This window comes from Actinophytocola xanthii, from assembly GCF_001921205.1.
Lineage (GTDB): Bacteria > Actinomycetota > Actinomycetes > Mycobacteriales > Pseudonocardiaceae > Actinophytocola > Actinophytocola xanthii.
Map to the genome: position 1 here is coordinate 57,672 of NZ_MSIE01000015.1, position 115,343 is coordinate 173,014.

Below are 115,343 nucleotides of genomic sequence, written 5' to 3' on the forward strand. Positions count from 1 at the left end.
AAGGTCTGTCGCCACAAAGAAAAGATCGCATATCGCGTCGCCCGTGCTACGGACGGTGAGCGAACTGCCAGAGGATTTCCCACCATGTGAGCGCCTGGTGATCCTCTCACCCGGGGTGGCCCGGACCCCTGAGCCGAGGTGACCTCTGGGCACCAGGGAACTCGCCGAGGTGCGTAAGAAGAATCGGCAGCGTGAGATGGAGAACGAGATCCTGAAACGCGCTGCCGTCTACTTCGCTCGGGAGAACGGGGTCGCGTCACGGTCACACGGCGCCGAGGTCGATGGCGGCTTTGGCGAGGCTGAAGCCCTCCGGCGGGACGCCCTTGGGGTTGTTGAGCCAGTCGCCCCGGTCGCGGACGTGGAAGCGGGCCTCGTCCATGAGCAGCGAGACGTAGCAGCCGTAGTCGATGGCGAAGCCGTCGTACAGGGTGCCGGGATGGTGCGGGTCGGCGATGCCACGGCGGAGCAGGTGCAGCAGCCGCGCGTCGTGCAGGTCCTCGATGGTCCCGTCGCGCTGGCTGGCCAGCTGGTCGACGACGAAGGTGCGGGACCGGCGGTGGCCGACGACCTCGTCCACGAGCGCGCGCAGGGTCGTTTGCGCCGGTTCGTTGGACACGATCGTGGTCTGCTTGTCGCGTATGTACCAGTCCCGGGCGGCCCGGCGCACGTCCGCGACCCCGATCGGCTCGTCGTGGGCGTGCTGGGCGGCCAGGGCGGCGATGTTGATCGCGTCGCGGGGGACGCCCTCGGCGGCGCGGACCAGCTCGGTGAAGGCGTTGCGGCGGAAGGTCTCCTCGACGAAGGCGGCCGGGTCCGCCGGCGGGTCCTTGATCATCGAGGTGAGGCGGACCCATGCGTGGTTGTAGAACAGCTGCCCGAAGAACTCGCGTGCCCGTGTCCGGCCGTGGTCGAACGCCAGGATCTCGTCGAGGTTCACCGCCGATGCCGCGTCGGAGCCGACCTCGATCCCCAGGTAGTCGCCGGACCCGGCGGGTTGGGCGAACCGCGCCCGGCGCTCGATGGCGGCGATCTTGACGGTGACTCCGCCGATCGGCAGCACGCTGCGACGCAACAGGTCCGCGAGGAACGGCTGCAGGTCGCGGGGAATGCTGCTCCACTCGTCGAGCAGCAGCCACAGCCGCGCCGAGCCGAGCGAGCGGGTGATCCCGCGTAGCGCCCTGGTCAGGGGGCCGAACAGCACGTGGTGGTGCTCGACCCCCGTTCGGACCAGCCGGCTCGCCGCGGTCACCGAGCGTCGCTGGCTCGCCGTCAGCCGGGGTGAGCCGCCCACGTCCAGCCCGATCGCGGACTCGGCGGAGCCGCCGATCGTGGTCTCCCGCTCCACCTCGCCGACGACCCGCACCTCGGTCGCCGCCGCGGCCAGCGCGTCCAGGCTCTCCAGCAGGCCGGCGGCGTCGGCGACCTGCTGCTCGACGGCGACCGCGAGCAGTTCGTCGTGCACGGCTTCCAGCGTGTCGACCAGCAGCTGGGTGCCCCGCTCGCCCGGCGCCCGGGTGCTGTCGTCGTAGAGGCCACCGGCCGAGCCGATCGTCCGCAGGTCCAGGTAGATCGGCACGTCACCGGTGTCCACGAGCAAGTCGCTCAGGTACATCAGCGCGTGGGTCTTCCCGGTGCCACGCCGGCCGTAGAGGATCTGGTGGTCGCTTGAGTGCAACAGCGCCGCGAACGACCCGGCGGCGACGTAGGTCGCGGACAGTGTGGTGCGGTCAGAGCTCTCGGCCCGCCGCGGAATTCGGAGCAGGGCCTGGTTGAGGTGCTGGTGCCGCCTGGTCATCCCCTTCACACTGCCCCGCCGAGGAGTGCGCGGGCAGCCGCCAGCCGGGTGAGCCTGCGGGAGGTGCGAGGGCGCGGACCGGGCTGATCGTGAGGACGTCCTGGAGTTGACTCAGGCGATAGTGCAGCTCGACGCTCGCAGCGGTGACCGTGTTCGCTGGGAGGGTCACATCCTCCGCTAGGAAGCGAAACCCGCCGACGTAGGAGTTGGTCTGGAAACAATTGATCAGAGCGCGCTGTCCACCGACGTACAGGGTGGACGTGGCGTCGGGGATCCGCCGGAACGTGTGCGGGCTGGCGTGGAGCCCGGGGGCTCATTGCGGTAAGGCCGAAACCCGGTGTGGCGGCGAACCGGGTTCCGGCTGGCTGGTTGGGTCAGGCTGGCGACTGGATCCACTCGACATATCCCGGGATCTGGATCCGGGCCCGGGCGCGGTATGGACCTCCGTCGAGGAGGGTCGGGGAGGAACAGCTGTGGTACTCGCCGGATGCGACCGTCTTGACGCACGCGTTTCCGTAGTGGGTGGTGTTGCCGTCCAGCACGTCGACCCGGAGTGTCGCCTCGTACGGCAATCCGCTGATGTTCTTGATCCTAACGCGGCCGTGGTGGTACTTGTGGTCGTATCCGACGGCCGTCGACATGCACACGTTGGCGACGATCTCCCCGGTCAACTGGACCTCGCCGGTGCACTTCGGCGCCGGCTGCGGATCGGCGCTCGCCGCAGTCGTGGCGGTCATCAGGCAGCTGATGGCGGCCAGCAGTGCAAGACCGGCGCGCCGAAACATTGTGTTTCTCATGACGCTTATTGCACCTAGCCGCGGCCGGTCCGCCGAGAGTCATGGCGGCGGGCAAAGGGGCAATTCAATATGCCCAACGCCCGTGCTTGTTGCCCGGATCAGAGCGCGGTCGGGGCCGGCCGGCGACCACGCAGTGCCGGACCATCCGTGGGACACGACAGCGTGCGTGACCGCCGGCCCGGGCTTGACCCGAGACGCGATCACGCGAGAAGTTGGAGCGGGCTGGCGCTGCCGGTGCGACGACGTAGTGGACCGATGTGGGGGCGAGTGTCGACTTTCGGTGAGGTTCTCGTCCGGTTTCGGCGGCAGGCTGGGCTGACGCAGGAAGGGCTGGCCGAGGCATCCGGGTTGAGCGTGCGGGCGTTGCGGGACGTCGAGCGCGGTCGGACGCGGGCCGTGCAGCGGCGTTCGGCGGAGGCGTTGGCGGATGCGTTGGGGCTGGCCGGCACGGACCGGAACCTGTTCGTGTCCGCCGCTCGGGAGGGGCGCCGACGAACCGCGGAGTCCGGGACCCCGCCTGGGGAGTCCGAAACCGCGCCCGCGGAGTACACGGGCCTGCCGCTGGCGGTGCCTGATCTGGTCGGGCGCGACGACGAGTTGGCGTGGTTGTCCGAACTGGCGGCGACCGGCGGAACCGTTGCTGTGGTGGGACATCCCGGCGTGGGCAAGACGGCGCTGGCGCTGGCTGCCGCACGACGGCTGCGGTCGGCGTTCCCGGACGGATGCCTCTGGGTCGATCTGCGGGGCATGGACGAGCAGCCGGTGACCGTTCGTGCGGCACTCGACCGGCTGTTGCGGGCGTTGGGGGTGCCGTCGTCGGAGGACTCGTCCTCGGAGTCGGATCAGGTCGTGCTGTACCGGTCGGTCCTGGCCGGGCGCCGAACGCTGGTCGTGTTGGACAACGCGGCCGACGAGCTGCAGGTCCGTCCGTTGCTCGCGGCGACGCCCGGTTGTCTGACCCTGGTGACCTGCCGTCAGGTGCTGGCCGGGTTGGAGGGCGTGCGCTGGTTGTGGTTGGAGCCGCTCGCCGAGGGCGCGGCACTCGACCTGCTGGCCACGATCGTGGGCGAGGACCGGGTGACCGCGGAGCCCCGGGCGGCGGCGGAGTTGGCGGAGCTGTGCGGGAACCTGCCCCTGGCGGTGCGGATCGCGGGCAACCGGTTGGCGACCAGGCCGCGCTGGTCGCTTTCCTATCTGGTCGACCTGCTGGGCGACGAGCGCACCCGGCTCGGCTCGCTGTCCGCCGGGGACCTGCGGATGCGCCCGGTGTTCGAGATGTCGTACCGGCGGTTGCCGCCGACGGTGCGGCTGGTGTTCCGCCGGTTGGCGGCGGTGCCCGGCGTGGACTTCGGCGACGAGCTCGCCGCGGTCGCCACCGGCATGAGCGGCCCGGAGGTGCGGCTGTGCCTCGGCGAGCTCGCGGACGCCAGCCTGCTGCAAGCACGTCCGGCGGGCCGGTTCCAGTTTCACGACCTGCTTCGCCTGTTCGCGATCGAGCGTTGGGAGGCGGAGGAGGCGTCCGCCACTCGGGAGCAGGTGTCCGACGCCGTGCGCGGCCACCTGCTGAGCACGGCCACCGCCGCGGCCGACGCCTTCGCCCCGGCCGCGTCGCGCGGCGGCGTGTTCGGCTCGGACGCCGAGGCGGGCGAATGGCTGGCTCGGGAGGAGTCGAACTGGATCGCCGTGCACCGTGCGGCGGCCGGGGCCGGTGAGCACCGCCCGGTGGTGGAGCTGGCGACGGCGCTCGTCTGGTACGCCAACCACCGGTGGCTCGGACTGCCCTGGGTCGAGATCTTCGAACTCGGCGCGACCGCCGCGTCCGCGATCGGTGACCGGGCGGCCGAGGCGACGCTGCTGAACGACCTCGGGTGGGCCCTGGGCGTGTGCCTCGGTGATCGCGCGGCCTCACTGCGGACCCACCAGCAGGCGCTGGCCGCCGCGATCGAGTCGGGTGAGCGACGCGAGGAGACCGAGGCGTACGCGTTCATCGGAACGGCGTTGGAGTTCCTCGGCCGGCCGGAGGAGGCCCTCGAGTTCGCGCGGCAAGCCGCCGCGCGGGCCGAGGAGTTCGACTTCTGGCTGGTGCGGCTGTCCGTGTTGAACCGGCTCGCTTCCGTGCTGCACAGCCTGGGCCGGTACGAGGAGGCGCTCTCGGTGTACCACGACGTGCTCGCGGAGGCCGACCGGCAGCAGAGCGGAGCCTCACTCGAAACCCGGCGAATGATGGTGGCCTATGTCAAGGAGGGCGTCGGCGACTGCCTGGTCGCCCTTGGCAAGCTGCGCGAAGCCGCCGAGACGTTTCGGGAGACTCGGCGGACGCGCGTCGAGCTCGGCTCGGTCGGCAACGTGGCGGTCGCCGCGTTGAACGAGGGCAGGGCATGGCTGTTGGCGAAGGAGTACGAGCGGGCCCGAGAATGTCTGCACTACGCGTTGGACGCCTACGGCGATCTGGCGCCGAACGGGCGCGCGCAGGTGCTGGCCGAGCTGGCTCGGCTACCGGCGCAGTGATCCCCGCCGACATGCCGACGCTCTCAGATCAGGCCGAGGCGGATGGCATAGGCGACCGCGTGGGTTCTGTTGTGCAGGCCGAGCCGGGTGAGCAGGCTGTGCAACGTGTTCTTCACCGTCCGCTCGGAGTAGGACAGCTGCTGGGCGATCCGTCCGGTGTCCAGCCCGTCGGCGAGCAGCCGCAGCACGTCCGCCTCGCGGCAGGTCAAGCCGTTCAGTGACAGGTCGCGGGGGGCGAGGGTCTCCGCGTGCAGCCGGGAAAGCCCGCGCAGGAGGCTGCCGAGCTGCTCGGGCGGAACGTCGCCGCGACCGCGGCGGGCATCGGCGACCGCTCTCAGCAACCGCATTCCGGTCGCCTCCTCGCGCGGCACGAGCACCGCGAGGCCGCGTTCCACAGCCGCCCACAGCTCCACCATCCGAGGCTGGTCGGCGATCAGGACAAGCCGGCTGGTGTGGGTGGTCGGCATGTCGTGGAGGGCGGGCTCGGCGATGGCGACGACCACCTCGGCCGCCGTCAGGTCGTCGAGCAGCTCGATTCCCGGCTTCCCGGTCAGCTCGCTGCGCAGACCGGCGCGGACCAGCGGATCGGTCGCCTGCACGCACACGCGGGTGGCGCTGCGCGGCCGCGTGTCGGTCGAGCGGGGAGTCGGCCACGCTGTGACGGCTGTCATGGCTCAAGGAAACCGCTCGTCGTCGCGGAAGAGGAGGCGGAACGGGGGAAGGTTTTATGACACCTGTTTTCTGCCGGTCAGTTCTGCCGGTTAAATACGAACTGTGGATCAGTCTGCCGGGCCGGCGTCGTCCTTCGGTGAACTCCTCATCGCTCATCGGCGTGCGGCGGGGTTGACACAGGAGGGGTTGGCGGAGGCCTCGGGGCTGAGTGTGCGGGCGTTGCGCGATGTCGAGCGTGGTCGAACGCGTGCCGTCCAGCGGCGTTCGGCTGACGCGCTCGCGGCCGCGCTGGGCCTGGGATCGCCGGAACGAGATCTGTTCCTGGCCAGCGCACAGGAGGGCCGGCGCCGGTCGACCGGGCCGGAGAACGGGTCGGCGTCGGCGGAGCTGTCGATGCTGCCGCCCGTGGTTCCCGATCTGGTCGGGCGTGCTGACGTGCTGGCTGGCCTCCGACGGGCCGTGGGCAGCGGGGGAGTCGTCGCGGTGGTGGGACAGCCCGGGGTGGGGAAGACGACGGCAGCGGTGTGGATGGCGCATGAGCTGCGGTCGGCTTACCCGGACGGCTGCCTGTGGGTGGATCTGCGGGGGATGGACGGGCAGCCGCTCTCCGTCCGCGGCGCGTTGAAGCGCTTGTTGCAGGGCTTGGGCATACGACCATCGGACATCCCCGCGGCGGAGGCCGACCAGGTGGATCTCTACCGGTCGATGCTGGCGGGGCGGCGGGTACTGGTCGTGCTGGACAACGCCGCCGACGAGGTGCAGGTCCGGTCGTTGCTGGCGACCAGCTCCGGCAGTCTGACCCTGGTGACCTGCCGACAGGCGCTGGCGGGTCTGGAGGGGGTGCACTGGATCTGGTTGGAGCCGCTCGCCGAGGCGGCGGCGGTGGAGTTGCTGGCCAGGATCGCCGGCTCGGACCGGATCGGCGCGGAGCCGGCGGCGGCGCGGGAGCTGGTGGCGTTGTGCGGCTATCTGCCGCTCGCGGTGCGCATCGCGGGCAACCGGCTCGCGACCCGGCCACGCTGGTCGGTCGGGTACCTGGCGGGGTTGCTGCGCGACACGCGGACCCGGCTGGACTCGTTGTCGGTCGGGGATCTGCAGGTGCGATCCGCGTTCGAGATGTCCCACCGCCGGCTCTCGCCCGGGGCGCGCACGGTGTTCCGGCGTCTGGCAGCGGTGCCCGGCGCGAGCTTCGGGGTGGACCTGGCCGAGGTCGCCACCGGGATGGTCGGGCCACAGGTACGTGGGTATCTCGACGAGCTGGCGGACGCGAGCCTGCTGCAACCCGCGCCGACGGATCGCCGGTTCCAGTTCCACGACCTGCTCCGGCTGTTCGCGGCCGAGCGCTGGGAGATCGAGGAGCCGCCCGCCGAGCGGGAGCGGATGACCCGTGCCGTGCTGGAGTACCTGCTGAGCACGGCATCGGCGGCCGCGTTGATGTTCTTCCCGGAGGAGGTGCGGTCCGACCGGTTCGCGACGCCGGACGAGGCGGGCGAGTGGTTGCTGCGCGAGGAGTCGAGCTGGATCGCCGCGTACCGGGCGGCGGCGCGCCTGGGCTGGCACCGTGAGGTGCTGGAGCTGGCCAAGGCCATGCACTGGTTCTCCGACGTCCACTGGATGGGACTGCCGTGGGTCGAGATCTTCCAACGGGGCGTTGCCGCCGCCCACGCCCTCGGCGACCGACGTGCCGAGGCGAAGCTGCTGAACTTCGTCGGCTGGGCACAGAGCTTCTGCCACGTCGATCATGACGCCACGCTGGAGACGCACCGGCAGGCCCTGGCCGTCGCGGTCGAGACGGATGACCGCCTCGAGGAGGTATGGGCGTTCGCGTACATCGCCACGACGCTGACGAACCTGGGCAGGGCCGACGAGGCGCTGGAACACGCGCGACGGGCGTATGTGCTCGCCGAGAGCTTCGACTTCTGGTCCGTACGGCTTTCCGTGCACAACCGACTCGGGCGGGTTCTGTACGCGTCGGGCCGGTACGAGGAGGCATTGTCGGTGCATCGCGCGGCGCTCGCCGACGCCGAGCGGCACGCCGGCGAGGAGCTGTCGAAGACGCAGCGGAACATCGTGGCGTTCGTGCGGCTGTGTCTCGGCGACACCCTCGTCGGGCTGGGCGAATGGCGGCTGGCCGCGGAGACGTTCCAGGAGTCGCGGCGGATGTTCGACGACGCGGAGATCCCGATGACCGCGGCGATCGCCGCCTTGAGCGAAGCCGACGCGCGGCTTTCGGTCGGTGAGCGGGAACAGGCGCGGGAGTGCCTGCACCACGCTCTGGACTGCTACGGCGACGCGGTGCCGCTCGCCCAACGAGACCGGGTGTCCGCGCTGCGCTCGCGGCTCGCGGAGTGAGGTGTCGCGAGGTCTCGACCACGGCGGTTCCGGGCAGCCACACGAGCACCGCGGCCCCACGACCGGGAGAAGGCGCCTGGGTGTGTGCCACGCCGGTCAGCATGGGGCATCGGACGGGCCGGCGGCCGTGGAGGGGAACGGACGCGCACCGGACGTGCCCGTTGGCCCCGAAATGGCGTCCACCGACCGCCGGAACGGGGTAGGGAGGTAAGGGAGGCCGACCGAGAGGGCGACAAATGTCCACTGCGCACTGGCGGCGCCGCGGAACGGCGGTGATCGCGGACTTCCCACCCGAGCGTCGCCGCCACCTGTACTGGCATGTCGAGAGGTTCCGCATGATGCTCGCGGACGCCGAGACGTGGCAGCGGGCGCGGCACACCGGCTGCGGGGACCTGTTTCAGGAGCGGCGCGCGGCGCAGGCCCACGAGCGTGCCGTCGCCATCGTCGCTCGCCGGGGTCGTGCGTGCTCCGCCGGCTTCGGCGCCGTCCCGGTGGAGCGGGATGTGCTGCGGGAGATGGTGGACGCCGCGGACCGGCTCCTCGCCTCACTGCGGCACCACACGGGGACGGTCGTGCTCACCGGGCCGGAGCAGTTCAGCGCATGGATCTGGACGCTCTACGAGTGCGCCATGGACACCGCGCTCCACAACGGAATCCCCTGGTGCGGAGACGTCGCGGGCGATCGTCCGGAGCGATCGTGGGAGACCCAGCCCGAGCACCAACTCGTCGACTGGCTGCTGGAGTTGGTGGACGGCCTGATCGGCGTCGTCGGATTCCCGATGTAGTCGCCGCGCAGTGAGCCGCACGGAGAAAGCGGCGCGTCGAACCACATCGGTCAGCCGGACAAGTTCGTGAACATCGTGGAGCAGGGGGTGGACACCGAGCAGTGGACCGAGTCGACGGTGGCGCGGGTGTCGACACCGGATGGTGGGACGCTGATCGGGTCGCCGCACGCATGCACCGTCACGCCGTCAACCCTTCCGTGCCCGAAGCGCGCCGCGGCCCGGGCACGGCGTCACACGGTCTCGACCCAACCGCGCTTCTTCGCCCACCCGACCAGAGCCAGCCTGGTTCGCACGACGTCCCCCGCCGTGATGGTCGGCACTGCCGCGAGCAGCAGCTCGGTGACGTCGGTGAGGAACTCCCGCTCGGTCAGGACCTCGCAGAAGTCCGCGTCGCCGCCCTCCGGATGGGCATTGGCCGGGGCATGCGTCTGGGCCGGCGTCGACATCCGCGCGTACGTCGCCTTCGGGCCGCGGTCCCCCTCTTCGATCTCGAAGTCGACCCGGGCGCCAGGCACCAGGAGCCGCTTGTCGAAGGTGATGTCGTTGACGTGAAGGAACACGTCCTCGCCGCCGATGTCCGGCGCGACGAACCCATATCCCCGCGCTTCGTCGAAGCGGACAACTTTTCCACTGACCACGATTACCTCAATCCACCCACAACAACCACATCAATCGCGTTCCCACGACGCCCAGCGTCGGAAGTTCCCATCATAGCCACCGCATCCGACCTCCGCTCTCGGGCGGGCGGCTGACGCGCCTCCCGGCTCTGGTGAAAGCACCACACACTACGAAGGACGGACCCCGTGCACGCGGTGGTTCACCGCTCATCCACTGAGGACCCGCGCTACACCAGCCCGGCGCGTACGGCGTAGGCCACGGCGTGTGCGCGGGTGTTGAGGTTGTTTCGGGACATCAGCGCGTAGAGCACGTTCTTCACCGTTCGCTCCGAGTAGGAGAGGTTGGCGGCGATCTCGTCGGTGCCGAGCCCTTCCGCGAGCAACCGCAGGACATCCCGCTCGCGGGCCGCGATCCCGGACATGGTCAGACCGTTGGGCTCGAGCACCTCGCGCCGCAGGCGGTGGAGCTGGTCGATCAGGTCGCCCTGCACGCTGGGCGGGAGATGGGCGACACCCCGGTTCGCCGACAGCACGGCGGCCGCGAGCTGGTCGTGGTCGAGTTCGTGGCGGGGAAGGACCGTGGTGATGCCGCACTCGACCACCACGAGCGCGTTCACGGCGCGGAACCCGTCGGTGACCAGGACACACCGTGGCTCCGCCGTGGACTCGCGGCGAAGCGCACGCAGCCGGCTGAAGGTCGCGTCCGTCACGGCGTCCTCCACCACCACGAGGACGTCGGCGTTGGCGAGGTCGGGCTCGTCGAGCACGGTCAGCTGAGGGTGACGTTCCAGCACGCCGACCGTTCCGAGCCTGTTCAGCGGGTCCGACGAGTGGACGACGACCTTCACCGGCGTGGTGGTCGCCGCGCGCGGATCGCGGCGACGTTGCTCACGGCTCATACGGCAAGCATGGCCGGGGCCACTTCACGCTCGATTCATTCCGGCCTCATCCCGAGGAAATCGGTCCTGCGGCGGGCCAGGGTCAGGCCATCACCGACCGGCAGCAGCACCGAGCTCACCCGCTCGTCGGAAAGCACGTGGGCGTTGAACTCCCTGACGGCCGGCGCCGCGCCCGTCGGCTGGTCTTGCCCCACCTCGCCCGCGCAGAGCGACCTGCTGGTCAGCAGCATGCCGCCGGGCCGCATCCTCGGCACCAACGCCTCCCAGCAGTCGATGTGGTCCCCGGTGGCGATGGCGGCCAGATCGATGAGCGCCAGGTCGATGAGCGGCTGGTCGGACAACGCGCCCAGCCAGCCGGCGATCGGACCGACATGTTGCCGGATCCGGTGCAGCACACCGGCTTCGGCCCACGCTTGCCGAGCGACGCAGGTCCACTCCGAGGAGACGTCGTTGGTGTACACCACGCTGCCCGCGGCGAGGCCACGGGCAAGCGCCAGCGTCGAGTAGCCGGTGAAGGTGCCGAACTCCACGACCAGCGTGGCGTCGATCGCCTGCGCCAGCAACGTCAGGAACACGCCCTGCTCGTGCGCGATCCGTGGCCGGCCGACGTCACCGAGAGCGGCTGTCGCCTCGATCAGCCCGCGTTGCGCCGGTGTCGGCGGCTCGGCGTGCGCGAGCAGGTAGTCGCGGAGTCGCGAGCTCATGCCGGGGTGCTCGGTCATCGGCGTCTGATGCCCCCTTCCTTTGGCTGTCGGCCGCGGAAGGGCTGACACACCACGCGCGGTCAGTGAGCCACACGGGAGCGCTCCACCGTCGGGTGGCTGCCCGACATACGCGACATCCGGGCACGGCGTCACGGGATTGTTCTTCCGACCGCGGTTCCGGTGTATCCTGCCGGCCACTTCGCCCCATTCTCGCGCGCGAGGGAGTGGGCGTGAAGACGCGGTGGTGCCCGGCGTTGAGCTGACGTGAAGACGTACGGAAGAGACTTCTCTCACCGATCGAGCGGGTGGGAGGATCCGATGCACACAGCTCCTGTGTCCGAGGCGGAGCCACGGTCCGTACGAGTGTCCGTCCACACGCCGGACGTGATCAGCCGCGTCGGGCTCGTGCGCTACCTCGAAGCGCACCCCGAGGTGGAGGTCGTCCCGGCCGGCTCGTCGGCGAGCGTCGACGTGGTCGTGCTCGCGCCGCCGCGGTTGACCCCCCAGGTCCTCACCGCCATGCGCAAGCGGGCGGCGCTCAGCCCGGCGCCGGTGGTGTTGCTCGCCAACCAGCTCAGCGACGGGCACCTGCTGGCCGTCGTCGAGTGCCGGGTGGTTGCCGTGCTGCCGAGGTCGGCAGCGTCGGACGACCGGTTGCTGCGTGGTGTGCTGGGGGCGGCGGCGCGAGCGGAGACGATGCCGTCGGACCTGCTCGGTGAGCTGATCACGCACCTCGAACGGCTGCGCGGTGAGGGCCTGATGGCGAAGGGGAGCGAGGCGGCCGGGCTGAACCCGCGTGAGGTCGATGTTCTGCGCCTGATGTCCAAGGGCATGGACACCGCGGAGATCGCGCGCGAGCTGTGCTATTCGGAGCGCACGGTCAAGAACGTCATCTACGGGTGCACGAGCCGGCTCAACCTCCGCAACCGTCCCCATGCGGTGGCCTACGCAATGCGTGCCGGCGCCATCTGAGAACTCGCCCGCGTTCGGAACAGTTGCCCTGGCCGGTATTGTCGATGGTGGTGAGGGTCGCGGGGAAGGGGCAGCGCACGTCGGCGTGACGTGCGGGCGCTCGGCGGTTTCGAAAGAGTCTCGATGGCGGGGAGTGCGGCGCTGCGGGTCCAGCTGCTGGGGCCGGTGCGGGCGTGGCGCGGCGACGACGAGATCGAGCTCGGCAGCGCGCGCCGCCGGGCGGTGTTCGCCATGCTCGCGTTGCGTGCGAACGAGGCGGTCTCGCTCGCGGAGCTGGTCGACGGAATCTGGGGCGAGCAACCACCCGCGCGGGCCATCGGCATTCTGCACACCTACATCTACGACCTGCGACGTGCACTCGACCCCACGCGCGACCGTCAGGCCGTGCTGGCGACGGTGGAGTCCAGCTACCTGTTGCGGCTGGCTCCCGAACACCGCGACGAACACCGGTTCCACGAGCTGCACGAGCTGGCCCGTCGGCACTGGGGACGCGGTGACCTCGCCGCAGCGCTGCGTGCCGTGGACGCGGCACGTGCGCTGTGGCAGGGCACCGCACTGCAGGGCCTGGCCGGGCCGTTCGCCGAACTGCACCGGGCGCGCCTGGGGGAGCTGCGGATCACCGTGGCCGAACACCACGGCGCCCTGCTGCTGGCCCGAGGCGACCATTCCGCCGCGGTGCGGGAGCTGTCGGACGTGGTCGCCGCGTTCCCGTTCCGGGAGACCGCCCGAGGGCTGCTCATGGTCGCCCTGAACCAGGACGGGCGGCGGGACGAGGCGCTCGACCTCTACCGGGAGATCGAACAGATGCTGCGTGACGCGCAGGGCATCGAGCCGGGGCGGCAGCTGCGCCACCTCCGGCAGCGCGTCGCCGGTGGCGAACCGATCTCGGTGGACGACATCGGCCTGGGTATGGGAGAGCCGGTGCCGCCCACGGCCATCGCGGGGCCGCTGGCGCGGTTGGGCCGCGCCCGGCCGGAGCCACCGGACGTTCTGGTCGGCCGCGATGACGAGCTCTCCTGGCTGAGGTCGCAGCTGGTGCGTCTGGGGGAGGGGCACGGCGGCTGCGTCTGGCTCGAGGGTGAGCCGGGAATTGGCAAGACCGCGTTGCTCGCCGCCGCGCTGGCGGACTCCGCCAACGGCTCCCGGGTGGTGTGGACCTCGGCGGACGGGCTGATCGACGAACGGCGTGACGAGGCCGCGGCCGGATCCGGAAGCGTCGCCGTCGACCGGGCGGTGGCCCTTGTCGAGCGGTTGTGCGTCGAGCGCCCGTTGGTGTTCGTCATCGACGATCTGGAGCGTCTCGACGATGCGGGAACGGCGGTCTGGCACCGGCTTTCCCGGCTGACCCGGCGCCTTCCGTTGTTGCTGCTCGGCGCGTGCCAGGCCGGGTCGACGATCGAGCGCAAGCGCGTCCGCGACACCGTCGGCGCGGTTGGCGGACGCGTCCTGGACATCGGTCCGCTCGCGAGGGCCGACCTGGTGCGCCTGGCCGAACACACCTTGGGCGTCGCCTGCGGACCCGTTCTGCGGGACGTGCTGAGGGTGGTCGCCGGCAACCCCGCGCACGTACTCCAGCTACTCGACGCCGTCCGCGGGTTCGACACCCTGCCCACCGCGACGAGCGAGGCCGAGCTCAGCCAGGCGTGGCGCCACGAGCTGGCCGCTGCCCAGCGACGGCGGGGCTGGGCACGGTTCGACGCGCTCACGCCGCGAGCCCAGGACGTGTTGCGGTCGGCCGCACTGCTCGGCGCGAAGCTCGACATCGCCGACCTCGCCGCCGTGCTGCACAGCTCGGCGGACGACCTGCTGGATGCCGTCCAGGAGGTCATATCCGCTCGCCTCATGCTCGACAGCGGCAGCGGTCTGGCGTTCTCCGACCAGCGACTGCGGCAGGCCCTGCTCGCCGAATGGCCGCCCGATCGTCTGGCAGCGGCGCATCGGGCCGCGGCGGCCGCGCTGGCCGGCGCCGGCGCCGCGGTGGAGCGGGTCGCCGGCCAGCTCCGGGCCACGCCGTTGGACGCCTGGAGCGTGCGGTGGTTGCTGGACAACGTTGAGGCGCTGGCCACACGTGACCCCGGCACCGCCGTCGAGCTCGTCGAGCGGGCCGTGGCCGGTTCCCTGCTTGCCGAGCGGGAGCGGGAGGCCCTCGCCGTGCGCGGTGTCCGGCTGGCCCATCGGCTGGGCAGACGACCCGAACGGGCGGCCAGGTCCGTTCTCGAGACGACCGGCGACCCCGAGCACGCCGGCGAGATGCGCTGGATCCTCGCCCAGCTCGACGACGACGCCGGTGCGACGGAGAAGGCGATCGCCGATCTGCTCGCCGCGGAGGCGGACCCGACGGTTCCGGACGCGTGGCGGGCCAGGTACCACGCGCTGCGGGCGCGGCTCGAACGCGTGGACGGTGGTGATCTCGACGCCCTGAGCCGGACGGCGAGTGCGGCACTGGAGCAGGCGACGAAGGCGGCGGACGCCGCGGCCATCGGGAGCGCGCTGTCGTCGATGTGGTTCGTGGCGACGGCGCGTCGCGACAACGCGTCCGCCCTGCGGTACGTGGACAAGGCGCTCGGCGTCGTCGGCACCGCACCGGAGTTCCTCCAGCTGCGGCTGGAGCTGCTGAGCGGCCGGGCCGCCACACTGCAGAACCTCGACCGTCTCGACGAGGCGTCCGAGGCCCTGGCCGGGATGCGCGCGGTCGCCGAGCGGATGCGGACCTCGGCCAGTGTCGCGTACGTGTCGCTCGCGGTGCACCACTACTGGTTGGGCGCGTGGGACGAAGCCCTTGCCGCACTCACCCACCTCGACGCGGGTGGTGCGGCCGACCGCACCGTCGACCTGCTGGTGCAGGCACCGCTGGTGCGTCACGGTGTCGCCGCTGTCATCGCGGCCCGCCGGGGCGACGCCGCGAGCCTGTGGACACACCTTCGGGCGGCCGACGCCTGCCCGTTGATCACCGTGGGCGATCAGGACTACAGCGGCTTCGTCTTGGTGGCGCGGGCCATCGAGGCGGGTGGCCGGGCCGGGCCGCGGGCGGAGCTGAGCGCGCTGGACCCCCTGCTGGACCTCGGATACGGCCGGTTCATCTTTCGGCACCAGTGGTTGCCGCGGATCATGCGGCTGGCGCTCGAGACCGGTGATCACACCCGCGTCCGGGCAGCCGCGCGGGTCAGTGAGATCGAGTCGGAGCGGGAGACGCCGCCCACGCGCGCACATGCGACCGAACGGTGGTGCCGGGCCCTGCGGGACCGCGACGCCGACGCGCTGCTCGCCGTCGGCGGGTACTTCGCCGATGTCGGACGGCTCGTGCAACGCGGCGAGGTCCTCGTGGACGCCGCGATCGTGCTCGCGGAGCTGGGAAAGATCGATCCTGCCCGGCGTACCTTCCGCGAGGCGATGTCGGTGCTCGGCGGCTTCGGCGCCACGACCGACATCGGCCGCGCCCAGGAGCGCATGCGTGAGTTGGGCGTGGACGAGGCGGACCAGCCCCAGTTCGGGCCGATGGTGACGGGATGGCACGAGCTGTCCGACGTCGAGCGCCGGATCGCGGAGCTGGTCGCGGCCGGCATGTCCAACCCGGAGATCGCCGCCGAGCTGACCCTGTCCCGGCTCGCGGTGCAGGCGCAGCTGTCCCACGTCATGCGCAAGCTCGCGGTGCCCTCCCGGGACGAGCTCGCGAAGAAGATCGCCGACGCCCTGAGCACGTCCTAGCTCACCTAGGGCACGTCCGACCGGTGCGCGTTCTGCCGTTTCATCGGGTCTCATCGGGCACGTCTTCCGGCGCGGACAGCCGACCCGTGGCGTACTGGCAGCAGGCATCCACTGGTGAAGCCTCCGGCACGGCAGGGGTTGAGAACAGCGATGACCTTCCACGGCGGACCAAACGAGCCACCGACCGGCAGTACCGCGCGGGACTGCGGCTGGCTGGTGTGTGACCACTGCGGCGCAGGCATTCCCCACGGGGAGTTGGCCGCACGCATCGACCAGTGGGTCGACCTGATGACACCGTGGCTGCACCGGCAGTCCGACCAGTCCGCCCGCGAGGGCTACGCCGACATGCTCGTCGGTCTGGCCCACGCTGCCCAGGCGCTCCGCACGCAGTGCGGCCACGAGGCCCGCGAGGCCGGCTCCGAACGCGAGCGGCTCGAGACGGCCCTGCACAGCCTGCGGCGGGCGGCCGCGAGTGCGATGCGCTTTCCGAGCGGCCGCACCTGGCGCGACCTGAACCCGTGAGGCCTCCCCGGTAGCCTTCGGCGATCGCCCCATTCCCAGAACATTCCCTGGACCATTCAGGTGTTGATGTTCGACCATGGACCGACGGCGTTCGGCACGGGGCACCAGGGAGTGGAGGCGCGATGGGGGCGGAGTCGAGACTCCGGGTGGAGGTACTCGGCCCGATTCGAGTCCGGCTCGGTGACGCGGAGGTCCGGCTCGGGCCCACCCGCCAGCGCGCGCTCTTCGCGGTGCTGGCCATCCGGCACCAGCACGTGGTGGCGCGCGAGGACCTGATCCACGCGGTGTGGGGTGAGCAGGCGCCGGCGACCGCCCAGGGCAGCGTCTTCACCTACGTCTCCGGCCTGCGCAGGGCGCTCGAGCCAGACCGGTCGAGCCGGGCGTCGAGCTCGGTCCTGCGTTCGGAAGGGCACGGCTACCGCCTCGCGCTCGACGCGGACGCTCTGGACGCCACCGTGTTCGCCGCGCACGCTGGCACGGCATCGGCCGCAGTCGAGCGTGGCGCCGCCGACGAGGCGCTCACCGTGGCCGACGAGGCGCTCGCGCTGTGGCGCGGCGAGCCGCTGACGGGGCTGCCCGGCCCCTTTCTCGCCGCCCAACGGGATCGCCTGATGGCCACCCGGCTCGACCTGCTCGAGACCCGCGCCAAGGCCAAGCTGATGGCGGGCCGTCATGCCGAGCTGGTGGGCGAGCTGACCGCACTGGTCGGCGAGTACCCGTTGCACGAGGAGCTGCGCGGCCTGCTCATGATCGCCCTGTACCGGTGTGGCCGGCAGGCGGACGCGCTCGACCAGTTCCGGCAGGCGACGCGGACGCTCGGGACCGAGCTCGGCACCGCCCCGGGCGCTCGGCTCGCCGAGATCCACCAGCAGGTGCTCACCAACGATCCGGCGCTCGCCCCGCCGAAGGCCGGCATCCCGGCGGCGTCGGCCCGCTCGACCGGCCGGCCGCGGCAGCGGGCCGTCGCGTTCGTCGGGCGCGACGACGAGCTGGCCCAGCTGCGCACCGCCGCGGCGGAGCTCGTCGCAGGCACCGGCCGCGCGGTCTGGCTGGACGGCGAACCCGGCATCGGCAAGTCCGAGTTGCTGACCGAGGGTTTGGCCGGTCTCGACGTCGAGGACGTCGAGATGTGTTGGGGGTCCGGTGACGTGCTCGCGCAACGCTTTCCGCTCGAGGTCATCCAGGAGTGCCTGGGTGTGGCTCCCGACTCGCCGGACCCCCGGCGGGCCAGGATCGCCCACTCCGTCGCGCGGGCGTCGGCCCGCGAGGACGTGTTCGGCGGCGGCACCACACCACTGGGTCTCGTGGACGAGGTCGTCCGCCTGGTCGGTGAGCTGTGCCGCGACCGGCCGCTCGCACTGGTGGTCGACGCCATGCAGTGGGCCGACGAGCTGAGCATGCTGACCTGGAGCCGGCTGGTCCGGGAGACCGAAAGGCTGCCGCTGCTGCTCGTCGGCGCGTGCCGGCCGGTGCCCCGGACCGAGGGCCTGGACAGCATGCGGAGCACCGTCGCCAGGCAGGGCGGCATCACGCTACGGCTGGATCGGCTGTCCGGTGACGCCGTCGCCGGTCTCGTCCGGGAGATCGTCAAGGCCGAGCCGGGGCCGGAGCTGCGCCGGGTCGCGCTGCGGGCCGCCGGCAACCCGCTCTACCTCCAGGAGCTCGTGGACGCCCTGGTGCGCGACCAGATGGTGCGGGTCTCCGCCGGCACCGCCGACATCGAGGCGGCGGCGAGTGCCGGTGCGCCGAGGTCCCTGGCCTCGGCGCTCGAACACCGCCTCGACTTCCTGACGCCGGCGACGGTGGACGTGTTGCGGCGGGCGGCGTTGCTCGGCATGGAGTTCCGACTCGACGACCTCGCCGTGGTCCTGGACCGGCCGTCGAACGCGCTGCTCGCGGCGATCGACGAGTCGACCACCGCTCGCGTGCTGGTCGTCGACGGTGACCGGACGGCCTTCCGGCATCCCCTCGTCAGAGAGGCGCTGTACGAAGGAACCGGACCCGCCCTCCGGTCCGCGTTGCACCGGCAGGCGGCCGAGCGGCTGCATCAGGCCGGCGCGTCGGTCCACAACGTGGCCCGCCAGCTCGCCGCCGCGCCGGGCATCGTGGATCCGTGGATCGTCCGGTGGGTGGGCGAGCACGGCGAGCAGGTGGCCGGTCGCGCGCCGGACATCGGTCTGGAACTGCTGCACCGGGTGGTCGCCGCGTGCGATCCGGGCGAGCCGCGGCTCGTCGAGCTCACCGCGAGCCTGGCCCGGGTCATGTACTGGTCGGGCGAGTCACCGGAACACGAGGTGCGGTCCGTGCTCGCCGCCACCCGGGACCCGGACCTCGCCGGCGAGATGTACTGGATCCTCGGCTGTGTGTTCTACCGGCGGGGTCTGGACCAGCAGGGCGTGGACGTGCTGCGCGTCGCGGTCGAGTCGGGCATCTCCGATGTCTGGCGGGCCCGGTGCCGGGCGTTGCTGTCCGGGCGGGAGCGGATGGGACTGGGCGAGGTCGAGTCGGCCGAGCGGAACTCCGTCGCCGCGATCCGCGACGCCGATCGCTACGCCGACGTCTTCGCCAAGGCCTACGCCCAGTCGAACCTGTGGTTGTTCCGCTCCATCGACCGTGACCACGCCGCTGCCCTGGACCACGTCGACGACGCCCTGCGGTCGCTGGACGCGGCACCAGAAGGCCCCGAGAACGCCTGGCTCGTCCACATGCGGTTGAGCCTGCTGGACAACCGGGTGTTCTCCCTGCAGAACCTCGACCGGCTCGACGAGGCCGGGCAGACGCTGCGCCGCGCCGACGCCGTGGTGCGCGAACACCAGCTCCCGGGCGGGCTGACCGTGTCCTCGGCAGTCCACGACTACTGGACCGGTGACTGGGACCAGGCCATGGCGGAGCTGTCCGTCGCCGTCGACGCGCACGGGTTCGACATGGCTTTCCGCGGCCTGCGGGAGAGCGGGCCGATGCTGTTGCTGCTACACGGGGTCGCCGCGCTGATCGCCGTGCTGCGCGACGACCGGACCGCGGTCGTGCGGCACCTGACGGCGGCGGACGAGTTGCCGTTGCTCACCTCGGCGGACCGGGAGAACTGCGATTTCCTCGTGATCGCCGACGCGCTCGCCGCCGAACGCGACGGCAGGCACGAGGCCGCGCTCCTCGCGCTCACGCCGGTGTTGGACGAGCGGTACTCGCCGTTGATGCTGCGGCACCAGTGGCTCGCCGACGCCGCCCGGATCGCTGTCGAGGGCGGCGACCGGGCGGTGGCCGAGCGCGCGCTGGAGGTGTGTGAGCTCGAAGCGCGACGTGAGCGGACCGCCGCCCGGGCGACCGCGGCCGCCGCGCACTGCCGTGGCCTCGTCCTCGACGACCCGGCCGCCGCGCTGGCCGCCGCCGAGCACTACGCGTCGGTGCACCGGCCCGTGGAGCAGGCTAGGGCGCTGGAGGACGCGGCCGTGCTGCTCGCGCGGGCACAGCGGCGGGACGAGGCCCGCGAGGCGCACGAGCTGGCGGTGCACCGCTACGACGCGCTGGGCGCGAGGTGGGCGAGCCGGCGCGCGAGCACCCGTCTCCGGGCCGCGGACCCGCGCTGGCCGACACGCTGACCTCCGGCACCCCGGCCGGCGGTCGCTGACCCTGGTCAGGGTGCGCGCCGGCGGCGTGCGGCGACGGCGACGGCCGGGCCGGTCACCAGCAGCGCCGCCGCGGCGATCCCACCGGCGAACCACAGCGCGCGGCTGATCGGAACCGGGTCGGGTGTGGCGTGCCGAGGGACCTCGACCCGAAGCTCAGCCGGCGGCGTCGCGGGTGAGTCGGTGTTGGGAACGACGGTGACGGCCGCGAACGGGTTGACGATGCCGTAGCCCACCAGCTTGTTGGGCAGCGACGTCGAGGGTTGGTCGGCGGTGTCCCGCAGTCGGGCGGCGACCTCCGGGGCGGACAGCGTGGGGTGGTAGTCCCGAACCAGGGCGGCCGCGCCGGCGACGAACGCCACGGCCAGCTCGCTGCTGGACGCGAGCCGGTGGCCGTTGCCCCTCGGCGCCACGCCGATCAGTTCGTCGGCCGGAGCGGCGAGCTGCGGGGCCGCCCCGTAGACCGGGTTGCGCACCGGACCGTCCGGCCCCACCGGCGCGACAGCCAGGACACCGGGAACCCTGGCGGGGAACGCGAGCTGACCGTTTCTCGGCACGGCCGCGGATGCGACGACCAGCACGTCGCGATCGGCCGCGTACGCGACCGCGTCGTCCAGCTCCCGCACGCCGATGGTGGCCACCAGCCCCACCGCGACAACGCGCGCGCCGGCGTCGACCGCAGCGCGGATGCCGTTGCCGATGGCCACGGCGAGGGCGGCGTGGTCCCGGATCTTCGGTGGGTCGTCGCTGACCCGGACCGGGAAGATCCGTGCGGCGGGGGCGAGGCCGACGAACGGCACGTCCGGGTTCGCGCTCGGCCGGGCCGCGATGAGCGAGGCGAGGAAGGTGCCGCGCCCGAAGCAGTCACCGTCGCCGGGTCCACCGGTCAGGTCGGTGCCGGGCAGCACCGCGCCGGCCAGCGCGGGTGCTTGCGCGCTGACGCCGGTGTCCACGACACCGACCAGCACGTCACCCCCGGTGAGCGGCCACACTCGTTCCGGGCTCATGCGCCGCTGAGCCCAGGACAGCTGCCTGACCGGGGTGTTCGACGGTGGCGTGCACTGTCCGACCGGCTCCTGGTCGACTTCGGGCGGTTGCGCCGCGACCGGGGTCGGTGTCGCCGCGACCAGGATGCCGGCGAGGGCACCGAACACCAGCAGGGCCCTCATACCGGCTCCTCCGTCCAGCCGATCTGCAGGCCGACGGCCTCGCGACGGGTCACCAGCATCGCCCGCCCCGGCGGCAGCGGCCGGCCCCTCATGCCGTTGAGCAACGGCATCTCGTTGGGCGGCATGGACAGCACCAGCTCGGGAGTGTTGGACTCGTGCAGGCGGCGGACCACCGGGTCCATTCCCGACCGGTTCGAGCCGGCCGCCGCCCGTGCGACGATCAGGTGCAGACCGATGTCGCCGGCCTGCGGCACCAGGTCAACCATCTCCTGGAGCGGACCGCCGGTCGGGGAGATCAGCAGGTCGTAGTCGTCGACGAGGACGAAGATCTGCGGCCCGCTCCACCAGTCCCGCCTGCGCAGCTGAGCCGGGGTGATGTCGGGGCCGGGGATCCGGGCCCGCAGGTCCGTCGCCACCTGGTGAACCGGCCCCGCCGCCGCGGCGGCGGACACCACCGTGGCCAGCGCGTACTCCTCCGGCACCGACTCCATCAGCCCGCGCCGCGGGTCGAGCACCAGGATCCGCGCCTCCTCGGGTGCGTAGACGGTCGTGATGGCCTGCGTGATGAGGCGCAGCGCGGCGGTCTTGCCGCTGGCGCTGTCGCCCATGACGGCCAGATGCGGCCGGGCGTCGAAGTCGTGCCACACCGGCAGCAGATCCAGCTCGCTCGCGCCGAGCGCCACCTTCGGTCCGGCCTCCGGCGCGGGCAGCTCAGCGGCCGGCAGGACCGACGGCAGCATCCGTACGTGTGGCGCGTGCCGGCCGGTCCACGACTCCGCGACCGCGATACACAGCTCGCGGGTCGCCCCGGCGAGACCGTCGGCGTTGTCGACGCCGTCGATCCGCGGTACCCCGGCCAGGAAGTGCGTGTGGTCGGCTGTCATACCCCGTCCGGGAATCTGCGGTACCTCGGCCGCCTTCCGCATGTTGATGACAGAGTCGATCGAGTCGCCGAGCCGCAGTTCGAGCCGGGTGCCGAGCTGGTCGCGTAGTGCACTGTGCACATCGGACCAGCGGTTGGTGGTCAGCACCAGGTGCACGCCGTAGGCGAGGCAGCGGCCGGCGAGCGCCCGCAGGGTCATGTCGTGCTGCTCGAACTCCGCGCGCAACGAGCCCCAGCCGTCGACGACGAGGAACACGTCACCGTGGGGGTCGTCGGCGAACTCGCCGTTCGCCCGCCGTTCCCGGTAGGCGGCCATGCTTTCCACGTTGTGCTCGGTGAAGACCTCCTCCCGGTGCGCCAGCATGGTCTTCACCTCGGCGATGGTGCGCGACACCCGCTCGGCCTGGAGCCGGCCGGCCACACCGCCGACGTGCGGCAAGCCCTCCAGAGTGGACAGTGTGCCACCGCCGAAGTCCAGGCAGTAGAACTGGACCTCGTTCGGTGTGTGGGTCAGCGCGAGGGAGGTGATCAGCGTGCGAAGCAGGTTGCTCTTGCCCGACTGCGGGCCGCCCGCTATGCCGACGTGCCCGCCCGCGCCGGACACGTCGACGACGTGCAGCTCGCGCTTCTGCTCGAAGGGCTTGTCCACCACACCGATCGGCGCCGCCAACCGGCCGTTGCCCGGCCAGCCGACGGCGGTCAGGCCGCGGTCGGGGTCGGGCACCAGCGGCGGCAGCAACTGGTCCAGCGAGGGCGGGTCGGCGAGCGGTGGCAACCACACCTGGTGGGCCGGCGGGCCATGACCGATCAGCTTCTCCACCGCGACCGACAACACCGACTCGCCGGTCTCCGGCGCGTCGTCGCCGTCGCGCGGCTGTGGGGGCGGCGCGTTGACCCCGGCCGGGACGGGCAGCTTGCGGACGCCGAACGGCACGACCTGCTGGCGTACCTCCTCCTGGCGTTGTTCGCGGGTGCGCCGCCGGTACTGACCGGACACGTAAGCCGCCTTGAACCGGATCAGGGTGGCGACGTCACTGCGGAGATAGCCGTTGCCCGGCGCGCTGGGCAGCTGGTAGGCGTCCGGGACGCCGATCACCGAGCGGCTCTCCATGGCCGAGAACGTGCGCAGACCGATCCGGTAGGAGAGGTGGCTCTCCAACTTGTGCATCCGGCCCTCGTCGATTCGTTGCGAGGCGAGCAGCAGGTGCACGCCGAGGGAACGACCGAGCCGGCCGATCATGACGAACAGTTCGCCGAAGTCCGGATTGGACGCGAGTAGCTCGCTGAACTCGTCGACGATCACGAAGAGCGTGGGCAGCGGGTCCAGCGGCGTGCCGGACAGCCGCGCCTTCTCGTAGTCCAGCAGCGAGCTGTAGTTTCCGGCCGAGCGCAGGAACTCCTGCCGTCGCACCATCTCCCCGTGCACCGCGTCCTGCATCCGGGTGACCAGCGTCGCCTCGTCCGCGAGGTTGGTGATCACGGCGGACACGTGCGGCAGCTTGTCCAGACCCAGGAACGTGGCACCGCCCTTGAAGTCGACGAGCACGAAGTTCAGGGTCTCCGACGAGTGGGTCATGGCCAGGCCGAGCACCAGCGTGCGCAGCAGCTCGCTCTTGCCCGACCCGGTGGCGCCGATCAGCAGTCCGTGCGGGCCCATCCCGCCCTGGGCGGACTCCTTGATGTCCAACTCGATCGGTGCGCCGCTTTCGGTGATGCCGAGGGGGATGCGCAGCCGGTCCCGGGTGAGTCCGGTCCGTGCCATGGTCGCCGGGTCCCACGTGTCGAGATCGTTGATGCCGAGGAGCTGTGGCAGCTCGAAGTTGGCCAGCATCGGTTCGGCCACATCGGTCGTTCCGCCGAGCCGGTACGGCGAGATGGTCCGCGCGAGCGTCGCCGCCCTCGTGGTGCTCAGGGTGTCCGGTCGGCACAGGGTGGTGCGGACGTCCTGTCCGGTGCGGTCGGTACGCACCATCTCGACCTTCTCCTCGTCCACGTCGAGGCGAAGGGTCGTTCGGCCGCTCGCGTCGATGAGCGCCTCGGAGATGTCGAACACGACGGAGTTGCGGTAACCGGTCCCGGCCAGCCGCGACTCCGCCGGCACCTCGACACCGTCGAGCACGACCACGACGTAGGGCTCCTCGGCGCTCGGTGACGCGGCCGCCTCGAACCGGCCCCGCTCGCCCAACTCGGCGTCCAGCAGGTCGATCAGCTCGTCCACGCCGTCCGCGAGCAGCCGGGCGTTGCCCGCGCCGTCCTGTTCGAGTGGGTGCTGGGCGTGCGGCAGCCACTTCACCCAGTCCCACAGATGCACCCGGCCCGGCTCTGCGCAGACCGCGACCCGCAGGTCCTCCGGCGAGTGGAAGGTCACCAGCTGACACAGCACCGCACGCGCCAGCCCGCGGATGGCGTCCTCGTCACCGCCGAACCTGACCTTCGCGAACCCACGCAGGAACAACGAGGTCGGCAGGTTCGCGACGGTGCCGTGTGCGTTGATGAACCGGCGCAGCGCGCGGGCGGACAACGGCTCCAGGTCCGCGACCGGCTTGGTGCTCAGCGGAGTGATCGGAATTGCCAGCCGGTGCTCGCCGGTGCCGATCCGAACCTCGGCGAAGTCGCCGTGCGCGGCGCGCCGCTCCCACAGCCGGCCGGTCATCGCGATCGACCACAGTCCGTTCGGGTCAGGATGGCGCCAGGCGAGCGCCTCTCGCTGTCTGGTCGCCGCGTCCCGGACCTGGGCTCGCACCTGGCCGAGGTAGCGCAGGTAGTCGCGCCGCTCGCCCTGCATCCGGCCGCGTCGCTCCGTCCCGCCGCGGGCCATCTGGACGAGGAACATCAACAGGCCCATCAGCAGCATCGCGCCGAACATCGTCAGTCCGAGAACGGGGTTGTTCGGCGCGATGTACAGCAGCATGAACACGCCGCCGAACAGCGTCATCGGCAGCATCATCAGGGCGGACATGATGTCCCTGCCCACCGTCTCGGGCAGCGCGGGCGGTTCCTGCAGGGACAGCTCCCCGCTCGGCATCTCCGGCGGTTGCTCCCGGCTCGGCCGGCGGAACAGCGTTGTCGTCATCGCGACTCCTCGGTGCGGACTCTCCACCTCGGTGGACGGCGCCGACCCCTGGCGGTGTTCACCGCGCGCCGGTGAACTCCGGGCGCGGCGAACGCCGTGTGGTGGGTATGACGGTGAACTCGAACGAGGCGGAGGCGCCCGCGCCGGCACTCCCGGCCGGTGGGGCGGGGGAGATGTGCCGGCTGACCATCTGCGGGCCGACCTCCCGGGTCGAGCTGGCGGTCCCGGCGCACGTGCCGATCGCCGACCTGATGCCCACGGTCCTCGGTCACCTCGACCCGTCGTTGGCGACGACCGGCCTCGGGCACGGCGGCTGGGTGCTCCAACGGCTGGGTGAGGCGCCGTTGGACGAGGAACACGGCACCGCGGCGGCCGGCCTGTACGACGGCGACATCCTGCACCTTCGCCCCCGCGACGACCAGCTGCCGGTCGCCGACTTCGACGACCTGGTCGACGGGGTACACACGGGCCTGACCGCACGCGGCGACACGTGGACTCCGGCGCTGACCCGCCGGGTGTGCCTCGGGCTCGCCGGCGTGTGCGGGCTGCTCGCGGTGCTCGTCACCGCCGGGAGCGCGGCCGGGCTGGTGTCCGTGGTGAGCGCGGCGGTGGTCGGCGTGGTGCTCCTCGGGGGCGCGGCCGCACTGGACCGACTCCTCGACGATGCCGGCGCGGCCGTGACGCTCGGCGCGTCCGGCGTGCTGGCCTGCGGGGTCGCTGGCCTCGCCCTGCCGTCGGGCGGGGCGTCACCCGCGCTGTGGTTCACCGGCCCCGGCGTGCTCGCCGCGTCGGTCGCGGTGGCGGTCGCGGCAGGCGTCGTCTACGCCACGCTCTCCATGGCTCGACCGGGATTCATGGCCGTCGCCGTGGGCGGCGTGCTCACCGCGGCCGCCTGCGTCCTCGACGTGGTGCTCGGCCTGGGCGGCCCGGCGACAGCGGCCGTCCTGGTCACCGTCGTGCTGGGCATGACCAGGTTCGCACCGCAGGTCGCCGCCTGGCTGGCCGGCCTGGTCGCCGAGCCGGTGCCCACCACCCCGGAAGGCTTCCAGCAGGGGCTGGATCCATTGCCGGGCAGAGAGGTGCTGGACAAGGCCACGGTCGCCAACCAGTACCTGACGGCGTTCACCCTCGTGCTCGGCGCCGTGGGTACCGGCGCGCTGCTCGTGGTCTCGTCGCATCCGCGGTGGGACACCCTCACGCTGGCCTGTGCGGTGTCGGTGCTGCTGCTGTTGCAGTCCAGGGAGCTGAACGGGGCGTGGCACCGGGCCGCCACCCTGGTGCCGGGTGTCGCGACGCTGGTCTCCGTGCTGCTGCGCTGGACGGTCGGGCTGCCGCTGTTCGGCCAGCTGGGTGTCGCGATCGGCCTGTTGGCGCTGGCGGGCAACGCCGTGGCCGGCGGGCAGGTGCTTCCCGGCCGTCAGCTCGTGCCGAAGTGGGGCCGCTGGGGCGACATCCTGCACTGGCTCTGCGGGCTGTCCGTGCTGCCCGTCGTGCTGTCCATCACCGGCTTCTACCAACTGGTCGCCAGCTGGCTGTGAACCCCGGACGCGTCGAGAGCCGTCGGTCCCAACAGGAAGGAGGTGCGCCATGTACGGCAGGCGTGAACAGGTGGAGGCTCATTCCTTCCTGGTGAGTCGGATCATCGCCGCGGTGCTGCGCACGGACCCGGACGCGCCGGCACGCCCGCTCCGGCGCACCACGTCCGGCCTGCTCGGCGGGATCGGCATCGCCCTCCTGGTCGTGGCGATCACCCTGATCGTCACGCTCTTCTTCGGCGGTGGCAGCGACAAGTGGCGGGAGCCCGGCACGCTGATCGTCGACGAGGACTCAGGCAACCGGTACCTGCTGGTCGACGGCCGGCTGCGGCCCGTGCTCAACTACGCCTCCGCCCGGCTGCTCGTCGAGGGCGAGCCGCCGGTGGCGACGGTCAGCGGTGACGACCTCGCGGACACCCCACAGGGTGCGCCGATCGGCATTCCCGGCGCACCCGACTCGGTGCCGTCGGCGAACGCCTCGGCACAGCCGTGGACGGTGTGTTCCGGTGTTCCCGAGGACGGCGAGAACGCCGCGGCGGTCGGCGTGACCGTCGGCGCGGCGGCGGGGGTCACCGCGTTCGGCGCGGACGAGGCGGTCCTCGTCCGGGTCGGCGGGCAGCAGTACCTGGCCTGGCAGGGTACCCGGCTGCGGCTCACCGCCGAGTGGGTGCCCCGAGCCCTCGGCCTCGACCCGGACGCGGCCATTCCGGTCGACTCGGCCTGGCTCAACACGTTGCCCGCCGGTCCCGACCTCGGGTCGCCGCCGGTGGTCCACGGCGGACCCGGCCCGGCCGTCGCCGGCCAGGACACGACGCTCGGCCAGCTGGTCAGCGTTCCGGACGCGGTCGGCGACAAGGCTTTCGTGGTCGCCGAGAGCGGGCTGATGCCGGTGAGCACCACCGTGGCGACCCTGCTCGGCGCCGACCCCGACCTCGACCTGGCACCGACGATCACGCTCACCCCGGCGGAGCTGGCGGCCGAGCGGGTGCTCGCCGCCCCGGTGTGGCAGGCCGAACTGCCGCCGCGACCACCGTCGGCAATGGACACTTCGGTCAGGGTGCCCTGTGTGCGCTGGGAGTCCGACCGTGTCGCGTTGGTGTCCGCCGAGGGCCTGGCCGGGGTCGCGGTGAACGGTGAGGGCCTGACCCGCGACGGGCGGGTCGCCGACCGGGTCGAGGTGGTACCGGGGGCCGGCGTCATCGCGCGCACCCGCCCGGCACCCGGCGTACCGGGCGCCGGCGTGTACCTGATCACCGAGACCGGAGCCAAGTTTCCCGTGGCCGACGGCGCTGCCGCCGAGGCGCTCGGGTTGTCGCTCGAGTCCGCCGAACTGGTCCCGGCCGAGCTGCTCGCTCTGCTGCCGACCGGTCCGGTGCTCGAAGTCCCCGCATAGGAGAGGAAATTCACATGACAACGCCAGGAAAACGCAGTGGTTTCGACGAATCGACTCTCAGGGTCGTCATCGCCGCCACACAGGAGGCGGTCGGTGGCCTGACCCAGGTTGGGAGCCGGGTCTCCTATCTGGCCTCGGCTCTGCCGACCGTGAACATCTCCAAATCTGGTGGCCGGCTGGGCGAGATCTTCTTGAAATTGTCGGGAGACCTCAAAGCCATCAAGGACAATCTGGACTTCGTCAACCAGAAGGCAACCGGCCTGCTCAAACACAACATCAACGTCGACGCCGACGCCGACGCCAAGGGCAGGTAAGGCGCCTCCGTTCACCTACGACTCGCACAGGAGAAGGCAATGAGCACCACTTTCGACATCAACCACGACGGATACCTGGACATCAACGAGCAGCTCCTGCGTGAGGTGAGGGAGCTCGGCCGGATCATCTCCGACCTCAACACGGCCCTGCTGAACATTCCCGAGGCGATCTGGGGCGACGCCGAGCTTATCTACAGAGAGGAAATGGCAGACTGGAACCAGATTTACGGCCGCATCCACGAAGAGATCAACGAAAAGACCATGTCGTCGATCGACGTTCACGAGATCTACAAGAACGGGGATTACCAGGGCACCCGGATCATGCTCGGATGAACCACACGTGTGCGATGGGTCCGCCGTTCGCGCGGTGGGGCCCATCGCACACGGGCTTGAGCGGCCGGCAATGGCACGATGACATCGGAGGAACGCCGTGGTGAACCAGGACCCGGTCCCGCGTGGAAAACCGGGACTTGTCGAGTCCGAGGAGGACAACAGGCCGTACGGCGGGATGCCTCCGGCCTTTCCTGTCGTGCCGCACGGACAGCACGCCGGCCAGTCGCCTCCGGACGATCCGCCCGGCGGTCCCCGGCCGGTGCCGGGCGAGCCGGCCCAAGATGTTTTACTGCCCCAGGGTTTTGACGTGTCGAGCCGGCTCGTCCGTCCCGACGAGGTCGCGGGCGGTGCGCCGCCCGCGCCGCCCGAGGTGTCCACACTGGCCCAAGTGTCCCCCGGCTCGGGTTCCTACGGAACGGGTTACCACATCGCGGCGGCCGAGGAGCTGGCGAGCCGGCCCGGTGAGATCGCCTACCGTCTCCGGCGCCCGGAGGACACCGCACACCCGTCGAGTGAGCCGGATCAGTGCACCTGTTGCGGCGGTACGCACGAGGCGCTTGACCGCGGCCGCCGCGGAGTCGGCGAGGACGTGCCCCAGTACGGCGGCGAACACGGCCACGCGGCGCAGTTCCAGCACCGCCAGCCCGCCCACGATGACGACGACGGTGACCGCTGGGGTGGGCCTGGTGAGGATCGTTGGGGTGGGCACGGTGACGGCCGGGGTGGGCACGGAGACGACCGCTGGGGCAAGCCCGGGCACGACGGCCGGGGTGGGCCCGGTGAGGATCGTTGGGGTGGGCACGGTGACGGCCGGGGTGGGCCCGGTGAGGACCGCTGGGGCAAGCCGGGTGGCCGGGGCGGCGAGGGCGATCGCTGCGCGTGCTGTGGTGACGCCCATCCAGACCCGGTGCCGCCGGGCAAGTCCGGACTTGCCGACGCCGCGCCCTCCGGCGGCACGCCGGCGTCCGGACTCTCGCACTCCGGGAGCGCGCCGACGCCCGGGCTCCCGGCCTCCGGCAGCGCGCCGGCGTCCGGGAGCCCGCCCCTGCTACAGCCGACCGAGAGCGGTGCCGCCCCGACCGAGCCGGTGCCGGCGGTGGACAGCGGGCCGCCCTTCGTCAAGTCGATGAATCCGAACGCCGACCCGCACGTCGCCGAAAGGTTGGCCGACAACGCGACCCCACCGTCGGTCCCCATGGCGACTCGGCTGGCCGAACCAGTGGTCAAGAGCGGGGCGCCGGCCGGCAGCGGTGTGCCGGCGGTAGGTGCCGTTCCGGGCGGTGGCGGCGCACCCGGTGGGAGTGGCGCACCCGGTGGGAGTGGCGCACCCGGCGGAAGTGGCGTTCCGGGCGGCGGCGGCATACCGGGCGTCGTTCCCCCCACCGGCAAGGTCTCGCCCGACCCGAACCTCAAGTTCGACCAGACGGCATACAACCAGCTCACCACGTTCATCGACACCATGCTGATGTCCCTGGAACGGAACGCGGTGGTCACCCCGGCCATGGTGCTCGACTCCGAGTGGGCGGTCGCGCCGCCCGGTCAGCAGTGGACACCGGCAAGGCTGCTGTACGACCGCGGTATCGCGTTCGGCGGTTCTGTCGAGGCCGAGAACGAGAAGCTGCGCACGAGGCTGGCCAGGTTCAGAACAGCCCTCATCTCGGCCAAGGACGTGTTCACCGAGACCGACGACCTGGCGGCCTACAGCGCCACCGTGTTCGTGAACGAGTACCCCGACTTCGGTGGCGCACCAGCCGTCTAGCGGACCGATTCGACACATGGCGGAACTCCCGAGGAGCGATCATGGCTGACCTGCCGAAGGGCGACGACTACAGCAGGGCCACCTTTGAGCAGGTGCTGACGGCCGTCACCGGCGAAGGCCCGGACATGCACGCGATCGCCGAAAGCGGTCGAGGCGGGCCGACGGGATGGATCACCCCGTCGGGAGTCACCGGGAACGCCCAGACCGACGGCCAGTCGGGCGGCACCCTGATCAGCTATCACGCGTGGGACCGCTGGTACTTCGGCGTGAACAGGAACACGGACACTCTCGGCAAGTGGGCGAAGGCCTACACGGACCTCAACACGCTCATGGGACCGGTCGGTGCCGGAAAGCTCGGTCTGATGGATGTTCCGCGGCTGTGGGACGCGAAGGCCGTCGCACTGCACTACCAGTCGTGGTTGACGTCGAACCGGACGGAGGTTGAAGGCTGGGTTGCCAGGCTCACCAGTAAGGATTCGGCGTTCAAGGGCAAGGCGGCGAACGCGATCAGGGAGAACCTGGCGACGGTTTCGTGGATTCTGGACGACCTGTCCAGGCAGATCGACTCTCGGAACACCCCGAAGGAGCTGGAGACGGCGGCGACCGGGCTGGCGAGCTTCGGCACGAGCATGGCGACCGCGTGGGCGGGCGTCGCGAACCTCGCCCAGCTGGCCAACTCGCTGATCAACCATGTGCAACAGAACGTCTACACCTACCTCGTCGGCAAAGGACTGGTCCTGGGGCAGGGCACGTATCTCCTGGACTGGATGGAAACCAGGGAGGAGGCCGAGCAGTACATCAGGACGGTGATCGCCAACTACAGTTCGACAAACGGCCTCGGTGTGACCAAATGGGTGGATCTCTCCTCCCACGGATCCCCATCAATGGCTTTCCCGGTAAAGGCGCCGCCCTTCACGCCACATCCGCTGCCGGCGGGTTTCGGACCGCTGAGCGGGCCGCTGGACTCCCCGGCGACCTGGGACAACATCAACAACCAGATCAGCACCTACCTGCTCACCGCGATGAGTTCGCTCGACGCCGCGGCGCGGCAGGCGATGAACAATCTGACCACCGCGTACCGGGGCTCGAAGACCGGGCTGGACGAGCTCAATGCGCCGGTGCCGCCGACGCCCGGGGGTGGTGGCGGTGTGGGCGGCCCGGGGGCAGGCGGTGGAGTCGGCGGCGGGCCTCCCATCAACATCGATCTCGATGATCTGCTGGGTGACGGCGGCATCGGCGATCTGCCCGGTGGCGGTGGACTCGGTGATCTGCCCGGTGGCGGTGGGCTCGGTGAAGTGCCGGGAGGCGGTGGGCTCGGTGATCTGCCAGGCGGTGGTGGGCTCGGCGATGTGCCCGGTGGTGGTGGGCTCGGTGAGGTGCCGGGGTTCGGCGGTATCGGCGATGTGGGGCTGAACGAGTTTCCGGCGGGCGGTGACGGATCTCTCGGGAATCTGCCAGGTGGCGGCGGCTCGGTCGTGGACCCGGCAGGAGGCGGAGTCGGCGGCCTCGGCGGGCTCGGGGGCGTGCCGTTCCCGCCCGGGACCGGCCCGCTGGACCCGCAACGGTCCAACCGGTCCGGTGATCCCGGGTTGGTCGATGCCAACGGCAATCCGATCGATCCCGACGACCTGACGTTGCCGCCGAACGGCGGGCTCGACCTTCCAGATCTGCCGGAGACCGGCGACTTCCTCCCGGGCGGCGGTGTCGATCTTCCTGAACTGCCCGGCGGGGACGGTGACTTCTCGAACCTCCCGGGTGGCGGTGCCGGTGGCGGTGTGGGAGGCGTCGGGGGGTTGGGCGACCTGGCTGGCGGTGGGATCGGGGGCCTGCCCGACGGCCTCGGCGGACTGGGTGGCGCCGGGGCCGGCGGCGGCGTGGGTGGCGACTTCGAGGTCGCCCCCGGATCGGGGATCGGTGCCGGAGCGGGGGCCGGTGCCGGAGCGGGGGCCGCCGGCGGTTTCGGTGGCGAAGGCTGGTCGGACTGGTCCGGGCAGGGGGCACCCGGCCCCGCCGACGACACCCGGAATGGCGTCGTCGGCAGCTCCTTGGGCAGCGGAATGCCGATGATGCCGCCGCCGATGATGCCGCCGATGATGGGCGGCAACGACGGCAACAAGGAACGGGAACGCCAGACCTGGTTGTCCGAGGACGACAAGGTGTGGGGCACGGAGAGCCGTGCGGGAATCGGGGTCATCGGCCTGCCGAACGATCCCAAGCGGGAGGTCGAGGAGCAACTCGCCCCGACCCACGTGCACGTCCGCAGCGTGGCGCCGCGCACCAAGGCGACGGCCGGGAAACCCGCCAAGGCCCGCGAAGCGACGGCCGCCGACGGCGAACAGACGGCAGCCAGTTCCAGCTGAACGAAGGGAAGAGCCGTGTCCGCACCACTGCACAACGAGATGGCGGCAGCCATGGAACAGCTGCGGGAAAGGCAGAAGGAGCTCACCGCGGCGGTCGGCAGGGCACAGGAGGTCAGCGAGTCCGCGACGTCCAGGGACCGGATGGTCAAGGCCACGGTCAACGGGCAGGGACAGCTCACCGAGCTCGAGCTCAAGGGGCGGCGGTGGCGGGACCTGGCGCCGAAGGAGCTGTCCGCCAAGATCGTCGAAGCAGTGGGGGAGGCGCAGCGGGCAGCGGCCGCCGCCACCCATGAGGTGATGACCGGCCTCCTGCCGCCCGGTCTCGACCTGGAACGGCTGCGTACGTCCGGTCCGGATCTCGACGGGATGTTCGCGTCCATGCTCAAGGACGCGGAAGGGTGGCTTCGATGAGCGAGGACGGCAACTTCTCCGCCGATGTCGAGGGTCTGCGGTCGGCCGGTATCAACATCACCAGATGGTCGACGCTGGCCAGGAACATCGCCGACAGGGTGCATGCGGCGACAGTCCGGTACCAGAACGCCGGCGGCACCGGCGGCGACATGACGAAATCGTTCAACGCCAACTATCGCCCCGGCGAGCAGAAGGCACTCGAATTCCTCAGACTGCTCGACATCGAGATCGGCGGGCTGGGCAGCCGCACGATCGAGGTCGCGCAGACGTTCGAGCAGACGAACGACGACGCCAACCAGGCGACACCGAAAACGTAGGGGCTTGTTGTGTCTTTGGTGGTTTCTCCGGAGGTCGCGGAGTTCTTCTACTGGTTGACGGGTGAGCGTTGGCCGGATGCCGACGAGGGTCAGTTGCGGGAGTTGGCGAAGGAGTGGCGGGGGGGTGCGGGGGAGTTGCGGGCGTTGGGGGAGGGGTTGTCGGGGGTGGTGCGGGAGGCGCGGGAGAAGTTCGCCGGTGGGGCTGAGCGGGCTTTCGTGGAGCGGATCGCGCCGTTTGTCGAAGGGGACGGGTTGGGTGGGGTGGGTGGTGGTGGGTCGTTCTCGGGGGCCAACGCCAGCTCGTCGCGTCGTGGGGGTGGCGGCGGGGTGAGTGGGAGCGGTGGTGGGGTGGGTGCGGGTGGCGGTGGGTTGATTGGTTCGGCGGCGGTGTTGTTCGACAGTTTGGCTGATTTCTTGGAGCAGTTGGCGTTGGACGTCGAGTATGTGAAGTTGGTGGTGATTTATCAGATTCCGATGTTGATGGTCGAGGTGGCGTTGGCGTATGCGTTGTCGCCGTTTACCGGTGGTGCGGTGTGGTCGGCGGTGGCGGCGAAGTTGGCGGTGGTGCGGTGGTTGTTGCAGTCGTTGTTGGGGCAGATCTTGTTGCAGATGATGGTGGCCGCGGTGATCAGTATCAGTTTCCAGTTGTTGGTGGATGTGGCGGCACAGGTCACGCAGATCGGGAGTGGGAGTCGGGATCGGAACAACTGGGATACGCGGCACACGGTGAGTGCGGTTGAGGTGGGGGCGTTGGGGGCGGCGTTGTCGCCGGTGATGGGGCCGTTGGCGGCCGGGGTGGCGAAGATGGTGAACTCCGGTTTGAGTCATGCGTTCGCGACGCGGTTCAAGAAGTTCGGGGAGCGGTTCGCCGAGATCGGCGTCGAGGGTCTGCACGAGATGATGACCGAGGTTCTGTATGTGTTGATGAAGGAGGGGCGGCTTCCGGAGGAGTTGGGTGGTGCGTTCACCGCTGGCATGGTGTCGGGTGGGGCCGGGGTGGCGGGTGAGTGGTTGGCGGAGGTGTTCCCGCCTGGCGGTCGTGGAGTGTCGGACGGGGAGAAGGGCGGCTCGGATCCGGATCTCGTTTCCGAGGTGGACTCGGGGCCGGACCCGGATTCGGGTACGGGTTCGGGTTCGGCGGTGGTGCCGGGAGGAGGCGCGGTCCAGCCGCCGCCCGCCTGGGACGCACGGGGTGGGGCGACGATGGGGTTCTGGACCCCGGTCCCCTACACGCCAGCACCAGCCGGCACACCAGGCGTCAACCCCGTCGGCACGGCCACCGGAAAGGGCGGCGAGAAGAGCACCGGCCTCTCGACGTCGGCACCGCAGCCGGCGACCTCGGCACCGCAACCAGCGACATCACCACCGCAACCAGCGACATCGCCACCGCAACCAGCGACATCGCCACCGCAACCAGCGACGTCGAACACCGCCGACCCGCTACCCCGCCAGACCCCACCGGACCCGGCGGGCACCGTGTCCCAGAGCTCGACCGAGAGCTCAATCCAGACCCCATCCCAGGACCCGCCGCTCCACGCGACCCAGAGCGTGTCGCAGGCCCCGTCCCAACAGGTACCCCAGACCGATCTGCCCCAGACCGACCTGTCCCAGCAGCAGGCGGACCCGCCCCAGTCCGATCCCGGTCTCTCCACGGCGGGCGTGTCGGAGGCGGGCTTGTCGGAGGACGGCCTCTCCGACTCGGGTCTGTCCGACTCGGACCTCTCGACGGACCCACCATCCGGGCAGGAGATCAACGAGGGCGGGAACGGCGCACTCGAACCGCACGGGCCGACGGACCGCCCAGTCGACGCGCCCACGTCGCCCGAGAACCACGTCGACGGAACCTCGCCCGGACAACTGTCCGAGGCGCCCGCCGGGCGAAATCCGGACGTCGCCCACCACGCCGTCACTCCCGACGGCACCGCATCCGTTCCCCCGACGGTCTCGCAGATGTCACCCCCCAGCACCGGAGGCGCGTCGGGAACCGTGTTCACCCTCCCCGGGAACCACTACGAACCGACCCAGCTGGCGAACCTCGGCGCGAGCGTGGAACGAGGACAGTCCGGCCTCTTCGCCATACCAGGGCTGCGGCATCTGGCCGGCCGGACGGGAACCGATGTCCCGCTCGTCGTGGTGATCGAGGAGAACGACAACACCAGCGTCATCGAGATCGTCGACACACTGCTGGCGCGACCCGAGTTCAGTGTCCGGCTCGCGAAGAACCCCTCCCACCCGGTGGTGATCCTGTCCTCGAACGCGGGCAGTCGGCCGCGCTCGGCCCAGGAGCTCCGGACCCGGATCGCCCGGGAGCTGTTCGCCCGTGGCTACTTCCCGGACGTGTACGCGCCCGACGGCGAGGTGCGGATCGGTGCGGACGCGCTGGTGGACGCGGACACCGAGTTCACGGTCGTGTTCGGGGACGGGGCGCGGTTGCGCTCCCCCGAGGACGTGGTGGCGGCCGCGACAACGCTTCGGTCGGTCCCGGCACACGGGGGAGTGGCCGAGCGGGCGAAGTGGATCGTCGGGCGCACCCATGACCACCGGAGGGTCCGTGAACTGGGGCCGGAGGTGAGCAGGGCGATCGGCGACCTCGTGACGTCCAAGTTGGACCATTCGGTCACCGCCGAGGCCGTGGACATCCAGGATCGGCAGAGTGACAGAGCGGCCTACGCCTTCGCCGCGGACCTCGCGAGCGCACTGGGCACCGGATCCCTGCCGGTGGCGCCGAACGGACTGCGGGGTGGCACCGGGCGAGCGTCGTCCGGTCCCGGCCATACCCGGCACCTGTCAGGGAGTTCCCTGGGATCGGAGTCGTCATCTCAGAGTCAGCCTCCGGCCGGGCGGTCCCGTCGGCGCCCGCCGCCGCTGCGTGTGCCGGGCCGGGTGTCGCACACGCGGAGCGGCTCACAGGGGTCGGGCTCGTCGGCAGATTCGCCGAGGTCCGCCTGGTGGCGTCGGCGGTCTCCGCAGGCGGGGTCGAGCTCACTGGCGGTGCCCGGCCAGTCAGGGCCGAGCGCCCCGGTCAGCGACGGGGTCGAACTGGCCAGGCGCGGAAAGGCAAGGGTCGACGGAGAGTTCGACGCGACGGCGCTGCGTGACGAGATCGGCAGGCGTGTCGAGGAGGCTCGCCGGCGTGACACGGCCGCGTGGCCTGACATCGGTCACGCCTTCACCGAGGACGAGGTTGCCCGGGGGTTCGAGAAGGGCGCCCTGACACCGAACGGGTGGCGGGTGTCGCTGCCCGATTACCAGATCACGCTCAGGGTTAGGGAGATCGGGCCGGCGAAGAGCGAAGACACCGTCGCGGGTGAACGGCGATCGGTCCTCGAGTCCCGGACCATGCCGCGGAGCGCGATGGACGCAAAGAGCGTCACTCCGTTCAACCCCACCGACTTCCTGACCATCCCGATCGGCGGGTTCGTGACCACGTCCCTGAACGTGAAGGGAATCGGAACGCAGAGGGCGGTCGAGTCCACCATCGCGGAGGAATCCGAGGAGGCGGTCGAGATCACCGAGACGGGTGAGATGTTCCGTCGTGAGCACGACGTCGTGTTCGACGTGACGGTGCAGCGGATGCGGGGCGGAAAGCCACGGGGTGAGCCGGTCGTCAGCGAACGACCGGTCACGATCCCGATGGCGCTCTCCTGGCCGAAGAGCCTCGCGCAGGGCATTCCCGACGAGTACGCGTTCAGTTTCCCGCAGACCTCGCCGGGCACACCGAAGGCGCTGATCAACCGGGTCTACGCGGACCAGCAGCGGGCGTTGAGGCGCATCGTGGCCGCTCCGCTGGAAGGACTGTCGACCGTCGGCTTCGACGCGGCCGTCACGGAGCACCGACTCGACTCGAGGAAGGACCCGGCGGTCGCCGAGTTCGGGAGTTGGCTCGCCGAGCTGGAGACGTCGCACGGCAAGGAGATCCTGGCCGGCCAGGTGATGCGCAGGGCGTTCAACTTCCGGGGCCGCCCGACCGAGGTGATCGTGGTCAAGGCGCTGGCGGCGAACCCCGGCCAGAGGAGGGGAAGGGCCGGCAGTCCTGTGTCCGACACCGACTCACGACCGGGGACGGCGTCCAGCCTGGGCGGTCGGGTCTCGCCGGACTACCCGTCCGGCTTCGGTACGTCATCCGCGCAGCAGGCCCGGATCACGCAGCGACGCGGAAGCAGCGTCTCCCGGTCCAGTCTGGACAAGGACATCAAACCGGTAGGTGGCTCCGTGTCGGTGGAGTTCGGCGACGTGCTTGGCGATGCCGTGGGCGCGAAGATCTCGGCGGAACTGGGCGGCGCCGCGACCGCGGAGGACATCGCCGAGTACACCTCGTCGCAGAGCTACGTGGTGAGCAAGACCTTCGAGGGAATGTTCCTGAAGCTGGGCGCCGAGTTCGAGGTCGTGATCGCGTTCGTGCCCGTCCAGTCGGATCACGTCGGCGAGGCGCACGGCCGCCCGGAGAAAACCCCGGAGCAGACCCTGTTCGAGCGTCCGGTCGCGGCTCGGCCGAGTTCGTCACACAGCCGGTTGAGGCAGTGGTTGCCCTGGGCGTCCAGCCCGTCCGGTTCGCTGAGGGTGCCGGTGTCGGCGACGGTGTTCGCCATCCAGCCCGGCAGCGACCTGGACATCGACTCCGAGCCGGAGTCCGAGCTCGACCGGATGGGGGACTTCAAGGCCGGCATGGAGGCAGCGGAGGTCCCGTCTCAGCGAGACGCGGTGTACGAGCTGACCCCGGAGACGGTCGAGGCGCTCGCCGGCAGTCTGGCGATGATGCTCAACACCGAAGGGCGGATCCGCGGCGACCAGATCGAGGGCGTCAGAACCGGACTCCGCGACTGGGCGCAACGCAACTCCGAGGCGCTCGCCCGCGGCCGGTCCGAGGTGCGTTTTCCGGTACCGGGAGAAGGCGACGACCTCTTCGTCCGCGGGGAACTGGGTTCCGGTCAGCGGGTCGCGCAACCCACGCAGCGGCGCACCGGGAAGAGCGCTGTGGGCGGTGCGACGCGGCGGCAGGCCAAGAGAACGCGCGAGCTGACCGGCACTGTCGGGGCCGAGGTCGAAGTAGGCCCGGTCGGGCTGGGCCCTGCCGTCTCATTGGCCGGCAGCCGTAGCCGAAGCGTGGGTTCCTCCGAGGGCTACTCGGAGCGGCACGAGTGGGACGACAAGGGCACGGGCAACACCTTCAAGTTCCACCTCAACTTCACGGCTCGCCTCGGACCGGATCTCACGAAGCTCGGCAGGGAGCTGACGTTCCCGTCGGACCCGGGCGCCACGGCGGCCAGGTCCGACCGGGGCACGAACGATCGAACGAAGCTCCTGGGCGTGGTGAAGATCTCCGTGCCGACCCGCCCAGGGGAGGTACTGGGTGTCGAGCACCGGGCCCCGCTGCGGGAGACGCGGTGGCTCACCGACGAGGAGCGGGCGGCCACGCCGTTCCCGACGATGACGAAGGCGTACCTGCCCCCGGACTTCGACCTCCAGGCGATGACGGAGGGGGCCGACCTGGCCCTGACGGCCACCGAGACGCTGATGGCGCCGAAGAGCGAGGACCTGGACGAGCAGGCCCGGCGGGAGCTCATGCGCCTGGCTCTGGGGCCGGCACCGAGGCCGATCGGTGTCCAGGGCGATGGTGAGACGAATCAGGGAACCACCCAGGACGCGATCGAGCAATGGGGGACGTGGCGTGCGCGGCAGGCCAGGCAGAGCCTGGCGGCCGGGCCCGGTGACAAGCTGGAGCTGGCGAGCCACACGGCCGCCGGCATCCTCGACATGGGCAGCCGTGACCTGGTCGGCAGCGTGACGCTGACCAACGAGTACGGCAACCCGCGAATCGTCCGGTACGACGCCACGCACCCGTTCAAGCGCCTGCGTGACACCCAGACCGTCCTGCCCGCGGAGCGGGCCAAGGGGTGGAGCGCCAAGGCGGCGTTCACGACCTCGGTGGAGTTCACGGGCGGCAAGGCCGAGCCGGAGGTGTCGGGGGAGTACAAGCGCGGACGAGCGAGACGACCCGCACACGCCGTGGAGACCTCGACCGAGTACAGCTGGAAAGAGCCCGCCTATCTGGTGGTCTACGACGCGGTCGAGAGACTGGCGACCTCTGTGCACGAGAGCTGGACCGGTGCGCTCGGCAAGCAGCATCCGCGGCCGGAGATCACCGACACCCGGTCCAAGTTCGTGCCCGACCAGCTGGCGGTGTGGGTGCCGGCCCGACAGATCGCGGCGATCGGGTCCGGGCTGAGCGATCACGACGTGTGGGGTAACCTGCGGGACGTCGACCGGGATGCGTACCAGGCGGCACACCGGATGCTGCAACCGACGTCGCCACCGGTGTCACCACCGGCGTCACCACCGACGTCCCCGGAGGCGAGACCCCGGCCGGCACGGGAGTCCTCCTCTCGTTCCCAGGCTGGGATCTCGCAGCCGGACGCGCGGCGCCCGGTCGTGCACCAGCCCAACCCGCCGGCCACGCACGCGCTGCCGGAGGGCGCCGGTGACTTCGATCCGTCGCGGTCCGATCTGGTGGTGGAGCTGAAGAAGAATCTGCTGGGTGAGTTGACCACCTGGGCGAACAGCCTCGAGAGCGAGGAGCTCCGGGAGAAGTACAAGCTTCTCGCCGTGCGCATGACGGACACGTTGGCCGAGAAGTTGCTGCTCGGCGGCTTCGACGCGATCATGACTGACGTTCTCACCGCCGGACACAACGAGTTGGGGCAACGCACCGGCGAGTCCGGCAAGGTCGAGCTGCGGATGACGTTGAAGGGGCGGTTGACCGATCGCACCACCGACGCCGCGGACGATGAGTACCAGCACAAGCGCACCGTCTCCGCCGCCAGGAGCGTTACGAACGAGACGACGAACACGTGGAGCGCCGGGTACTCGGCGAGCGGTCAGCCCGACTTCGGTGTCGAGTCCAGTGTCGGCGCCTTCGTCCTGGACGGCGCCATCGCCCCGACGGTGTCCGGCACGTGGCAGTGGGCCCGCGGGCCGGCGCGGAAGGAGGAGCGGCGGCACACCACCACGTTGACGTGGCGTGGTGGGGCCGAGCGGGAGCGGGCGACGCTGGAGCTCACACTCGTCCTCAACCCCTGGGCCCGCTCGGGTGACTACCGAAAGCGCTTCCCCCCTCCGCTGTCCCGGAAGCCGGTGCGCGGCCAGCACATCGTGCCAGACAAGATCGTCTTTGAGCAGGCCGTCCAACGGACCAGGCCGGCCTACCTCGCCGCGGCCCGGCAGCGAGCGCCCATCGCCACGGCCAGCGGCTCGCTCCGGAACTTCTGGGCCGCGCAGCGGACGGCCGAGGACGACCGGCCGGTCGGCTTCCCGGACAAGGCGGCGCTGCTCGCGGAGCCGATCGAGGCACCGAAACTGTTCGCAGAGCTCGACAAGCTGTCCGGGGAGCTCAATGCGAACCGGGCGAACTGGCTGCTGACCGGCGCGCGAGGGTCCCAGCTCGCCCACCACCTCCGCGACCTGTTGTCGACCGAGACGTACGAGTACGCGGTGGGCAGCGACACGATCGACACGATCGCGATCGGAGCCGATCTCGGCACTCGGGAGCTCATCGGCGTCATTCCGGACAGTGAGATCGAGAGCGAGGTGGTGACCGGCGGCGACACCGAGCACCGGGCCACGGCGAAGAACGAGACCGAGGCCGCCGTCCTCGGCGGCATGGCGGCCGAACTGGCCGGCGGCGGGCAGACCCTGCACGAGGGCAAGTCGGAATCGGTGGTTCCGGAGAAGGCGCCGGAGCAGAAGGTCACATCCGGCGGAAAGCCGTACCTGGTTCGAGCGGAGTTCATCCCGACACTGACGGTGACCTACGCCGACGGAAAACCGGCGCGCGTACTCCTCGAGGGCGGAGAGGTCGACGGGCACGTGTGGTTGGCGGTCGACGAGGCCGGCCTCGCGGCACTGGGCCTGACAGATCCGCAGGTGAAGGGCAAGGGACCGGCGACGGAAGAACAGCGGCTGGTCATTCCCCGGCGCGACGTCGCGGCCACGCGGACGGCGGCGTCCACGAGTGGGCCCGGGCGTAATCCACGCATCGTGTTGCAGCGGAAAGCCACCGAGCTCGCCGTGCCGCCCGCGCCTCCCGCGCTCGACGTCGAAGGCCATCGCACGAGCCGGTGGAGCCGCGCTCTGACCGACACCAGGACATTGCCGGCCCCCTGGGCCAGCACCGATCGGAGCGGTGACCGGCGGGTCACGATGCCCGACACCGCGTTGGCGCAGGCGATCCCGGACAGTGTCACCGTCATCTCGGGTCTCCATGACGCGGTGGAGTGGATCGAGGGGCGGGTCGAAGAGGAGACATCGCCGCGGAGTTGGTCCCCGGAACCGCTGGGTCGGGGTGTGGAGGCGCTGAACACACTCGAAGCGCGGCTCAAAGGCTGGTCGGGTCCCCTCGGGTTGCTGATCGGATTCCGCCCAGGTGAAGGACATGCGTTGGTGGCACGGATCGGAAAGGACGGACAGCTAGCCCTCGCCGACCCGCTGCTGAAGCGGCCCGTGCCCACGGCCACGGTGCTCGGGTCGCTCGACCTGTTCTCGGCCGTCGTGCTCGACGCCGACGGTCGGCAGCTGCCTGCGCCGTCCGCCCGCCGGGGCCTGGGCGACGCGGCTGCCGAGCGGAGCAGCGGCCCGCACTGGACGACAGCCCGCGTTCTTTCCACCGCGGAGGACATGCATCCGTTCTCCGAACGCGGCGAAAGGGTTCGCGGACAGGTCGAGGAGATCGTCAAGAGGACACACCGGACGAAGCGACTGCGAGAGCTCGGCCTGGAAGATGCCGTCAAGACGATCGTCGCCGAGGCGGTAAGGGGCGACAACTCCGCCGCGCTCAGGCTGTCCAGAGCCATCGCAGCCGATCTGGGCACCGCGCAGTTCGACCCGGTGGACCCGGACGCCGAGGCACCCGTGGCGGGACTCGCGGGCGGGGCGGGCGGCCCCTCGGGCGGAACCGGGCGGCGTGGCCGCGGACAGGGTGGTGGCCCGTTGCCCCACCGGGCCACGACGACGGGAAGGTCCCAGGCGCAGTACGACGAAGCGCTCACGGATCTCGAACGGGCAGCTGACCGAGGCCGGCACCGGGTCGAGGCAGACGCCCGTGCCGACGTCGTCGGCACGACCGAGCGCCGCGAGCCGACCACGGTCCAACACGAGCCCTCGTCGCCAGGTCCAGTGTCGACCGACGCGCAGGGCGCTCCCACGAGTGTCGCCACGACACGCTCTCCCTGGAACGACGAGCGCCTCACCCGCGAGGCGCAACGGGCGGAAGACGAGCTTGCGTCGATGAGCGCGGACCAGGCGGCCAGGACGCTGGCGAACGCGAGGGTGCTCGCGAGCGCGTTCCACGGCTGGGAGACGATCGTCACCCGGGGGATCAGCGACAAGGTTCTCCAGGTCATCGCCGGGACATTGCACCGGACGGGCAACGTCGTCGAAGCCATGAACGTGGCCGCCGAAACGGCGCGGGATCTCGGCACCAGTCCGACCCGCTCCGATGTCATTTACCTGCTCGGCGACGCGAACGCCGCCGCGGGGAACGGCACGATCGACCCCGCCCGGGAAGCCGAGGCGATCACGGTGGTGCGGTCCCAGCACGCCCCGCGGCAGCTCCAGGATATCGAGATACCGGTCGCCGACCTGGCTCGCGTCGTCGCCTATGTCGCGACCCTCGGCACGCCGAAATTCGTCACGCTGCGGGACATATCCGAAGCGATCGGGATGGGCGTGGGCACGCTGCGTCCGCGCGCGGAGAGATTCGCCGCCATGCTCAGGGAGTTCCGCACCACCAGGGCGTCGCAGCCGACCCCGGCGGCGGGCAGGCCGAGGTGGACCGAAGAACGCCTGCGTACCGAGGCAGACGTCGCGAGAACCGTACTGAACCTGACCGAACAACAGAAGAACCTTGTGGCTGTTGCCTGGACCGCGAGCAACGGTCCCACAACACTCGTGGGACGACGCCTGAACAAAGAGGTCAACGACGTGGTGGCGCACGCCATGCTGCGTCACAGCGGCACGGTCGAGAACCAGATGGCGGTCGGGATGCAAGTGGCCGCCGAGATCGCCGAGGACCTGGGCACCGGCTGGACGGCCGCGGACCTCGACAACGAGGTGCCGCTGGCGCGCAGCGTACAGCTCGACCAGACGCTGTGGGACCAGGCGCTCGACGAGGTTCCGCAGCGCTTCGACCGGAACCAGCTCGATGACAAGGGCTACTCGTTCGAGGACGTGGCGGCGATCGTCGCATTGATAGCGGGTCAGGTCCCCCGCCAGCACGTCACGGTGCCCCAGATCGCCGAGCGGCTCGGGAAGAGCGTCGGCGTCGCGCGGACCAGACCCCGGCATGACTCGTCCGCGACGAACTTCCCCGTCGGGGGGGCGGTCATCTCCGACCGGGGCGCGTACAAATACCAGCAGCAACGTCGCGAGAAGCTGCGCGGTCGCGGCGTGCACCTGCTTCCCTCGGAAGACTGGATGACGCCGGCAGCGGTCCGCCGCGGCCGCGATGGGCTGGACGACGTCTTCGCCGCGCTCGGCGCCGCGGGCGATCCGACGGCGGCGAGCGCGATCGTGTTCGAGATCCGGGACGACGGCGAGCCTGGGCTCGTGCTGAACGTCATGCCGGACGGCGCCGGCGGCCACACCATCGTGGGGCCAACCGGCCGCCAGCTGACGAAGGACGTGTACGAGAAGCTCAGCGGGTACCGGCCCACCGACGATCCCGCCGCCACCCCCGTGACGAGGTTGGGAAAGTTGTACGCCCTCGGTATCGACGCCGATGGCGCGGTGATCATCGGCAATCCCCCGGATCCGGGGTCCGCTCCACCGCCGTCCCCGTCACGGGTCACGGGCGTGCGTACGCACCCGGATCCCTGGGTACGGCTGGGACTCGACCAGGCCGCCGCGGTCGCGCGGCGCGGCCGTGAGTACCGCATCAACCGCGAGAAGGTCTCTCCCACCCGGGCCGACGAGGTGTTGCGCACAGCGACAACAATCGTCGCGTCCACCCATGACGCCGAGAAGCTAGGGTCGGACCGTCAGCAGAAGCTCAGCGAGCTGATGTGGCTTCGCCTCGTCTCCTCGGGCGATGTCGGCTACGTGTACGGACAGTCCGAGGAGTTGGCGGCGAAGCTGGGCACGAAACCGGAGGGCGAACCGTGGCGGCCCACTCTCCTCGACAAACGCCTGGGCGCGGCCGAGCTGGACGCGGCGCTCATGGCCACGTCGTGGACGCCGAGCCGGGTCCGGATGGAGTCCGAAGTCGCCAGGTTCGAGCTGACGAAGCAGCCACCGGAGCATCTCACCACGCTGGTGTCCGTGGCGAACCACATCGTGGCGACAAGCCACACCACCGGGAACGCGGCACATCTCGACGATGTTCGCATCCTGCTCGTGCACCGGCTGGCGCGTTCCCCTGGCGGGATTCCCGCCGTTTTCGCGTTGTCCGAAGCGCTCGCGAAGAGCCTCGGAACCGCGCTTCCCGACGGTGCCTGGCTTCCGTCACCGCTCGCCGTCGAGCGGGGCCGGGCGAGCGACGCGGTCACGGCGCTGTCGAGCACGGAGTGGACACCGGTTCGTCTGTCCACCGAGGCGGGCTTCGCGCGGGCGGCGCTGGCCCGGGTCGGGAAGCCCGACCCCGACCTCCGGCAGCTGGCCGAGATCATCGTTCTCGACACCCGCGACATTGCCGCGCTCACGTTCTCCGGCCTGGGCTCGGCGGATGCCATGATCGACGTGATCGAGCACGTGTTGCTGACCGCACCCGGGTCCCCGCAGGAGAAGGAGGCCGCCGCCCGGGTGATCTCGGACGCGATCGCGCGCGGTCTGACGACGGGGTTGAGGCCCGAGTCCGCGGAGTCCCCAAGCCCCGCAACGGCCTCTTCCGGACGGTCCGAACCGAACAGCGGGCCGGTGGTTCTCGACTTCGATAAGATCGGTCTCGCCCACGATGTCTTCCCGGCGCCGGGAAGACCTCCGCGGGACGCGCCTTCTTCCGCTTTGGACAGTCTGGTCGCCGAACTCGATCACGACGATCTGGTGTTCGACCTCGACCTGGACGACGAGATCACCCCGGCGCCGATGCCCCCTGCGCGGGAAGCACCGGCGGCCGGCTTCGACGGCGGTGCGTCCGAGGTCGTGGCGACGTACCTCGACACGGGCTCGTTGCGTGACCGGGGTTTGTTCGACATGGTCGCGGAGATCGTCCAGAACCTGTCGCGGGAACTGGGTGAGGCCGGGGTGGCCGATGTCGTCGTCCAGATCGGCGCTGGTCTGAACGTGCTCACAGCCGAAGGGCGGGCGAGGTTTGGACCTTTCACGGGGGCGAGAGGGCGGGTGCAGAGTCTCGAGCAGGACGGCAAGTCTCTCCGGACCGAGGGCGACGTGCGGGAGGCGGTGCGGCTGCTGCGCCGCACCCAGCCGGAAGCCGACCTGAACAACTGGGGGGACGCCGAAGAGATCGTCGCGCTGACGAATCTCGCGGGCGAGTTGACGAGCCGCGGCCTGCACCTGGACGTGGTCGATCTCGTCGCCTTCGAGACGGGAATGTCTCGCAGGGCCAAGCTCGACTACGCGATGCGCCTCGGGTTCGTGCTGGGCACGGCAAACCCGGACTGGGTGGCGAACCGACCGCTGGGCCGCGGCGGCGCGTCGGCGTCCACCGCCCCGACCGGTGACGGGTCGCGTCAGCCGCGGACATCCGTGGCGCCGGTGCTGTCGGCCGGGGACGCCGGGCCGGCTTCGACCGAGCCCGCGGCGGCTCACGCGGGTGCGGATCGTGGCGAGGGAGGTGCCACGGTCAGCGAAGGTGAGGAGTCGAGCGAGGAGGAGTCGAGTGACGAGGAGTTGAGTGAGGAGGAGGCCGCCCCCCGACCGGCGGAACCTGTCGGAGAAGGTGCTGGCACCTCGGCCATCGCCGAGGCGGCCCCGTCCGGCAAGGGCAAGGCGGTTCGCTGGGCGGAGGACGTCCGGGACAACGGGACGCGGCAGGGCGAGCCGAGCGACGACGGCGGCCGGGGCGAGCCCGTCGCCGAGTCGTCGGGCGACCGGCCGCCCGACGACGGGGACGGCCCCCGCGACGCGGACCCGCTCGACGCGGCACGGATCGCGGCCGACGAGGCCGCGGCGGCGCGGGAGGCCGCGCGGCTCGCGGTCGAGCAGGCGCGGCTCGCGCACCAGCGTGCCGGGCGCGCGGTGGAGGAGGCGAAGGCCGCCGCGCGTGAGGCGGAGGGCGCGGTGATCGGCACCGAGCGGGCACTGGACCGCGCCAGGAGCCGGGTGGCCGAGGCCCGGGCCCAGTTCGAGGACGCGAACGCGCACCGCGAGGCCCTCGACGACAACGCCTCGTCCGACGAACTCACCGACGTCGACGCCGCCGCGACCGCCTCCTGGGAGCGGCTGCGGGAACTCGACCTTTACGCGGACGACGCGCTGCTCTCGGCCGACACGGCCCGCACGTCGCGCGAGCAGGCGACCGACGCGGTCAGGCAGGCCGAGCATGCGTTCGCGAACGCGGAGGCCGCCCTCGGCAAGGCCCGCCAAAGCCGGGAGCGGGCGGTCGCGGCCGCCGCCGCGGCCCGCGACGCCACCAGCGACCCCGACAACCGTCTGCGCGATCTGCGCGGGGAGCGGGACAACCTGGCCAGGGCGCACGGCGAACTGACCGAGTCCGGGCCGTCCAGCCGAGCGGCCACCCCGGCGGCCCGCAACCTCGCCATCCACATCGCCCGGCTCGATGGGCAGATCGCCCGGCTCGTCCAGGATCGGGCCACGTCCGCGGCCAACGCCCGGGACCAAGCGCGAGCCGCGCAGCGCGACACCGAGCGGCACCGGGACGAGGTCAAGGCAGCGGGCGGCGACGTCACGAAGGCCGCCGGCGTGGCCAAGGCCGCCGCGAAACAGGGGCAGGTCGAAGCCGTGTACACCCTGCTGTCCAGCGTGCCACCCGGCTCGCGGGCCACCGTCGAGCGCCTCGGCTCGGCGACGGAGCTCATCGACGCGATCACCGAGCTCACCGGCGAGGAGCTCCGCGATCTCGGCCCCGACGGGGTGCTCGCCGCCATGAACAACGGAGAGCTGACCGTCGAGACCTCGACGGGATCGGTGACCATCGGATTCTCCTTCGACCTGGAGCGGCCCGCCGACACCCGGACGCGCACCGCGCCGACGTCGGCGCCGCCGTCCCGGTACACCAGGCAGGGCCGGGAGGCGTGGACCCCGCTGACCGACGTCTCGACGAGCAGCGCGCCCGTCCGGATCCCGCTGGTCGTGTTCGAGCCGGTCAGCGTGGGCACCGCCGTCGACCCGACCGGCACGCTGCGACCGCTCGTCTTCGTCGGCGGCGCCGCCAAACGCACGACGAAGACGGAGTCGACGTCGTCTCTCTCGTCCGAGGACGCGACCGGTGACCGGCCCGCCGTCGCCACCACGATGGCCATCACGCTCCGGCGCGCGGACGGTCGGACGGCGAATGCCAACCTCGACGTCACGCTGCGGGTGGGCAAGATCGTCCCCGGCAGGGCCGACGTCCAGCCGCTGACCGAGGCGCGGGCGACGGTACTGCGTGCCAACGGTGTCGAGCTCCCGGCGTTCACCGGCACGCCGGACCTCCACTACGTCGGCACCGCGACCGCGGAGCTGCGGACCAAGCTGAAGTTCAGTGGCCCGGTCTCCACGGTCCGGGGCAGCGACAACGCCGTCGGCGCGGGTGTGTCCGGCGGTGCCGTGCACGAGTTCTTCAGCTGGTTCGTCGGGCTGTTCGCCGAGCTCAACAGCGGCTTCGCCCAGGGGCCCAGCCGAACGCTCGAGTGGGAGCAGAACCATACCGCTCTCTACACCCCACTGGAATACCGAGTCGACACCGAGGACGGTCGCGGCCGGTACATCACGGTGCCGGTCCACGTGGCCCGCGCCGCGGACCTGCCGCTGCCCGAGCATCTCCTCGGCACCGAGCCGGTGCCGACCTTCGACGGGCGGCGCTTCATCGTCGGCACCGACTCGATCCTGGACGTGCCGGGTGCCGCCGCCATCGTCGACATCGCCGCGGACGGCCTGTCCGAGCAGGGCAGGCGAGAGGTCGCGGCCCACTTCCACGCATCGGACAACCCGCTGCGGTCTCCGGACCAGCGGCGGGCCGTGCTGCAGGACGCCATGTCCGGCCTCGGTCACCAGATCACCTGGGTCGAGGACGGCCGCCAGCACACGGTGACGATCTACGCGGAGCTGGTGCCGCCGCGGGAGACCCGGCCGTCCGGACAGGAGAAGGCGCGGGTGGAGGACAAGGCCATCGGCCACAGCGGCAGCGCCTACTCGATGGGCCGGTCGGCCAGGGCCGGTCTCGGCTTCGACTTCCGGCCCACCTTCGCCGACGACTCAGGGCCGACCGGTACCGAGGGAAGCACCTCGCACGCCGCGTCGTCGTCGTCCCGCGGCCTACCCGTGGTCGCCGTCACGGCCGGCCGGGAGGAGACGGGGTCCGGCAAGCCCCGCATGATCGCCAAGCACGGGTTGGTCGCCTGGTCGGACAGCCAGCGCGACGTGGCCGGCACCCTGGACGTGGTCGTCGTGCACACCTCGGAGAAGCAGCCCGGCACCGCGCGGCGGATCCTCCTGGGCGGCACCATGACCACCAAGTTCGGCACGCCGGCGGCGGCCCGGCGCGCCGAGCCGCCGCGGGAGCACGTAGACCAGGCGTTCGCCAAGGACGACGACGACAACCTGGTCGAGATGTGGCCAGGCAACCCCGACGGCACGGTCGCCACCGTGACAGCCGGGCGGGTGCCGAACGCCATCGTGATCGCCACGCCACGGGACAAGCTGGACTGGGCGGGCGGAAAGCTGAGCCCGAGCACGATGACGCCGGGCGTCTACCTGACCTCGCCGCCGCTGCCCGAGGGTGCCCGTCCGATCCCACACGCGCTGTTCGGCCGCTACGCCGTCGTCGAGGACTTCCACGCATCGCCACGGCACCGCGAGGCCGTCGACCTCGCGCTCGCCAAGAGCGTGCAACCCGTGGACGGGCCGCCGGCGGGCGGGACGTCCCGGAAGTCGCCGCGTCTCGGCGGCACCTGGTCGTCACCGGGCGTCCGGCGGTTCGTCGAGACCGCGCCGGACGGCACCACGACGACCTACACGGTCAAACTGCCGCCGATCACGCGGTGGAGTCGTACCGGCTGGAACACCGTCCGCGAGTTCCTCAGCATGATCGGCAGCCGTCAGTTCGCCGGGCTCACGCTCGTCGGGCAGCCGGCGACGACCCCGGAGATGGTCGCGTCCGGGCGGATGAGCGACCACACCGCGACCCTTACCGCGACGATGGACGTGATGTCGCCGGACGTGCTCGGCATCCGGTTGAACGGCAAGCTACAGATCAACGAGAACGGCCAGCACCTGTCGAGCGCGGCCCTGAGCAGGAGCAAGGGCGTGGGCGCCAGGTTCGGCGTCTCCGTCGTCCCGCAGCACGCGACGAAGTGGGGCGTGTTCCTGCGGCTCATGCTCGGTGCCAGCATCGACTGGGAGGACAGCGAACTCCGGGAGGTCGGGCCGGGTGACAAGCAGGTCACCGAGTACAGCGGCCCGACCGCGTTCCTCGTGCTGGACACGCGGGCGCGGCTGGAGGCCGCGATGGCCATCCGCAACAGGTTCATGAACCGGAAGTTCGACGAACTGCCGGTCACCGTCGACGAGCCACGGGCCCTGGTGGTCCAGCTCCCGGTGCGCGACGCCATCGCCATCTACGAGTACCTCGGCCAGCCGGTGCCCCCCGTGCTGACCGCCGCCCTGCCGGTGCCGAAGCCGCCGAAGGGGCGCTTCGCGCAGACTCTGCTGCCCCCGGACGGCGAGTACGCCGGGCACAACGGCACCGGCGTGACGCACGTCGAGTTGCACGGGGCGAACCCGCTGGCCGGGGCGGCGGCCGAGCTCAACCGACTCGGCGTGACCGGGGAATGGAAGGACCTGGTGCTCACCCGGATCGAGGAGAAGCTGACCGGGCCCCACGGCTTCATCGACCTGCGCAACATCCTGTTCGCCGGCGACGCCGAGGACGGCGCCCTGGTGCGGGTTCCGAACACCGGTGCGGTGACCGACGACGTGGTCCACGTCCGGATCACCGCGACCCGGGCCGATCGGCCGTCGACGCATTCGTCGGTGCCACCCGACAGCCTGTTCAACATTGCGTATCACACCCAGTACGGGCTGGCTCAACGCTCGAAGAGCAAGACCGTCGACCTCCCGGGCGACCTGGGTTTCGTGCACCGTGAGAAGCCCCCGGCCTCCTCCACCTCCGCGGACGTGGAGACGACGGGTGGTGGGCTGGCCGGACGCTTCGTTCCGAGCCGGGTGTCCCGGGACCAGTCGGTCAAGGACAGCAGCTTCATCCTCAAGGTGACCTCCCAGTTCAAGTACGGCGGCGGGTACGTCCAGGGGGAGGACCTGGAGGTCGACTTCCAGCTGCACATCACGCGCGACCGGTCGGCGACGCCGGCCAGCAAGGCGCTCACGGCCGGCGCCGCCGGCCTGCCCGGGACCAGGAGCACCGGATCGGACGACGCGCCGGTATCGGTACCCGGCCGGGTCGTTCTCGCCGGGCCGAGCACGGAGTTGGTGGAGCCGCTGCGGGAGCCGGCCACCCCGCCCATCGTCGAGGTCCTGACCCACGGCCCGGACCGGGGGCCGGAGTTCACCCGGCAGGACGGGATCTTCCCGTTCGCCATCGGCAAAAGCTCCCTCGACGCGATCCGTCGCGCGGGGTACGCGGCGCTGTCGAGCGTGGCCCTGCCGCCGGGCGTGGTCGGCGAGACCGATCTCCGGCACGCCGCGGCGGCGAGGTCGGAGTACAGCAGGAAGGGCAGCCTCGGTGAGTACGAGGTGCACGGCCTGACGTCGGGCAGCTCGCTGCACGGCGGCCTGCACGCCATGTTCACCGGCCACTCCTATGCCACCGCCGGTGACGCGAAGGCGCGCCGGCAGGTCAAGCACACGTTCTACGACGCGGGCTACTCGATGGGCATCGAGGCCCGCTTCCGGCTGGAGACCGCCACGCCACTCAAACCGCCGGCCGGCGCGGCCATCGAGGGCCTGCATCTGGAGAAGCTGTCCCAGCTGTTCGGCACCAACAAGACCGTGACCCATGGCACGGGGGTGGCGGCCCTCGGCTCGGGGTCGAGCTCGCAGGAGGCCGAGGGACCCGGGCAGAAGACCGTGCGCACGCTGCCGACAGGCGCGTTGGCGTCCACTCACGACTCGGGTTCGGCCCAGGGTGGGCGGGACATCGACACCCAGAGCACCAAGTACTCCGGCGAGTTCTTCCCGTTCCGCGTCGACGCCGACTTCTACCTGAAGGTGGCGTTCCACAGGTCCAACGACGCGGCGAACCTGTTCTCGAGCCCGGACCGAACCATGCGCGTGGGCGCCGAAGGCGATCTCATCACGTTCGTGCACCGGGATCTGGCGCTGCGCAGGTGGAACCTGACACTCGGCCACATCTGGTCGTTCGCGGGGACGAGGGCGCCCGAAGGACTCGCGCTGCGCGTCGCGGGCAACGGCGCGGCGATCGAGGTTCCCGGCCGGCCGGCCACCGAACCGACCGTCGACCCGGCCGCCGTCGCCGACGGCGACCGGGGGCGCAACCTCCACGTCGGACCCGGGGTGACGGTGGAGCAGGTGGTGTCCTTCGTGCGGTCGGTCAAGGCGGACTGGCGGCCCACGACCTACACGGTCGAGGTGGGCTCGCCGTTTACCGAGGCGGACGTGCGCGAGGCCCTGTCCGAAACCGCCGAGCTCGACCTGAACCTCGACAAGATCCGTGCGCGGGCCGAGCGGCTGCGGGCGGAGGCACCGCCGGAGCGCGACCAGACAGGGCGGGACGCGGTCACCGGCATCATCGAGGCGGCCATCGACCCGCACACCCCCGGCGGAGACCAGATCCCCAACATCGCCGAGTTCCTGTCCCACGTGGCCGACATCATCGAGGACGTATACCTCACCAACGGCGCCGCCGAGGCGCGGCGGCGGGCCGAGTACCTCGCGTCCGTCTTCGACGTCGAGAGGTCCGCCTCCACCACGTGAACTCCCGCATGGTGCGCGAGCGTGTCTCCGTATGAGCGGAGGAGGGTCGCGTGGACGAGGCGATCACTGTGGAACGGGTGCGGGACGTGCTGGTCGTGGGCCGCATGGACCGCGACGGCGCGGCCGTCGTGCGTGCGGCGAACCTGCGGCCCACGCGGGGGCGGACCTACGTCGTGGTCGGTGGATCGGCACTGGACGCCGTGCGCGGGCTCGACCCGTGGGTGGTCGGCGACATCGAGGAGTCCACCAGTGGCGACCTCTGTGTGGTGGCGCCGCGGCTCGGCGCCGGGAGCGCGGACGGGACGCCACCGCCCGCGCGCCTGCTCGCCGAACGGCTCGGCGTCGAGATCACCGCCCCGACGGGAAGCCCCGTCGGGCTGGCCGACGGCAGCCTGTTCGTGCCGGGACGGACCGCCGGCTGGGTGTCCTACAAGCCGGACGGCCGGGTGGACCGGATCGGGGCGCGGCTGCCCGCGCCGTGGTGGCAGGCGGGGTTGCCTGAGACGACCGGTCAGCTAGCCCAGATCCCTGCCGGTCTGTGGCTGCGTCGCCCGCCCGCGACCGACCGGCCCGACGACCCGCTGGCGACCGTCGTGCCGGACCTGGACCGGATGTACGTCGTGCTCGGAGCGCCCGGTGAGTTGCCACCGGCCACCGCAGCCGTGGTCGAGGTGCTGCGCTCGCTGCCCGACGAGGGACGCGACCGCGCGGTGCTCGTCTGCTACGGCTGCGGTCCCGCCTCCGCGCTCGCACAGCAGGTCGCCGATACGCTCGGCGCGCCGGTGCGGGTGGCGCACGGCGTGCCGGGCGAGGGTGGACCGCGATACGTGGACCGCGCCGGGACCCCGCGCTGGCGGCCGTTCGCGGTGGAGAGCGTGTACCGGCCGGGCCAGGTGCCCACGCTCGACCGGTGGACCGCGCCACCCGGTCTGCCGCTGATCGAGCCGGGGTCCTACCGCCTGGCCGAGGGCTGGCGGGTCGACGTCGTGCCGCGGGGCCTCGCCGTCCACCCGGACTCGACCGCCCTGGACCGGACGATGCTCGCCGCCGGCACCGGCCCGACCGCCGACATCGTCGTCGCCGCCGGCGGCCACTTCCCGGACGAGGTGCGTGCCGCGTTCGACCGGCTGATCCGCGAGCTTCCCGCCGACGACAGGAAGAACCTCCGCGTCCTGCCGATCGACCAGCCCACCGCGGACGCCATCGCCACCATCGAGGCGGCCCACACCATCACTTCCATGCCCTCCATGGTGGACAGGGGAGTCCGGTCGGTATCCACCACGCCGGCCCCGCTCGCTCCACCGGCGGGCGCCGTCATGATCACTGCCGACGGTCGGATACGTCCGGTCGGCGCCATCCTGCCTTCCGCTGTCGCGGCGCCCGCCGAAGAGACGTCGCCGCACGCGGTCGGTTCGGCGGCCGGCCCCCGGACCCACGCGCCGGCCGCCGCAGTCGGCACAGGCATGCCCGGAAGTCCGAACAGGACCGCCAACCGGCCCGGAACCAGGGAGCGGGCGCGACGAGCCGGCGGCACCGGCGCGCCTGCCCCCGTGCGCGGCGGCGTCTTCCGGGACGCGCCGAATGGGGGCGGGCACGTCGTCGGTCGGGCCGAACCCGCCGCGGTGGAGGAACTCCCGCCCGTCGAGGTCCGGTCGGTGGACCAGCCGGCGGTGACCGTGGCGGACGCCGACCGTGCCGCCGGGCCGGTGGCCCGGCCGGAGCTTGCGCGACTGGGCATCGGCCGACCTGGCCCGGCTCGCCGAGCGGAATCGGTCACCGGATTGCTGCCGGGACGTGAACCGCCGAGGTCGATGCCCCCGGCCGAGGTGGCACCGGCCGCGACCCGGCCGGCCGCGCGCCCGGTGCCCGAGCCGACGGCGCTGGCGGTGGTCGAGCGGACGGTCGAGCCACCCGTCCCGCCGAACGTCCGGGCACCTGTCGAACGACCGGCCGAGGACGTGTCGGCCGGCACCGGGACGAACGCCGAGCCTGCGCCGGCCGAGCCGCCGCGAGGTCGGGACGTCCGGCAGGAGGTCGTAGCGGTGCCGGTCGAGGTGCCCGAGGGCGTCCGGAGCACCCTGACCCAGCGCCGGGCGATGCGGGAGCGGCTCGGCACGCGCTACGACGTGGCCACCCGGGTGGTCACCAAGCTGCTCTCCGAACGGCCCGGCCTGCGGTTCGGCACCGGCGACCGGGCGGCGTTGCTAGCCGAGCTCGCGGTCGTCCGGGCGTTCGCCGACGACCCCACCGCGCAGTACGACGCCGACTTCTACGTCTGCCTCGCCGACGGGCTGCTGCGCCTGCCGACCGCACGGGCCGTCGTGGTGCGGGGGATTCCGGCCGACGCCGCGGTCACGCCGTCGTCGGTGCTCCGGTTGCCGGCCCCGGTGATCGCCGCGCCGGCCATCGCGCCCACGGTCGGACCGGCCGAGGCGTTGATCTGGACGACCACCGGCCGCCGGCTCGACGGTCTGCAGGACGAGCCGACCGGGGAGATCGTGCTGCCCGGCCACACCCGGCTACGGGTGCTGGCGGTGGAGCGCGAACCACTCCACCGGGTGCTGCTCGCCGAGGACGGCGCCGCGCCAGACGCCGCGCTGGCCAGGCTCCGTGCGGCGGCCACCAAGCGGACGGCGGAGCCGGGGACCGCGACGACCAGATGGTTCGGCCCACTGCCGGCCGCGTGAGGGAGGACGAGTGCGCGAACGTACGCATCAGGAGCTGCTGGCCCTGGCCGGCCGGGTACCGGACGACTGGCTGGTCATCGCCAGGGAGGTGCTCGCGGCCGGGGACACCGCGCGGCTGAGCGGGCTGCGCGCCGCGCTGGCCGCGGCGCGGCCCGCCGACACGGTCCCCGAGCCGGCGCACATGTTCGTCCCGGGGCAGGCCCACGATCACGAACGCGAGGACCGCGCCGTGGTGGAGGCGATCAGGTCCGAGACGGGCGCCGAGGCGTGCTGGGCGACCATGCGTGGCGGCAGTGAACGGGTCTACCTCGTCCAGGCCGGCGCGGGGGCCGACCTGCCGGCCATCACCGTCGCGGCGCATCGGGCGCTCTCCGACACCCCCCGGGTCGAGGTGTTCGCCCGCGACGAGCCGCTGCCCGGCTACCACCAGCTCGCGCTGCGCGCGGCGACCCTGCTCTGGTCGTCGGCGCCGGAGCCGACGATCACCGTTGCCCGCGTCTTCGACGGTGCCGGTGCCGGTGGTCCGTGGTTCGCGCCCGATCACGAGCTGGTCGTGGATCCGGCGGAACGCGCACGACTGCTGGACTTCCTCGGCGGCGGCGAGTTGGTGCTGGCCGCGGACTCGCTGGGGACCGACATCGTCACCGGGGCCGCGGCGGCGGTTCCGGCGAGCCTGCGGTCGGACGGCCGGTGGGTGTGGTCCGACGCGGCCGGCTACTACCTGGACCGCCACCAGCTCGCGCCGGACCCGGGGCTGGCGGAGCACGCTATGGGGACCTGGCCCACTGGCCCGCTGAGCCCACTGACCAGGCATCACGTGTGGACGGCGTTGAGCGCGAGCGATCGGGAGGCACCACAGTGGTCAGCAGGATGACCGGAGTCCGCTCCGTGCTCGGGGTCTCGGCGACCGAGCCGGACTGCTATCGCACCATCTCCGACGCCATCAGCGCGGCCCGGGACGGCGATGTGATCTCCGTGCGACCAGGTGTCTACCCGGAGTCGGTCGTCCTGGACCGCGACGTCTCGCTGTCCGGCTCGGGGTCGCCCGGCGACGTTCGGGTCGAGGCGACGGGCGAGCCGGTGCTGCGGGTGGCCGTCGAGCAGGCCGAGGTGTCGGGCATCGAGTTCTCCCACTCCGGCGGCGAGGTCGCGGTGGACGTGAGCTCCGGCACGCTGCACCTGGACGAGTGCGTGGTGGCGGCCGACTCCGAGGTGGCCGTGGTGTTGCGGAAGGCGGCGATGCTGCGAGCGCGGGACACCGCCGTGCGGAATCCCGGCGGCGCCGGCGTGCTGGTGTTCGACGGCGCGCGAGCCGAGCTGACCGGGTGCGCGTTCGCGTCGCTGGCGACCACGGCCGTGGTCGCCCGGTCCGGTGGGGCACCGAGCATGATCGATTGCACGGTGACCGACGCGAAGGGCGCCGTGCTGGCCGCCGACCGCGGTCGCGGCATGCTGCGCGACTGCCGGATCAGCAACATCTCCGGGCCCGCGATCGTGGTCGAGAGCCACAGCGAGCTGACCGTGACCAGCACCAGGGTGTCCGACGTCGACGGTGTGGCGGTGCTCGCCGCGGACGGTGCGCGGCCGGTGGTGCGGGACTGCCAGATCGCCGACACCGCCGCGCAGGCGATCGTGGTGGTCTCGCAGGCCGCCATCGAGCTGAACCGCGTCCGGGTCGAACGCGCGGGCGGGCACGCGGTGCAGGTGTTGGCCGACGCGCACGCCGAGGCGACCGACTGCTCGTTCGTCGGCTCGCGGCACGACGCGGTGCTGGCCAGCGCGGACGGCACGGTCCTGGTGGTCGACACCGAGATCATCGGCGGGGCGGGCGGTGGTGTCGTCGTCGAGGAGGACGCGCGGGCGACCGTGCGGGACAGCCGGGTGGTCGGCACCGCCGGTGTCGGCATGACCGCACGCGGCAATGCCGGGCTGACGGTCGACGGCGGCGAGGTACGGGAGTGCCAGGGCGGCCTGAGCTGGCAGGACCACGCGGGAGGCTCGATCACCGGCTGCGCGGTGCGGGACAACCTCGGTGAGGGGATCTCCGTGCTCTCCGACCAGCCGGTGGAGGTCGTCGACTGCGACACCGAACGCGCGTCCGGCCTGGACACGGGAAGGACCGGTGGTGCCACCGGGTCGACCGTCGCACCCACCCCGTCCACCTCGGAGGAGCGGGGCCAGGAGCCGGCGACCGGCGACGGCGGCCATGACGAGTTGGACCGCCTGCTGGCGGAGCTGGCCGACCTCGTGGGGCTGGACGGGGTGAAGCGCGAGGTTGAGACGTTGGTGCGGCTGCACCAGATGTCCGAGCGCCGCGCCGCCGCCGGGCTGCCGTCCCCACCGCTGTCGCGGCATCTGGTGTTCACCGGCGCCCCCGGCACCGGCAAGACGACGGTGGCCAGGCTGTACGGCCAGATCCTCGCCGCGCTCGGCGTGCTTCCGTCCGGGCAGTTGGTCGAGGTGTCCCGGCCGGACCTGGTGGCGTCGGTGATCGGCGGAACGGCGATCAAGACCACCGAGATGTTCACCAAGGCCATCGGTGGCGTGTTGTTCATCGACGAGGCGTACACGCTGTCGGCCGGCAACGGCAGCGGTGGCGGGCCGGACTTCGGCCGGGAGGCGATCGACACGCTGGTGAAGCTGATGGAGGACCACCGCGACGAGGTCGTAGTGATCGTCGCCGGCTACACCAACGACATGCGCAACTTCCTGGCCGCGAACCCCGGTCTGTCGTCCCGGTTCTCCCGCACCATCGAGTTCGCCGACTACTCCTCCGCGGAGCTCGTCACCATCGTCGAGGGTCTGTGCCGCGGGCACGACTACCGGTTGGAGTTCGAGACCAGGGCGGCGTTGCACACCTACTTCACGCACCTGCCGCGCGACGCCGCGTTCGGCAACGGCCGCACCGCGCGGAAGGTGTTCGAGGAGATGCTCGGACGCCAGGCCTACCGGTTGGCCGAGGCGCCCGACGCCAACCACATCGCGCTGACCAGGCTCATGCCGGAGGACCTCGGCCCGTTGCCGGGTTCGTCGGTCGGTGCCGGCGCCGGGCGGGTGGACGAGGAACGTGTCGAGCAGCTGCTCGACACGTTGCGTGGCCTGGTCGGCCTGCACGAGGTGAAGGACGAGGTGTCGGCGATGGTCGACCTCCTCGCCTCCGCGCGGCGGCGGCAGGCGATGGGGTTGCCGGCACCGCCGCTGAGCCGGCACCTGGTCTTCGCCGGCCCGCCCGGCACCGGCAAGACGACCGTGGCCCGCCTGTACGGATCGCTGCTCGCCGCGCTGGGCGTGCTGGCGCAGGGCCAGGTCACCGAGGTCTCCCGGGCGGACCTGGTCGGCGAGTACGTCGGCCATACCGCGCGGCGCACCACCGAGGCGTTCGACCGGGCGCGCGGCGGTGTGCTGTTCATCGACGAGGCGTACACGCTGTCCTCGGGCCGGGGCAGCGGGCCCGACTTCGGCCGGGAGGCGATCGACACGCTGGTGAAGCTGATGGAGGACCACCGCGACGAGGTCGTGGTCATCGCCGCCGGGTACGAGCGGGAGATGGCCGGGTTTCTCGCGGCCAATCCCGGCCTGTCCTCCCGGTTCTCCCACCGCGTCCGGTTCGCCGACTACTCGCCGGACGAGCTGGTCACCATCGTCAACCAGCACGCGACCGACGTCGGCTACGAATGCTCCGGCCCCACCGTCGCCTCACTCCGCGCTCACTTCGCCACCATGCGCCGGGGAGAGTCGTTCGGAAACGGCCGCTACGCCAGGCAACTTCTCGACTCGACCATCGCCAACCACGCTCGGCGTACCCGCACCCTGGTCGACCCCACGATGGACGACCTGTGCCTGCTGCTGCCCGAGGACGTGCCGGCACCCCCTGGGCCGGAGGCCGGCTCCGAGCCGGCGCCGCGGCGCGCGTTCGGGCAGGGCTAGGGCGCGTCCGCGCAGTCCCGGTCGATGGGCTTCGTGATCCAGGTCGTCGCCCTGGTCAACGGACGTCAGCGCAGGTCGTTGCAGGACGCCGCGTGCTCGTCCTTGGCCGCGCCGGCCTCCCAGCGCACGTTGTCGAACGTGGCCTCGAACGGTTGCGTGGTGAGGAAGAGGAACGGTGTGTTGACCTTCCTCGGGTCCAGGCCGGCCGAGACGAAGCAGGACAGGGGAATCGTGATGGTCGCCCGCTGCCCAGGGGTGAGGTCCGCGGTCAGGCTGGTGACCGGAAGCTCGGCACCGCAAGGGTATCCACAGTGGATCGCGACCTTCGTGGCGCCGGCCGCGGGCCGGTGCACCGTCACGTCGAAGACCAACGCTCCGTCAGCGTCCACGTAGGACTTCAGGTCGCGCCCCTCGACGGCCTGGAGGTAGACCTGAGCGGTCTTGACACTCCGCCAGGCGACCCGCAGTCCGTCCGGGCTCGCCGAGGACGCGACGATCGCGCCGGCACCCGTGCCGGCCGCATCGAGCTCGACGGGAACCCAGTTGTCCTGCTGCGTGGCGACGAACCCGGTCCACGGTGGGACCGGCGCGTCGTCGAACACCTGCACCGGCGCCAGATCCTCGGCTCGGGGAGCGCTGGTCGGGGTGGCGGCGGCGGAGCTGCCCTGGCCGCCGGAGGTGGACACCATCGTCATGGCCGTGCCGATGGCGACCACGGCGGCGATCGCCGCCGGCACCAACCACCTGCGGCGCGACCGCCTGCGGAACGGCACCGGGCCGGTGGCCGCGCCCGCCGGAACCAGACCTCCCGGCGGGGTCGCGGGGCCGAGGGCCGGCGCGGTGAACGGCACCCGAGCGCCGCCGGGTGGCGTCGCGCTCATGGCACCGGCCACGGCGGCCGCACCGAGCGCCACGGTGAGCTTCGGATGCAGGGTGACCCGTACCGGCTTACCGAACGTGTTCGAGACCAGTTGCGCCACCAGCGGAATACGGGAGGAGCCGCCGGCGAGCAACACGGCGGACAGGTCGTCCGGGCGCAGCCCGGCGGACATGATCGTCCGGTTCAGCGCGGCGGTGGTCAGCTGCACCGAGGAACGGATCATGTCGTTGAACTCCAGGCGCGTGACCAGAACCTCCCGAGGACCGGACGGCAGCGGGACGGACAGCCGCACATCCGGCTCGATGGACAGGTCCTGTTTCGCCTCCGAGCACATCGTGCGAATCCGGGCAAGGACGGTTGCCGACTCCGGATCCGCCGGGTCCAGCTCGCTGATGGCGCCGTCCAGCCGGTTGTCCAGATGGGCGAGGAGCGTCTCGTCGAAGTCGACGCCGCCCATGTGCTCGATGCCCTCCGGCGTCCCGAGGATCTCCATTCCGCCGTTGCGCACCCGCAGGATCGTCGTGTCGAACGTGCCGCCGCCCAGGTCGTAGACGGCGACCACCTCGCCGTCACCGAGCCGACGTTCCGCCGAGTAGTGGGTCGCCGCCGCCTCCGGCTCGGTGAGCAGGCGGTAGTTGGTCACGCCCGCCATCTTGGGTACCTCGGCGAAATGCTCGCGCCGGTAGGGCCCCCAGATGGCCGGACACGTCAGCACGATCGAGGCCGGCGGTGCGCCGGCCCAGGTGGTCACGGCCGCGAGCACGTCGCGCAGCTGCGCCGACATCAACATGCTCACCGAGTACGGGGCGCCGTCGAGCACGATCGGGGTCGGATCGCCGAGACGTCGCTTGAAACCACGGGCGACGTGCGCCGGGTTGCTCGCGGTTTCGAGCGCCGCAGTCCCGGTCAACAGAGTGCCGTCCGGAGCCCGGCGCACGACCGACGGCACCACCAGCTCAGCGCTCAGCGGAACCATCCGCGTTCCGTTCGGGCCGCTGACGGCGGCCGACGTGAACGACGTGCCGAGATCGATACCAACGCCGTAGCCCATAGCACGCCTCCTCACCTGCCTGTGTCACGACGCAGGCAGAACAACCGAACACACCACGCGTCAAGCAGGTTCAACGTATCCGTTGCGGGGGGCGGGATATCCCTACCTTGCCCGAGGGGACTGCACCCTTGCCCGTTTGTCCCGGACCTAGCACCCTTGGTGGGGTGGCAGGCGTCACCGAGTGGTTTCCTGGGTGGGCGGGGCGCCTGCGGGCACCCCGTTCCCATGACGTCGAGTTCCGACTGGGTCTGGAACGAACGCTGCACGACGAGGTTGCCGTGAGCCTGTCCGCGATGGTGGTCCAACTGGATCTGCTCGCCGGGACGACGTGCCCGGACCCGGCCCTCGCGGCCCGGATCGACGTGGCGCGCTCGGCCATCTGCGACGCCGTCGAGGAGGTCCGCCGGTTGGGCAGGGTGCTGTTCTCGCCGGTGCTTCGGGGTGGCGGGATGGCGAACGCCGTGCGCGCGGCCGCCGAGCACGGTGAGCTCCAGCTGCGGCTGGACCTTCCCGACCACGACTTCGATCTGGCGGCACAGAAGAGGATCGGCCTGCTCGTCGTCGACCGTCTGCATGCGTTGCGGCCCAACACCCGGGTGCGGGTGCGGGTGCGAGGCAGGAGGTTCGTTCGGGTGTCCATTATCGAGAGACCGCCGGGACGGCGGGAACGGCGTTACTGGGCGGTGATGACGTGCGGGTAGCGATCGCCGAGGACGGCGCGTTGTTCAGGGAAGGCCTGGTGCTGCTGCTGAAAGCCGCGGGGCACGAGGTCGTCGCCTGTGTCGGCGACGGCGACACCCTGTTCAAGGTCGCGTTGACCGAGCCGGTGGACGTCGCGATCCTGGACGTGCGGATGCCGCCCGAGCCCGACGGCGGTCTGGTGACCGCGGAACGCATCCGCGCGTCCCGCCCGGACGTCGGGCTGCTGCTGCTGTCCCACTACGCGGAGACGCACTACCTGATGCGGGTTCTGGAGATCGGGGCCGAAGGCATCGGCTACCGGCTCAAGGAGCGCGTCGCCGGTCTACAGGTGCTCACCGACACGCTGAATCGGATCGTGGACCGCGAGATCGTCATCGAACCCGTGCTGGCCAAACGGCTCGTGCAGGGATCGCCCAGCAACGAGGGCAGTGCCATGGCATCGCTGACCGAACGCGAGTGCGACGTGCTGCGGTTGATGGCGGAAGGACGGACGAACAACGCGATCGCCGGCGAGCTGTTCGTCTCCGCCAAGGTGGTGGAGAAGCACATCGCGTCGATCTTCGTGAAGCTCGGTCTGCCCGACGACCAGGCCGTGCACCACCGGCGAGTGCTGGCCGTGCTCGCCTACCTGCGGGCAAAGCACATCGACGGATAGCGTCGGCCATGCCGAAGGCACAGTCCCCACACGAGGTCGCCGCGACCGTGCCGCCGGACCGGCTCGTCGTCGCGCTGGTCCGGAACCTGGCCGAGGCGACCGGTGGTCGGGTGACCTACCGCGTCCCGGTCGAACCCACGGGAGTGCTCGCACCGATCGCGACGTGGCCGCGGCAGGCGGCCGGCCCGCTCACCGGCGAGACGGCGCGGGAGCCCGTGGCCGGCGGCGGAGTGATCCAGGTCGCGAGCCCGCGGCGGTGGAGTGGTCGGGAACAGGCGATGCTCCGGGAGACCGCGGGGTGGCTGGGCATGGCGGCGCGGCTGGACCAGCTCGAGGCCGACCGGCACCATGCCGCGGTCCGCGCGCGGGATCTGCGCGCCGAGGTTATCGCGGCCCGGGAACGGTCCGCACACGTGCGAACCCTGGAACGGCGCCGGCTCGTCCGGTCGATCACCACGACCACCTTGCGAGATCTGGACGATGTCCGCCAGGGGTTGCGGCGGCTGGAGGGCGCGGTCACCGAGGACCCGGCTTCCCTGGCTAGCGAGTTCGCGATGAGCGAGCTGGCGACCGTGCGGTCCGCAATGGACGAGCTGCTCGACGAGTTCCGCGTCGTCGTACGGGGCGTCTACCCGGCCATGTTGCCCGATCGCGGGCCTGGTGCGGCGCTCGAGGAGTTGGCGGCCACGTTGCCCCGACCTGTGCGGTTCACCGGAGGGCTCGGCCGACGAGTCGACTGGCAGATCGAGTCGGGCTTCTACCACGCGGTGGCGGCGGTGCTGACCGTGCTGTGCGGGAGCGCGGCCGCCGCCGTGCCGCGCTCCGCCGTCGACGTCGCCTTCAGCCGCGACGACGCGTTGCGGGCTCGGGTGAGCGCGCCCGTCGGCGGGCTGTCCGCGGCCGAGCTGCGCGGTGCCCTCGGCCACGACGCGGAACGGCTCGCCGTGCTCGGCGGATCGATGACGAGCGCGGTGATCGACGGTGTGGCCGTGGTCGACGCCGCGGTCGCGGAACGGATCAACCCGAGTGTGCGCGATCCCGTCCCGTCCCGTTCGGCGCGCAGCGATCTCCACGATCAGGTGCTGGCCCTCGTGCGCAAGGGCCAGCAGGCCGTGGGGGAGGGACCGGCTCGGCGGGGATGGGACGTCATCGCGGAACGGCTGACCACGCCGGCGCGGCTGGCCGTGGTTCGCGACCCGGCCCACGCCGGCCCGGCCCGCCCGGTGCGCTCCGGCGTCGTGCTCGTGGACGTGGTCGGACCCGCCGACGAGGCACTGGCCAGGGAGCTCCTCGCCGACGGCGGCCCACGGGGATCGATCGACGGGGTGTTGTGCCTGGTCCAGCCGACGGCCGCGTTTCGGGCGGCACTGCGGTCGGCACCCCAGCGAGTCGTGCTGAGCGAGACGGCGAGCGAGGAGGAACTGGCGCGCGTGCTGGCCGTGCGCGGACCGGTGATCGCCGCCCGCCGCGCGCTGGTCTCGGCCCGCGAACTGGCATCCGTTCTGCCCGCGGACGATCCGCTGTTGTGGGAGATCGACCGGATCACCGCCGCAGGTCACGAGATCGCCGAACTGGACCTTCTGGACGATCTGGAACACGGGGACAACCGACTGTTGCGCGGAGCCGGTTGGGGAGCGGTAGCCGACGCAGCGCGGCTGCTCGGTGCCCACGGCGCGGATCCGCGCTCCCGTCTCGGCCTCCCCACGGACACCACCGACGACGCCCTGCAGGAGGCCGCCCGGCGGGCGGTGTGCCGGTGGCGGGCCTACGCCGGGCGCCCCGGAACCGGCGGCCGGGACCGCCTGGCGTGTGAGGTGCTGGCGCGCACGGCGGAGGGGATGATCAGCGAGGCGCGAATCCGCTGACGGACGTGCCCTCGCCGGGTGCGGACCTCACCTCGACGGTGCCGCCGACGGCCGCGATCCGCGTGGCCATGTTGTGCAGTCCCGATCCCCTGTGCGGCAGGGTGAATCCCGGTCCGGTGTCGGTCACGGTGAACTGGATGCCGCGGGCGTCGTCGAGTGCCCGCACGGTGATCCGGGCGCCGGGCGCGTGCTTCTGGGCGTTGCCCACCGCCTCCAGGCACACGAAGTAGACCGCGGACTCGACAGCCGGCGGGTACCGCCGCCGCGCGTCGCCGACGTCGAGCGTCACCTCGGTGTGGCCGGCGAGGTCCGCGGTCAGCGCTGCCGCGATGCCGTGGGAGGCCAGGGAGACCGGCAGGATCCCGGAGGCGGTGTCGATCAGGACGCGCTGTGCGGCGTCCAACCGGTCCCGCAGCCGCGCCAGCTGCTCGCTCACGTTGTCGCTGGTGTGTTCCAGGACGGCAAGCGACATGCGCAGGGCGACGAGGTGGTGCTGTGCCCCGTCGTGCAGGTCGCGTTCGAGTCGCCGGCGTTCGTGCTCCATGTCGACGACAGCTCGCCAGCGGTCATCGACCAGCTGGCGTGCCGCGACGTCGCCCTGCCGGCGCAGCCGCTCGACGTCGGCGGCCACCCGCAGCATCGCGACGGGGACGCCGAGCACCTTCGCCAACCTGGGGAGCGGGCCGGCCGACTCCGGCAGCTCGAACAGCCCGTGCCGCCGGCCCGCATACGAGATCTCGTGCCGGGGCCAACCGATGTCGACGACGCCCCACCGGTACGGAACGTCGCCCACGGTCAGCACACAGCCGGCTGCACCGGCCGCGGTGCCGATCGTCCGTGCCAGCGCCAGCGGGTCGGGTTTCCATGCGGCGTGCACGAGGTAGGCCGACACGGCCTCGACCACGCGCTTGTCCGTCGTCCGCACCTAGGCAACATAGCTCGCCACCTCCGGCGAGTGGCCCCCATCGGCTCGCGGCGGGTACGGACGGGCGACGAGTTTTCCCGTTGGCACCCAAGGATCACCGGTCGGTCAATGCTGCCATCGGACGAGCCGGCCGAGCACCTCGGCGATCATGGCGGCCGACGGGCGGGGGACGCCGTGCGGCTCGTGTCCGGACATCCAGCGCACCGGGCCGCGGGCCGTCACCGTCGGCGGCAGTGGCACCCAGGCACCCGACGAGATCCTGCTGACCGACGCGGGAAGCGACGGTGTCGAACCGGTGCCGTCGGCCGGCTCCACCAGGACGACCTTCCACCTGCCGGGGATGTCGACCACCGGACAGGACAGGCGTCTCCCGGCCAGCTCGGACAGCAGCTGGGTGGCGACCTCGGTCGGCATCTGAAGACCCCAGATGTCGTTGTCCAGCTCCAGCACGAGCTCGCTGCCGTGCACCTTCGTGGTCCATCCCAGCTCCAGCAGGTACTGGTGGACCGCGTGATGAAGTTGGTTGGACGTGTCGTCGGCGAAGTCGTACGACCCGGCCTCACTGTCCACGATAGATGTCTGGACCACGTGCCCTCCTCGCGTCGATGCCGGACCGAATGTCACGCCGCGTGCAGCGACGACTCGTCCATCACGTCCCGCAGGACGCGCAGTGCGTTGTGGACTCGGCTCTTGACCGTGCCGACCGGGACGCCGAGCACCGAAGCCGCGGACTTCGCGGTGCGGTCGGCGAAGTAGACCTCGACCAGGGTGTCGCGGTGCACCGCGGGCAGCAGCTCCAGCACGGTGTCGACCTCGATTCGAGTCTCCACCTCGTCACACGGCGGCGGCTGCACGGCGGACATCTCCAGGTCCTCCTCCGGAAGCTCGACCTCGGTGGGCCGCGCCCGCCGACGTCGGTGCAGGTCAACGGCGACGTTGTGGACGATGCGGATCAACCACGGCCGCAGCGAATGGATGGTGTCCAGCCGGTCGATGTGCCGCCACGCCCGAAGCCACGTCTCCTGGACGACGTCCTCGGCCAGATGCCGGTCCCCGGTCACTCGGGTGGCATAGGCGAGCAGAGCTGCCTCGTGTGTCCTGATGACGGTGTTCATCGTGGTCATAACCGCTCACATCCCCGCTGGAGAACGCACCTGTTTCTGATGAAGATGCTGCCCGGGCAAGGGCGGTCGATTGGCCGGGTCTATCCCTCGCGATGGCAGGTGCAGTCCCGCCGGTTTGCCGGTGGTAACCCCCGGCACGGAATGGGGGATATCCCCCACCTGGCCGGCCGGAACCGGTCTGACCTGCTGAAGAGGAGGGGCTCAGGTGTCGTTCCGGCAACCTTTCTCGCTGGTGCCGTGCCGGTGACCGTTTTTCGCGCGTAGGTCTGCCACGCCCGCCCGGGCATACCTGGGGGATGTCGGCTCGGCACTCAGGGGGGCGGACCCGGCGGAGCTGCAGTGACTCTACGAAGCGCTCAACGTAGAGATCACCTACCACGCGGATCAGAAGGCCGCTGAGGTGGCGATCATGGGTAGGTGTGGCTGCCACGTCTCCCGCGCCGAGCTGCTCGGCCTGAGTGCGCATGCCGCCTGCCCGGCGGGTTCCAAGCGCGGCAACGCGCTGTGGGGACGCCGCTTTCATGACGCGTCAGGGGGACCTACCGGTTGATGAACGCTTGCCATTCGAGAGTGGCGAATATCGCGCATCCCACGGCGACTGTCGCGAGGGCGAGCGCGGCGGTGGGGAAGAAGACAAGCGCCGCCAATGTGGCGACGACCGCCAGCGTGTTGCCGATCGCCGCGGCGTGGCAGACCAGGATCGCGTACTTGCGCCGGGGTGCACCCCACCACAGCACGCCCGCGAAGGCGAGGCAGGCGATGCCGATCGCGAGGGACAGTGGCCACGGGCACGTTGTCGAGAGGGGAGCGCATGGCCAGACCGCCCGATCTCGGCCGCCGCGCGGCGACGCTGGCCATGGCGACGGACTATGTCCTGGCCCAGGGTCTGGCCGGGCTCAGCCTGCGTCCCTTGGCCGCCGCGTTGGACACCAGTACCCGGATGCTGCTCTACGACTTCAGCAGCAAAGAGGGACTGGTCAGCGCGATTCTCAGCGAGGCACGGCAACGTCTGGGCCATCAACTCGCCGGCTACGTTGCCGAGGCGAACGTCTCGCCTGCGGACATGCTCCCCGCTCTGTGGAGCTGGATGACCAGCGCGGAGAACAGCGCCTACCTGCGACTGTTCTTCGAAGTACACGTCGACGCCCTGACCCGACCCGAGGTATACACCGACGGCGGACGGCCGCTGGTGGGGGACTGGCTCAACTTCCTCCGCGCGACACTGCGACTCGACCCGGCCACGGCCACCCTGATCGTCGCTACCATGCGCGGCCTTCTGCTGGACCGCATGCTCACCCACGACGAAGCACGTACCGACCTCGCCCTCGCTCGATTCGCCGACCTGCTCCATCGCGACACCGGCGAGGACGGATAGCGCCGTACGCGAGGAGGTCAGGTGCCTTCGAACACCCGGCCTGCTCGCGCTTCAGGGACGCCGGCCCGACCCTGCTCGGCCCTTACGCCCTCGAGTCCGCCGGTCAGAGGTAAAGACAAGGCCGGGCGGTCAGCCGTGAGCTCCGTAATCGCGATGTTCCCCCACTCAACCACCCGCGCCATGGTCGGGTCGAGCCGGATCTCGTCGCCGAGAAAGCGTTGACGGCGAGTGAACGCGCTCAGCGACGTGAGCTCGAACGCGAGAACCAGGAACTGCGGAGGCCCGCCGAGTTCCGCTGGGAAAAGTGGCGGCTTTCTTCGCCCACAATATCTATCGGTGACCGCCAAGTACGCGTCATCGACGCGAGAATGAAAACTTCCCGATTGCGGGAATATTCGCCTGGATGGGCGTATCCACGTCGGGCTACTGTAATGGCGGCGATCGGCCATCGATACATGCCGTGGCGAGCTGGGGAACAGATTGTCGAGGGTGTCTTTGTTGGACGATCAGAGCGACATTGAAACGTGGCCACGGAGGGCGTCAGGGTGCGGCTGCCAGCGGAGCCGCCGACCCTTACGGCGCGTGCGGCGCGGGCTCTACTTGCCATACTGGTTGAGTTGACCGAAGTGCCGGTGCTCGACGCGCTGGGAGAGGGGCCGAGTGGTGACAGCTGAGATCAGCCGTGACCCGTGGGCGACTCTGGACGAGATCATGGGCGTCTAGATGGTTGATTCTGTGAAGTTGGTGTTAGTGGTCGTAGGCGGTGAGTGAGCGTTTGCTGGTCATGTCGGTGGTCCAGTTGTGCCAGATGCCGGCGGCCATGGCCAGGAGACGTTGAGCGACGCGGGTGAACACGCCTGCGGGAGTGCGTCCGCCGTGGTGTTCGAGGTCGAGTTGGCCTTTCAGTGTTTGGTTGACTGACTCGATCCACTGGCGGACGCCGCCGAGGTTGCCGTTGCGGTAGGTCTCGTCTTTGCGGTCGGGTCGGAGCAGGTTCAGTCCCATCTGTTCGGTGAGCTGTTTGAATGGTCGGCCGGAGAACCCTTTGTCGGCCAACAGGATCTGGCCGTGGCGGATGAGGTAGGGGTTGTGGTCGAGCAGCGCGGCCAGCACGCGTCGTTCCCCGAGTTGGGGGTTGGCCAGGCACCACATGATGGGCATGCCGTCGCCGGCGCAGACGAGGTAGAGCTTCATACCCCAGTACCAGCGGGAGTGGGACGCGCAGTAGCCGTAGCCGGCGTGTCCGGCCAGGTCGGAACGCTTGACCGTCTCCCGGGACATGCCGCAGGGCACCGAGGTGGCGTCGGTCATCCACAGGTCGTCGAACCAGGATGGGCAGCACATGGCGAGAGTGATGATCGTCTTGCACAGCAGCGGTTCGGCCGTTTTGAGCCGTTTGTGGTAGCCGGACTGGGTCAGCATGTCCGGGAACATTCCGAGCAGTTCGGGGTCGGCATGAACGTGGCGCACCCAGCGGCGTTCGTTGTGGTAACCCAGCATGATCTGGGCCACCGCCAGGCAGATCAGCTCACCGTCGGTGAGATCGGGTCGACGCCCCCGCCCGGTCCGGGGTGGGACTACGTGGTCATCAACCAGCACGTAGAGTGCGGTCAGGAGGGTGTTCAGGTCTTTCGTCACACATTGATCATGGACACCCTCCCCCCATGCCCTGACACCGGGCCGACTTCACATGATCTTCACCGAATCAACCATCTAGGTGCTCGACGAGGTGGATGACGGTATCGGTCCGCTGGCGTTCTTCGGTCGGTGCTCTACCGAGGACAACCAGGACCCGAAGACGTCGCGGGCGTGGCAGGTGGCCAACGCGCGGAACGTGGTCGAGCCGCGCGGTGGGGAGATCGTGGCGGAGTTCTTCGATGTGGGGTTCTCGCGGTCGGTGCCGTGGGAGCGTCGGCCGGAGTCGGCTCGGTTGCTGGCCGAGTTGAAGCGGCCGGATCGCGGGTGGTCGGGTGTCGCGGGGGAGGGGGGACGCGCTGTTGGAACGGCAACCAGTTCTCTCTGATCGCTGCCAAGTTCGCCGCATACGGCGTGGACCTGTGGGTGCCGGAGCTGGGCGGGAAGTTCGACCCCCGGAACCCGTCACACAAGATGTTGATGAGTCAGCTGGGGGCGATGAGCGAGTCGGAGCGTCAGCACGTTCAGGCCAGGGTGGCCGATGCTCAGGCCCGGTCTTGAGCGCTTCGACTTGAGCTGCTGGTGGGTCCTTGGTCTTGGCGGCCTCGGTCAGCAGCCAGGCGGTCGCCAGCCACGCCACGCCGGCTACGACGACAGCGGCCGCGGGACGGCCCACCAGCTGAGCGAGGTTCCGCGTTGCTGTCCGCTCCTGGCGGCCCCCGGTGAGGTCGTGGGCCGCGGGCGTGGCGAATGACGCTCGTGGTGAGCAGGGCGAGTGCTGCGGCACATCAGGAGCCACCTAGGTGGGGCCATCTCTCTCGGGCACCCACCCATCGCCCCGTGGCGGCCCAGTCCACCCACCCCGTTACCCCAGTCGCACCGACCAGCAGCAGCACGAGGTCCGCTTCGGCCCGACGCATCACATCAGGACGCACGAATACAGGGTCGCCGCAGGGGATCAGTTTGTGACCCGGAGTGCAGGGTGACCCGTGGTAGATGTGCCCGGGTCCACAGCGAACGGAACGGTGCCACTGCCGCCACGTTACGTCGAGAGCGATCCGCGGACGCTCGAGCGTCGCACGACGAGCTGGCCGGCGAGGGCGCGGGCGTCGCGGTCGTGGAGCAGGCGGACCGCCTCCGCCCGGTTGCGGACGTTGTGGCGGGTGTAGACGCGGTGGAGGTGCTTGGAGACGGTCGCCGGCCGCAGGCCGAGCCGGCGGGCGATCTGCGCGTCGGTGGCTCCCTCGGCGACCAGCGTGAGGACCTCGCGTTCCCGGACCGAGAGGGTCGGCACCGCCGGCGGGCCGTACCCGGAGGCCTGTTCCGCGGCGGGGACGAACCGCACCCAGCGGTGACCGCCGGGGCGGGTCCGGCCCACCGCTGCCCGTAGGTGCTCGGCGCAGGCGGCGAGCAGGTCCCGTTCCCGGTCGCTGAACTGCCCCTCCGAGCGGGACAGCGTCACGGCCCGGGTCGCCCAGCCGCGGAAGGACAGCGGCAGGCACAGCTGGTCGCTCGTCGTGGGCATCACCTCGCGGTGAAGGCGGGTTTCGCGCCACAGCCGGTTGCTCAGCACGTCCGACAGGCGCAGCGGCGGGAGTCGGGTCACCCGGTTGCCGGCCATCGCGAGGAGCGGGGCGCGCAGCGGGTGGGTGTGGCTCAGCCGGGCGTAGGCCGGCAGGACCGCGCGGTCGATCCGGTTCAGCGGCCAGGGCAGCGCTACCTCGTCCTGGCTGCGCAGGTGGAGGTGGGTGAGCGTGGCCGACTCGCTGCCCACGAGCCGGGCGAGACCGCCGAGCAACGCCGGCAGCTGGGCGTCGTCCTCCACCCGCAACGTGGACCTGGTGTAGTCCAGTACCGCTCGCAGGTCCGCGGCACTCAGCGACGCCATCCCGACTCCTTTCCATGCTCACAGATATGAGCCGGCGGGGGCCGCCCAGATACCTGGACACGGTGCCTGATTGCACAGTTGTGCGTAACCAGCGGACACGGGCGGACACCGGCGTTCAGGATCACCGGCGACCAGAACCCCCATGCCGGACACGGAGCAGCAACAGATGACAGGACAAGGGACCAGCAGACGGAGCCGGGTGATCGCGGCCGGCGCCGCGGTCGCCGCGATGGTGGTGGGCCTCGCCCAACCGGCGGGGGCGGCATCGCCCCCGCCACGACCGGCGGCCGGCGCGGACGTCGACGGTGACGCCATCCCGGACGCCGTCGAGATCGGGGGCATCCGCCGGGCGGACGGCAGCATGGCGATGGACCTCGCCGCGTTGGGCGCGAGCCCTTGCCGCAAGTCGGTCGTCGTCGAGATCGACTACATGGCCGAGGGCGATCACAGCCACGCCCCGGACCTGTTCGGCGGGCCCCCGGGCCAGCCCGACGCGCACCTCGGGGTCGACGACACCCGGTTCGAGGACGACGGCCACAACCAGATCGCCGTCGGTGACCTGGACGGGAACGGCCGCGCCGACATCGCCGTCGCGGACCACTCCGAGGGCGGCCGGGTGCACGTCTACGACGCCGTCACCCACCAGGTCTCCACCACGTTGGGAGTGCACGACACCCGGTTCGAGAACCACGGCCACAACCAGATCGCCATCGGCGACGTCGACGGCCAGGGCGGCGCGGAGATCGTCCTCGCGGACCACTCCGAGGGCGGTCGGGTGCACGTCTACGACGCGGTGACCCACCAGGCGGTGCCGGGCCTCGGCGTGGCCGACACGCGGTTCAACGACCACGGGCACAACCAGCTGGCGGTCGGGGACGTGGACGGCGTCGGCAAGGACGAGATCGTCGTCGTCGACCACTCCGAGGGCGGTCGGGTGCACGTCTACGACGCGGTGACCCACCAGGCGGTGCCGGGCCTCGGCGTGGCCGACACGCGGTTCAACGACGACGAGCACAACCAGCTGGTCGTCGGGGACGTGGACGGCGTCGGCAAGGACGAGATCGTCGTCGCGGACGCGTCCGAGGGCGGTCGCATCCACGTCTACGACGCGGTGACCCACCAGGCGTCCCCGACGCTGGGGGTCGACGACTCGACGTTCGAGGACGACGGGCACAACCAGGTCGCCGTCGGGGACGTGGACGGCAACGGGCGGGAGGAAATCCTGGTCGCCAACGACTCCGGCGGCCGGGTGGACGCCCTCGACGCCACGACCCGGCGGTCCGTCCCCGGGGTGGGGGTGTCCGACACCCGGTTCAACGACGACGACCACAACCAGCTGGCGGTGGGCGACCTCGACGACGGGATCGACGGCCGGGCCGAGGTCATGATCGCCGACGCGTCCGAGGGCGGACAGGTGCAGGTGTTCGACGCCGGTCCTCCGCTGGGTGCCGTGGACCGGGCGATGGCCATGTTCGACGAGGCACCCGTGCCCGCCGTAAACGGCTGTCCGTACCCCGGTGCGGACACCCGTCCCGGGATCGACCTGGTCGTGGAGGTCAGCAACACCCTGCCGGAGCAGGAGGTGCTGTCCATGCCGGAGGACTTCGACGCGATCAAGGCCGACCCGGCGAACTTCGACCCGGCCCGGGACCCGTACGTGCACTACAACATCTGGGGCCACCAGTACGACACCGGTTTGGGCCCGACCGGCAGCTCGGGTCTCGCCTGGTTCTCCGACGACCAGGACTTCCTGGTGAGCCTTGGCGGCTTCGCGGGCGGCAACGGCACCACCCGGCACCAGGCGGGCACGTTCGTGCACGAGCTCGGCCACACCCTCGGCCTCGCCCACGGCGGAGGTGACGGGGTCAACCACAAGCCGAACTACCTCAGCGCGATGAACTACAACTTCCAGCTGTCCGGGCTGAAGGACCTCACCACGGGCGAGTCGTTGGTGGCCTACTCCGACGAGACCCTGCCCACCCTGGACGCCGGTGCCCTGGACGAGCCGGCCGGGGTGGGGTCGAGCCACGCCGTCCGCACGACCTACTCCGACAACACCGGCAAGGAGCGGACCGCCCGGGCCGACCGGGCCATCGACTGGAGCAGGAGCAACGCCGACGGTGTCGGCGGGAACAACGACGACCTGGACGTCTCGGTGCGCATCCACCGGGGCACGTGTGTGGGCCCGGGCCAGAACGGCGTGCGCGACACCGAGGCGGCGGCGGACGACGAGGTCATTGGCGAGGAGATCCGCATCGGACCGAACTTCGTCTGCGACACCGACGCGCAGGGCGACGACTCCCAGGAGCTGTCGGTGAACGCCGAACGGCGGATGCTCGACGGGTTCGACGACTGGGACAACCTGGAGTTCGCGAACGACCCCGTGCCGGAGATGCCGGCGGAGATCACCGTCGGCGAGGCCGACGAGCTGGAGCAGGTCCACGACCAGGACGACGCCCCGGACACCACGGTCGCGCTGAACACGCCCCGTCCCGGTTTCACCGAGCCGGTGCTCGGGGTGGCGGTGGACGAGCGGCGCCTCTACGCGACGCACTACTACGCGGCGGTCGCCGAGCCGCACCTCTCCGACCGGCGCGGCTCGCTGGTGGTGCTGGACCGGGCGACCATGCAGGTGACCAAGCGGGTGCCGGTGGGCTACCACCCGCGGGCCGTGGCGGTCAACCAGGAGACCGGTCGGATCTACGTGCTCAACGGTGCGCCGCCCGGCAGCCCGAACACGGTCGACCTGACCGTGGTCGACCGGCGCACCCTGTCGGTAGTGACCACCGTGTCGCTGCCGACAGGCCAGGCCGCGACCGACGTGGTGGTGAACGAGCGCACGAACCGGGTGTACGTGTCGAACACCGCGCACGGCCGGCTGCACGTCATCGACGGCGCGACGAACACCGAGCTGCCGTCGATCGTGATCCCGCGCGGTCCGACCGGGATGGCCGTGGACGAGAACACGAACACCGTGTACGTGGCGATGAACCACCGCTCGTCGCTGCCCACCGTGACCGGCCTGGTGGCGGTCACCGACGACGGCAGGACCCAGGTCGTCCACCCGCTGGTCGACCTCGGCGATCCGCTGGTGCAGCCGTCGGACGTGGCGATCGACCCGCTGAACGACCGGATCTACGTCTCCGGTCTGGGCGGCAACACCGTGCGGCCGAGCCTGAGCATCCTGGAGCTGTCGACACGACGGTTCATCACCAGGACCGATGTGGTCGGGCCGGGCCGGGCGGTGGCCGTGGACCCGTTCGCCCACCAGGCGTTCGTGGCGGCGCAGGGGCGGGTGGACGTGATCGGCGAGCAGTCGATGACCAGTGAGCGCACCATCCCGACGGAGCAGGCATTCGCCATCGCGATCGACGAGAAGGGCGACCGGCGCATGTACACCGGAGACCTGCGCTCCGGTTCGCTCACCCGGCTCGCGTACAGCAGCGGGACGAGGAAGTGACGTCGGCGGGAGGCGGTTGAGGAACACCGAACGGTTCGGCGTGCAGTGGACGCCGAGCCGTTCGGTGTTGGTCATCGTGAGGAGCGATGCCAGGCAGTGACCGACCCGAAGCGGGACGGGGGAGAGGCCGCGCGTAAGCGACTCTCCGACGCCGAGGCGCGGTTGAGGAAGTTCCAGGCGGCGATCGCCGCTGAGGTCGACCCGACGGCGCTGGTCGAGGTGATGAACGCGGCTCAGGCCAACCGGGCCGCGGCCCAGGCGGAGATCGACAACGCCAGCGCCAGACCTCATGGACGAGGCCGAGGTGTACGCGGGAATCGACGTGCTCGGCGACATCGCAACCAAGCTCAACGGTGCGGTAGGAGAGGGGCTAGCAGAGCTGTACGCAGGGGCTGACCTACAGGTCCTGCATGAGCCGGAGGCACTCACCGCGGAGAATGCCATGCGTGTGTGTCCAAGGACGGACTTGCGCACTATCCCTACTGAGTCGGACCAACTGGCTGGTCTTGGATCTTGGATGAGGTGCCGGAGGCCCTGGCCGCGGAGGTAGCCGGCTCCTGAGTGAGCTCGTCCGTCAGTTTGTCGCGGACGGCGAGCATGCCTCGAAACGGTGTGACGACACGGATACCGTAGCGGCTCGCGGCTTTCGACACGATCCTTGACGCCTTCACAGCACAGCTGAGCCCGGACCCGGCGGTCGACTGCTCGTTCGTGACCGCGTGGGCGGACCTGGCGCTGTCGCATCGCCCCGCCGGCGCCCTACCTGGCGGGACTGGGCGGGTCGACCGCGTTCCTGGGCGGGGCGATCCTCTCGCCCACTGATCCGGTGACCCCAGCAACCCGACTCCACCCAACCCAGGGCACAGCAAGATGCCAATCAAACCCTGGGCAGTCCCACACGCTGATCGTGATCGGTGTGGTGGTCGTCGTCGCGCTGGTGGGCCAACGGTCACGGTAGTCGCTGGCGACCGGGGTGGTCAGCGTGCCTTGGTGTAAGCGACCGCGATCAGGCAGCCGACGTCCGCCGCGCCCACTACCGAGGACGCGGTGGACTTGACCAGGTCCTCCAGGTTCACCTGGTGGATCCGTTCGAACTCCTCGCGATGGATCCCGAGGTTTTCGGCCACCAGGCAAAGGGTTCTGGCGGTGTGCGGTGTGATGTCGCGGACCCGGTGTCCGTCGAAGCCCGCGTCGGCGAGTAGGCGCGGGTAGTGGCGCAGTTCGACGAGGGAACTCAGTTTGCCCTCGTCCACGAAGACGCCCTCCGGCGCGGTGAGGTCGGTAAGCGCGACCCGGCCACCGGGGACGAGCACGCGTGCCATTTCCCGTAGCGCGCGCGGGCGTTCCATGTGGATCACCGATTCGAGCGCGAACACCCGGTCGAACGACGGGTCCTCGAACGGTAGGTCCATCGCGTCGACCATTGGAAGATCAGTTGGTCCTGCAAGCCTTCTTCGGCGGCGCGGGCGTTGGCCTCGGCCACCTGCGCGCAGTTGATCGAGATGCCGACGACGGTCGCGCCCGTGGTCCGGGCGAGCCTGAAAGCGGGCTTTCCCGCACCGCAACCGAGATCGAGCACGCGATGGTGCGGCCGCGCGTCGAGCTCCTCGACGAGAACGTCGGTGAGGCGGTCAGTGGGCTGCGCCACGGAAACCTGATCGTCCGGGCCCTCCCAGTAGCCGAAATGGAAGTTCTCGTCCCACACCATGCTCAGCAGAGGGCCGAGATAGTCGTAGAAGTCGGCCACCTGGTCTGAGGTGGGGGTGCCGAGGGCGGGTGGGCCGGAGCGGGTCACCGCTGGCTCCTTCCGTTGACGTGTGATGGCTGCCCGGAGCGGCCTTGATGACTCAGCTCCGCCCCCCGGCGAACAGGGCGACCCTGGAGGTGCCGGGTGTGGCCGGGTCGAACGTCGGTGGTGTCGGGCGGCCGTGGGCTGCGGCGAGTGCGACGAGATCCTGTTCGGTCACCTGTCAGCCGTGACGCAGCAGCCACGACCGGGAGTCCTCGGCGAGTTCGTTGCGCCACAGCGACTCCAGTGTGTGCAGCGGCCCGTCTTCGCTTGCGGCGAGTGCGTCGGCCGTCGGCCGCGACTCCAGCATCGGCCGGCTGACGTGCTCCAGCCGATCCTGCTCGCGGGGGCGGACAACTCGCCGATGGTCGCGAAGAGCTGCTCGGCCTCGTGCGCACTCAGGTAGACCAGGAGGCCTTCGACCAGCCAGGCGGTCGGCAGGTCCGGCCGAAACCCGCGCGCCACGAGCTCGGCGGGCCACCCCTCCCGGAGATCCGTGCCCATCGGAACATGTTGTACCGTAGCGGTTCGGGAGCCGAGCACGCCCTGCTTGAACCCGAGGACCTCCGGGTGGTCGAGCTCGAAGACCCGGACCTGCGCCGCGGCCAAGCATGCCGCGCGGCACCCATTGACTCAGGCTCTGAAGACGTTATCGTTTTCCATAGCGACCTGTTAGCGTTAACATTCACTGAGAAGGCACGGTGCCGATGTCGTCACGTCCTTGGGCCTGGTCTGGGGCCGTTCCTCACTGTCCGTCGAGCTGGCCGCGCCTCCCGACGGGCCGGTCAGGCTGGCCGGGTTGACCGCCGAGGGCGTGAGCGCGCACATCTCCACACCGGCGACCGATACCGGACAGCCGTTGGTCGAGGTCCTGGTCGCCGGGGAGGGACACCGGTGGTCCGGGCCGCGTTCGGTGGACACCGCCGTCGGGGCCCGGCTGCGGTGCGCCGGGCACCAGGAGTCGCGGGCGGACGGCTGGTCGGTGCTCGAGGTCGACCAGGTCGACGACCGGACCGGTCTGCACGTCCGGGTCTGCTTCCGGACACGGGAGGGGTTGCCCGCCGTCCAGATGTGGACCCAGGTGCAGGCCGGCGTTCCTGACCCCGTTGTCCCGCGCGCGGTCAGCTCGCTGGCCGCCACCTTCTCCGCAGCGGACACTGTGGACGGTGTCGAGGTTCACCTCGACGAGAACGACTGGCTCGCCGAGAGCCGGTGGCAGCGGATCCCGGTGCGGCGACGGCGGTCGCCCGACGTCGATCTCGGGCTCCACGCCCAGCGCCCGCGTGGCGCGCTCACCGTGGTCAGCCACGGATCGTGGTCCAGCGACGAGTACCTGCCCATCGGTGTCCTCCACGACACCGCGAACAACCACGCGTGGGCCTGGCAGATCGAGCACAACGACGCCTGGCGCCGGGAGGTCGACGAGCGCACCGACGGCGTCTACGTGACCGCGCTCGGCCCGAATGACGCCGACCACCAGTGGCAGCACCCGCTCGGCCCCGAGCAGGAGTTCGTCAGTGCGCCCGTCGGGCTCGCGGCCGGTGCCGGTTTCGACGCGGCCGCCGCGGGGCTCACTGAGTACCGGCAAGCCATCCGGCGGGAACACCCCGACAATGACGCATTGCCCGTCGTCTTCAACGACTACATGAACACCCTCGACGGGGACCCCATCACCGAGCGCCTGTTGCCGCTGATCGACGCGGCGGCGGCAACAGGCGCCGAGTACTTCTGCATCGACGCCGGCTGGTACGACGAGGACGGCACCTGGTGGGACAGCGTCGGGGAACGGACACCGTCCACTACCCACTTCCCCAGCGGCCTCGGCGAGGTGATCGCGCACATCCGGGACGCCGGCACGGCACCGGGGCCGTGGCTCGAACCCGAGGTGGTGGGCGTGCGGAGCCCGGTCGCGCAGAGCCTGCCGCCGGAGGCGTTCTTCCAGCGGGACGGGCACCGGCAGGTCGAGCACGGCCGCTACCACCTCGACCTGACCCACCCGGACGCCCGCGCGTACCTCGACGCGACCATCGACCGCCTCGTCACCGAGTTCGGCATCCGGTACTTCAAGCTGGACTACAACATCAACCCCCCGGGCCCGGCACGCAGGCGAAGACCGACTCGGCCGGCGCCGGGCTGCTCGCGCACACCCGGGCGCACCGGCGCTGGCTGGAGTCCGTCCTTGACCGCCATCCCGGGCGGGTGCTGGAGAACTGGGCGTCTGGGGCAGTGCGTGCCGGCTACGCGCTGCTGTCCCGCATGCAGCTGCAGTCCACAAGCGACCAGCGCAACCCCCTGCGGCACCCGCCGATCGCGGCCGCCGCGCCGATGGCGGTGCTGCCGCACCATGTGCACGGGCATGCTCGGCAGGCTCTACCTGTCCGGGCACCTCAACCGGATCAGCGAGGCGCAGCTCGTGCTGGTGCGGGAGGGCGTGCGCGCAAAGGCGATCCGCGCCGACCTCGCGGGCGCCGTGCCGTTCTGGCCGCTGGGGCTGCCGGACTGGGACGCGCCGTGGCTCGCGCTCGGACTGCGTTCCGGCACGGACACCTATCTCGCCGTGTGGCGGCGGCCCGGCGCGGACGACACGGTCTCACTGCCTGTCCCTCACCTGCGTGGCGCTCGGAGTCGGCTCGGCCTGCTGTACCCGAGCACCCTGCCGGCATGGTCGCACTCGTGGAGGCCCGACGCCGGCGTCCTCGACCTGACCGCCACCGAGGCGCCCTCCACACGGATTCTCCGGCTGACGACCTGAATCCCCTCGCCGACCAGAGGATGTGACTCAATGAACTTCTCGAGAGGAGAGCACATGCGAAAACTGGTCACCGCGGTCGCGGCGCTGACCATGGTCGCCGCGACGACCAGCGCCCTGCCCGCACAAGCGCAAGCCGTCCAACAGGTGCGCGTCGACCTCGGTCAGCGCACCGGGGAGTTCCTCGGCGACAGCGGCGGTGTCCTCTATGGACTGTCTGACGAGGGTGTGCCGAGCGACAACACGCTCGAACCACTGCGGATGCACAGCATCAACCAGAAGCCGCCGGCCGGCGCCCAGCACCCGAACGGTGACGCGCTCGTCGTGGCGGAGCCGTTCTTCCGCACCGGTGGCGAGTACATCCAGATGAACGTGCAGGACATGTACGCGGAGTGGCCCTACGAGAACCCGGGTGGCGTCGTCCCGTGCAACCAGGTCTGCTTCGACGACTACATGACGAAGCTGGCGTGGGTGGTCGACCAGGCCTCCCGCAGCCCGCACGCCGACCGGTTCGTCTACGTGCCGTTCAACGAGCCCGACTACATCTGGTACGAGCTGGGCACCGGTGACGAGGCGGCATACCGGACCCGGATGGCGGCCTATCTGAACCACTGGAAACAGGCGGTCACCTACATCCGCACACATCACCCCGGCGCTCGCGTGATGGGGATGAACGACGCCACCTTCCGTCATCGCAACTACACCGACTTCCTCACCTTCGCCCGCGACAACGACGTCCTGCCGGACATCACCTCGTGGCACCAGTTGCCGTCCGACAGCCTCGACCCCGCGAGCGGCAACTACTTCCGCACCACCTACCGGACCTACCGGGAACTGGAGCGCGAGCTGGGTATCTCGCCCAGACCCATCAACATCAACGAGTACGGCGGCAACCGGGACCTCACCGTGCCCGGCCAGCTGGTCAAATGGACCGCCATGTTCGAAGAAGCCAAGGTCGCCGCAGGCGGCAAGGCGTACTGGACCGCCGCGGGCGGCCTTGCAGGCGACGTCGTCCAGACCAACAAGCCGGGTGCCGGCTGGTGGTTCTACAAGATGTACGCGGACATGAACGGCGGGCAGACGGTCCGGGTGACCCGTCCGGACACCACGACCGTGGACGCCATGGAGGCGATCGCCGTCATGGACGACCGGCGGCGGCAGGCCAGGATCGTGGCGGGCGGCACGGCGTCGGACTTCGACGTGGTGGTCGACGGTGCAGGCGCGTTCGGCAGGCGCGTGAACATCGTGGTTTCGGCGACGACGTGGAGCGGTCAGAACTCGGACGCCGGCCCGCCGGAGGTGCTGTTCCGCGGTGACGTCACGCCGTCGCCGGGCGGCCGGGTGACCGTGCCGATCCGCGGCCTGGACCGCGCAGGCGACGGCGGCGCCAACGCGGACCTGATGGCGGCGTACGAGATCGTCCTCACGCCGGGCGGCAAGGGGACCGGCGCACCGGTTTCGCGGCCGTGGCGTGCCGTGTACGAGGCGGAGAACGCTCGCATCACGGCGGGCACGGTGCGCACGCAGGGCACCCTGGAGAACTGGAACGGGGCGCCCGCGTCCGGCACCAAGGATGTCGGCTCGCTCAACCAGGCGGACAGCGCGGTGACCTTCGATGTGACCGTGCCTGTCGCCGGCCGCTACCGGCTGGGCGTGATGTACGGGAACCAGACCGGCGCGCACTCGCAGCAGGCGTTGACCGTCAACGGCGGCCAGGCGCGGCTGGTCGACTACGAGGCCACGATGAACTGGACGTGGCGTACCCGGGCGGACGTGGTTGTCGACCTCGTCCGGGGACGCAACGAGATCCGGCTCGGCAAGTCCCATCCGGCGGTCGGCACCGCGGTCGGGGAGGCCACGCTGGACCGGCTCGACGTGGAGCGGGTCACCCCGCCCGCGCCCCGGTTGTACGAGGCGGAGCTCAGCCAGACGACGGGTCCGGTCGGGTTCGCCTACGACCAGCGTGAGCAGTCCGGCAGCGGCCACCTGACGTTGAAGCGGGGCGGCGAGGCGCTGTTCGTGGTGTACGCGGAACAGGACGGCTACTACGACCTCGACTTCCGGCACAGCGCGTCCCGGCAGGGTGCCGTGGCCGAGGTCGGGCTCGACCGGCGCGAGGTGGGTGTGCTGCGCGGCCGGCCGGGCGGCCGGTTCTGGGACGGCGACCGGCAGCGGCTGTTCCTGTCGGCCGGCGTCAACCGGGTGACCGTGAGGGCCACCGCGCCACTCCGGTTGGACCGGGTCGTCGCGACGCAGGCCACCGGCCCGGTGCGGTCGGTGGAGGCGGAGGACGCCGTGCTCGCAGGCGCCGCGGCCGTCCGGTCCCAGGTGAACGCCTCGGGCGGTGAGTTCGTCGGCGGCGTCGGCAACGGCGCGGCGAACTCGGTGACGTTCGAGGTGCTCGCGGAACGGGGGGGCGAACACATGCTGGTCGTGCACTACGCGAACGACGAGCGCGACACCGGGCACCCGTACAACACCGACATCATCTCCCGCCCGCTGGACGTGTCGGTCAACGGCGGCGCCTCGGTCCGGCACTGGTTCAAGAACACGTGGTCGTGGAGCAACTGGTGGGCCAGGGGCGTCCCGGTGACGCTCGAGAAGGGCCGCAACGTGATCACGCTGTTCAACGACCCAGCGAACGGCGCGACGGCGCCCGACTGCCCGGCGCCGTGCCGTCCCGTACTGGACAGCGGCTGGGCACCGGACCTCGACCGCTTCGAGATAGCCCCGATCAGGATCAGCTGATCCGATCCCCTCGGGGACAGCTCGGCCCCGTAGCCGCGGCGGCCGTTGCAGTGGCGGGCGGGCAGCGGCACCCCGTGCCCTCGGGCCAGTGCGGCGGCCCGGCCCGCGTCCCATGTGGCGCCGAGCCGTTCGTACATCGCGGCGGCCGCGCGCAGTGCCTCGGCGCCGCGTTCGTCGCCGGACGCCAGCCACGCCCCGGCCGCCACCTCCTGCGCGCGACCGGCCTCATAGGACGCCGACACCCGCTCGAACTTCACCGCCGCGGTCACGAGGTCGTCCGGCCGGTTGTCCAGCACGCCCCGCGTGTACGCCAGCACCGCGGGGGACAGCGGGGCGTCCAGCCGGGCGGCGCGGCGGCCGCCTGGTCGGCGAGCCGCCGCGCCGCCGCCTGCTCACCTGCGGCCACCAGTACGTCGACCGCGGCGGGCCGGCGTCCACGCCCCTCTTCGTGTCCAGCACGGCCAGCAGCGTCCGCACGCGGCCAGCCCGTCCCAGCGCCCCGTGCAGTACGTGAGCGCGAGCCCCGCACGGATCATGACCGCCAGCCTGCGGTTCTGCTGGGCCGCGTCGGCGCGCGATGCGGCGTCGAGCAACGTCTCGGCGATCGGCAGGTGACTCGGGTAGCAGGCCGCGACCCCGAGCGAGTAGTAGCCGTTCGCCTCCCGCCGCTGCCAGGGCGCCCCGCGACTTGAGCAGTGGCTCGCCGGGATGGGGTGTGCGGTTGCGGTAGGACGGCCGGATCAGCAGGACTCCGCGTTCGGTGAGGTAGTGGTCCAGTTCGCGGGAGACGTAGCCCTTGTCGGCGATGATCAGCAGCCCGGGGCCTCAGTGAGCAGGTGGGGTTCATGGTCGCAGATCGCCATGAGCACTTGCCGCTCGTCGATCTTCGGATCGGCTGACGCCCGTGTGACGGGTAGTCCGGCCGGGGTGCAGACCAGATGCAGGCGCAGGCCCCAGAACCAGCGGGAGTGTGAGCGGCAGTAGCCGTTGCCCAGCCGGCCAGTTCCGAGCGTTTCACGGTGGGCAGGGAGCGTCCGCATTCGACTGGGGGGAGTCGATGATCCAGGTGGTGTCGGTCCACAGGTCAGTGTCCGCCGCTAACCAGCGCATGACCTGCTTGACCAGCGGTAACGCGGCGCGCGGGCGACGGTTGTAGCCGGACTGGCCGGGCAGGTACCGGAACGCGCCGGGCATCCGGACGGGCAGGAACCGCAGCCAGCGGGCCTCGGAGGTGAATCCCAGCAGCGCCTGAACACCCTTCGTCCGTCTCCGGTCACCTACCCGATATACGCATTACTCGTCTAGGTGATGACGGCGCGGAACTGGTATCGGTCACCGCGGTAGGCCTGGTCGGTGAGCTCCAGCGGGTGGCCGTGCTGGCTGTAGGTGAGCTGGCGCGCCATCAGGACCGGGACGGACGTGCCTTCCAGTTCCAGCAAGCGGTTCTCCTCGCGGCTGGGCGGCCGTGCCTCCACGGCGTACTCGGCGCGGCGCGGGATCTGGGGCGGGTCGGCGGTCAGCAGCGTGGCGTACAGCGACGCGCTCGTGAAGTCCGTGTCCACGAGGTCGGGGCACAGGGCCAGTGGCAGCCGGTTGTGCTCAAGGGTCACGACCATCCCGTTGAGCGAGCGCAGCCGCCGCATCTCGAACAGGTTGGCGCCCGGTGCGATGCGCAGGCGCTGCGCCTCCCGGACCGTGCACGGGCGGACGTGCGACAGCAACACCTGCGTGCTCAGCGGGATGCGGTGTTTGCGGGCGTAGTCGGCGAAGCCCTCGACGTGGGTGGTGGCGGTCGCGGCGGTCACCTCGCCCGCGACGAACCAGCCGCGGGCTGGTGCGGCCTGCACGGCACCGTGTTCGGCGAGGAATGCCAGCGCGGAACGCATCGTCACGCGGGAGGCGTGGTAGCGGTCGGCGAGGACCCGTTCGGACGGGAGGCGGTCGCCGGCGCGCGCACCGTTCGCGCGAAGGTCGTCCCAGAGCCGGCCCGCGATCCGCTCGTACAGCGGGACGGACTCCGGGTCGAGGGCGCCGCGGGGGAGTTCGAGAGGCGGGAGTCCACGGCCTGGACTAGGCATACCAGTATGCTACCAGTATCAGATTCATTGCAGACCAGTCTGCGCGCTCCTAACTTTCGCGACATGACTCCACTGCGCGCGTGGCTGGCCCGGCACCACGAGGGCGAACCCGTCGGCGTGACCTCCGTGTGCTCGGCACATCCTCTGGTCATCGAGGCCGCCGCCCTCCAGGTGAAGGACGGCGGCGGGGTGCTGTTGGTCGAGGCGACCTCGAACCAGGTGGACCAGTACGGCGGCTACACCGGCATGCGCCCCGCCGACTTCGCGGCGCTGGTGCACGGGATCGTCGACCGGGCCGGGCTGCCGCGTGAGCGGGTCGTGCTCGGCGGGGACCACCTCGGTCCGCAGCGGTGGCGCGACCTCGGCCCGGACGAGGCGATGGACCGCGCCGACGCTCTGGTGACCGCCTACGTGCGGGCCGGCTTCACCAAGATCCACCTGGACTGCAGCGCCGCGTGCGCGGGCGACCCGGTTCCGCTGCCCGGCACCCTGGTCGCCGAGCGTGCCGCCCGGCTCGCGCGGACGGCCGAGAAGGCGGCCGCCGAGGTGCGCGCGGACCTCGGCTACGTGATCGGCACCGAGGTCCCGGTGCCGGGCGGGGCGCGGGAGACCATCGAGTCGCTCACCCCGACCACCCCGCAGGCGGCGCGGGCGACGGTCGCCGAGCACCGCGCCGCGTTCGCCGAGGCCGGCGTGGACGATGCGTGGGAGCGGGTTATCGCGCTCGTCGTGCAGCCGGGCGTCGAGTTCGACCACGTCCGGGTCGTCGACTACGCCCCCGCCGCGGCCCGGAGCCTGAGCGAGGTCGTCACCGAGTACCCCGGCCTCGTGTTCGAGGCGCACTCCACCGACTACCAGACCCGCGACGGGCTGGCCGCGCTCGTGCGCGACCACTGGGCGGTGCTCAAGGTGGGGCCGGGTCTGACGTTCGCGCTGCGGGAGGCGTTGTTCGCGCTCGCGGCGATCGAGGACGAGCTGGCGGGGGACCGGTCGGGTCTCGTGGACAAGCTGGAGGCCGCCATGCTCGCCGACCCCTCCTGGTGGGCCGGGTACTACGACGGGGACCCGGATCAGCAACGGCTCGCCCGCCGCTACAGCTACAGCGACCGGTCGCGGTACTACTGGCCGCGGCCGGAGGTCGAGGCCGCCGTCGAGCGTCTGTTCCACAACCTCGACACCGTGGGCATCCCGCTGCCGCTGCTGAGCCAGTACCTCCCGGACCAGTACCGGCGCGTCCGCGCCGGCGAGCTGTCGCCGACGGCACGTGCCCTGGTGATCGACCACGTCCGCGACGTGCTGCGCGAGTACGCCCACGCGTGCGGGGAGGTCGCGGCATGACCGGGGACCTGTGGACCGCACGCGAGATCACCCAGCAGCCCGCCGTCTGGCGCACGCTCGCCGAGCACCTGGCCGCCGGCAAGGCGCGGATCGACGCGTTCCTCGCGCCACTGCTGGCCCGCGACGACCTACGGATCGTGCTCACCGGCGCAGGCACGTCAGCGTTCGCCGGGGAGATCATCGCCCCCGGGCTGACGAGGGCGCTGCGCCGCCGCGTGGACGCGGTCGCCACCACGGACCTGGTGAGCAATCCCCGCGAGCACCTGGCCGAGGACGTCCCGACGCTCCTCGTGTCCTTCGCGCGCTCCGGGGACAGCCCCGAGTCGCTCGCCGCGGTCCGGCTCGCGGACGAGGTCCTGTCCGACGCCTGGCACCTGGTCCTCACGTGCAACCCGGACGGGCAGCTGTACCGGACCACGAACGGGGACCGCAGCCTCGCCCTGCTGATGCCCGAGGGCACCAACGACCGCGCCTTCGCCATGACCTCCAGCGTCACCAGCATGATGCTGGCCGCCCTGACCGTCCTCGGGGCCGGCCCGGACGTCCCGCTCCTCGCGGACGTCGCGGCGGCGGCCCTGCCGGACCTGGCCAAGCGGGCGCGCGTGCTGGCCGAGGAGGGCGCGGACCGGTTCGTCTACCTCGGCAGCGGCGCGTTCGCCGGGCTCGCCCGCGAGTCCGCGCTGAAGCTGCTCGAGCTGACCGCGGGACGGGTCGTGAGCTACTTCGAGTCCTCACTGGGCTTCCGGCACGGCCCCAAGTCCGTGCTCAACGACGACACGGTGGCTTTCGTCTACCTGTCCAACGACCGGTACACGCGGCAGTACGACGTCGACATCGCCCGCGAGCTGCGCGCCGCACTGCCCGACGGGCACGTGATCACCATCGGCTGCCGGGACGACGCGGAGGAGGAGACCTGGTCGTTCCCGGGGCTCGGGCACCTGCCGGACGCCACCGTCGCGCCGGTCCTGCTGCTGGCCGCGCAGCACGTCGCGCTGGCGACGTCGCGCGCGCTCGGGCTGGACCCGGACAACCCGTTCCCGGCCAACGAAGTGAACCGGGTCGTGCAGGGGGTGACCATCCATGCCCTCGACGAGTGACACGGGTGTGTTCCTCGGCGTGGACGGTGGCGGCACCAAGACCGCGTTCGCGCTGCTGACCGGGGACGGCGAGCTGCTCGCCACCGCGCTGGCGCCGAGCAGCTACTACCTCGGGCACAGCATCGACCTGGTCGAGGAGGTCCTGCGCGCCGGCGTCACCGCGGTGTGCGGCGAGACCGGCGTCGCCCCGGCGGACATCACCTACGCGTTCGTCGCGCTCCCCGGCTACGGCGAGGTGAGTGCCGACCTCGAGACCCTGAACGGGATCCCGGCCCGGGTGCTCGGCCACGAGCGGTACCGCTGCGACAACGACATGGTCGCGGGCTGGGCCGGTTCGCTGGGCACCGCCGACGGCGTGAACGTGATCGCGGGGACCGGGTCCATGACCTACGGCGAACACGACGGCCGCGGCCTGCGGGTCGGGGGTTGGGGTGAGCTGTTCGACGACGAGGGCTCGGCCTACTGGATCGCGATCCGCGGGCTGAACGCGTTCGCGCGGATGTCCGACGGCAGGCTGCCTGCCGGACCGCTGCACGAGCGCATGACCGGTCATCTCCGCCTCGCCACCGACCACGACCTCGTCGACGTGGTGCTCAACCGGTGGCAGGGCGACCGGATGAAGGTGGCGTCCCTGGCCCAGGTCGTCACCGCGGCCGCGGCCGACGGCGACACCGCGTGCGCCGCGATCCTCCGCGAGGCGGGCGAGCGGCTCGCGGACCTCGTGCTCGCCACGATCGACCGGCTCGGCTACGCACCCGGTGAGGTCGTCCCGGTGTCGTGGTCCGGCGGTGTCTTCGCGAGCGAACAGGTGCGGGCCGCGTTCCGCGGCCGCCTCGCCGACGCGCCGGTCGACCTGCGCACCCCGCTCCTCCCGCCGGTCCTCGGCGCCGCGCTGTACGCGGCCCGCCTGTCCGGCCGCCCACTGCCCTCCGGAGCCGTCGACCGGCTGCGGACCCACGCGACCACCGTGCCCCAAGGAGGCGACGATGCCTGATCCCGTCACGACCCGCGGCGGCAGCCGCTGGATCCCCTACGCCGGACTGCTCGTGCTGTTCTGGGGCGTGTGGGGCGCGTTCTCCGGCACCCCGACCTCGTTGTACGACTACCCCAACGAGATGGTGTACATCCTGTGGGCGTTCACCATGATCATCCCCGCTGTGGTCGCCATGCGCGGTCAGCGGTTCGACCGGCGGCCCGTCGCGGCGGTGTACGGCCTCGTCGTCGGCCTTACCGGCGCAGGCGGCCAGCTCGTGCTGTTCAAGGCCCTCACCATCGGCCCCGCGTACCTGATCTTCCCGCTCATCTCGATCTCACCCGCGATCACCGTGCTGATGGCGGTGGCGATCCTGCGGGAACGCATCCGTCCACTCGCGACGGTCGGCGTGGTGGCCGCGCTCGCGTCCATCGTCCTGTTCAGCATCAGCAGCGGCTCCGACGACGCGACTGCGGGACCGTGGCTGGTCCTGGCGCTGATCGTCATGGTCGCGTGGGGTGTGCAGGCCTTTTTCATGAAGAAGGCCGCCAACGTCGGCGTGAACGACGCGACGACCTTCGCGTGGATGACCATCAGCGGGCTGCTGCTCGTGCCCGTCGCCTGGTTCATGATGGGGGACTACCCCGGTGACGCGCCCTGGCAGGCACCCGCCCTCACGCTCGGCACCCAGCTGCTCAACGCGGTCGGCGCGCTGTTCCTCGTCATGGCGCTCTCCCGGGGCAAGGCGACCATCGTCGCCCCGGTGACCAACGCCCTCGCGCCCGTCCTCACCATCGTCATCTCGCTGATCGTCTACCAGACCCTGCCGTCGATGTACGGGTTCATCGGCATCCTCCTCGCCATCGGCGGCTCCACCCTCATGGTCTACGCGGACGAGGCCGACACCGGCACTGCGGTCGCGGCCGACGCCGGTGCCGCGAAGAAGGCCGTGACCCACTCCGACCGATCCTGACGCCGACCAGCCAGCACACCTCCAACGAAGGAGAGTCCGACATGGCCGACATGAAGCGGCGCACCGTACTGAAGGTGGCACTGGGAGGCGCAGGCCTGGCCGCCGTTCCCGCGCTGACCGGCGGCGCCGGACCTGCGGCCGCCACCCCGAACCGCGGCCCCCACCTCGTCGGGGTCGGCGACACGTCCATCACCGTGGAGTTCGACGACGAGCTGCGCAGCCGGGTTGCCCTGCAGGGCAACGACATCACCCGGTTCGACGCCGGTGAGGCGCTGCTGCTCGGCGACCGGGCCATCGACAGGTTCGCCTACCGCGGCCACCGGACCCACGAGACGTGGCACCCCCGGCACGGCGCGGGCGTCCGGGTGACGATCGAGGGCGACGCCCGGGAAGGCGTGCGGAAGACGGTCGAGCTGACCTCCTTCCGGCGCCTCGCCGGGATGGTCGTCATGAAGGTGACCTACACCAACCGCTCCCGTTCCGTGCTGAACGTGACCGGGTGGCGCAACTGCGCTCACGAACTCCTGGCCGCGCCGGGCGGTTTCCACACCTTCTCCGGCACCACCCACGAGGACCGTAGGGACTGGGTGCAGCCGATGACGGACGGTTTCGCCCAGGAGAACTCGCTGGGGATGGTCTCCTCCGACTACGGCGGCGGCACACCGCTGGCGACCGTCTGGCGCCGGGGCGCCGGCCTGTCCGTCGGACACGTCGAGCCGGTGGCGAGGATCCTGCGCATGCCCGTGCGCAGGACGGCAGGCGGCGCGAGCATCGCCATCGAGGGTGACGTCGCCCGGGCGTTGGAGCCGGGGCAGCGGCTCGCCACCGACACCACGTTCCTGACCGCCCACCCGCGCGACCACTTCGTGCCGCTGCAGCGCTACCGGGACTACATGGCCGACATCGGCCAGCAGGCTCCCAGGACACCGCGCGCCGCGGTCGAACCCATCTGGTGCGCCTGGGGTTACGAACGCGGCTTCACCGTCGACCAGATCGTGGGGACGCTGCCGAAGGTGGCCGACGTCGGTCTCGAGTGGGCGGTGCTCGACGACGGCTGGCAGACCAACGAGGGCGACTGGGACATCAACACGGAGAAGTTCCCGCGCGGCGAGGCGGACATGCGGGCCTTCACCAAGCAGATCCGGGATGCGGGACTGCGGCCGCGCCTGTGGTGGGCGCCGCTCGCGGCGGATCCCGGGAGCAACCTGTTCGCCGAGCGCCCCGACATGCTGCTGCTGGACGAGAACGGCGACAAGCAGGACGTCACCTGGTGGGACGCCTACACGCTGTGCCCGGCGTACGAGCCCACTGTGGACTACTTCGTCGCGCAGGCGCGGAAGTTCATCCGCGACTGGGGTTACGAAGGGCTCAAGATCGACGGCCAGCACCTGAACGCCGTCGTCCCCTGCCACAACCCGGCACACGGCCACGCCCGGCCGGAGGAGTCGACCGAAGGCGCGGCCCGCTTCTGGCAGCGGGTGTACGACGCGGTGCACAAGGCGAACCGCGACGCGGTCGTCGAACTGTGCCCGTGCGGCACGGCCTTCGCGTTCCACAACCTGCCCTACGTCGACCAGTACCCGGCCTCGGACCCGCTGTCGTCCTACCAGGTCCGCACCAAGGGCAAGACGATGAAGGCGTTGATGGGCCGGGGCAGCAGCTATGCGGGCGACCACGTGGAACTGAGCGATGGCGGCGATGACTTCGCGTCGAGCTACGGCGTGGGCGCGGTGCTGTCGACCAAGTTCACCTACCCGGCGGCCTCGCCGGAGGACCCGTACGTGCTCACCCCGGAGCGGGAGGTGCTCTGGCGCAGGTGGGTGGGCCTGTACAAGGAGAACATGCTGTCCACCGGCGAGTATCGGGGCGAGCTGTACGACATCGGGTTCGACAAGCCGGAAGCGCACGTCGTCGCGAAGGGCAGGACCCTGCACTACGCGTTCTACGCCGACCGGTGGGACGGCGAGGTCGAGCTGCGCGGTCTGGAGCGCGGCCGGTACCGCCTGACCGACCCGTTCACCGGCGCCCCGCTCGGCGTCGTCGACGCCCGCCACGACACGGTGCGGCTGAGCTTCGAGCGGTTCCAGCTCGTCGTGGCCGAGCCGATCGGCTGACTGGCTACGCCGAGGTGCCCGGCGTGCCAGGGCACCTCGGCCGTCAGCGGTCCACGCGCTCGGCGGCCACCTCGGTCGTGGCGCACCGCTCGGCGTTGGATGCTCCCCGTCCGGGCGACGCCGATTTCGAGGAGTTCGTCGAGGCCGTTTTGGACGTTGTTCTGGAACGGTTCGAGACCCACTTCCACCAGGTGGTCCGTCGCCTGGATGCGTTGCTGGCGAGGACCGGCCCCAGCAACGCCGATGCTGACAGCCTCCGACAGAACTTCCCCCACTGTTTCGCTTTGACAAGTTCGCCGACCCGATCAATCAGAAGAAGGATATGTTGCGCCTGGTTGTCGCGGTTTTGGAGGCGTTTCCCGGGGACGCGTTGCTGGAGTTCGCGGGGGAGTCTGGAGTGCGGTGATGCTGGGGGAGGGACGCGGTGTTGGTTCGGGACCAGTCCTCGTTGATCGCATCTCGGTTCGCTGCCTACGGCCACCGCGAACTTCAGCGGCTACCCGGAGTGCCCCCGGCCGCGACCCGGCGCCTCGAGACCGCCTGCCGGGGGCGAGCAACGTCCCGCACCACCGCCGCGCCCACGATGCGCGGCAGGAATTCGGCGCGCAGCAGCCACTGGTAGTGCCGCCGCTGTCCGCTCAGGCCCTTGAGCGCCAGCTCCGAGACGACGGAGTTGTGGAAGCGGATAAACGCAAGGTGCGTTTACGCGACTACGAGGCTCTCGTCGTTGCGCGAGTCCGGTATCAGTGGCTCGCGCCGGTCGGCCCTCCCGAGCTGCGCCTCGGTCCGATCCACGTCAGGCTGCGGGTCGACGAACAGACCGAGGTAGGTGAAGCCCTGGTCGGCTCGTCGACGAAGACCAGCGAGGCGGGGTGGGTGAGCAGGACCCGCAGCCAGCGGCGATTTCCACCCCGTCGATCAGGTCTCCACCTGGCGGGTGATGGTCGGCGGCGTCATCGCCCAGCGGATCGCGCTCACCAGGCCTCGGCCCGCGATCGTCACACCGGTTCGTTCCACCAGTGGGAGGTAGGGCAGTCGCAGTGGGCGGCGCCCCCATCTCGGCAGCAGGGCCACGGCCGACGCCGCCAGCACCGCGTAGGGCGGTCGCGCCGCCAGCGGTAGGGGTGGATTGAGCAGCAGGAACCTCGCGGTCTCGCGCGCCGCGGCGGTGCCGTGCAGCTCGGGACGGTAGGCGGCGAGCCGGTCGGCGAGCTCGGCCCGGGTTCTCGGTGGGTCGGGAACCCCCAGCGCCATGGCGACCCTCGCGGCGTCGGCGACGTACCCGTCGGCCGTCGAGTCATCGAGCCGGCCCGCGCCGTAGCGCTGGTAAGCGCGGAGGAAGCTGTCGACCTCGGCGATGTGTACCCACTCGAGCAGGTGTGGGTCGTCGGCGCGGTAGGGCGTGCCGTCCTCGGCCCGGCCGCGGACCCGGTGGTGGATCGCACGCACCCGGTCGACGGCGGACTGGGCGTGTTCGGCCGTGCCGAACGTGGTCTCGGCGAGGAACGTGCTGGTCCGCTGCAGTCGCCCCCACGGATCGCCCCGATACCCGGAGTGACCGGCGACGGCCGCCATCGCCAGCGGATGCAGCGACTGCAGCAGCAACGCGCGCAACCCGCCGACAAACATCGCGGCGTCCCCGTGCACGAGCCGTATCGGGCTGTCCGGCCCGAACCAGCGCGGCCCCGGCGTCTCGTGGATCCGGGCCCGGTTCACCGGCCCGTCGGGCCCGGCGACTCGGGCGAACAGACTCCGCCCGAGAGCTTCGCGGATCTTCGTCACCAGTTCATACTCGCCCACGGCGACCTCCACCGCTCGACGGCACTCCGGCCTTCTCGCGGTCGCCGGGCGGGCGGGTCGCGCTCCCGAGTGGCGCGACAGCCCGCGTACCGTCGACTGGCCGGCCCTGCCCGGTGTGGTCACCGAGCGGAACGGACGCGACGAGGCTGGTCGGTGCGCCGCCTGGAACCCACGCCGGTTTGGGCCGACCGTGGGGAGGGTATCGACGATGATCAACACGTCCGACCCAGGGAGGATGACGAATGCAGATCCAGGTCAACACCGACCACAGGGTCCACGGCGGCGAGGGCCTCGCCGCCTACGTGACGACGGACCTGACGTCCGAGCTGTCCCGGTTCGACGGGTGGCTAACCCGGGTGGAAGTACACATCAGCGAGGACGGGACGGGTCATGGCGAGGACAAGCGCTGCGTGATCGAGGCGCGACCGGCGGGCGCGCAGGCAGTCGCGGTCACCCACCGTGCCGGATCGGTGGACGACGCCTACAGCGGCGCGGTCGCCAAGCTGGCGAAGGTGCTGGACAGCAAGTACTCCCGCGCGCACGACCACAAGGGCGGCGACACCGTCCGCCGCATGCCTCCCCCCGACGAGCCGACCTGAGAGGGGCCTGGGAACGGGTACGGCGCGCCGTGCGGGTGGACGGATGCCCGTTTGCCGGCGCTGACGCCACTCGCCTGCGCCACGCGAACGACACCGGTTCGGGTCGCCAGTCCGGGTCTGCGTGATCAGTTCCGCACTGATTGCGCACTGCTCGCGCATGGGTTGCCGTGGATTCGATCTTGAGCAGTAGTTCGGTCCGAGGCGGTGCGGAGTTGTGCGTCAGTTTTGAAACCGGGGGACGTGGTCCTTCTCGTCCTTCGTCAGTACCGGTGTCTGGAACCCCTGAGCACCGCAGTGCGCCGTAGATGCGCCAACGTCCGCCTGCGATGACGGCACGTTTCTCGCTCGCGGGAGGTTCGTGCACGGTGGGGCCGCCGTCGACAACGGCGCCGGCCCGGGCGCCGGGCAGAGGACTGGGTCGCTGAGGCGGGTAGCATTCGTGCAGGTCGTTCCGGTTGGCGATGCCGCCGACCGCGATCCCGCCGGTGACGAGGTCTGTCCCGGACGTGTGCTCACGCCCGGCCAGGCCGGGCGGGTGCTGGTAGTAGTACGCCCCCCGCGTGATCGTGGGTGGGCGCATGACGATGCTGATCCACCGGGTGTTGCCGCAGCCGGGACCCGGAGGAGGACGACTATGACCGCGAACACCGAGCAGGACGGGAGCGGGTTCGCCGAGCTCGCGCTGCGGCCCGAGCTCGTGCGGGCGCTGTCCCGCCTCGGTTACGAGGAGCCGACGCCCATCCAGCGCCTCGCCATCCCGTCCCTGCTGACCGGCCGTGACCTCGTCGGGCAGGCCGCGACCGGCACCGGCAAGACGGCGGCCTTCGCGCTTCCCGTGCTGCAGCGGATTCCCTGGCCACGTCGGGAGGCCGAGCCGTTCGCGTTGGTGCTGGTGCCGACGCGGGAGCTGGCGATCCAGGTCTCCGAGGCGATGCACCGCTACGGCCACGACCTGGGTGCGCGGGTCGTCCCCGTCTACGGCGGGCAGCCGATCGGCCGCCAGCTCGGGTCGCTCAGCCGGGGCGTGGACGTGGTGGTAGCGACCCCGGGCCGAGCGCTCGACCACATCGCCAGGGGGACGTTGCGCCTGACCGGCCTGGAGATGGTGGTGCTGGACGAGGCGGACGAGATGCTCGACATGGGGTTCGCCGAGGACATCGAGGCGATCCTCCAGGACACCCCCGAGAACCGGCAGACCCTGCTGTTCTCGGCGACGATGCCGGCCAGGATCAACGGGATGGTGCGCCGCCACCTGCGTGATCCGGCTCGGATCGAGCTCGGCCGGTCCGAGTCCACGAAGGACGAGGTCGCGCTGGTGCGGCAGAGCGCGTACGTCGTTCCACGCGGGCACAAGCCGGCCGCGCTCGGGCGGGTGCTGGACATCGAGGCGCCGACGGCCGCTGTCGTGTTCTGCCGCACCCGCGAGGCGGTCGACCAGCTGACCGAGGCGTTGAACGGGCGTGGCTACCGCGCGGAAGGACTGCACGGAGGGTTGGACCAGCAGCAGCGCGACCGGGTGGTCGGACGGCTGCGGGCGGGCACGCTCGACCTCGTCGTGGCGACCGACCTGGCCGCCAGGGGGCTGGACATCGAGCAACTCACCCACGTCGTGAACTACGACGTGCCGAACGCGCCGGAGTCCTATGTGCATCGGGTCGGGCGGGTCGGTCGAGCGGGCCGGGAGGGTGTCGCCATCACCCTCGCCGAGCCCCGGGAGCACCGGATGATCAAGACGATCGAGCGGGTGACCGGCAGGCGGATTCCCGTCGAGAAGCTGCCCACCGTCGCCGACCTGCGCTCCCGCCGGCTGGAGCTGACCCGCGCCGCGCTCCGGGAGAGCCTCCTCGAGGACAACCTGGACCGCTTCCGCGCGGTGGTGGAGCTGCTCGCCGAGGAGTTCGACATCATGGAGGTGGCGCTCGCGGCCGTGAAGCTGGCGCACGAGGCGAGCGGCGCCGCCGTCGACGAGGAGGACATCCCCGAGGTCGCCCCGCCCTCGGACGAACGCACCGGCCGCCGGGTGTCCGCCGGCCGCGAGAAGGATCGCGGCAGGGCTGTGCGTGAGGGCATGACCCGGTTGTTCGTCGGGACCGGGCGTGCCGCGGGCGTGCGGCCGCAGGACCTGGTCGGCGCGATCGCCGGGGAGTCGCGGCTGACCGGCCGCGACATCGGCGGCATCGAGATCGCCGACCGCTTCTCGCTGGTCGAGGTACCGGAGACCGCCGCCGACGAGGTGGTGGCCGCGCTCCGCGGGGTCAGCATCAAGGGGCGGCGGACGACCGTTCGGCGGGAGCGCTACCAGTCCTTCCCCCGCGCGAAATCGCGCCGCGACTGACCGATCGCCCGCGGACCGGCGGGATTGGGCACGGTGAGTGATGACATCTGATCCTGTGAGTCCAGGTAGGCGGGAGTCGAAGCCTGCGCGGGTGCTGTCGCCGGAGCAGGTCGCCGCGGCGCCATCGGAGTACCAGCCCGCACCGGCGGGCGGCCACCGACCCGAAGGACATCTGCCCGGAGACCGACCGGCCCCTCTGGGCCACGACCGCGCCCGGGTCCTGCTCGGCGAACACGCCGACGGGGCTGGAGCTGCATCAGCTGCGGCACGGCGCGGTCAGCCGCCTCGGCGATGCCAACATCCTAGTTAGACCAGAGATACAAGGGCCGGCCCTGCCGGCTCGCGTCGGACGGGCGCCCCATCCCGGGGTTGTGGCCCGCGGCTGTGACCGATGCCGAAACGAGCACTTGGCGTGCCAGTGCGTGACGCTCGCCGGGCGTGAGGCTGTCGGCCTCGGCGAGCAGCGGGGTTGAGGAACGCGGCGCGGTGCGCTCGGCGAGCTCAGCCCGGGGCCTGGGCACTCTGGTTGCCACTCAGGGCTAGTCGAGACACCGCCGCATCAGCTGGTCTACCCGCCTCATCGGTTCGACACACGGTGTTCCGCGGCGGAACCGACTATCTGGTGATCGGCTATGTTCGATGGCAGTGGGAGCCGAGGGGGAGGGGAAGACGCGGTGGGGTGTCGGGACTGCAGGACATGCACCATGTCGAAGGTGGTTAGGGGCATGCGTGGCCTGTTGCTGGTCTGGTGGGTGTGGTTTCCCAAGCTGTTCATGCGCAACTGTCCGCAGTGCGGTCACACTCTCCGTCGTCACCGTTACCGCGAGGATGGGTCGTTTCGGGACTGACCGGTCGTCGGGGGCGGGGTCGATGTCGGTGGTGACGATGGTGAGTACGTGCGAGATTTGATCTCCTTCGAGCGAAGCGATCCGATGCGGTCGGCGAAGGCCTGCGACTCATGGGAGCACTCGCCGAGGCGTTCCCACAGGTGGTCATCGGCTACTGCCACGTCCGCCGTTTCTGTCGGGACAACTGACAGATTGAAGCGACTGGGATCGTGCGGACCAAACGGCACCACCAGTCGGCTTTGGAGGAGCTTGTCGCGCTCACGGGCATCACTCATCGGACTTCTCCGAATCGCGCAGTGCGTACACCCGGTGTTGGCTGATCATCCGCCGGTGGTGTATCTGCGGGAGAGCACGATTCGGGACGCGGTGAACAGCTGGTTCGGGGAGCTGTTTGACCGTGACAACCTGGACCGTACGGTGGCCGCGCTCGTGGCGTCCCGGGACGGGGCGAGACGGAAGCGGGACGGGGGAGAGGCCGCGTGTAAGCGGCTCTCCGATGCCGAGTCGCGGTTGAGGAGGTTCCAGGCGGCGATCGCTGCTGGGGTGGACGCGACGGCGCTGGTGGAGGTGATCAACGCGGCTCAGGCCGAGCGGGCAGCGGCCCAAGCAGAGATCATCAACGCGCCAGCGTCGGACCTCATGGACGAGGCCGAGGTATACGCGGGGATCGACATGCTCGGCGATGTCGCGGCCAAGCTCAGGATGTGTCAGGGGAGGGGCTCGCGGAGCTGTACGCAGGGGCGGACCTGCAGGTCCTCTATGAGCCGGAGGCGCTCACCGCGGAGATTTCCATGCGGGTGAATAGTGTGCGTGTCCGAGGACGGACTCGCGTATTATCCCTACGCCTTCAACTGTAGTTCTGATCGCACCACGGCGGGGAGCGGAAGTCCTCCCCGGCGGCGCCGCCGGTCAGGTCACCAGGTCGTCGCGATGTAGGTGGTGTCGAGGTACTCGTCGATTCCGTCGAAGCCGCCCTCGCGGCCGAGACCGGACTGCTTGACGCCGCCGAACGGCGCGGCAGGGTCGGACACCACCCCCGGTTGAGACCGACCATGCCGACCTCCAGCCGTTCCGCGACGCGGAGACCGCGGGACAGATCGCGGGTGTAGACGTAGACCGCCAGCCCCAGCTCTGTGGCATTGGCGACCGCGACCGCGTCGTCCCCGGCGATCGGGATGATCGGGGCCACGGGACCGAACACCTCCTCGGTGGCCAGGGCGCTGTCCCTCGGCACCCCCGTGAGCACCGTCGCCGGGTAGTAGAACCCCGGGCAGTCGATCCGGTGGCCGCCCAACACCAGTTCCGCCCCGGCCCGTTTTCAGCTCCGTCACGAGCCTCGCGGTGTGCTCGCTCCAGCTGTCCGGGTTGTTGTTGATGAACACGGCCGACGGGGTGTCGCCGCGGGCGATGTCTGCCAGTTCCTGGGCCGCCGGTTCGGCCATGCCCGTACAGGCGAGCCAGCGCAGGTCTCCCGTGAAGCGTCCCAGGAGCCCCGTGCAGGTGTGGGGGCGGTTCTCCCTGGAATCGGTGGGCAGGTGGCCGTGGTGCCGTCGCACACCATGAGCGGGTCCGGCAGGCCGTCCTCGCCCGGGGTGTGGAGTTCGTGTCCCGAACCCGCGGTCACCCGCGCCCACTCGGCGACGGTGGCCTGCCTCGGTCTCCGCGGTCAGGCGCAGGTTGTAGGTGACGTTCTCCGAGTCCATGGCGGGCCACGGCGCCTGCAGTTGCGCGAATGCCTGCTCGATGTTGCCGATGCGGAGCACCTGCCCGGCGTCGGAGTAGAACTGGAGAGTGGTGCCCGGCGGGATGGCCACCACACCCATCCCGTCGTTGTACTGACCGTCGGCCGTCGGATCCAACGCCTGGCGAGTGCGAGTCTCCCCGAATTCCCTCGTTGTGCGCCGGATTGTGCGTGGCAGGGGCGGGAATTGTCGCGGTCGTGCCCCCCGCTCGGCGCCGTCACATCTTCTGAGTTTCTCGCCCGCCACGCCGACGCGGTCAGTACGGCCAGCCGGGCACGTTCAGGTGAACGGTGTAGAGCCCGAAGTTCCCGGTGTTGCCGCCGCTGGACGGCGTTCCCGACGTGATGTACAGAGTGCGGCGGTCCGGGCCGCCGAACGCGAGGTTGGTGGCGTTGCGGCCCGCTGAGATCGTGCCGAGGGACTGGCCGTCCGGGGAGAACACGTGGACCTTCCCGTCGCCGAAGGTCGTCTGGTAGACGTTGCCAGCGCAGTCGATCGTGCCGCCGTCGGTGCCGCCGAGTGGTGTGAAGTCGCTACGCGGGCCCGTGCTGCCGTCCGCGTTGACGGGATACCGGTAGATCCTGCCCGAGGCGTTTCCGCCGACATAGAGCGTCCGGCCGTCCGGGGACAGCTCGATCCCGTTCGGCTGGCGGATCGTGTCGTCGATCAGTGTGACCACACCGTTGGTGACGCGGAACACGCCGGTCCTGCCCGACATCTGGTCCGGACGGTTCCCGCGCTGGAAGTTGGGGTCGGTGAAGTAGACCGTTCCGTTGGCGGCCACGGTGACGTCATTGGGCGAGTTGAACAAGCGCCCCTGGTAGGTGGCCGCGATCGTCGTCCGCGTGCCGGTCGCGAGGTCGTACGAGGACACGCTCCGCTGGTCGTGGGTCGCCGCGACGACGGAAGTACCGTCCGCGCTGATCGCCAGTCCGTTGCTGCCCGCGTTCCTGATGACCGTGGTGAAGGTGTTCGTCGCCGGGGTGTACCGCAGGATGTCGGCGGGCTGAACGTTCTGGGCGCCGGTGCCGTCGTACATGTTGGACATCAAGAGGGTCTGTGTCGCGGCGTCCCAGGTCGGGCCTTCCAGGAAGTTGAACCCGCCGCCGACCTTGGTCGCGGTCAGGGCGGGGGAGGGCAGCGGACTGCCGAAGGGGCCGCCGGGGCAGGGTCCGTCGGCCACCGAGGCGGAGGCGTCGGGGAGAGCGAGACCCGCCACGGCGAGGACGGCCACAGCCACGGCTGCCGTTCGCGGTTTCACTGCACGTATCCTCCTCGTCGAGATTGCTGGAGCTGTTTGGGAGCGCTCCCAGTGCGATGATATCGAACGCGGCGTGCAATGGGAACCCACGATGTGACAGCGCGTGATAAGTCTGGCGCATTCCGTGACCGCGAGCCGGCCAGCGCCGGTCAGTCCTCGTCAACGACACCTCGTCGACGAGGAAAGCATGGCGTTCTCCTCGTTCCCGATGTGCCGGTCAGCGTGCTACGACGGCGTGCTGGTGGAACAGAACCAGCGCACCCCCGTGGCAGTCCTCGCCCTCGTGGTCGTGCCGTCGTCGCGGCGGATGGCGGCGAGGATCAGCGCCATCTGAGCCGAGACTCCGTTGACGCGGTTGTAGTACAGCGCCGCGCACTCGTTGACGTCGATTGTGCGTTCTCGCCGGCCGGCACATCGGAAATCGAGTCGGCGGAGGAGTTCACGCAGGTGCCGTTGCTGCGCAGGTCGCGCGCTGCCCGGCGGGATGCGGGGTCGGCCACGCTGCCGAAGCCGACGTACACCAGTGGTGGGCCGGCGTCGAGGAACTCGAAGGAATGCTGCCCCCGGCCGGTAACCGAGGCGCCTGGTCAGTCGGTTTCGTTCAGGTCGGCTTCCGCGTCGCCCCCAGGAAGCAGGTCGAGTAGCTGCTGGCGTTCCGGCTCGGGGATCCGTTCCGTGACGGCCTTACGGGCCGCGGCCGGGGCGACGGTGGCCAGGTCGCGCAGTAGCCCGGGTCGCGTCGAGGCGCGTTGTTGTGTGGCCAGGTAGGCGATCCTGTCCGCCCATTCCGGATTGGCCTGGACCAGCGCGCTTGCATTGGTCCAGAGCCACTTCGGATCGTGATCGAGCAGCGTGCCCGCGGTGTCGTACGGGCCGACGCCCGCCAGCGCCAACTCCTTGGCCAGGGCCAGCGCGGGCCGGTCGGCGGCCCGGTCGGTAGCCAGGAGACGGGTGTGCAGTACGAGCACCGCGTCGTCGAGCAGCGACACGGACGGTGTGCTCGGGTGGGGGGTCTCCGCAAACCAGTCCCGGCGTGCGGTCACCATGGCGGCGATGCGTTCCGCGCCGGGCGCCTTCCGCTCGGTGGTGAAGAAGTCGAGAGCGCCCGTGACCAGGCGTGGATCGGTGGCGTACAACAGCTCGGTGATCGCCGTGCTCAGTGCCGCCGCCCGTTCCCGGGAAAGCAGGTGGTACAGCCGGACCAGCCACGCCTGGCGGAGGTCGATGCCGGGCGGGTGGAACGGCTCCTCCAGCACGGCGGCGGCGGCGACCGCGCCCCAGTCGGTCCCGGCGTCCAGCCGCACGCCGTCCAGAACCACCGGCAGCGTCAGGTTCGGATGACCGGCGCAGTACCAGCGAAGTTTTTCCGGGTACAGGTCCTCCGGCTCGCCGCCGACCCAGTGGGTCCAGGTCTCCAGGTGCTGCTGGCAGGCGCACCAGTAGCGGCGGACCGTGCGGCCCGGCTGCCCGTCCGACCGCACCGCCTCCCCGCAGTCCGGGCAGCGCAGGTTGTTGCAGCCGACCGCGACGGCCCAGCCGACTTCGAAGGCTTCGACCGGCAGCCAGTAGTCCGCTCCGACCAGTTGCGGTTGGGGGCGGCACTTTCTCGTCACTCGGCGCTGCCCTTCCCCGGTGCTTTCGCCTCGTCGGGGAACTTGCCGTCGCCGTAGGAGCGCAACTCCGCTTCGTCGAGCGGCTTGATGTTCCGGTACATCCTCCGGCTCTTGTCGTATGTGGGGCCGAACGGCTCAGCGGCAGCCAGGATCTCGACCAGCGAGTGGCGCCGGTAGCCGGGCAGGAAGCCGATGCAGGCCAGCCTGGCGTCGTGCAGGTCGGCCCGGAACACCACCGCCACGTTCATCATCGCGTTGGTGGTTCCGGACGGGCCCGCGGCGAGCGGGATGCCGAGCGCCTGCATCTGCCGCGCCCACTCCTTTGCCCTTCTGCCCCGCTCGTCCGTTGCGAACTCGCCGCCCTTCCTGATCCGCCAGTCCTTGGATCCAGCTTCCCACTTCAGTTTGTGCAGGGCCTGGTCCCAGTTTTTCTGGAGCGTCCGCTGCTGCGCCACTTCGCGAGGGCTCATCGGCAGCCCGAGTTGGTCGGCCCGCAGGCCGACCTTCCTGCTCACGCTCGCGCCCCGTTTGATTCTCGCCTCTGCCTGGAACTCGACGTCTGATCCTTCCCGCTTGGGGGTCATGGCGTCCCAGACCTCGCTCCCGGGGGTCTGCACGGCTTTCGCCAGGATCGTCAGCTGCTCCAGGTCCACCGCGATGACCCAGCCCGTCACAGTGTCCCGGAACTGCTTCGGATCGAGGAGATCGGGGCCCAGTACGTTGCTGTAGAAGCTGATGATGTGGGGTGAATCGCTCGGACAGCTCGCCACCGTCGAAGACCGCCATGATCGGTTCCATCAGCATCACCTGCTTCGCGGCTTCGTCCTTCTCCGCCTCCACGGCTTCGAGATTGACCACCGAGCCGGCCCGGATCGCCAGTTCGACGTTCTCGGCCGCGATCTTCTTGATCAGCGCGTGCAGCTTCGTGTTCGCCGGCGTGCCGACCTTGGCGGCTGGTGCGTCGTGATCGAGCTGAGGCGGCGGCGGTGTTCTTCATGGTTTCGATGTCGCTGGCGCGCAGCTCGTTCAGGCGGCGGTCTCCCCAGAGGGTGGCCATGCGCGCCCAGTACGTGCCGTAGGTGCGGTTCGCACCCGAGTCGGCGGCCTCGATCACTGTCGGCAGGTACTCGGCCAACGTCAGGGTCTGATCGACATGTCCCTCGTCCAGGAGGTCAGTGACCGTAACCCCGATATCGGCCAACGCCTGCCGCGCCGCGTTCAACCGTTCAAGCGCGTCGAGAGGAGACGTCATCGCGAATGTTGTGCGGGATCTTGTTCGTGCTGCATACCGGGATCCAGTGGGAGTTCTTGCCGCAGGAGTTGGGTTTCGGGTCGGGGATGACCTGCTGGCGGCGGTTGGAGGAGTGGAACCGGGCCGGGGTCTGGCAGCGGTTGCACGAGGTGTTGCTGGCCGAGTTGCACGGCGCCGGGAAGCTGGACTGGTCCCGAGCGGTCATCGACTCCTCACACGTCCGAGCGGCCCGCCGTGGCCCAAAAGCGGTCCGAGCCCGGTGGATCGCGCCCGTCCGGGCTCGAAGCACCACGTCCTGACCGAGGGCGCCGGTATCCCGCTGTCGGTGTCGTTGACCGGCGGCAACCGCAACGACGTCACCGAACTCGAAGCGTTGAACGAGGCCATCCCACCCGTTCGTGGCCGCTGCGGACGGCCCCGTCAGCGCCCGGACGAGTTGTATGGCGACCGAGCCTACGATCACGACAAGTACCGCAAGAAAGTACGCGCCAAAGGCATCCGACCCCGCATCGCGCGCCGCGGCCACCCCACGGGTCGGGCCTGGGCAAGCACCGGTGGGTCGTCGAACGCACCGTGGCCTGGTACCACGGCATGAAACGCCTACGCATCCGCTGGGAACGCCGCGACGACATCCACGAAGCCCTCCTCGGCCTCGCCACCTGCATCATCACCTGGCGACACATCGCACGACTCTGTTAGGAACTCTTATGACGACCGCAACCTGCGAACCTGGGTCGCCGAGCAGGGCATCCGGGTCCGGATCGCCCGCAAAGGCATCGGAACCAGGGTGTCGGTGGGCAGCTCTTGGTAGCAGTTGTGGGTCCGTACATGCAGCCGGGTGAACCTTCGGATTCCGTCGCTCGCGGACCTGTCCGGGACGGCTACCGTGGGCCAGCGTCATTGCCACGGCCAGGATGCGTTCTTCACCGGTTCCCGTCCACGTTGATCGAGCGTGGGCGCGTTCAGTCCCCCCTGCCGTCTACGAGGCGCCCACCTCGACGACCTTGTCGAGTCCGCGCTTGCGGGCGTACGCGGTCGCGACGCGTGCAACCGTGACCCTTGGCAACACCCGCGACGGCCACGTCAGGACGCGATTCATGAAGCTACCCGGGTAGGACGCGGCACGCCCACGGGCGAAGTCGTCGAGAACGCGCGCAGCGACGTCGGAGGGTTGGTCGGCCTTCGGATCGACCGCGGCGGTCGGGCCTTCTCCGAAGGTGGTGTCCATATTGCTCACATGCGCGCCCATGACCTGGATCCCGGTGCCGCGCAGCTCCTCCGCCAGCGCCTCGGTGAAATACAGCTGGAAAGCCTTGGTCGCGCCGTAGCTGGCCAGATAGCCCATGGGTGAGAAGGCCGCGCCCGAGGTGACGACGATGATGCCGCCGGAGCCACGTGCGACCATGTCGGCCGCGATCGGATGGGTCAACGCGAGCATGCCGCCCGCGTTGACCGCGACCGCGCGCAGCTGCGGCTCCAAGTCCCGGGCGAGGAAGGATCCCTGGGTACCGATGGCGGCATTGTTGACCAACAGATCCAGAGGGACGCCGAGAGCCTTGAGCTCACGAACCGCCTGCTTCGGACCGTCCGGCGTGGCAAGATCGGCCACGATCACCTGCGGGGCCGCTCCGCCGGTCCGCTCCCGAATCTCTTCCGCGACCTGGCGCAAGGTCCCTGCCGAGCGGGCCAGCAGGACAAGCCGCGCCCCACGTTGAGCCAGATCGAGGGCGAAGGCCCGTCCCAGCCCTCGGGAGGCACCGGTCACCAGGGCAACTTTTCCGTCATACATCCAGCCGCTCCAAAAGCTTCAAGTGTTAAAGTACTGGAGACTGTAGCAGATCCTTCAACTCTCGAAGCATAAGATGGAGTGCATGACCGCACGAGAGCTCGCGGCGGCGGTCGCCGCGACCTACCACGCCTGGATGCAGACCGTCGAGGCAGCCAGATCCACCCTGGCGGAACACGACCTGACTGCGGCGACCTTCCAGGCGCTGTGGTTGATCGACCCTGGCGCGCCGCCCCCCTCGATGAAGGTCATGGCCGAACGGCTCTACTGCAATGCCTCGAACCTCACCTTCATCACGAACCAGCTCATCGAACGAGGCCTGATCGAACGGACCGTTGACCCGCACGATCGCCGATCCCGCGTCCTCACCCTGACAGTCAGGGGCCGCCAGGTACGCGAGCAGGTCACTCAGGCTGCGATGGCACAGTCGCCGCTGGCCATGTTGACGAGCGCTCAGCAACAGCAACTCACCGCCCTGTTGACCAGCGCGTTCGGGCGGACCTAGCCAGCGCAACGTCGAGTTCCCAAGGAGACCGAGCGCCCCGCCGTAGCCGGCCGCCGCCCGCGGCGCCGATCCGAGATCAACAAGTCGAGCTTGCCTCCCGGAGTCATTGGGCTTGGTCGATCCTGAACCTTCTTCAACGTGTCCAGAGCCCACGGCGCCGCCTCTGATCAACGGCCGGCCGCCTCAGGCCCGTCGCCAGGTCGAAAAGGTTTGTTATGTCGTCGTTCGAGTTCCCCGCCGACCAGGTGTACGGCGACACGAACGAACCGGAGCTGCGGCTGATCACCTGCGGCGGCTCGTTCGACGAGGCCGCGAACAGCTATCGCGACAACGTCATCGCGTTCGCCGTCTTCACGGGCGTGGTCGCCGCCGAGTAGTCGTCACGGCCGGGTACCGCGGACGGCGGCGCCGTAGCGCGCGTGGGGGGCCTCGGTCGTGCACGCCCAGTGGCGGTCGCCGTAGGACCAGTGCCACCAGCGGCCCGGGCAGTTGACGAGGCTGGCGGCGGAGAGAGCTGCCGTGAGGAGCGCCGTGGTCCCGTCGGTGGCCGGGGGATCGGGCCGACGCAGCACGCTGGCAGCGGAACGGGTTCGTTCCCTTCGGCCAGGGTGAGGTCCACGGCACCTCCGGTCGGGTGGGGGGCGGACTCCGGCGCGACCGCGCACACCGCGGGGTCGTGCCCGGACGCGTGCGGCTGCTTGGGGCCACCGACGAACCGTGAGCAGGGCGCGGCCGGTGGGCGGTGGCCGGCGACGATGAGCAGGCGGACCCTGCGAGGCAGCATGCTCTGGGCGGCGACGAGCCGGTCCACGAGCCCGGACCGGAGGAAGGTCCGCGCCACGGCCCGCAGCGGAGCCGACGCCGCCACGTCCACCAGGGGCTCGCCACTGTCCCGGACGGGGATCTTCGCCAGGCGCGGGTCGGACAACAGCACGATCATCAACTGGTCCCCTGACGGCGGTGTGCTCTTTCGCCTCACCGTCGACCAACGCTCTGCAGAACCACTGCAGTGGAACTACAGCGGGGCGGCATGCTCAGGCGCGGCTGCGCCGGCATCAGGCGGCGATCGAGGCAGGTGCGGGAATGGATCGCCACCGCCACGGCCGTCGGTGGCCGGGTCCTCACGTTCTCGACCACCACGGGGGGGCATGTTCGCCGGCTCGGCCAGCGAGGCCATCGTCACCGCCCTCAGACGCCGCGACATCAGGGCCGAACGCGGACGGGACTTCACGGTGACCGGCACTCCGGGTCACTCGCCGACGGCGAGCTCGAACGCGCGCGGGAGCGGGGCCGCTCCCTTGCGGGCTGAACCGGAGACGGTGGTCACCCTTGGGGCGGGTACTGCCGCGTCCCGGGCCGCTCGCCCGCCTGCCCCAGCAGTTGGCTCGCCTGGTCCCTGGAGACGCGGCTGGTCAGCCCGCAGAATGTGCACTGGGTGGTGCGCGCGGTTCTGACCGGGAACAGCGAGATGAAGAACAGCGTGAACTTCGTGACCGCCCTGCGCAGGGGGTGTGCCGCCCGGTTGCCGCACCCGGGGCACAGCAGCGTCAGCATCGCCAGGACGACCACCTTCGTCCGAAAGCCGAAAATCACCACGTCGGTCGCACTTCCTCCTCCGCTCATCCTCTCTTCACAGAGTGGCACAGGGCGGGGCGGCGCGTCGGGTGGCGACGAGTTCAGACGGCCACCCCGCACGCCTCCCGGTTGTTGCGCGGTGGACCATACTGATGCGAATGCACGACGGGGCGGCGGTCGAGGACGGCGGTCGGGCCGCCCGGTACCGGGACGTGTTCGCCGTCGGCGAGTTCCGGATCCTGTTCCTCACGCATCTGGTGTCGATCGCCGGTGACCAGGTGGCTCGGGTCGCGCTGGCGGTGCTGGTGTTCAGCCGCACCGGGTCCTCCGCCCTGGCCGCGTTGACCTATGCGCTCACCCTGCTCCCCGAGCTGGTGGCCGGTCCGCTGCTGGCGGGCCTGGCCGACCGGTACCAGCGGCGCACCCTCATGATCATTTGCGACCTGACCCGCGCCGGACTGGTGGCGATCATGGCGGTACCCGGGATGCCGCTGTGGGTGCTCGGCGGGTTGGTGTTCGCGGTGCCGCTGGCGGGGGCGCCGTACAAGGCCGCCCGCGCGGCGATCATGCCGACGATCCTGTCCGGAGATCGGTATGAGGTCGGGATGGGCGTGACCTACACCGCGCTGCAGGTCGGCATCCTCGGCGGGTACGCGGCCGGTGCGCCGCTGGTCGCGTGGTTGGGCCCGGAGAAGGCACTTCTGCTCGACGCCGTGACGTTCGTCATCTCCGCGGCACTGGTCGCGTCCGGGCTGAGCGCGCACCCACCGGCAGCGGCGACGCGGCTCCCGCCGACGAAGCTCGCGGCGTTCCGCTCGCTGCTGGGTCTCGTGTGGCGAGACCGGCGGCTGCGGTACCTGATGGCGTTCGGCTGCCTTGCCGGCTGTTACACGGTTCCCGCCGGGTTGGCCGTGCCGTTCGGGGCGCAGGTCGGGGCCGGCACGGCCGCGGTCGGACTGCTGTTGGCCGCTCATCCGGCGGGCGCCGCGATCGGTGCGACGGCCATGACCCGACTGGTGCCGCCCCGACGCCGGCTGATGCTGCTCGGCCCACTGGCCGTGGCGACCAGCGCGGTGTTGCTGCCTGTCGGACTGGTTCCCCAGCTGGGGATCATGGTCGCGTTGTGTGCGCTGTGCGGGTTGTTGTCCGGGCACGACGCGGTCGCCGTCGCGACGTTCACCCGGATCGTCCCGGCGGAACGTCGTGGTCAGGCATACGGGTTGGCCTTGGCCGTCGTGCGCGCGACCCAGGGGCTGGGCGCCGCGCTCGCCGGTGTTGTCGCCCAGTTCAGCTCCCCGTCGACCTCGATCGCGGTGTTCGCCGTGCTCGGCGTGCTGGCCGCGGCGGCGATCGCGGTGGGGTGGGAGCGCGTGCGCCCTCACGGCGCAACGCCGGCTGGTTCGGACAGACCAACCCGTTCCGGTCGGTGAGAAATTCCCTGCCCGGTACGTAATTCCGACTAACATCCGCTCGCACAGAACAATCCCGAGCCAAATGTGGTGGTGAACAGGTGGCAGTTTCTCTGTGCGTGTTCGGTCCTGGCGCGCAATGAGCAGCGCCCATGCCGGACTGGCCCGGCGAACGATCCTCGCCAGCGACGACGTCCTCGCCCTTGTCGAACTGTTCGACGGCGAACGGGAGGCGGTACTGGCCCAGTGCGACCACACGTTCGACCCGGATCCGGATCCCCGGCCCACCCCGCTCGAGGTGCCCAGGTTCTGGGCCGGCCTGGTGCGGCTGGAGACGGGCGAGCTGCTCGGGACGATGAGTTGGCGTCCTGTTCCGCACATCGCCACGGTGTCGGGAATCGGGTGGAACCAGGGCTTTCACCTGCTGCCGGGAGTTCGAGGCCGCGGCCTCAGTGCCCGCGGTGGGGTGTTGCTGGCCAGGCACCTGTTCGCGACCACGGAGGTGGATCGCATCCAGGCGATGACCGACCCGGAGAACGTGCCAGCCCGGCGAGGGTTGGAAGGAGCGGGGTTTCGTCTCGAAGGTCTGGTGCGGGGCGTCCTGCGGCGTGGCGGGGTGAGCCGGGACCTGCTGCTGTACAGCATGTTGCGGTCGGACCTGGAGTCCGCCGACGGTGAGCGGGAGGTCCTCGCGCGGCGGGACGACGTGGTGCTCGCACGGGCCCGGCCGAGCGACCGCCGCGCCGTGGTGGCCGCGTCCGACGGCACCGTCGCACGCGACCGGGACACCCGGTTGCCGCCCGGGGTGCCGCAGACGCCCTCGCGTGGGGCGCTGCTCGACGCGAGGACCGGACGCCTGCTCGGGGTAGTCAGCTGGCGCGCGGTGGGACACGGCGACACGTTCGGCTGCACGGCCTGGAACATCGGCGCGGAGCTGGTTCCCGACGCCCGCGGTGGAGCGGTGGAAACCACCGCACAACGGTTGCTCGCCGAGCACCTGTTCGCCACGACCGGTCTGGACCGGGTGGAGGCCGGTGTGGACGCCGACGACGTGGCCGGACGCCGCGCCCTGGAGAACGCCGGGTTCCGGCGGGACGGCGTGGTCCGCGGCGCGCGGGTGCGTGACGGCCGTCGGCAGGACCTGGTGCTCTACGGCCTCCTGCGCACGGACCTCGCCGACCCGAACGGCGTTACCCCACAGGCACATCCGTGACCGCGGGTTCCGCGAGCGGTGCCGAACCGCCGGAGCGGGCGCTCGACCCGGACCAGCGGACCCTCGCGGGATGGATCGACGCGGCAGGGCGGTTCATCACCTCCTTCGTCGGCGAGCTGGACGACGCGCCGGCGAAGGGCCCCGTGCTTTCCGCCCAGCTCGCTCACCGGTTGGGCCTGCCGCCGCCGGACGGCCCCGGCACGTTCGACGACCTGCTCGACACCTTCGGCCAGGCCGCCCGTCATGCCATGGAGACGGCGGGACCGCGGTTCTTCGCCTACACCCCCGGAGGCGGCCTGCTGTCCTCCGCGGTCGCCGAGCTGCTCGCCCGGGCGGTCAACCGCCAGACCGCACTGTCCTGGGCGGCTCCCGGGCTGGTCGCCATGGAGCAGGGCGTCTTGCGCTGGCTGTGCTCGGAGTACGGTCTGCCGGCGGACTCCGGTGGCCTCGTCACGACCGGCGCGTCGATGGGGACGTTGTCGGTGGTGGTCGCCGCGCGCCACCGCCACCTCAACGAGGATTTCCGCGACGGCACGCTGTACGTCACCGCGCACACCCACTTCTGTGTCGCCAAGGCGGCCCGGATCGCCGGGATCCGGCCCGAGCACGTGCGGGTGGTCCCGACCACGCCGGACCTGCGCATGGACGTCGCCGCCGCGGCCCAGCTGGTCGCCGCCGACCGGGCCGCGGGCCGCCGTCCGTTCCTCCTGGTCGCTACGGCGGGCACCACCGACACCGGAACCGTCGACCCGCTGCTGGACCTCGCCGCACTCGCCCGCCGGGAGGACCTGTGGCTGCACGTGGACGGGGCCTACGGGGGGTTCTTCCAACTCACCCGCCGCGGGCGGGACCAGCTCCTCGGCATAGCCTCGGCCGACTCGATCACGCTCGATCCCCACAAGGGACTGTTCCTGCCGTACGGAACCGGTGTTCTGCTGGTGCGTGATCCCGGCGCGCTGCGGGCTGCTCACCTGGAGGAGGGACCGTTCCTCCAGAACGCCGGTGCAGCCGAGATGCTGCCGAACTACGCCGAGCTCGGCGTCGAGTTGACCCGCGAGTTCCGTGGTCTGCGGTTGTGGTTGCCGCTCCATCTGCACGGCGTCGACGTGTTTCGCGACGCCCTGGACGAGATGCTCGACCTCGCCGCGCACGCGCACGACGAGCTCCGGCGTATACCCGGCATCGACGTGCCCTGGCGGCCCGATTTGTCCACAGTGGTCTTCAGAGACGAGGCCGGTGACGAGGCGACGAGGCGGTTGCTCGACCGGATACTCGCGTCCAACAGGGTCTCCCTGTCCAGCACCAGGGTCCGCGACCGGACTCTGGCACGGATGTGCGTGCTCAGTCATCGCTCGCACCTCGAGCATGTCGAGGACGCCCTGGAGCTCGTCCGTTCCGCCGCCACGCACCGCCCGGCCGACCCGCCGCTCACGGCCGAGGGGCGTTAGCGCGGGGAAGCAACTCCAGCAGGCCGCCGGCGGCCCAGATCCGGCGCACGAACTCGCCGGGTGGGGTGAGTGGAATCGTCTCGTCCTCTTCGGTGCGGAGCGTGGCCTCCTCGGGGTGGACCCGGACCCGCTGGCCGGTGCGCAGCCGGGCCAGGTCGTCCGCGTCGGCGAAGGTGAGGCAGGGCAGACCGTTGTTGGTCGCGTTGCGGAAGAAGATGCGGGCGAAGTCGACGGCGATGACCGCGCCGATGCCGTTGAGCTTGATGGCGCGGATCGAGGTCTCGCGGCTCGACCCGCAGCCGAAGTTCCGGCCGGCGACCACCACGTCGCCCGGCCGGATGTTGGGTTGGATGTCGGGGTCGTACCCGTGGAACAGGCCGCGCCGGACCTTGTCCGGGTCCAGGCTGTAGAAGGCGGGTGGGTGGATGACGTCGGTGTTCAGGTCGTCCCCGAACAGCCACACCCGGCCGCCGATCACCGTCATTCGTCCCCCTGGTCGCGGTACAGATCGGGCGTGAGCGCGCCACGCACCGCCGCGCGGGCCACCGTGCGGGCGCTGGCCAGGTACGTGCGGCTGTCCCAGTGCCCCATCCGCCCCCGGAAGTTCCGGTTGGAGCTGGAGACGCACACGTCGTCCGCGCCCAGCACCCCCTTGTCGATCCCGCCGCACGCGCCGCAGCTGGAATGGTTGACGATCGCACCGGCCTCGGTCAGCGTCTCGACGTAGCCGGCACGCAGCGCCTGTTTGAACACCTCCACCGACGCCGGGATCACCACGAAACGAACGCCGGGGTGCACCTTTCGGTCGGTGAGCTCGGCGGCGGCGTCCCGGAGGTCGGACAGGCGTCCGCTCGCGCAGGAACCGAGGAAGGCCGTGGTGATCCTGACCGGCTCGAGCTCGCGGAGCGGCACCACGTTGGCCGGCGACCACGGCTTGGCGACGCGCGGGTCGAGCGCGGACAGGTCGAGGTCGATCACCCGCTCGTACCGCGCGTCCGCATCGGGGCGCACCAGGGTGCCGAGCAGCTCGCCGTCGCGCTTGACGTAGTAGTCGACGGTGACCTCGTCCGGGACGAACACCCCGAACTTGGCGCCGATCTCGACGGCCATGTTGGCGATGGCGAACCGGTCGTCCTGGCACAACCGGGTGCCGGAATCGTCGTGGAACTCCAGGGACCGGTACTGTCCGCCGCTCTCACCGAGAATGCCCAGCAGAGCCAGGACGACGTCCCGGCCGCCGGACTGGGTGGGCAGCGTGCCGCGGAACCGGACCGCGATGGTCTCCGGCCGGCGCATCCACGTGGTCCCGGTCGCCAGCGTGAACAGGATGTCGGTCGCACCCATGCCGGTCGCGCAGGCCCCGATGCCGCCGGCCATGATCGTGTGGCTGTCGGCACCGACGATCAGGCCGCCGGCCTGACACAGCCTGTGCTCCACCAACAGCTGGTGGCAGATCCCCCGGTCGAGCATGAGGTTGGGGACGGCCTGCTCCCGGGCGAAGGACAGGAACCGGTTGGAGATGTCGGCCCGCTCCGCCGTCGCCGGAGGGGAGAAGTGGTCGTTGGCCAGCAGGACCCGGTCACGGTCCCAGATGGACAGACCATGACGCTCGAAGTCGTCGATGAGCAGTGCGGTCGTCGCGTCGTGACCGAGCACGGCGTCGACGTTGACCCGCCGGTAGAGGCTGGTGTCGTTCTCGTCGCAGGTGTGCGCGTCGATCACCTTGTCGCTGATCGTGCGGCCCGTCATGTGCTGCCGATGGTCAGCCGGTCGTACTCGGCGATGACCACGTCTGGTGAGACGCCGGCCAGCGCGTAGGCCGTGAACGCCTCCTTCGCCGCGTACGCACGCTCGTACTGGGCCTTGTCCTTGTTCTCGACCGCACGCTTGACCACCTCGACCAGGCGGCGCGTGGTCTCGTCGTCGACGTCGCGCGGCGGGTCGGTCTGGCCGAGGATGTGCCGGATCAGTGCCGCGCCACTGTGCTTGCCCAGTACGTAGGCGCGCTCACGACCGGTCCAGGACGGCGACAGCGGCTCGTAGCTGCGGGAATCCTTGAGCATGCTGTCGACGTGCACACCGGACTCGTGACGGTAGACGTTGTATCCGGTGACCGGTTTGGTGGCGCTCATGTGGATGCCGCTGGCGCGTTCCACGAAACTGGCCAGCTCGGGCAGCCGGTGGGCTTGCACTCCGTGTCGAACGCCGTACAGGTGGGTCAGTGCGGCCAGGCACTCCGCGAGGTCGGCGTTACCGGCCCGTTCGCCGATTCCGTTCACCGTACAGGTGATCGCTCGAGCGCCGGCGTCCACCGCGGCCAGCGTGTTCGCGGTGGCCAGGCCGTAGTCGTTGTGGGTGTGCGCGCAGAGCGCGATCTCCGGATCCAGTCGCTCGGCCAGCGTCCGCACCAGTGCACGCATACCAGTCGGGTGGGCGCAGCCGACCGAGTCGGCCAGGACCAACCGGGTGACGGCCCCGGGTACGCACAGGTCGTCGATCAGGCGGATCAGGTGTTCCGGGTCCGCCCTGGTCGCGTCCTCGAGCACCAGGTTGACCGCCATGCCCTCACCGAGCACCTCCTCCATCCCGGTGCGGAAGACGCTCGCCGAGCGATCACGGGTAATGCCAAGGGTTTCCCGTAATCGGAGGTCGCTTGTCGGCATGAACAGGAAGACCTCGTCCGCCCGCGCCTTTCCCGCCGCGACGATGTCCTGGCGCAATGGACGTGCCGTCGCCCCGAGCCGGGCCGGAACACCGGACCGGCGCATATCCTGGATCGCCTCCAGGTCCGCGCCCGACGCGCCGGGAAAACCGGCGTCCAACACGCCGATACCGGCCTCCGCCAGCAGCCCTGCCAGTCGTACTTTTTCCTCGATCGTGAACCAGACCCCTGGCGTCTGCTCGCCGTCGCGCAGCGTGCAGTCGATCACCTCGACGGCGGCGGGTCTGTTCGGTGGAACCGTGGGTTGTGTGTCCGCCACTGAACTCGTTCCTCCCGGCTGGAGCCCTAAGCTGTGGACGATCCCCCCACGACCGCAGAATCAAACAGTGCTTCCTGGCCCGCAGTCAATAGCAGTGTTGACGAAAATATCCGCCCTGACAGCTCACATCGACAGCGGCTTACGGCCGTCGAGCGGACCGGACTAGGCCGTGCGGCCTATGGTGCGCGACCGCTGATGACAACCAGCGGGATATCCCACTAGTTTGTCGCCGCACGGAACGTTGGGACATCTCAGAGGACTGTATGCGACTGTCGTACGTATTCACGGACAACGAACGCGAGGAATTACGGGCCACGGCAAGGACCGTGCGCGCACACCCGTACCAGGACCCGCTCGCGTTCTCCCGGGAGATCGCCGCGCTGGTGGACCGGTCGGCTGTGCCACCGGCGCTGCTCGCCGTGACGCGGCAGGTCCGTGCGGATCGCGAGAGCGGGCGGTCCTACGCCCACGCGCTGCGCAACTGCCCACTGGACGAGGACCTGCCGCTGTTGGACCAGGACGACCCGCTCGCGGACAAGTACGCCAGGAAGACCACGTTCGTCGCCGAGGCGTTTCTCCAACTGTTCGGCCACCTGGTGGGTACGCCACTGCTGGCCTACGGGACACGGTTCAACGGCGACTTCTTCATCGACGTGATCGCGATCAACCGTTACCGCGGCAAGCAGACCGGGTACAGCGACGGTGAGCTGGCCTTTCACAACGACCGAACCGCCCATCAGGTGCGGGCGGACTTCATCACCCTGCTCGGAATGCGATGCCCGGACACGGAGGTCACCTACACCGGTTTCGTGTCCGGTCCGAACCTCCTGTCGATGCTCGGCGAACGGGACCGACACACGCTGCGCCAGCCGTACTTCCACACTCCGTTCGACGTCCTGTCCCGCGACCAGAACACGGCGCTGACGGTCTCGGACAACCACCCGATCCTCTACGACGAGCACAGCGTGCGGTATGTCGACACCCACACCACGGTGTCCCCGGACACCCCGCCGGAGGCCAAGGACGCGCTCATCGCCCTGAAGAACGCGTTGGTACGAGCCGAGAAGGTTCGGCACCGCATCCGCACCGGTGACCTCCTGACCTTCGCCAACCAGGAGGGCCTGCACAACCGCGAGCACCTGGAGATCAACGACCCGGACCTGGCCCGCACCCGGTGGCTGCTCAAGACCTACGGCTTCCGGGACCGGGCGAGCGCCGACCGGTACGCCGACAGGTGGGTTGGTGGAGTGCCCGGCCGGGTCGGCGACTGAGCCGTGGCCGGTCCGCCCGATCGCGACTACTCCGACAATCGGATGGTGGAAAACGCATGACGACACCGATGGATCCCGCAGCTCTGCGAGCAATGCTGGAGCGGGTCACGTCCGGCTCGGACTACCTGCGCGGGAAGCTCGACAGGGCCGGGGTAGGACCCAAGGACATCGCCGAGCCGGGTGACCTCGCCAGGCTGCCGTTCACCACGAAGGAGGAGATCCGGGAGACCCCGGTCCTGGAGTACTCCGCGGTGCCCGCCGAGCGGATCGTTCGGGTACACGCCTCGTCCGGCACCACCGGGCGGCGCACCATCTGCGCGTACACCGCCCAGGATGTCGAGGACTGGACGGAGATGGTGACCCGCTGCCTGCGCTACGCCGGGGTGAGCACCGAGGACCGGGTCCAGATCGCGGTGGGCTACGGGATGTGGGCGGCCGGTGCGGGATTCCAGACGGGAGTCGAACGGCTCGGCGCGATGGCCGTGCCGACCGGGCCGGGCAACACCGAGATGCAGGTGGAGATGCTGCGCGAGCTCGGCAGTACCGTGCTGTGGGCCACCTCGTCGTTCACCGTGCTGCTCGCGGAGCTGGTCGCGGCGCGCGACCTGCGCTCCGAGCTCGCGCTGCGAATCGCGATCACCGGTTCGGAACGGTGGGGCGAAGCGACCCGGGCGCGGATCGAGTCGCTGCTCGGCGTGCGGACCTTCGACCTGTACGGCCTGACCGAGCTGTGGGGCGGGGGAGTCGGTGTCGAGTGCGACCGCCATGACGGCATCCACCTGTGGACCGACCACTTCCACCTCGAGGTCATCGACCCGGACACCCTCGAGCCGGTGCCCGCCGGGACGCCGGGCGAGCTCGTGGTGACCACGCTGCACAAGGAGGCCACACCGCTGATCCGCTACCGAACCCGCGATCTGTCCTATGTGTACGCCGATCCGTGCCCGTGCGGCAGCCCGTACCCGCGCATCGGCCGGATCCAGGGCCGCTCCGACGACCAGATCAAGGTGCGCGGTGTCATCTTCCTGCCGATGCAGGTCGACACCGTGCTGGGCGAGATGACCGGTGTGGGACCGGAGTTCCAGGCCCACGTGGACCGGGACGCCGACGGCCGC

General features: G+C 70.7%; 78 protein-coding genes and 5 pseudogenes (2 of these 83 cut by a window edge). 49 read left to right on the plus strand and 34 right to left on the minus strand.

Annotated features, from left to right (window positions below):
- The 3 genes from BU204_RS10390 to BU204_RS10400 form a co-directional block, all read right to left on the minus strand.
- Window positions 1-15 carry the beginning of a BTAD domain-containing putative transcriptional regulator gene (locus tag BU204_RS10390; RefSeq protein WP_075125406.1) on the minus strand. It extends 3,393 nt beyond the left edge of the window, so 15 of the gene's 3,408 nt are visible here — the first part of the coding sequence; the start codon lies at window positions 13-15; its stop codon lies off the left edge, out of view.
- Between the two features lie 247 nt (window positions 16-262).
- Window positions 263-1,795 (minus strand): hypothetical protein, encoded by a 1,533-nt coding sequence (locus BU204_RS10395; RefSeq protein WP_075125407.1) that lies wholly within the window; start codon window positions 1,793-1,795, stop codon window positions 263-265.
- A 374-nt stretch (window positions 1,796-2,169) separates the two neighbouring features.
- Window positions 2,170-2,580, minus strand: a complete 411-nt coding sequence (locus tag BU204_RS10400; protein WP_075125408.1) for a hypothetical protein — start codon at window positions 2,578-2,580, stop codon at window positions 2,170-2,172.
- A 279-nt stretch (window positions 2,581-2,859) separates the two neighbouring features.
- Here BU204_RS10400 and BU204_RS10405 point away from each other — a divergent pair, with 279 nt between their 5' ends.
- Window positions 2,860-5,100 (plus strand): ATP-binding protein, encoded by a 2,241-nt coding sequence (locus tag BU204_RS10405; protein WP_233159965.1) that lies wholly within the window; start codon window positions 2,860-2,862, stop codon window positions 5,098-5,100.
- 23 nt (window positions 5,101-5,123) lie between these two features.
- On the opposite strand, the gene BU204_RS10410 is transcribed toward BU204_RS10405, so the two are convergent.
- Window positions 5,124-5,771, minus strand: coding sequence for a helix-turn-helix transcriptional regulator (locus BU204_RS10410; RefSeq protein WP_075125410.1), 648 nt, complete (start codon window positions 5,769-5,771; stop codon window positions 5,124-5,126).
- A gap of 103 nt (window positions 5,772-5,874) precedes the next feature.
- Between BU204_RS10410 and BU204_RS10415 the strand changes: the two genes are divergently transcribed.
- Together BU204_RS10415 and BU204_RS10420 are read left to right on the plus strand one after the other, a co-directional pair.
- Entirely contained in the window at window positions 5,875-8,124 is a 2,250-nt protein-coding gene (locus tag BU204_RS10415) for a tetratricopeptide repeat protein (protein ID WP_075125411.1), read from the plus strand.
- Between the two features lie 236 nt (window positions 8,125-8,360).
- Window positions 8,361-8,909, plus strand: coding sequence for a hypothetical protein (locus BU204_RS10420; RefSeq protein ID WP_143229420.1), 549 nt, complete (start codon window positions 8,361-8,363; stop codon window positions 8,907-8,909).
- Between the two features lie 50 nt (window positions 8,910-8,959).
- On the opposite strand, the gene BU204_RS41885 is transcribed toward BU204_RS10420, so the two are convergent.
- The 4 genes from BU204_RS41885 to BU204_RS10435 form a co-directional block, all read right to left on the minus strand.
- The gene (locus tag BU204_RS41885) at window positions 8,960-9,091 is read right to left on the minus strand and encodes a hypothetical protein (RefSeq protein WP_269844636.1); all 132 of its coding nucleotides are present in this window, start codon (window positions 9,089-9,091) and stop codon (window positions 8,960-8,962) included.
- A gap of 48 nt (window positions 9,092-9,139) precedes the next feature.
- Window positions 9,140-9,547, minus strand: a complete 408-nt coding sequence (locus tag BU204_RS10425) for a cold-shock protein (RefSeq protein WP_075125413.1) — start codon at window positions 9,545-9,547, stop codon at window positions 9,140-9,142.
- 206 nt (window positions 9,548-9,753) lie between these two features.
- A complete protein-coding gene (locus BU204_RS10430; protein WP_075125414.1) occupies window positions 9,754-10,425 on the minus strand; it encodes a helix-turn-helix transcriptional regulator in 672 nt (223 codons plus the stop codon).
- A 35-nt stretch (window positions 10,426-10,460) separates the two neighbouring features.
- Window positions 10,461-11,129, minus strand: a complete 669-nt coding sequence (locus BU204_RS10435) for an O-methyltransferase (RefSeq protein ID WP_083661190.1) — start codon at window positions 11,127-11,129, stop codon at window positions 10,461-10,463.
- A 363-nt stretch (window positions 11,130-11,492) separates the two neighbouring features.
- On the opposite strand from BU204_RS10435, the gene BU204_RS10440 reads away from it, so the two are divergent.
- The 4 genes from BU204_RS10440 to BU204_RS10455 all read left to right on the plus strand — a co-directional run bounded on the left by BU204_RS10440 (window position 11,493) and on the right by BU204_RS10455 (window position 19,924).
- Window positions 11,493-12,101 carry a helix-turn-helix transcriptional regulator gene (locus BU204_RS10440; RefSeq protein WP_233159973.1) on the plus strand — a complete coding sequence of 203 codons (609 nt, stop codon included), beginning with the start codon at window positions 11,493-11,495 and terminating at the stop codon, window positions 12,099-12,101.
- Window positions 12,102-12,224: 123 nt separating this feature from the next.
- Complete coding sequence (locus tag BU204_RS10445) at window positions 12,225-15,806, plus strand: BTAD domain-containing putative transcriptional regulator (protein WP_075125417.1); 3,582 nt, start codon at window positions 12,225-12,227, stop codon at window positions 15,804-15,806.
- A gap of 150 nt (window positions 15,807-15,956) precedes the next feature.
- Window positions 15,957-16,328: a hypothetical protein gene (locus BU204_RS10450; RefSeq protein WP_075125418.1), complete on the plus strand. Its 372-nt coding sequence runs from the start codon at window positions 15,957-15,959 to the stop codon at window positions 16,326-16,328.
- A gap of 122 nt (window positions 16,329-16,450) precedes the next feature.
- Window positions 16,451-19,924, plus strand: coding sequence for an AfsR/SARP family transcriptional regulator (locus BU204_RS10455; protein ID WP_075125419.1), 3,474 nt, complete (start codon window positions 16,451-16,453; stop codon window positions 19,922-19,924).
- 35 nt (window positions 19,925-19,959) lie between these two features.
- Here BU204_RS10455 and BU204_RS10460 read toward each other — a convergent pair whose 3' ends face one another.
- Both BU204_RS10460 and eccCa read right to left on the minus strand, forming a co-directional pair.
- The gene (locus BU204_RS10460) at window positions 19,960-21,120 is read right to left on the minus strand and encodes a S8 family serine peptidase (protein WP_075125420.1); all 1,161 of its coding nucleotides are present in this window, start codon (window positions 21,118-21,120) and stop codon (window positions 19,960-19,962) included.
- Window positions 21,117-25,076: a type VII secretion protein EccCa gene (gene eccCa, locus BU204_RS10465; RefSeq protein ID WP_075125421.1), complete on the minus strand. Its 3,960-nt coding sequence runs from the start codon at window positions 25,074-25,076 to the stop codon at window positions 21,117-21,119. The genes BU204_RS10460 and eccCa overlap by 4 nt, the downstream gene beginning before the upstream one ends.
- A gap of 107 nt (window positions 25,077-25,183) precedes the next feature.
- On the opposite strand from eccCa, the gene eccD reads away from it, so the two are divergent.
- From eccD to BU204_RS42380, 9 genes and pseudogenes are all read left to right on the plus strand, one after another.
- Window positions 25,184-26,614, plus strand: coding sequence for a type VII secretion integral membrane protein EccD (gene eccD / locus BU204_RS10470; protein WP_233159987.1), 1,431 nt, complete (start codon window positions 25,184-25,186; stop codon window positions 26,612-26,614).
- A 49-nt stretch (window positions 26,615-26,663) separates the two neighbouring features.
- Window positions 26,664-28,004 carry a type VII secretion protein EccB gene (gene eccB, locus BU204_RS10475; RefSeq protein WP_075125423.1) on the plus strand — a complete coding sequence of 447 codons (1,341 nt, stop codon included), beginning with the start codon at window positions 26,664-26,666 and terminating at the stop codon, window positions 28,002-28,004.
- A 14-nt stretch (window positions 28,005-28,018) separates the two neighbouring features.
- Entirely contained in the window at window positions 28,019-28,318 is a 300-nt protein-coding gene (locus BU204_RS10480) for a hypothetical protein (RefSeq protein WP_075125424.1), read from the plus strand.
- A gap of 39 nt (window positions 28,319-28,357) precedes the next feature.
- Window positions 28,358-28,651 carry a hypothetical protein gene (locus tag BU204_RS10485; RefSeq protein WP_075125425.1) on the plus strand — a complete coding sequence of 98 codons (294 nt, stop codon included), beginning with the start codon at window positions 28,358-28,360 and terminating at the stop codon, window positions 28,649-28,651.
- A gap of 307 nt (window positions 28,652-28,958) precedes the next feature.
- Window positions 28,959-30,410: a hypothetical protein gene (locus BU204_RS39005; protein ID WP_143229421.1), complete on the plus strand. Its 1,452-nt coding sequence runs from the start codon at window positions 28,959-28,961 to the stop codon at window positions 30,408-30,410.
- Between the two features lie 41 nt (window positions 30,411-30,451).
- A complete protein-coding gene (locus BU204_RS10500) occupies window positions 30,452-32,770 on the plus strand; it encodes a hypothetical protein (protein ID WP_075125428.1) in 2,319 nt (772 codons plus the stop codon).
- 15 nt (window positions 32,771-32,785) lie between these two features.
- Complete coding sequence (locus BU204_RS10505) at window positions 32,786-33,181, plus strand: YbaB/EbfC family nucleoid-associated protein (protein WP_075125429.1); 396 nt, start codon at window positions 32,786-32,788, stop codon at window positions 33,179-33,181.
- A complete protein-coding gene (locus BU204_RS10510; protein WP_075125430.1) occupies window positions 33,178-33,498 on the plus strand; it encodes a hypothetical protein in 321 nt (106 codons plus the stop codon). The genes BU204_RS10505 and BU204_RS10510 overlap by 4 nt, the downstream gene beginning before the upstream one ends.
- A gap of 18 nt (window positions 33,499-33,516) precedes the next feature.
- Window positions 33,517-33,744: pseudogene (locus BU204_RS42380) on the plus strand (WXG100-like domain-containing protein); the annotation flags it as partial.
- A 218-nt stretch (window positions 33,745-33,962) separates the two neighbouring features.
- On the opposite strand, the gene BU204_RS10515 reads toward BU204_RS42380, so the two are convergent.
- Entirely contained in the window at window positions 33,963-34,172 is a 210-nt protein-coding gene (locus BU204_RS10515; protein WP_075125431.1) for a hypothetical protein, read from the minus strand.
- 52 nt (window positions 34,173-34,224) lie between these two features.
- Here BU204_RS10515 and BU204_RS10520 point away from each other — a divergent pair, with 52 nt between their 5' ends.
- From BU204_RS10520 to BU204_RS10535, 4 genes are read left to right on the plus strand one after another with little or no spacing between them, the layout of a single operon-like run.
- The gene (locus tag BU204_RS10520) at window positions 34,225-52,557 is read left to right on the plus strand and encodes a hypothetical protein (protein ID WP_143229422.1); all 18,333 of its coding nucleotides are present in this window, start codon (window positions 34,225-34,227) and stop codon (window positions 52,555-52,557) included.
- A 50-nt stretch (window positions 52,558-52,607) separates the two neighbouring features.
- The gene (locus tag BU204_RS10525; RefSeq protein WP_075125433.1) at window positions 52,608-55,244 is read left to right on the plus strand and encodes a hypothetical protein; all 2,637 of its coding nucleotides are present in this window, start codon (window positions 52,608-52,610) and stop codon (window positions 55,242-55,244) included.
- 10 nt (window positions 55,245-55,254) lie between these two features.
- Entirely contained in the window at window positions 55,255-56,118 is an 864-nt protein-coding gene (locus BU204_RS10530; RefSeq protein ID WP_075125434.1) for a hypothetical protein, read from the plus strand.
- Window positions 56,115-59,171, plus strand: coding sequence for an AAA family ATPase (locus BU204_RS10535; protein WP_075125435.1), 3,057 nt, complete (start codon window positions 56,115-56,117; stop codon window positions 59,169-59,171). Before BU204_RS10530 ends, BU204_RS10535 begins: the two co-directional genes overlap by 4 nt.
- A 65-nt stretch (window positions 59,172-59,236) precedes the next feature.
- On the opposite strand, the gene BU204_RS10540 is transcribed toward BU204_RS10535, so the two are convergent.
- Window positions 59,237-61,102 (minus strand): Hsp70 family protein, encoded by a 1,866-nt coding sequence (locus BU204_RS10540; protein ID WP_075125436.1) that lies wholly within the window; start codon window positions 61,100-61,102, stop codon window positions 59,237-59,239.
- A gap of 164 nt (window positions 61,103-61,266) precedes the next feature.
- On the opposite strand from BU204_RS10540, the gene BU204_RS10545 reads away from it, so the two are divergent.
- Genes BU204_RS10545 through BU204_RS10555 form a run of 3 tightly spaced genes read left to right on the plus strand, consistent with a single transcriptional unit; the run spans window position 61,267 to window position 64,324 of the window.
- On the plus strand, window positions 61,267-61,803 hold the full coding sequence (locus BU204_RS10545) for a histidine kinase (RefSeq protein ID WP_075125437.1): 537 nt from the start codon (window positions 61,267-61,269) through the stop codon (window positions 61,801-61,803).
- On the plus strand, window positions 61,794-62,459 hold the full coding sequence (locus BU204_RS10550) for a response regulator transcription factor (protein ID WP_075125438.1): 666 nt from the start codon (window positions 61,794-61,796) through the stop codon (window positions 62,457-62,459). The genes BU204_RS10545 and BU204_RS10550 overlap by 10 nt, the downstream gene beginning before the upstream one ends.
- An 8-nt stretch (window positions 62,460-62,467) precedes the next feature.
- Window positions 62,468-64,324, plus strand: a complete 1,857-nt coding sequence (locus BU204_RS10555; protein WP_075125439.1) for a hypothetical protein — start codon at window positions 62,468-62,470, stop codon at window positions 64,322-64,324.
- Here BU204_RS10555 and BU204_RS10560 read toward each other — a convergent pair.
- From BU204_RS10560 to BU204_RS39990, 4 genes are all read right to left on the minus strand, one after another.
- Complete coding sequence (locus tag BU204_RS10560; RefSeq protein ID WP_075125440.1) at window positions 64,302-65,249, minus strand: sensor histidine kinase; 948 nt, start codon at window positions 65,247-65,249, stop codon at window positions 64,302-64,304. The two genes, BU204_RS10555 and BU204_RS10560, sit on opposite strands and share 23 nt — an antisense overlap.
- Window positions 65,250-65,354: 105 nt before the next feature.
- The gene (locus BU204_RS10565) at window positions 65,355-65,837 is read right to left on the minus strand and encodes a hypothetical protein (protein ID WP_143229426.1); all 483 of its coding nucleotides are present in this window, start codon (window positions 65,835-65,837) and stop codon (window positions 65,355-65,357) included.
- Window positions 65,838-65,869: 32 nt separating this feature from the next.
- Window positions 65,870-66,373 (minus strand): RNA polymerase sigma factor, encoded by a 504-nt coding sequence (locus BU204_RS10570; protein ID WP_198942824.1) that lies wholly within the window; start codon window positions 66,371-66,373, stop codon window positions 65,870-65,872.
- 539 nt (window positions 66,374-66,912) lie between these two features.
- The gene (locus BU204_RS39990; RefSeq protein ID WP_075125442.1) at window positions 66,913-67,110 is read right to left on the minus strand and encodes a hypothetical protein; all 198 of its coding nucleotides are present in this window, start codon (window positions 67,108-67,110) and stop codon (window positions 66,913-66,915) included.
- A gap of 74 nt (window positions 67,111-67,184) precedes the next feature.
- Here BU204_RS39990 and BU204_RS10580 point away from each other — a divergent pair, with 74 nt between their 5' ends.
- Window positions 67,185-67,748, plus strand: coding sequence for a TetR/AcrR family transcriptional regulator (locus tag BU204_RS10580; protein WP_075125443.1), 564 nt, complete (start codon window positions 67,185-67,187; stop codon window positions 67,746-67,748).
- 747 nt (window positions 67,749-68,495) lie between these two features.
- Here the strand turns inward: BU204_RS10580 and BU204_RS10585 are convergent.
- Window positions 68,496-69,386: an IS982 family transposase gene (locus tag BU204_RS10585; protein WP_075125444.1), complete on the minus strand. Its 891-nt coding sequence runs from the start codon at window positions 69,384-69,386 to the stop codon at window positions 68,496-68,498.
- Window positions 69,387-69,465: 79 nt separating this feature from the next.
- On the opposite strand from BU204_RS10585, the gene BU204_RS10590 reads away from it, so the two are divergent.
- On the plus strand, window positions 69,466-69,771 hold the full coding sequence (locus tag BU204_RS10590) for a recombinase family protein (RefSeq protein WP_075125445.1): 306 nt from the start codon (window positions 69,466-69,468) through the stop codon (window positions 69,769-69,771).
- 654 nt (window positions 69,772-70,425) lie between these two features.
- Here BU204_RS10590 and BU204_RS10595 read toward each other — a convergent pair.
- Complete coding sequence (locus tag BU204_RS10595) at window positions 70,426-71,271, minus strand: helix-turn-helix transcriptional regulator (RefSeq protein WP_075125446.1); 846 nt, start codon at window positions 71,269-71,271, stop codon at window positions 70,426-70,428.
- Window positions 71,272-71,437: 166 nt separating this feature from the next.
- Here BU204_RS10595 and BU204_RS10600 point away from each other — a divergent pair, with 166 nt between their 5' ends.
- Window positions 71,438-74,731 carry an FG-GAP repeat protein gene (locus BU204_RS10600; protein WP_158073435.1) on the plus strand — a complete coding sequence of 1,098 codons (3,294 nt, stop codon included), beginning with the start codon at window positions 71,438-71,440 and terminating at the stop codon, window positions 74,729-74,731.
- A 977-nt stretch (window positions 74,732-75,708) separates the two neighbouring features.
- Here the strand turns inward: BU204_RS10600 and BU204_RS41890 are convergent.
- The 3 genes from BU204_RS41890 to BU204_RS42225 all read right to left on the minus strand — a co-directional run bounded on the left by BU204_RS41890 (window position 75,709) and on the right by BU204_RS42225 (window position 77,129).
- Window positions 75,709-76,155, minus strand: a complete 447-nt coding sequence (locus tag BU204_RS41890; RefSeq protein ID WP_083661178.1) for a class I SAM-dependent methyltransferase — start codon at window positions 76,153-76,155, stop codon at window positions 75,709-75,711.
- On the minus strand, window positions 76,086-76,526 hold the full coding sequence (locus BU204_RS38195) for an SAM-dependent methyltransferase (protein WP_158073436.1): 441 nt from the start codon (window positions 76,524-76,526) through the stop codon (window positions 76,086-76,088). Before BU204_RS38195 ends, BU204_RS41890 begins: the two co-directional genes overlap by 70 nt.
- Window positions 76,527-76,694: 168 nt before the next feature.
- Window positions 76,695-77,129 (minus strand): SAM-dependent methyltransferase, encoded by a 435-nt coding sequence (locus BU204_RS42225; RefSeq protein WP_075125448.1) that lies wholly within the window; start codon window positions 77,127-77,129, stop codon window positions 76,695-76,697.
- A gap of 112 nt (window positions 77,130-77,241) precedes the next feature.
- Here BU204_RS42225 and BU204_RS10615 point away from each other — a divergent pair, with 112 nt between their 5' ends.
- The 3 genes from BU204_RS10615 to BU204_RS39015 all read left to right on the plus strand — a co-directional run bounded on the left by BU204_RS10615 (window position 77,242) and on the right by BU204_RS39015 (window position 82,632).
- Entirely contained in the window at window positions 77,242-79,272 is a 2,031-nt protein-coding gene (locus tag BU204_RS10615; protein WP_143229429.1) for an alpha-galactosidase, read from the plus strand.
- Window positions 79,273-79,326: 54 nt separating this feature from the next.
- Entirely contained in the window at window positions 79,327-82,017 is a 2,691-nt protein-coding gene (locus tag BU204_RS10620) for a CBM35 domain-containing protein (protein ID WP_158073437.1), read from the plus strand.
- A 303-nt stretch (window positions 82,018-82,320) separates the two neighbouring features.
- Window positions 82,321-82,632: a hypothetical protein gene (locus BU204_RS39015; RefSeq protein ID WP_143229430.1), complete on the plus strand. Its 312-nt coding sequence runs from the start codon at window positions 82,321-82,323 to the stop codon at window positions 82,630-82,632.
- Between the two features lie 72 nt (window positions 82,633-82,704).
- On the opposite strand, the pseudogene BU204_RS42385 reads toward BU204_RS39015, so the two are convergent.
- Window positions 82,705-83,268 (minus strand): annotated as a pseudogene (locus BU204_RS42385) (transposase); the annotation flags it as partial.
- 50 nt (window positions 83,269-83,318) lie between these two features.
- Window positions 83,319-84,095, minus strand: coding sequence for a GntR family transcriptional regulator (locus BU204_RS10630; RefSeq protein ID WP_075125449.1), 777 nt, complete (start codon window positions 84,093-84,095; stop codon window positions 83,319-83,321).
- A 63-nt stretch (window positions 84,096-84,158) separates the two neighbouring features.
- On the opposite strand from BU204_RS10630, the gene BU204_RS10635 reads away from it, so the two are divergent.
- From BU204_RS10635 to BU204_RS42230, 6 genes are all read left to right on the plus strand, one after another.
- Entirely contained in the window at window positions 84,159-85,433 is a 1,275-nt protein-coding gene (locus BU204_RS10635; protein WP_075125450.1) for a D-tagatose-bisphosphate aldolase, class II, non-catalytic subunit, read from the plus strand.
- Window positions 85,430-86,530 carry an SIS domain-containing protein gene (locus BU204_RS10640; protein ID WP_075125451.1) on the plus strand — a complete coding sequence of 367 codons (1,101 nt, stop codon included), beginning with the start codon at window positions 85,430-85,432 and terminating at the stop codon, window positions 86,528-86,530. Before BU204_RS10635 ends, BU204_RS10640 begins: the two co-directional genes overlap by 4 nt.
- On the plus strand, window positions 86,514-87,524 hold the full coding sequence (locus tag BU204_RS10645) for an N-acetylglucosamine kinase (RefSeq protein ID WP_233159989.1): 1,011 nt from the start codon (window positions 86,514-86,516) through the stop codon (window positions 87,522-87,524). The genes BU204_RS10640 and BU204_RS10645 overlap by 17 nt, the downstream gene beginning before the upstream one ends.
- Complete coding sequence (locus BU204_RS10650) at window positions 87,517-88,476, plus strand: DMT family transporter (protein WP_075125453.1); 960 nt, start codon at window positions 87,517-87,519, stop codon at window positions 88,474-88,476. Before BU204_RS10645 ends, BU204_RS10650 begins: the two co-directional genes overlap by 8 nt.
- Window positions 88,477-88,517: 41 nt before the next feature.
- Entirely contained in the window at window positions 88,518-90,590 is a 2,073-nt protein-coding gene (locus BU204_RS10655; protein WP_075125454.1) for a glycoside hydrolase family 36 protein, read from the plus strand.
- A 274-nt stretch (window positions 90,591-90,864) separates the two neighbouring features.
- Window positions 90,865-90,996 (plus strand): SitI3 family protein, encoded by a 132-nt coding sequence (locus BU204_RS42230; protein ID WP_408608000.1) that lies wholly within the window; start codon window positions 90,865-90,867, stop codon window positions 90,994-90,996.
- Window positions 90,997-91,508: 512 nt separating this feature from the next.
- On the opposite strand, the gene BU204_RS10660 is transcribed toward BU204_RS42230, so the two are convergent.
- Window positions 91,509-92,390, minus strand: a complete 882-nt coding sequence (locus BU204_RS10660; RefSeq protein WP_075125481.1) for an oxygenase MpaB family protein — start codon at window positions 92,388-92,390, stop codon at window positions 91,509-91,511.
- 242 nt (window positions 92,391-92,632) lie between these two features.
- Here BU204_RS10660 and BU204_RS10665 point away from each other — a divergent pair, with 242 nt between their 5' ends.
- From BU204_RS10665 to BU204_RS10680, 3 genes are all read left to right on the plus strand, one after another.
- On the plus strand, window positions 92,633-92,989 hold the full coding sequence (locus BU204_RS10665; protein ID WP_075125455.1) for an HPF/RaiA family ribosome-associated protein: 357 nt from the start codon (window positions 92,633-92,635) through the stop codon (window positions 92,987-92,989).
- Between the two features lie 634 nt (window positions 92,990-93,623).
- Window positions 93,624-95,324: a DEAD/DEAH box helicase gene (locus BU204_RS10670; RefSeq protein ID WP_075125456.1), complete on the plus strand. Its 1,701-nt coding sequence runs from the start codon at window positions 93,624-93,626 to the stop codon at window positions 95,322-95,324.
- Window positions 95,325-96,502: 1,178 nt separating this feature from the next.
- The gene (locus tag BU204_RS10680) at window positions 96,503-96,973 is read left to right on the plus strand and encodes a hypothetical protein (RefSeq protein WP_075125458.1); all 471 of its coding nucleotides are present in this window, start codon (window positions 96,503-96,505) and stop codon (window positions 96,971-96,973) included.
- A gap of 113 nt (window positions 96,974-97,086) precedes the next feature.
- On the opposite strand, the pseudogene BU204_RS10685 reads toward BU204_RS10680, so the two are convergent.
- A pseudogene (locus tag BU204_RS10685) lies at window positions 97,087-97,481 on the minus strand (aldehyde dehydrogenase family protein); the annotation flags it as partial.
- A gap of 689 nt (window positions 97,482-98,170) precedes the next feature.
- Window positions 98,171-99,175, minus strand: coding sequence for an SMP-30/gluconolactonase/LRE family protein (locus BU204_RS10690; protein ID WP_233160004.1), 1,005 nt, complete (start codon window positions 99,173-99,175; stop codon window positions 98,171-98,173).
- A 187-nt stretch (window positions 99,176-99,362) separates the two neighbouring features.
- Here BU204_RS10690 and BU204_RS39995 point away from each other — a divergent pair, with 187 nt between their 5' ends.
- Complete coding sequence (locus tag BU204_RS39995; RefSeq protein ID WP_158073438.1) at window positions 99,363-99,509, plus strand: hypothetical protein; 147 nt, start codon at window positions 99,363-99,365, stop codon at window positions 99,507-99,509.
- Between the two features lie 253 nt (window positions 99,510-99,762).
- On the opposite strand, the gene BU204_RS10695 is transcribed toward BU204_RS39995, so the two are convergent.
- Both BU204_RS10695 and BU204_RS10700 read right to left on the minus strand, forming a co-directional pair.
- Window positions 99,763-100,788: a hypothetical protein gene (locus tag BU204_RS10695; protein WP_075125460.1), complete on the minus strand. Its 1,026-nt coding sequence runs from the start codon at window positions 100,786-100,788 to the stop codon at window positions 99,763-99,765.
- Complete coding sequence (locus tag BU204_RS10700) at window positions 100,785-101,558, minus strand: hypothetical protein (RefSeq protein ID WP_075125461.1); 774 nt, start codon at window positions 101,556-101,558, stop codon at window positions 100,785-100,787. The genes BU204_RS10695 and BU204_RS10700 overlap by 4 nt, the downstream gene beginning before the upstream one ends.
- 14 nt (window positions 101,559-101,572) lie before the next feature.
- Between BU204_RS10700 and BU204_RS10705 the strand changes: the two genes are divergently transcribed.
- The 3 genes and pseudogenes from BU204_RS10705 (at window position 101,573) to BU204_RS42240 (ending at window position 102,739) form a co-directional block, all read left to right on the plus strand.
- Window positions 101,573-101,755: a hypothetical protein gene (locus BU204_RS10705; protein WP_075125462.1), complete on the plus strand. Its 183-nt coding sequence runs from the start codon at window positions 101,573-101,575 to the stop codon at window positions 101,753-101,755.
- A gap of 290 nt (window positions 101,756-102,045) precedes the next feature.
- Window positions 102,046-102,339: an IS5/IS1182 family transposase gene (locus BU204_RS42235; RefSeq protein ID WP_075125463.1), complete on the plus strand. Its 294-nt coding sequence runs from the start codon at window positions 102,046-102,048 to the stop codon at window positions 102,337-102,339.
- Window positions 102,300-102,739, plus strand: a pseudogene (locus tag BU204_RS42240) (transposase). Before BU204_RS42235 ends, BU204_RS42240 begins: the two are co-directional and overlap by 40 nt.
- A 280-nt stretch (window positions 102,740-103,019) precedes the next feature.
- Here BU204_RS42240 and BU204_RS10720 read toward each other — a convergent pair.
- Window positions 103,020-103,805 carry an SDR family NAD(P)-dependent oxidoreductase gene (locus BU204_RS10720; RefSeq protein ID WP_198942825.1) on the minus strand — a complete coding sequence of 262 codons (786 nt, stop codon included), beginning with the start codon at window positions 103,803-103,805 and terminating at the stop codon, window positions 103,020-103,022.
- A gap of 106 nt (window positions 103,806-103,911) precedes the next feature.
- Here BU204_RS10720 and BU204_RS10725 point away from each other — a divergent pair, with 106 nt between their 5' ends.
- Together BU204_RS10725 and BU204_RS10730 are read left to right on the plus strand one after the other, a co-directional pair.
- Window positions 103,912-104,331, plus strand: a complete 420-nt coding sequence (locus tag BU204_RS10725; RefSeq protein WP_075125483.1) for a MarR family winged helix-turn-helix transcriptional regulator — start codon at window positions 103,912-103,914, stop codon at window positions 104,329-104,331.
- A gap of 227 nt (window positions 104,332-104,558) precedes the next feature.
- A pseudogene (locus tag BU204_RS10730) lies at window positions 104,559-104,708 on the plus strand (class F sortase); the annotation flags it as partial.
- 3 nt (window positions 104,709-104,711) lie between these two features.
- Here the strand turns inward: BU204_RS10730 and BU204_RS40680 are convergent.
- Both BU204_RS40680 and BU204_RS10740 read right to left on the minus strand, forming a co-directional pair.
- The gene (locus BU204_RS40680; protein ID WP_198942826.1) at window positions 104,712-104,903 is read right to left on the minus strand and encodes a M15 family metallopeptidase; all 192 of its coding nucleotides are present in this window, start codon (window positions 104,901-104,903) and stop codon (window positions 104,712-104,714) included.
- A 751-nt stretch (window positions 104,904-105,654) separates the two neighbouring features.
- Window positions 105,655-105,927: a zinc ribbon domain-containing protein gene (locus tag BU204_RS10740; protein ID WP_075125465.1), complete on the minus strand. Its 273-nt coding sequence runs from the start codon at window positions 105,925-105,927 to the stop codon at window positions 105,655-105,657.
- Between the two features lie 137 nt (window positions 105,928-106,064).
- Between BU204_RS10740 and BU204_RS10745 the strand changes: the two genes are divergently transcribed.
- From BU204_RS10745 to BU204_RS10755, 3 genes are all read left to right on the plus strand, one after another.
- Complete coding sequence (locus tag BU204_RS10745; protein ID WP_075125466.1) at window positions 106,065-107,336, plus strand: MFS transporter; 1,272 nt, start codon at window positions 106,065-106,067, stop codon at window positions 107,334-107,336.
- A 118-nt stretch (window positions 107,337-107,454) separates the two neighbouring features.
- The gene (locus BU204_RS39020) at window positions 107,455-108,528 is read left to right on the plus strand and encodes a GNAT family N-acetyltransferase (RefSeq protein ID WP_075125467.1); all 1,074 of its coding nucleotides are present in this window, start codon (window positions 107,455-107,457) and stop codon (window positions 108,526-108,528) included.
- Entirely contained in the window at window positions 108,525-109,976 is a 1,452-nt protein-coding gene (locus BU204_RS10755; RefSeq protein WP_083661184.1) for a pyridoxal phosphate-dependent decarboxylase family protein, read from the plus strand. The genes BU204_RS39020 and BU204_RS10755 overlap by 4 nt, the downstream gene beginning before the upstream one ends.
- Here BU204_RS10755 and BU204_RS10760 read toward each other — a convergent pair.
- From BU204_RS10760 to BU204_RS10770, 3 genes are read right to left on the minus strand one after another with little or no spacing between them, the layout of a single operon-like run.
- Window positions 109,957-110,460: a LeuD/DmdB family oxidoreductase small subunit gene (locus tag BU204_RS10760; RefSeq protein WP_075125468.1), complete on the minus strand. Its 504-nt coding sequence runs from the start codon at window positions 110,458-110,460 to the stop codon at window positions 109,957-109,959. The genes BU204_RS10755 and BU204_RS10760 overlap by 20 nt on opposite strands.
- Window positions 110,457-111,725 (minus strand): 3-isopropylmalate dehydratase large subunit, encoded by a 1,269-nt coding sequence (locus BU204_RS10765; protein ID WP_075125469.1) that lies wholly within the window; start codon window positions 111,723-111,725, stop codon window positions 110,457-110,459. Before BU204_RS10765 ends, BU204_RS10760 begins: the two co-directional genes overlap by 4 nt.
- Window positions 111,722-112,957 (minus strand): LeuA family protein, encoded by a 1,236-nt coding sequence (locus BU204_RS10770; RefSeq protein ID WP_075125470.1) that lies wholly within the window; start codon window positions 112,955-112,957, stop codon window positions 111,722-111,724. The genes BU204_RS10765 and BU204_RS10770 overlap by 4 nt, the downstream gene beginning before the upstream one ends.
- A gap of 326 nt (window positions 112,958-113,283) precedes the next feature.
- Between BU204_RS10770 and BU204_RS10775 the strand changes: the two genes are divergently transcribed.
- The gene (locus BU204_RS10775) at window positions 113,284-114,228 is read left to right on the plus strand and encodes a TauD/TfdA family dioxygenase (protein WP_198942827.1); all 945 of its coding nucleotides are present in this window, start codon (window positions 113,284-113,286) and stop codon (window positions 114,226-114,228) included.
- A 56-nt stretch (window positions 114,229-114,284) separates the two neighbouring features.
- On the plus strand, window positions 114,285-115,343 hold the 5' portion of the coding sequence (locus tag BU204_RS10780) for a phenylacetate--CoA ligase family protein (RefSeq protein WP_075125472.1). The gene runs 171 nt beyond the window's last position; the window shows 1,059 of its 1,230 coding nt (coding positions 1-1,059); the start codon lies at window positions 114,285-114,287; the stop codon falls past the right edge of the window.

What these genes read in the sequence shown, in the direction of transcription:
- BU204_RS10395 (WP_075125407.1), bottom strand. Translation starts at nt 1,795, where the DNA reads ATGACCAGGCGGCACCAGCACCTCAACCAGGCCCTGCTCCGAATTCCG.
- BU204_RS10400 (WP_075125408.1), bottom strand. Translation starts at nt 2,580, where the DNA reads ATGTTTCGGCGCGCCGGTCTTGCACTGCTGGCCGCCATCAGCTGCCTG.
- BU204_RS10410 (WP_075125410.1), bottom strand. Translation starts at nt 5,771, where the DNA reads ATGACAGCCGTCACAGCGTGGCCGACTCCCCGCTCGACCGACACGCGG.
- BU204_RS10420 (WP_143229420.1), top strand. Translation starts at nt 8,361, where the DNA reads ATGTCCACTGCGCACTGGCGGCGCCGCGGAACGGCGGTGATCGCGGAC.
- BU204_RS10430 (WP_075125414.1), bottom strand. Translation starts at nt 10,425, where the DNA reads ATGAGCCGTGAGCAACGTCGCCGCGATCCGCGCGCGGCGACCACCACG.
- BU204_RS10435 (WP_083661190.1), bottom strand. Translation starts at nt 11,129, where the DNA reads ATGAGCTCGCGACTCCGCGACTACCTGCTCGCGCACGCCGAGCCGCCG.
- BU204_RS10445 (WP_075125417.1), top strand. Translation starts at nt 12,225, where the DNA reads ATGGCGGGGAGTGCGGCGCTGCGGGTCCAGCTGCTGGGGCCGGTGCGG.
- BU204_RS10450 (WP_075125418.1), top strand. Translation starts at nt 15,957, where the DNA reads ATGACCTTCCACGGCGGACCAAACGAGCCACCGACCGGCAGTACCGCG.
- BU204_RS10455 (WP_075125419.1), top strand. Translation starts at nt 16,451, where the DNA reads ATGGGGGCGGAGTCGAGACTCCGGGTGGAGGTACTCGGCCCGATTCGA.
- BU204_RS10460 (WP_075125420.1), bottom strand. Translation starts at nt 21,120, where the DNA reads ATGAGGGCCCTGCTGGTGTTCGGTGCCCTCGCCGGCATCCTGGTCGCG.
- eccCa (WP_075125421.1), bottom strand. Translation starts at nt 25,076, where the DNA reads ATGACGACAACGCTGTTCCGCCGGCCGAGCCGGGAGCAACCGCCGGAG.
- eccD (WP_233159987.1), top strand. Translation starts at nt 25,184, where the DNA reads ATGACGGTGAACTCGAACGAGGCGGAGGCGCCCGCGCCGGCACTCCCG.
- eccB (WP_075125423.1), top strand. Translation starts at nt 26,664, where the DNA reads ATGTACGGCAGGCGTGAACAGGTGGAGGCTCATTCCTTCCTGGTGAGT.
- BU204_RS10480 (WP_075125424.1), top strand. Translation starts at nt 28,019, where the DNA reads ATGACAACGCCAGGAAAACGCAGTGGTTTCGACGAATCGACTCTCAGG.
- BU204_RS10485 (WP_075125425.1), top strand. Translation starts at nt 28,358, where the DNA reads ATGAGCACCACTTTCGACATCAACCACGACGGATACCTGGACATCAAC.
- BU204_RS10500 (WP_075125428.1), top strand. Translation starts at nt 30,452, where the DNA reads ATGGCTGACCTGCCGAAGGGCGACGACTACAGCAGGGCCACCTTTGAG.
- BU204_RS10510 (WP_075125430.1), top strand. Translation starts at nt 33,178, where the DNA reads ATGAGCGAGGACGGCAACTTCTCCGCCGATGTCGAGGGTCTGCGGTCG.
- BU204_RS10535 (WP_075125435.1), top strand. Translation starts at nt 56,115, where the DNA reads ATGACCGGAGTCCGCTCCGTGCTCGGGGTCTCGGCGACCGAGCCGGAC.
- BU204_RS10540 (WP_075125436.1), bottom strand. Translation starts at nt 61,102, where the DNA reads ATGGGCTACGGCGTTGGTATCGATCTCGGCACGTCGTTCACGTCGGCC.
- BU204_RS10555 (WP_075125439.1), top strand. Translation starts at nt 62,468, where the DNA reads ATGCCGAAGGCACAGTCCCCACACGAGGTCGCCGCGACCGTGCCGCCG.
- BU204_RS10570 (WP_198942824.1), bottom strand. Translation starts at nt 66,373, where the DNA reads ATGACCACGATGAACACCGTCATCAGGACACACGAGGCAGCTCTGCTC.
- BU204_RS10580 (WP_075125443.1), top strand. Translation starts at nt 67,185, where the DNA reads ATGGCCAGACCGCCCGATCTCGGCCGCCGCGCGGCGACGCTGGCCATG.
- BU204_RS10595 (WP_075125446.1), bottom strand. Translation starts at nt 71,271, where the DNA reads ATGGCGTCGCTGAGTGCCGCGGACCTGCGAGCGGTACTGGACTACACC.
- BU204_RS10600 (WP_158073435.1), top strand. Translation starts at nt 71,438, where the DNA reads ATGACAGGACAAGGGACCAGCAGACGGAGCCGGGTGATCGCGGCCGGC.
- BU204_RS41890 (WP_083661178.1), bottom strand. Translation starts at nt 76,155, where the DNA reads ATGGTCGACGCGATGGACCTACCGTTCGAGGACCCGTCGTTCGACCGG.
- BU204_RS10620 (WP_158073437.1), top strand. Translation starts at nt 79,327, where the DNA reads ATGCGAAAACTGGTCACCGCGGTCGCGGCGCTGACCATGGTCGCCGCG.
- BU204_RS10630 (WP_075125449.1), bottom strand. Translation starts at nt 84,095, where the DNA reads ATGCCTAGTCCAGGCCGTGGACTCCCGCCTCTCGAACTCCCCCGCGGC.
- BU204_RS10635 (WP_075125450.1), top strand. Translation starts at nt 84,159, where the DNA reads ATGACTCCACTGCGCGCGTGGCTGGCCCGGCACCACGAGGGCGAACCC.
- BU204_RS10640 (WP_075125451.1), top strand. Translation starts at nt 85,430, where the DNA reads ATGACCGGGGACCTGTGGACCGCACGCGAGATCACCCAGCAGCCCGCC.
- BU204_RS10645 (WP_233159989.1), top strand. Translation starts at nt 86,514, where the DNA reads ATGCCCTCGACGAGTGACACGGGTGTGTTCCTCGGCGTGGACGGTGGC.
- BU204_RS10650 (WP_075125453.1), top strand. Translation starts at nt 87,517, where the DNA reads ATGCCTGATCCCGTCACGACCCGCGGCGGCAGCCGCTGGATCCCCTAC.
- BU204_RS10655 (WP_075125454.1), top strand. Translation starts at nt 88,518, where the DNA reads ATGGCCGACATGAAGCGGCGCACCGTACTGAAGGTGGCACTGGGAGGC.
- BU204_RS10665 (WP_075125455.1), top strand. Translation starts at nt 92,633, where the DNA reads ATGCAGATCCAGGTCAACACCGACCACAGGGTCCACGGCGGCGAGGGC.
- BU204_RS10670 (WP_075125456.1), top strand. Translation starts at nt 93,624, where the DNA reads ATGACCGCGAACACCGAGCAGGACGGGAGCGGGTTCGCCGAGCTCGCG.
- BU204_RS39995 (WP_158073438.1), top strand. Translation starts at nt 99,363, where the DNA reads ATGGCGTTCTCCTCGTTCCCGATGTGCCGGTCAGCGTGCTACGACGGC.
- BU204_RS10705 (WP_075125462.1), top strand. Translation starts at nt 101,573, where the DNA reads ATGATCGGTTCCATCAGCATCACCTGCTTCGCGGCTTCGTCCTTCTCC.
- BU204_RS42235 (WP_075125463.1), top strand. Translation starts at nt 102,046, where the DNA reads ATGTTGTGCGGGATCTTGTTCGTGCTGCATACCGGGATCCAGTGGGAG.
- BU204_RS10725 (WP_075125483.1), top strand. Translation starts at nt 103,912, where the DNA reads ATGACCGCACGAGAGCTCGCGGCGGCGGTCGCCGCGACCTACCACGCC.
- BU204_RS10745 (WP_075125466.1), top strand. Translation starts at nt 106,065, where the DNA reads ATGCACGACGGGGCGGCGGTCGAGGACGGCGGTCGGGCCGCCCGGTAC.
- BU204_RS39020 (WP_075125467.1), top strand. Translation starts at nt 107,455, where the DNA reads ATGAGCAGCGCCCATGCCGGACTGGCCCGGCGAACGATCCTCGCCAGC.
- BU204_RS10760 (WP_075125468.1), bottom strand. Translation starts at nt 110,460, where the DNA reads ATGACGGTGATCGGCGGCCGGGTGTGGCTGTTCGGGGACGACCTGAAC.
- BU204_RS10765 (WP_075125469.1), bottom strand. Translation starts at nt 111,725, where the DNA reads ATGACGGGCCGCACGATCAGCGACAAGGTGATCGACGCGCACACCTGC.